At 60.1% G+C, this 112978-nt stretch carries 111 protein-coding genes, 1 tRNA gene and 4 pseudogenes (2 of these 116 only partly in view); 63 read left to right on the top strand and 53 right to left on the bottom strand.

The features are described from left to right. A protein-coding gene (arfB, locus tag OEG84_RS15560; protein ID WP_267654596.1) for an alternative ribosome rescue aminoacyl-tRNA hydrolase ArfB crosses the window boundary here: on the top strand, positions 1-32 show its 3' portion. The gene continues 403 nt to the left of window position 1, outside the view; only the last 32 of its 435 coding nucleotides appear in the window; its start codon lies off the left edge, out of view; its stop codon occupies positions 30-32. 101 nt (positions 33-133) lie between these two features. Here the strand turns inward: arfB and OEG84_RS15555 are convergent, their stop codons facing one another. Then, entirely contained in the window at positions 134-646 is a 513-nt protein-coding gene (locus OEG84_RS15555; RefSeq protein WP_267654595.1) for a TetR/AcrR family transcriptional regulator, read from the bottom strand. Positions 647-787: 141 nt separating this feature from the next. Between OEG84_RS15555 and OEG84_RS15545 the strand changes: the two genes are divergently transcribed. From OEG84_RS15545 to OEG84_RS15535, 3 genes are all read left to right on the top strand, one after another. Beyond that, positions 788-1798 carry a zinc-binding dehydrogenase gene (locus OEG84_RS15545; protein WP_425602857.1) on the top strand — a complete coding sequence of 337 codons (1011 nt, stop codon included), beginning with the start codon at positions 788-790 and terminating at the stop codon, positions 1796-1798. 249 nt (positions 1799-2047) lie between these two features. Next, positions 2048-2563 carry a peptidoglycan-binding protein LysM gene (lysM, locus tag OEG84_RS15540; protein ID WP_267654592.1) on the top strand — a complete coding sequence of 172 codons (516 nt, stop codon included), beginning with the start codon at positions 2048-2050 and terminating at the stop codon, positions 2561-2563. 28 nt (positions 2564-2591) lie between these two features. Further along, complete coding sequence (locus OEG84_RS15535) at positions 2592-3200, top strand: alpha-ketoglutarate-dependent dioxygenase AlkB family protein (RefSeq protein ID WP_267654591.1); 609 nt, start codon at positions 2592-2594, stop codon at positions 3198-3200. A 45-nt stretch (positions 3201-3245) separates the two neighbouring features. On the opposite strand, the gene OEG84_RS15530 is transcribed toward OEG84_RS15535, so the two are convergent. The 8 genes from OEG84_RS15530 to hisB form a co-directional block, all read right to left on the bottom strand. Beyond that, the gene (locus tag OEG84_RS15530) at positions 3246-4235 is read right to left on the bottom strand and encodes a phosphatase PAP2 family protein (RefSeq protein WP_267654590.1); all 990 of its coding nucleotides are present in this window, start codon (positions 4233-4235) and stop codon (positions 3246-3248) included. 72 nt (positions 4236-4307) lie between these two features. Next, positions 4308-5294 (bottom strand): type I pantothenate kinase, encoded by a 987-nt coding sequence (coaA, locus tag OEG84_RS15525; protein ID WP_425602856.1) that lies wholly within the window; start codon positions 5292-5294, stop codon positions 4308-4310. Between the two features lie 2 nt (positions 5295-5296). Then, positions 5297-5620, bottom strand: coding sequence for a phosphoribosyl-ATP diphosphatase (locus OEG84_RS15520; protein ID WP_267654588.1), 324 nt, complete (start codon positions 5618-5620; stop codon positions 5297-5299). A 27-nt stretch (positions 5621-5647) separates the two neighbouring features. Further along, positions 5648-6424: an imidazole glycerol phosphate synthase subunit HisF gene (hisF, locus tag OEG84_RS15515; RefSeq protein ID WP_267654587.1), complete on the bottom strand. Its 777-nt coding sequence runs from the start codon at positions 6422-6424 to the stop codon at positions 5648-5650. Beyond that, positions 6421-7191, bottom strand: coding sequence for a 1-(5-phosphoribosyl)-5-[(5-phosphoribosylamino)methylideneamino]imidazole-4-carboxamide isomerase (gene hisA / locus OEG84_RS15510; RefSeq protein WP_267654586.1), 771 nt, complete (start codon positions 7189-7191; stop codon positions 6421-6423). Before hisA ends, hisF begins: the two co-directional genes overlap by 4 nt. Position 7192: 1 nt before the next feature. Beyond that, the gene (gene hisH, locus OEG84_RS15505; RefSeq protein WP_267654585.1) at positions 7193-7843 is read right to left on the bottom strand and encodes an imidazole glycerol phosphate synthase subunit HisH; all 651 of its coding nucleotides are present in this window, start codon (positions 7841-7843) and stop codon (positions 7193-7195) included. A gap of 5 nt (positions 7844-7848) precedes the next feature. Beyond that, positions 7849-8316 carry a DUF2628 domain-containing protein gene (locus tag OEG84_RS15500; RefSeq protein ID WP_267654584.1) on the bottom strand — a complete coding sequence of 156 codons (468 nt, stop codon included), beginning with the start codon at positions 8314-8316 and terminating at the stop codon, positions 7849-7851. 33 nt (positions 8317-8349) lie between these two features. Then, a complete protein-coding gene (gene hisB / locus OEG84_RS15495; RefSeq protein WP_267654583.1) occupies positions 8350-8958 on the bottom strand; it encodes an imidazoleglycerol-phosphate dehydratase HisB in 609 nt (202 codons plus the stop codon). Positions 8959-9146: 188 nt separating this feature from the next. Between hisB and hslV the strand changes: the two genes are divergently transcribed. The 4 genes from hslV (at position 9147) to OEG84_RS15475 (ending at position 13389) form a co-directional block, all read left to right on the top strand. Next, positions 9147-9707, top strand: coding sequence for an ATP-dependent protease subunit HslV (hslV, locus tag OEG84_RS15490; RefSeq protein WP_267654582.1), 561 nt, complete (start codon positions 9147-9149; stop codon positions 9705-9707). A gap of 120 nt (positions 9708-9827) precedes the next feature. Then, on the top strand, positions 9828-10988 hold the full coding sequence (locus OEG84_RS15485) for a hypothetical protein (RefSeq protein WP_267654581.1): 1161 nt from the start codon (positions 9828-9830) through the stop codon (positions 10986-10988). Positions 10989-10995: 7 nt separating this feature from the next. After that, the gene (gene hslU, locus OEG84_RS15480; RefSeq protein WP_267654580.1) at positions 10996-12303 is read left to right on the top strand and encodes an ATP-dependent protease ATPase subunit HslU; all 1308 of its coding nucleotides are present in this window, start codon (positions 10996-10998) and stop codon (positions 12301-12303) included. A 126-nt stretch (positions 12304-12429) separates the two neighbouring features. Continuing rightward, complete coding sequence (locus OEG84_RS15475) at positions 12430-13389, top strand: DUF1402 family protein (RefSeq protein WP_425602921.1); 960 nt, start codon at positions 12430-12432, stop codon at positions 13387-13389. A gap of 45 nt (positions 13390-13434) precedes the next feature. Here the strand turns inward: OEG84_RS15475 and OEG84_RS15470 are convergent, their stop codons facing one another. The 4 genes from OEG84_RS15470 to OEG84_RS15455 are packed head-to-tail and all read right to left on the bottom strand — an operon-like array spanning position 13435 to position 16235. Then, complete coding sequence (locus OEG84_RS15470; protein ID WP_267654579.1) at positions 13435-13857, bottom strand: helix-turn-helix domain-containing protein; 423 nt, start codon at positions 13855-13857, stop codon at positions 13435-13437. Then, complete coding sequence (locus tag OEG84_RS15465; protein WP_267654578.1) at positions 13857-14408, bottom strand: Smr/MutS family protein; 552 nt, start codon at positions 14406-14408, stop codon at positions 13857-13859. The genes OEG84_RS15470 and OEG84_RS15465 overlap by 1 nt, the downstream gene beginning before the upstream one ends. Continuing rightward, positions 14398-15531, bottom strand: coding sequence for a murein transglycosylase A (gene mltA, locus OEG84_RS15460; protein ID WP_267654577.1), 1134 nt, complete (start codon positions 15529-15531; stop codon positions 14398-14400). Before mltA ends, OEG84_RS15465 begins: the two co-directional genes overlap by 11 nt. Continuing rightward, complete coding sequence (locus OEG84_RS15455) at positions 15531-16235, bottom strand: Tim44/TimA family putative adaptor protein (RefSeq protein WP_267654576.1); 705 nt, start codon at positions 16233-16235, stop codon at positions 15531-15533. Before OEG84_RS15455 ends, mltA begins: the two co-directional genes overlap by 1 nt. Before the next feature lie 132 nt (positions 16236-16367). On the opposite strand from OEG84_RS15455, the gene OEG84_RS15450 reads away from it, so the two are divergent. Beyond that, on the top strand, positions 16368-16904 hold the full coding sequence (locus OEG84_RS15450; RefSeq protein ID WP_267654575.1) for an FxsA family protein: 537 nt from the start codon (positions 16368-16370) through the stop codon (positions 16902-16904). Positions 16905-16986: 82 nt separating this feature from the next. Beyond that, positions 16987-17502: a protein-export chaperone SecB gene (gene secB, locus OEG84_RS15445; protein WP_267654574.1), complete on the top strand. Its 516-nt coding sequence runs from the start codon at positions 16987-16989 to the stop codon at positions 17500-17502. Between the two features lie 73 nt (positions 17503-17575). On the opposite strand, the gene dnaQ is transcribed toward secB, so the two are convergent. Genes dnaQ through OEG84_RS15420 form a run of 5 tightly spaced genes read right to left on the bottom strand, consistent with a single transcriptional unit; the run spans position 17576 to position 21183 of the window. Next, on the bottom strand, positions 17576-18280 hold the full coding sequence (gene dnaQ / locus OEG84_RS15440; protein ID WP_267654573.1) for a DNA polymerase III subunit epsilon: 705 nt from the start codon (positions 18278-18280) through the stop codon (positions 17576-17578). A 10-nt stretch (positions 18281-18290) separates the two neighbouring features. Further along, the gene (gene coaE, locus OEG84_RS15435) at positions 18291-18884 is read right to left on the bottom strand and encodes a dephospho-CoA kinase (RefSeq protein ID WP_267654572.1); all 594 of its coding nucleotides are present in this window, start codon (positions 18882-18884) and stop codon (positions 18291-18293) included. After that, on the bottom strand, positions 18881-19738 hold the full coding sequence (locus tag OEG84_RS15430; protein ID WP_267654571.1) for a shikimate dehydrogenase: 858 nt from the start codon (positions 19736-19738) through the stop codon (positions 18881-18883). Before OEG84_RS15430 ends, coaE begins: the two co-directional genes overlap by 4 nt. Next, positions 19731-20324 (bottom strand): Maf-like protein, encoded by a 594-nt coding sequence (locus OEG84_RS15425; RefSeq protein WP_267654570.1) that lies wholly within the window; start codon positions 20322-20324, stop codon positions 19731-19733. Before OEG84_RS15425 ends, OEG84_RS15430 begins: the two co-directional genes overlap by 8 nt. A gap of 37 nt (positions 20325-20361) precedes the next feature. Then, positions 20362-21183, bottom strand: a complete 822-nt coding sequence (locus OEG84_RS15420) for a pyruvate, water dikinase regulatory protein (protein WP_267654569.1) — start codon at positions 21181-21183, stop codon at positions 20362-20364. Between the two features lie 375 nt (positions 21184-21558). Between OEG84_RS15420 and hemE the strand changes: the two genes are divergently transcribed. The 8 genes and pseudogenes from hemE to OEG84_RS15380 all read left to right on the top strand — a co-directional run bounded on the left by hemE (position 21559) and on the right by OEG84_RS15380 (position 30395). Then, a complete protein-coding gene (hemE, locus tag OEG84_RS15415) occupies positions 21559-22599 on the top strand; it encodes a uroporphyrinogen decarboxylase (protein ID WP_267654568.1) in 1041 nt (346 codons plus the stop codon). Next, on the top strand, positions 22596-23141 hold the full coding sequence (gene hemJ, locus OEG84_RS15410; protein ID WP_425602920.1) for a protoporphyrinogen oxidase HemJ: 546 nt from the start codon (positions 22596-22598) through the stop codon (positions 23139-23141). Before hemE ends, hemJ begins: the two co-directional genes overlap by 4 nt. Positions 23142-23338: 197 nt before the next feature. After that, on the top strand, positions 23339-24604 hold the full coding sequence (gene rho / locus OEG84_RS15405) for a transcription termination factor Rho (RefSeq protein WP_267654566.1): 1266 nt from the start codon (positions 23339-23341) through the stop codon (positions 24602-24604). A 43-nt stretch (positions 24605-24647) separates the two neighbouring features. Next, positions 24648-25968 (top strand): annotated as a pseudogene (gene mnmE, locus OEG84_RS15400) (tRNA uridine-5-carboxymethylaminomethyl(34) synthesis GTPase MnmE). Between the two features lie 174 nt (positions 25969-26142). Further along, positions 26143-28017 (top strand): tRNA uridine-5-carboxymethylaminomethyl(34) synthesis enzyme MnmG, encoded by a 1875-nt coding sequence (mnmG, locus tag OEG84_RS15395; RefSeq protein ID WP_267654565.1) that lies wholly within the window; start codon positions 26143-26145, stop codon positions 28015-28017. Continuing rightward, positions 28014-28658 (top strand): 16S rRNA (guanine(527)-N(7))-methyltransferase RsmG, encoded by a 645-nt coding sequence (rsmG, locus tag OEG84_RS15390; protein ID WP_267654564.1) that lies wholly within the window; start codon positions 28014-28016, stop codon positions 28656-28658. Before mnmG ends, rsmG begins: the two co-directional genes overlap by 4 nt. A gap of 16 nt (positions 28659-28674) precedes the next feature. Continuing rightward, a complete protein-coding gene (locus OEG84_RS15385) occupies positions 28675-29469 on the top strand; it encodes a ParA family protein (RefSeq protein ID WP_267654563.1) in 795 nt (264 codons plus the stop codon). Positions 29470-29504: 35 nt separating this feature from the next. Then, positions 29505-30395 (top strand): ParB/RepB/Spo0J family partition protein, encoded by an 891-nt coding sequence (locus OEG84_RS15380; RefSeq protein ID WP_267654562.1) that lies wholly within the window; start codon positions 29505-29507, stop codon positions 30393-30395. 16 nt (positions 30396-30411) lie between these two features. On the opposite strand, the gene holA is transcribed toward OEG84_RS15380, so the two are convergent. The 3 genes from holA to leuS all read right to left on the bottom strand — a co-directional run bounded on the left by holA (position 30412) and on the right by leuS (position 34686). Next, positions 30412-31440 (bottom strand): DNA polymerase III subunit delta, encoded by a 1029-nt coding sequence (gene holA, locus OEG84_RS15375; RefSeq protein ID WP_267654561.1) that lies wholly within the window; start codon positions 31438-31440, stop codon positions 30412-30414. A gap of 125 nt (positions 31441-31565) precedes the next feature. Further along, on the bottom strand, positions 31566-32069 hold the full coding sequence (gene lptE, locus OEG84_RS15370; protein WP_267654560.1) for an LPS assembly lipoprotein LptE: 504 nt from the start codon (positions 32067-32069) through the stop codon (positions 31566-31568). Beyond that, entirely contained in the window at positions 32056-34686 is a 2631-nt protein-coding gene (leuS, locus tag OEG84_RS15365) for a leucine--tRNA ligase (protein ID WP_267654559.1), read from the bottom strand. Before leuS ends, lptE begins: the two co-directional genes overlap by 14 nt. Positions 34687-34937: 251 nt before the next feature. On the opposite strand from leuS, the gene OEG84_RS15360 reads away from it, so the two are divergent. The 4 genes and pseudogenes from OEG84_RS15360 (at position 34938) to OEG84_RS15345 (ending at position 38655) form a co-directional block, all read left to right on the top strand. Next, a complete protein-coding gene (locus OEG84_RS15360) occupies positions 34938-35597 on the top strand; it encodes a YggS family pyridoxal phosphate-dependent enzyme (RefSeq protein ID WP_267654558.1) in 660 nt (219 codons plus the stop codon). A gap of 204 nt (positions 35598-35801) precedes the next feature. After that, positions 35802-37086, top strand: a pseudogene (locus OEG84_RS15355) (AMP-binding protein); the annotation flags it as partial. Beyond that, positions 37066-37713 (top strand): AMP-binding enzyme, encoded by a 648-nt coding sequence (locus OEG84_RS25380; protein WP_324288261.1) that lies wholly within the window; start codon positions 37066-37068, stop codon positions 37711-37713. The pseudogene OEG84_RS15355 and the gene OEG84_RS25380, both read left to right, overlap by 21 nt. A 156-nt stretch (positions 37714-37869) precedes the next feature. Beyond that, positions 37870-38655, top strand: a complete 786-nt coding sequence (locus tag OEG84_RS15345; protein ID WP_267654557.1) for an SDR family NAD(P)-dependent oxidoreductase — start codon at positions 37870-37872, stop codon at positions 38653-38655. An 86-nt stretch (positions 38656-38741) separates the two neighbouring features. On the opposite strand, the gene OEG84_RS15340 is transcribed toward OEG84_RS15345, so the two are convergent. Beyond that, the gene (locus tag OEG84_RS15340) at positions 38742-39437 is read right to left on the bottom strand and encodes a DUF1013 domain-containing protein (protein ID WP_267654556.1); all 696 of its coding nucleotides are present in this window, start codon (positions 39435-39437) and stop codon (positions 38742-38744) included. A 242-nt stretch (positions 39438-39679) separates the two neighbouring features. Between OEG84_RS15340 and acs the strand changes: the two genes are divergently transcribed. Further along, positions 39680-41632 (top strand): acetate--CoA ligase, encoded by a 1953-nt coding sequence (gene acs, locus OEG84_RS15335; protein ID WP_267654555.1) that lies wholly within the window; start codon positions 39680-39682, stop codon positions 41630-41632. Between the two features lie 287 nt (positions 41633-41919). Here the strand turns inward: acs and OEG84_RS15330 are convergent, their stop codons facing one another. Next, positions 41920-42354, bottom strand: coding sequence for a thermonuclease family protein (locus tag OEG84_RS15330; RefSeq protein ID WP_267654554.1), 435 nt, complete (start codon positions 42352-42354; stop codon positions 41920-41922). Between the two features lie 131 nt (positions 42355-42485). Between OEG84_RS15330 and OEG84_RS25540 the strand changes: the two genes are divergently transcribed. The 3 genes from OEG84_RS25540 to OEG84_RS15320 all read left to right on the top strand — a co-directional run bounded on the left by OEG84_RS25540 (position 42486) and on the right by OEG84_RS15320 (position 44412). Beyond that, on the top strand, positions 42486-42686 hold the full coding sequence (locus tag OEG84_RS25540) for a KTSC domain-containing protein (protein ID WP_425602855.1): 201 nt from the start codon (positions 42486-42488) through the stop codon (positions 42684-42686). A gap of 633 nt (positions 42687-43319) precedes the next feature. Next, a complete protein-coding gene (locus OEG84_RS15325) occupies positions 43320-43526 on the top strand; it encodes a hypothetical protein (RefSeq protein ID WP_267654553.1) in 207 nt (68 codons plus the stop codon). Between the two features lie 142 nt (positions 43527-43668). Next, positions 43669-44412, top strand: coding sequence for a DUF3800 domain-containing protein (locus tag OEG84_RS15320; protein ID WP_324288260.1), 744 nt, complete (start codon positions 43669-43671; stop codon positions 44410-44412). A gap of 163 nt (positions 44413-44575) precedes the next feature. Here OEG84_RS15320 and OEG84_RS15315 read toward each other — a convergent pair whose 3' ends face one another. Together OEG84_RS15315 and OEG84_RS15310 are read right to left on the bottom strand one after the other, a co-directional pair. After that, positions 44576-45526, bottom strand: coding sequence for an IS1595 family transposase (locus OEG84_RS15315; RefSeq protein WP_267654552.1), 951 nt, complete (start codon positions 45524-45526; stop codon positions 44576-44578). 112 nt (positions 45527-45638) lie between these two features. Continuing rightward, positions 45639-45866: a DUF1674 domain-containing protein gene (locus OEG84_RS15310; protein WP_267654551.1), complete on the bottom strand. Its 228-nt coding sequence runs from the start codon at positions 45864-45866 to the stop codon at positions 45639-45641. A 121-nt stretch (positions 45867-45987) separates the two neighbouring features. Between OEG84_RS15310 and htpX the strand changes: the two genes are divergently transcribed. The 4 genes from htpX to purH all read left to right on the top strand — a co-directional run bounded on the left by htpX (position 45988) and on the right by purH (position 51969). Continuing rightward, complete coding sequence (gene htpX / locus OEG84_RS15305; RefSeq protein ID WP_267654550.1) at positions 45988-46929, top strand: zinc metalloprotease HtpX; 942 nt, start codon at positions 45988-45990, stop codon at positions 46927-46929. An 89-nt stretch (positions 46930-47018) separates the two neighbouring features. Then, complete coding sequence (locus OEG84_RS15300) at positions 47019-48308, top strand: RsmB/NOP family class I SAM-dependent RNA methyltransferase (RefSeq protein ID WP_267656202.1); 1290 nt, start codon at positions 47019-47021, stop codon at positions 48306-48308. Positions 48309-48509: 201 nt separating this feature from the next. After that, complete coding sequence (locus OEG84_RS15295) at positions 48510-50219, top strand: heparinase II/III family protein (RefSeq protein WP_267654549.1); 1710 nt, start codon at positions 48510-48512, stop codon at positions 50217-50219. A gap of 133 nt (positions 50220-50352) precedes the next feature. Beyond that, entirely contained in the window at positions 50353-51969 is a 1617-nt protein-coding gene (gene purH / locus OEG84_RS15290) for a bifunctional phosphoribosylaminoimidazolecarboxamide formyltransferase/IMP cyclohydrolase (protein WP_267654548.1), read from the top strand. Between the two features lie 38 nt (positions 51970-52007). On the opposite strand, the gene OEG84_RS15285 is transcribed toward purH, so the two are convergent. Continuing rightward, on the bottom strand, positions 52008-53420 hold the full coding sequence (locus OEG84_RS15285; protein WP_267654547.1) for an MFS transporter: 1413 nt from the start codon (positions 53418-53420) through the stop codon (positions 52008-52010). A gap of 27 nt (positions 53421-53447) precedes the next feature. After that, complete coding sequence (locus OEG84_RS15280; protein WP_267654546.1) at positions 53448-58238, bottom strand: NAD-glutamate dehydrogenase; 4791 nt, start codon at positions 58236-58238, stop codon at positions 53448-53450. Between the two features lie 99 nt (positions 58239-58337). Here OEG84_RS15280 and OEG84_RS15275 point away from each other — a divergent pair, with 99 nt between their 5' ends. From OEG84_RS15275 to OEG84_RS15255, 5 genes are all read left to right on the top strand, one after another. Continuing rightward, on the top strand, positions 58338-58913 hold the full coding sequence (locus OEG84_RS15275) for a peroxidase-related enzyme (RefSeq protein ID WP_267654545.1): 576 nt from the start codon (positions 58338-58340) through the stop codon (positions 58911-58913). 98 nt (positions 58914-59011) lie between these two features. Then, the gene (locus OEG84_RS15270) at positions 59012-59257 is read left to right on the top strand and encodes a hypothetical protein (RefSeq protein ID WP_267654544.1); all 246 of its coding nucleotides are present in this window, start codon (positions 59012-59014) and stop codon (positions 59255-59257) included. Beyond that, positions 59254-60147: a pyridoxal kinase PdxY gene (pdxY, locus tag OEG84_RS15265; protein WP_267654543.1), complete on the top strand. Its 894-nt coding sequence runs from the start codon at positions 59254-59256 to the stop codon at positions 60145-60147. Before OEG84_RS15270 ends, pdxY begins: the two co-directional genes overlap by 4 nt. A 115-nt stretch (positions 60148-60262) precedes the next feature. Further along, on the top strand, positions 60263-60913 hold the full coding sequence (locus OEG84_RS15260; protein ID WP_267654542.1) for a carbonic anhydrase: 651 nt from the start codon (positions 60263-60265) through the stop codon (positions 60911-60913). Positions 60914-60989: 76 nt separating this feature from the next. Next, entirely contained in the window at positions 60990-61415 is a 426-nt protein-coding gene (locus OEG84_RS15255; protein WP_267654541.1) for a nuclear transport factor 2 family protein, read from the top strand. Positions 61416-61634: 219 nt separating this feature from the next. On the opposite strand, the gene OEG84_RS15250 is transcribed toward OEG84_RS15255, so the two are convergent. Both OEG84_RS15250 and OEG84_RS15245 read right to left on the bottom strand, forming a co-directional pair. Further along, entirely contained in the window at positions 61635-62453 is an 819-nt protein-coding gene (locus OEG84_RS15250) for a lytic murein transglycosylase (protein WP_267654540.1), read from the bottom strand. 146 nt (positions 62454-62599) lie between these two features. Next, positions 62600-63631 (bottom strand): aspartate-semialdehyde dehydrogenase, encoded by a 1032-nt coding sequence (locus OEG84_RS15245; protein WP_267654539.1) that lies wholly within the window; start codon positions 63629-63631, stop codon positions 62600-62602. Between the two features lie 318 nt (positions 63632-63949). Here OEG84_RS15245 and OEG84_RS15240 point away from each other — a divergent pair, with 318 nt between their 5' ends. Next, on the top strand, positions 63950-65827 hold the full coding sequence (locus OEG84_RS15240) for a cation:proton antiporter domain-containing protein (RefSeq protein ID WP_267654538.1): 1878 nt from the start codon (positions 63950-63952) through the stop codon (positions 65825-65827). Positions 65828-65906: 79 nt separating this feature from the next. On the opposite strand, the gene leuB is transcribed toward OEG84_RS15240, so the two are convergent. The 5 genes from leuB to OEG84_RS15215 form a co-directional block, all read right to left on the bottom strand. After that, entirely contained in the window at positions 65907-67010 is a 1104-nt protein-coding gene (leuB, locus tag OEG84_RS15235) for a 3-isopropylmalate dehydrogenase (RefSeq protein ID WP_267654537.1), read from the bottom strand. A gap of 91 nt (positions 67011-67101) precedes the next feature. Next, entirely contained in the window at positions 67102-68313 is a 1212-nt protein-coding gene (locus tag OEG84_RS15230; protein WP_267654536.1) for a beta-ketoacyl-[acyl-carrier-protein] synthase family protein, read from the bottom strand. Position 68314: 1 nt separating this feature from the next. Beyond that, positions 68315-68569: an acyl carrier protein gene (locus tag OEG84_RS15225; protein WP_267654535.1), complete on the bottom strand. Its 255-nt coding sequence runs from the start codon at positions 68567-68569 to the stop codon at positions 68315-68317. 74 nt (positions 68570-68643) lie between these two features. Further along, entirely contained in the window at positions 68644-69249 is a 606-nt protein-coding gene (gene leuD, locus OEG84_RS15220; RefSeq protein WP_267654534.1) for a 3-isopropylmalate dehydratase small subunit, read from the bottom strand. 107 nt (positions 69250-69356) lie between these two features. Beyond that, positions 69357-69593 carry a hypothetical protein gene (locus tag OEG84_RS15215; protein WP_267654533.1) on the bottom strand — a complete coding sequence of 79 codons (237 nt, stop codon included), beginning with the start codon at positions 69591-69593 and terminating at the stop codon, positions 69357-69359. A 127-nt stretch (positions 69594-69720) separates the two neighbouring features. On the opposite strand from OEG84_RS15215, the gene OEG84_RS15210 reads away from it, so the two are divergent. The 3 genes from OEG84_RS15210 to OEG84_RS15200 are packed head-to-tail and all read left to right on the top strand — an operon-like array spanning position 69721 to position 72013. Further along, the gene (locus tag OEG84_RS15210; protein ID WP_267654532.1) at positions 69721-70650 is read left to right on the top strand and encodes an HpcH/HpaI aldolase/citrate lyase family protein; all 930 of its coding nucleotides are present in this window, start codon (positions 69721-69723) and stop codon (positions 70648-70650) included. Continuing rightward, a complete protein-coding gene (locus tag OEG84_RS15205; protein WP_267654531.1) occupies positions 70647-70853 on the top strand; it encodes a DUF1737 domain-containing protein in 207 nt (68 codons plus the stop codon). Before OEG84_RS15210 ends, OEG84_RS15205 begins: the two co-directional genes overlap by 4 nt. Next, positions 70850-72013: an amidohydrolase gene (locus OEG84_RS15200; RefSeq protein WP_267654530.1), complete on the top strand. Its 1164-nt coding sequence runs from the start codon at positions 70850-70852 to the stop codon at positions 72011-72013. The genes OEG84_RS15205 and OEG84_RS15200 overlap by 4 nt, the downstream gene beginning before the upstream one ends. 18 nt (positions 72014-72031) lie before the next feature. Here the strand turns inward: OEG84_RS15200 and OEG84_RS15195 are convergent, their stop codons facing one another. Together OEG84_RS15195 and OEG84_RS15190 are read right to left on the bottom strand one after the other, a co-directional pair. Further along, entirely contained in the window at positions 72032-72454 is a 423-nt protein-coding gene (locus OEG84_RS15195; RefSeq protein WP_267654529.1) for a metallopeptidase family protein, read from the bottom strand. Positions 72455-72651: 197 nt separating this feature from the next. Beyond that, positions 72652-72726 (bottom strand) — tRNA-Gly (locus OEG84_RS15190). Between the two features lie 347 nt (positions 72727-73073). Here OEG84_RS15190 and OEG84_RS15185 point away from each other — a divergent pair. The 5 genes from OEG84_RS15185 (at position 73074) to OEG84_RS15165 (ending at position 76309) form a co-directional block, all read left to right on the top strand. Further along, positions 73074-73571, top strand: coding sequence for a prolyl-tRNA synthetase associated domain-containing protein (locus tag OEG84_RS15185; RefSeq protein WP_267654528.1), 498 nt, complete (start codon positions 73074-73076; stop codon positions 73569-73571). 51 nt (positions 73572-73622) lie between these two features. Then, complete coding sequence (trxA, locus tag OEG84_RS15180) at positions 73623-74627, top strand: thioredoxin (RefSeq protein ID WP_267654527.1); 1005 nt, start codon at positions 73623-73625, stop codon at positions 74625-74627. Positions 74628-74709: 82 nt separating this feature from the next. Continuing rightward, positions 74710-75387, top strand: a complete 678-nt coding sequence (locus OEG84_RS15175; RefSeq protein ID WP_267654526.1) for an LON peptidase substrate-binding domain-containing protein — start codon at positions 74710-74712, stop codon at positions 75385-75387. Positions 75388-75402: 15 nt separating this feature from the next. Beyond that, complete coding sequence (locus tag OEG84_RS15170) at positions 75403-75624, top strand: Trm112 family protein (protein ID WP_267654525.1); 222 nt, start codon at positions 75403-75405, stop codon at positions 75622-75624. A gap of 112 nt (positions 75625-75736) precedes the next feature. Next, entirely contained in the window at positions 75737-76309 is a 573-nt protein-coding gene (locus OEG84_RS15165) for a TetR/AcrR family transcriptional regulator (RefSeq protein WP_267654524.1), read from the top strand. A 53-nt stretch (positions 76310-76362) separates the two neighbouring features. Here the strand turns inward: OEG84_RS15165 and OEG84_RS15160 are convergent, their stop codons facing one another. After that, entirely contained in the window at positions 76363-77589 is a 1227-nt protein-coding gene (locus tag OEG84_RS15160) for a ubiquinone biosynthesis hydroxylase (RefSeq protein WP_267654523.1), read from the bottom strand. Between the two features lie 125 nt (positions 77590-77714). Between OEG84_RS15160 and tesB the strand changes: the two genes are divergently transcribed. From tesB to OEG84_RS15120, 8 genes are all read left to right on the top strand, one after another. Further along, positions 77715-78587, top strand: coding sequence for an acyl-CoA thioesterase II (gene tesB, locus OEG84_RS15155; protein ID WP_267654522.1), 873 nt, complete (start codon positions 77715-77717; stop codon positions 78585-78587). A 223-nt stretch (positions 78588-78810) separates the two neighbouring features. Then, entirely contained in the window at positions 78811-79161 is a 351-nt protein-coding gene (locus tag OEG84_RS15150) for a P-II family nitrogen regulator (RefSeq protein ID WP_324288259.1), read from the top strand. A 17-nt stretch (positions 79162-79178) separates the two neighbouring features. Next, positions 79179-80537 carry an ammonium transporter gene (locus OEG84_RS15145; RefSeq protein WP_267654520.1) on the top strand — a complete coding sequence of 453 codons (1359 nt, stop codon included), beginning with the start codon at positions 79179-79181 and terminating at the stop codon, positions 80535-80537. A gap of 409 nt (positions 80538-80946) precedes the next feature. Continuing rightward, positions 80947-81285 (top strand): P-II family nitrogen regulator, encoded by a 339-nt coding sequence (locus OEG84_RS15140; protein ID WP_267654519.1) that lies wholly within the window; start codon positions 80947-80949, stop codon positions 81283-81285. Positions 81286-81304: 19 nt separating this feature from the next. Then, the gene (locus tag OEG84_RS15135; RefSeq protein WP_267654518.1) at positions 81305-82678 is read left to right on the top strand and encodes an ammonium transporter; all 1374 of its coding nucleotides are present in this window, start codon (positions 81305-81307) and stop codon (positions 82676-82678) included. A gap of 190 nt (positions 82679-82868) precedes the next feature. Beyond that, positions 82869-85493 (top strand): FtsK/SpoIIIE family DNA translocase, encoded by a 2625-nt coding sequence (locus OEG84_RS15130; RefSeq protein WP_425602919.1) that lies wholly within the window; start codon positions 82869-82871, stop codon positions 85491-85493. A gap of 85 nt (positions 85494-85578) precedes the next feature. After that, complete coding sequence (locus OEG84_RS15125) at positions 85579-86256, top strand: outer membrane lipoprotein carrier protein LolA (RefSeq protein ID WP_267654517.1); 678 nt, start codon at positions 85579-85581, stop codon at positions 86254-86256. Positions 86257-86388: 132 nt separating this feature from the next. Then, a complete protein-coding gene (locus OEG84_RS15120; RefSeq protein WP_267654516.1) occupies positions 86389-87201 on the top strand; it encodes an exodeoxyribonuclease III in 813 nt (270 codons plus the stop codon). 40 nt (positions 87202-87241) lie between these two features. On the opposite strand, the gene OEG84_RS15115 is transcribed toward OEG84_RS15120, so the two are convergent. After that, entirely contained in the window at positions 87242-87700 is a 459-nt protein-coding gene (locus OEG84_RS15115) for a cyclic nucleotide-binding domain-containing protein (RefSeq protein WP_267654515.1), read from the bottom strand. Positions 87701-87721: 21 nt separating this feature from the next. Beyond that, positions 87722-88405: a response regulator transcription factor gene (locus OEG84_RS15110; RefSeq protein ID WP_267654514.1), complete on the bottom strand. Its 684-nt coding sequence runs from the start codon at positions 88403-88405 to the stop codon at positions 87722-87724. A gap of 201 nt (positions 88406-88606) precedes the next feature. Between OEG84_RS15110 and OEG84_RS15105 the strand changes: the two genes are divergently transcribed. Beyond that, on the top strand, positions 88607-89110 hold the full coding sequence (locus tag OEG84_RS15105; protein ID WP_267656200.1) for a L,D-transpeptidase family protein: 504 nt from the start codon (positions 88607-88609) through the stop codon (positions 89108-89110). Positions 89111-89131: 21 nt separating this feature from the next. Here OEG84_RS15105 and OEG84_RS15100 read toward each other — a convergent pair. The 4 genes and pseudogenes from OEG84_RS15100 to tsaD form a co-directional block, all read right to left on the bottom strand. Next, positions 89132-89814, bottom strand: a pseudogene (locus OEG84_RS15100) (class I SAM-dependent methyltransferase). Next, positions 89811-90248, bottom strand: coding sequence for an EVE domain-containing protein (locus OEG84_RS15095; RefSeq protein WP_267654513.1), 438 nt, complete (start codon positions 90246-90248; stop codon positions 89811-89813). The pseudogene OEG84_RS15100 and the gene OEG84_RS15095 overlap by 4 nt, the downstream one beginning before the upstream one ends. Before the next feature lies 1 nt (position 90249). Next, complete coding sequence (locus OEG84_RS15090) at positions 90250-90543, bottom strand: YciI-like protein (protein ID WP_267654512.1); 294 nt, start codon at positions 90541-90543, stop codon at positions 90250-90252. A gap of 94 nt (positions 90544-90637) precedes the next feature. Then, positions 90638-91735, bottom strand: a complete 1098-nt coding sequence (tsaD, locus tag OEG84_RS15085; RefSeq protein WP_267654511.1) for a tRNA (adenosine(37)-N6)-threonylcarbamoyltransferase complex transferase subunit TsaD — start codon at positions 91733-91735, stop codon at positions 90638-90640. A 70-nt stretch (positions 91736-91805) separates the two neighbouring features. Here tsaD and hemC point away from each other — a divergent pair, with 70 nt between their 5' ends. The 6 genes from hemC to OEG84_RS15055 all read left to right on the top strand — a co-directional run bounded on the left by hemC (position 91806) and on the right by OEG84_RS15055 (position 98266). After that, positions 91806-92735, top strand: a complete 930-nt coding sequence (gene hemC, locus OEG84_RS15080; RefSeq protein WP_267654510.1) for a hydroxymethylbilane synthase — start codon at positions 91806-91808, stop codon at positions 92733-92735. 10 nt (positions 92736-92745) lie between these two features. Continuing rightward, complete coding sequence (locus OEG84_RS15075) at positions 92746-93501, top strand: uroporphyrinogen-III synthase (protein ID WP_267654509.1); 756 nt, start codon at positions 92746-92748, stop codon at positions 93499-93501. A gap of 89 nt (positions 93502-93590) precedes the next feature. Further along, a complete protein-coding gene (locus OEG84_RS15070; protein ID WP_267654508.1) occupies positions 93591-95186 on the top strand; it encodes a COG4223 family protein in 1596 nt (531 codons plus the stop codon). Positions 95187-95196: 10 nt separating this feature from the next. After that, entirely contained in the window at positions 95197-97038 is a 1842-nt protein-coding gene (locus OEG84_RS15065) for a heme biosynthesis protein HemY (protein ID WP_267654507.1), read from the top strand. Positions 97039-97059: 21 nt separating this feature from the next. After that, positions 97060-97548 (top strand): tellurite resistance TerB family protein, encoded by a 489-nt coding sequence (locus OEG84_RS15060; protein ID WP_267654506.1) that lies wholly within the window; start codon positions 97060-97062, stop codon positions 97546-97548. Further along, on the top strand, positions 97529-98266 hold the full coding sequence (locus OEG84_RS15055) for a glutamine amidotransferase (RefSeq protein WP_267656199.1): 738 nt from the start codon (positions 97529-97531) through the stop codon (positions 98264-98266). The genes OEG84_RS15060 and OEG84_RS15055 overlap by 20 nt, the downstream gene beginning before the upstream one ends. Here OEG84_RS15055 and OEG84_RS15050 read toward each other — a convergent pair. Continuing rightward, positions 98217-99517, bottom strand: a pseudogene (locus tag OEG84_RS15050) (MFS transporter). The gene OEG84_RS15055 and the pseudogene OEG84_RS15050 overlap by 50 nt on opposite strands. 189 nt (positions 99518-99706) lie before the next feature. Between OEG84_RS15050 and OEG84_RS15045 the strand changes: the two are divergent. Next, positions 99707-99997, top strand: coding sequence for a YggT family protein (locus OEG84_RS15045; RefSeq protein WP_267654505.1), 291 nt, complete (start codon positions 99707-99709; stop codon positions 99995-99997). Continuing rightward, entirely contained in the window at positions 99994-100311 is a 318-nt protein-coding gene (locus OEG84_RS15040) for a DUF167 family protein (protein WP_267656198.1), read from the top strand. Before OEG84_RS15045 ends, OEG84_RS15040 begins: the two co-directional genes overlap by 4 nt. Positions 100312-100424: 113 nt before the next feature. Here the strand turns inward: OEG84_RS15040 and ppa are convergent, their stop codons facing one another. The 6 genes from ppa to OEG84_RS15010 form a co-directional block, all read right to left on the bottom strand. Further along, positions 100425-100958 carry an inorganic diphosphatase gene (gene ppa / locus OEG84_RS15035; protein ID WP_267654504.1) on the bottom strand — a complete coding sequence of 178 codons (534 nt, stop codon included), beginning with the start codon at positions 100956-100958 and terminating at the stop codon, positions 100425-100427. A 198-nt stretch (positions 100959-101156) separates the two neighbouring features. Further along, positions 101157-101663 carry a GNAT family N-acetyltransferase gene (locus OEG84_RS15030; protein ID WP_267654503.1) on the bottom strand — a complete coding sequence of 169 codons (507 nt, stop codon included), beginning with the start codon at positions 101661-101663 and terminating at the stop codon, positions 101157-101159. Positions 101664-101813: 150 nt separating this feature from the next. Next, positions 101814-102461: a chloramphenicol acetyltransferase gene (locus OEG84_RS15025; protein WP_267654502.1), complete on the bottom strand. Its 648-nt coding sequence runs from the start codon at positions 102459-102461 to the stop codon at positions 101814-101816. A gap of 1 nt (position 102462) precedes the next feature. Beyond that, a complete protein-coding gene (gene typA, locus OEG84_RS15020) occupies positions 102463-104289 on the bottom strand; it encodes a translational GTPase TypA (RefSeq protein ID WP_267654501.1) in 1827 nt (608 codons plus the stop codon). A 278-nt stretch (positions 104290-104567) separates the two neighbouring features. After that, positions 104568-106619, bottom strand: coding sequence for a M3 family metallopeptidase (locus OEG84_RS15015; RefSeq protein ID WP_267654500.1), 2052 nt, complete (start codon positions 106617-106619; stop codon positions 104568-104570). A gap of 246 nt (positions 106620-106865) precedes the next feature. After that, complete coding sequence (locus OEG84_RS15010; protein ID WP_267654499.1) at positions 106866-108095, bottom strand: argininosuccinate synthase; 1230 nt, start codon at positions 108093-108095, stop codon at positions 106866-106868. 230 nt (positions 108096-108325) lie between these two features. On the opposite strand from OEG84_RS15010, the gene OEG84_RS15005 reads away from it, so the two are divergent. After that, positions 108326-109180, top strand: coding sequence for an SDR family NAD(P)-dependent oxidoreductase (locus OEG84_RS15005; protein WP_267654498.1), 855 nt, complete (start codon positions 108326-108328; stop codon positions 109178-109180). 256 nt (positions 109181-109436) lie between these two features. On the opposite strand, the gene OEG84_RS15000 is transcribed toward OEG84_RS15005, so the two are convergent. Next, positions 109437-110591: an alpha-hydroxy acid oxidase gene (locus OEG84_RS15000; RefSeq protein WP_267656197.1), complete on the bottom strand. Its 1155-nt coding sequence runs from the start codon at positions 110589-110591 to the stop codon at positions 109437-109439. Between the two features lie 517 nt (positions 110592-111108). Here OEG84_RS15000 and OEG84_RS14995 point away from each other — a divergent pair. Continuing rightward, positions 111109-111750, top strand: a complete 642-nt coding sequence (locus OEG84_RS14995) for a LysE family translocator (RefSeq protein ID WP_267656196.1) — start codon at positions 111109-111111, stop codon at positions 111748-111750. Here OEG84_RS14995 and OEG84_RS14990 read toward each other — a convergent pair whose 3' ends face one another. Both OEG84_RS14990 and rlmN read right to left on the bottom strand, forming a co-directional pair. Next, positions 111751-112239: a hypothetical protein gene (locus OEG84_RS14990; protein ID WP_267654497.1), complete on the bottom strand. Its 489-nt coding sequence runs from the start codon at positions 112237-112239 to the stop codon at positions 111751-111753. It lies immediately after the preceding gene. 7 nt (positions 112240-112246) lie between these two features. Then, on the bottom strand, positions 112247-112978 hold the 3' portion of the coding sequence (rlmN, locus tag OEG84_RS14985; RefSeq protein WP_267656195.1) for a dual-specificity RNA methyltransferase RlmN. It continues 504 nt past the right edge of the window; 732 of the gene's 1236 nt are visible here — the last part of the coding sequence; its start codon lies beyond the right edge, outside the window; the stop codon is at positions 112247-112249.

The following is a 112978-nucleotide window of genomic DNA, read 5'->3' as shown; positions in this document are numbered from 1 at the left end:
AGAAAGCCCGCGGCAAGGTCGAAGATGATTGATCTGCGGGCTGCGAGATCACGTGAGGATCATAGCCCGCTCAGTGTTTACCGCAGGTCCGGAGCATTTTTGGAAAGAGTGCCTGCCAAATGGTGGTGGCTGATCAGGCGGGTTGCCGCAAGCCGTGGCTCAGCCGCCGGGCACTTTCAACGGCGGCGTCGCCATAGAGCGACCAGCTTTGGGTCAATCCCTCGATGATCAACGTCAGATCCACTTCGCGGCCGGGCAAGGCAGTGGCTGCGGCGGCACGTCCAGCCACCTCCGTCTTGTGGCGCTGCAAGAGCGTGCGCAACGCCTGGTCATGCGGGGCAGCAGCAACGGCTGCGTGAAACAGGCAACCATGGGATGCCTCGCGCCGCATCCACTCGGCGACCCGATCAAAAATTGAGGACAGCGCCAGCTCTGCATCGGCGGGCAGTTCGGTAAACACCTGTGCGATGTAACGCTGGTGCCGATACTCAAGTGCCATGCGCACCATCTGCTCGCGAGACGGGGTGTATTTATAGAGCGTGCGCAGGCTGACACCGGCGGCATCCCTGAGATCCTCGACACTGGGTTCGGCAAAGCCGTGTTCGGCAAATGCCCGCTCCAGGCCGGCGGCTATTTTCTGCTGCATATCATTCATGCTTGACGATGTAGAATTATCCCTCTACCTACGCAAGTAGAATGAACGTTCTACATAGGAGACCGGTATGACACTTCCCGAAACAATGCGCGGCATGATTCTCACCGGCCATGGTGGCCTGGAAAAACTGGAATGGCGCGAGGACCTGGCGGTGCCCGTGCCTGGTGCCGGCGAAGTGTTGATCCGGGTTGGTGCCTCGGCGGTCAACAACACCGATATCAACACCCGCATCGGTTGGTATTCCAAGAGCGTGCGCGGCGACACCGCCTCGGGCGCAGCCAAGGGATATGCGACCGAAACCGGCGAAGACGGCAGTTGGTCAGGCACACCGCTGACGTTTCCGCGGATCCAGGGGCTGATTGCTGCGGACGGATCGTCGCCGTTGGAAGCGGCGTTGACGTGGGCCGGGTGGGAGAACGGGTTCTGGTGCGACCGATGCAACCGCGCTCAAGCGCCGGCGAGGAACCAGCGACAGTAACCTTCGGGTCCGAATGTAATGGCGGCTTTGCCGACTATGCGGTGACCGGTTCGAGCGACGCGATTCGGGTGGAATCCGGGCTCAGCGATGTCGAGCTGGCGAGTTTTCCCTGCGCCTTCTCGACCGCCGAAGGCATGATCCAGCGCTGCCGGCTGGGGACAGAAAGTGTGCTGATCACCGGCGCGTCCGGCGGGGTCGGCTCGGCGGCGATCCAACTCGCCAAACGGCGCGGCGCCCATGTCACGGCACTGACCACGGCCGCCAAGGCGGAAGAATTGCGGGCGCTGGGCGCCGATCAAACGTTGGACCGCGATGCGCCGCTGCCTGGCCATGGTTTTGACGTGGTGCTTGATCTGGTCGGTGGGCCGCGCTGGCCGGACCTGATCGACAGCCTGCGCAATGGCGGACGCTACGTGACTTCCGGCGCAATCGCCGGGCCGATTGTCGAACTGGACCTGCGAACGCTGTATCTTCGCGACCTGACATTGCTTGGCAGCACCCATCAACCGGCCAACGTGTTTACCGATCTGGTCAGCTATATCGAGGCTGGCGACATCCACCCGGTGCTGGCGGCCACCTATCCGCTTGCCGAATTGCGCGCCGCGCAGTCAGCATTTGCCGGCAAGACCCATGTTGGCAAGATCGGAATCACGGTGGCTGATTGAACCCGGCCGGAACGCCAACAAATGGGTCGATACAGGTTTCGGGGCGGCCGGCCATCGGGCACAAGTTTTCCCTGATGGTCCAAGCCAAGTCTCTCTGCCGGAGGTGCTTGCAGCGGGCATGGAATAGCTGTCACAGACCTTACCCCACCGGGCGCAATACCGGCGGATTCAGTTTTTGTGTAGCTTTCAGTTGGTAGTTTGCACGCAAATGCCTATGTTCTGAACAACCAATCAGGGAGATGAGTACTTATGGGCATTTTTGATTTCATCAAATCGGCAGGCAAGAAGATCGGGATCGGCGGCGATGACGACGCCCCGGACGCAGATGCGGTCAAGAAGGAACTGGATTCACACAAGCTCGGCACCGACAAGGTCGAAGTCCGGGTTGATGGCGACAAGGTAGTGCTTTCGGGCGTCGTCGAAGACCAGTCGATCTTTGAAAAAGCCATCGTTGCCGTTGGCAATACGCTCGGCATTTCCAAGGTCGAGGCGGCAGAACTCTCGGTCGTCGTTCCGGATTCGGGCCTTTCACTGGCTTCAGCCGACATGACTGACCTGGTCAAGGCCTCGATACCAGCCAAACAGCCGCGTTTTCACACCGTGGAAAAGGGCGATAATCTCTGGAAAGTCGCCGAAGCAGCCTACGGCAAGGGCAAGGGCTCCAAATACACGGTGATCTTCGAAGCCAACACGCCGATGCTTTCGCATCCCGACAAGATCTATCCGGGCCAGGTGCTGCGCATCCCCGATATCGAAACCGCCTAACACGCCAGACCGAACGACAAGGCCGGACATGCTGGTTCTACCCAAGGGATTGCGCCATATTCCCGGCCATATCGATCGCGCCGGGCAACAGGCCTTGCTCGAGGAAATCCGGGCGGTGGTGCGGCAAGCGCCACTCTACCGCCCGGAAATGCCACGCAGCGGCAAGCCGTTCAGCGTGCGCATGTCCAATTGCGGCGAGCTCGGCTGGGTCGCCGACCGCAATGGCTACCGTTATCAGGCCCGTCATCCCGTTACGGATGCGCCCTGGCCGCCGATTCCGCAGGTATTGCTCGACATGTGGAGGGAACTGACCGGCGATCCGCGCCCACCGCAAGCCTGCCTGATCAATTACTACGACACCTCGGCCCGCATGGGGCTGCACCAGGACCGCGACGAAAATGATCTGTCGGCGCCGGTGCTGTCTGTATCGCTGGGTGATTCCTGCCTGTTCCGGTTCGGCGGCACCGAACGGACGCAGCCGACCAAATCATTCCGGCTGGAAAGCGGCGACATCGTCGTACTGGGCGGCGAAAGCCGGCTGATCTTTCACGGTGTCGACCGGATCTACCCGACGACATCCACACTTCTCGCCGATGGTGGCCGGATCAATCTGACATTGCGGCGGGTCGGCGCCTGACCTGCTTCTGTTCGTTCAATTGAATTCAACTGAACGCGCCATACATCACCGCCCTGACCCCGCCATCCGCGAACCCTGCTGATCGAAATGTACCGGCTGCATGCCCGGCTGCGACGAAACAGCAGGGTCAGCGGCATTCCGGTGCATTCCGAAAACCAGGCGAACTATGCCAATGCACAGGGCCGCAAGCGGTATGCTGGCGAGAATATCGACAAGATAATGGTTGGCATTCACCACAGCGGCCAGCGCCATCATGATGTTGAGCAGCAAGAACGGATACCGCAACCAGATGTTGGTCCAGGTTGCCCAGATCAGCAGATAGGCGACCCCGGCATGGACCGAGGGGAAGGTGAGAATGCCGGATATCCCCTGTGACGAGATATGGAATTCGACATTGTTGCGCACCGCTTCAAAGTGCTCGATAAACTCGAACCCGAAATAGGAGTTGATGTTGGCAAGCTGGCCATCGGTGTAGCCATAATGGGTATAGGTGCCGTAGGCGGGGAACCAGATCGCAACGACCGCGGCAACCAACGTCAGCAAGCCGAAGGCGATCATGAAAGCATGGGCACGGCGGGAATAACCGAGCCAGAGCAAGAGCGCTGGTACCAGCACCACCTGGATCAGAAATGACTGATAGGCTTCTCCAAAAGCCGCCGCCAGCAGGGGCCGGGCATCAACAAATGCGATAAAAGAGTGCCAGTCGAACCCGATCGCCGCGTCCATATTGGCCAGCAGTTCGTCCGCCAGCGGCATATCAAGCGACATCGCCATGTAATTGGCGGTGACCATCGGCAACATGATCAACAGCAGCCCGGCAATCAGACTGGCCAGACCGCGAAGCAGATTGAGACCAAACCGCCCTGCAAGCAGGCTGAAACAGGCACAAATCAAACTTAGATAAAGATTAGCGGAGAAATCCGCGTAATTGATCGTTACCTTGGTAAAAGGCCGGGCAACCAGAACAACACCCCAGATAAGGCCGAGGGAAACGAAAAACCGCTTCTGTATGTCATCCATATCCAGATCGTTCATGTGCCAATCCCGCGAGCAGATTTACTCCTCCGACTAGCAGATCGACCATAAGGTTCGGTTAATCGGTGCTACCTATAGCTTTCTCAGCGCCACCTGTTCGATCAGGTGGTTGGGGCCCTTGCGCAGAATCAGGTCGGCGCGTGGGCGGGTCGGCAGGATGTTCTGCCGCAAATTCTTCAGGTTGATGTTTTCCCAAAGGCTTTCGGCAATGGCGCGGGCAGCGTCCTCGCCGATGGCCGAATAGCGATGGAAGAAGGAATCCGGGTCCTTGAACGCGGTTTGCCGCAGATTCATGAAGCGATCGACATACCATTTGTGGATGTCGGGCTCTTCGGCGTCGATATAGATCGAGAAATCGAAGAAATCGGAGACGAAGGGGATGATCTTGCCATCCTCGGGCAGGTCGCGCACCTGCAGCACATTGATGCCCTCGAAAATCAGGATGTCTGGCCGGTCAATGACCTTGTATTCGCCGGGCAACACATCATAGGTCAGGTGTGAATAGCACCGCGCCCGGACATTATGCTGACCAGCCTTGATTTCGGACAGGAAACGCAGCACCGCGGCAACATCGTAGCTTTCGGGAAACCCCTTGCGGTCCATCAGATTGTCGCGACGGAGAATTTCGTTGGGGTAGAGAAACCCGTCGGTGGTGACCAGATCGACCTTCGGGCTCGAGGGCCAGCGGGCCAGCAATTCGGCCAGGACACGGGCGGTAGTGGACTTGCCCACCGCCACCGATCCGGCGATGCCGATGATGAACGGGGTCTTGGCGACGCCGGAGAGATTGAGAAAATGCTTGCGTTGCTCGAACAGCAATTGCGAGGATTCGACATGGGCTGACAGCAATCGCGACAGCGACAGATAGATCCGCCGCACTTCATCGAGATCCACCGGGTCATTGAGCGAACGCAGCCGGCGAACCTCATCCTCGCTCAGCGTCAGTGGCGTGTCAGCGCGGAACTCCGCCCATTTGTCAGCGGTGAAGAACCGGTAGGGTGAAAAATCATCTCCGGAAAAATGATCCAGGGGGCGTGGCTGAATGTCGGTCTGATCCATGCTCACTCCGCCCTGCGTCCGGCCTTCTCAGCCAGACCGGATTGCGATGTTCGCCGCTCCAGCTCGGCCATGATGTCACCCAGCGGAACATCGGCAATCCGCAGCACGACCATCAGATGGTAGAGTAGATCGGCAGATTCAGCGACCAGTTCGTTGCGCCCCTGTGCAGTGGCGGCGATGACAGTTTCCACCGCTTCCTCGCCCAGCTTCTTGGCGGCCCTGGGCATGCCGGCAGCCACCAGCTTCGCGGTCCAGGACTGGTCCGGATCGGCAGCGGCGCGGGCGGCAACAATCCGCTCAAGATCGGTGAGATTGAAATTGGTCATGGCAGATGGTTCCCTTCTCAGGCCTGTTCAGACCATGCGCATATCAAGTCCGGCATCAGCCATGTACTGCTTGGCCTCGCCGATCGTATAGGTTCCGAAATGGAAAATCGAGGCGGCAAGCACGGCCGTGGCGTGACCGTCGCGGATGCCCTCGACCAGATGTTCGAGTGTACCGACACCGCCGGAGGCGATTACCGGCACCCGAACCGCATCGGCAATGGTGCGGGTCAACGCGAGATCATAGCCGCCCTTGGTGCCATCACGATCCATCGAGGTCAGCAGCAATTCGCCAGCGCCGCGCTCCACCATCTGCTCGGCAAACACAACGGCGTCGATGCCGGTTGGTTCCCGGCCACCATGGGTGAAGATCTCCCAACGGTCGGCCTCGCCCGGTGCAGATACCTTTTTCGAATCGATCGAAACGACGATGCACTGGTTGCCGAACTTGTCGGCCGCTTCGGCGACAAAATCCGGGTTTTTGACCGCGGCGGAGTTGATCGAGACCTTGTCGGCGCCCGAGAGCAGCAGCTTGCGAATATCGGCTACCGTGCGGACGCCACCGCCAACGGTCAGCGGCATGAAGCAGTGCTCGGCGGTTTGCGCGACGACATCGAAAATGGTTTCGCGGTTGTCGGACGAAGCAGTGATATCAAGAAAGCAGAGCTCGTCGGCGCCGGCCGCATCATAGGCCTTGGCGGCCTCGACCGGATCACCGGCATCGATCAGGTCAACAAAATTGACACCCTTGACGACGCGGCCATCTTTCACATCCAAACAGGGGATGACACGGGATTTCAGGGTCATGAGCGGTTCCCTTGCTCGAATTGCGCGGGCTCCACGGTGAGCGATCCGTTGAGCACCGCCAGCGCCTCGGCCGGGTCGATGCGACCATCATAGAGCGCGCGGCCGGAGATCGCACCCTCAAGCCGGGCGGCATCGGGCATTTTCATGCGGACAATGTCGGCAAGCGAGGCAAGACCGCCCGAGGCAATGACCGGGATCGACACCGCATCGGCGAGTTCGATGGTCGATTGCCAGTTGATGCCGGCGAGGATGCCATCGCGATCAATGTCGGTGTAGATGATCGCCGCCACGCCGGCGCCCTCGAAACGCCGGGCCAATTCGATGACGCCGAGTTCGGAAGCCTCGGCCCAGCCTTCGACCGCCACCTTGCCGCCCTTGGCGTCGATGCCAACAGCGACACGGCCGGGAAACAGCTTGCAGGCTTCGCGCACCAGATCGGGATTGCGGACCGCAACGGTGCCGAGAATGACCCGGGCGAGACCCTTTTCCAGCCAGGCTTCAATATGCGCCAGCGTACGGATACCGCCGCCGAGCTGCACCGGGTTTTCGGTCGCCTTGAGAATTGCCTCGACTGCGGCGCCATTGACCGACTGACCTTCGAAGGCGCCGTTGAGATCGACCACATGCAGCCACTCAAAACCCTGGTTCTCGAAGGCCAGGGCCTGAGCCGCGGGGTTCTCGTTGTAGATCGTGGCTGAGTCCATTTCGCCCAGCTTGAGCCGAACACACTGGCCGTCTTTGAGATCGATGGCGGGAAACAGGATCATGTCAGGGCTTCCATTTGAGGAAATTGGCGATCAGCGCCAGACCCAGCGTCTGGCTCTTTTCCGGGTGAAACTGGGTGCCGGCCTTGTTGCCATGAACGACAGCGGCGGTCACCGTGCCGCCATAGTCGGTTGTCGCCAGCACATCACCGGGATTGTTTGCCGCCAAATGATAGGAGTGCACGAAATAGGCGTGCAGTCCGGCAGGTCCGGTCGGGATACCGTTAAACAACGGGTGCTCAGCCTTGAGATCGAGTGTGTTCCAACCGATCTGCGGAATCTTCAAAGCCGGATTCGATGGCTTGATCTCGACCACGTCGCCGGCAATCCAGCCAAATCCCTCGGTCACCGTCTTTTCCAGCCCGCGGCTCGACATCAACTGCATGCCGACGCAGATGCCGAGAAACGGTCGCGCCTTGTCCTCCACTGCATGGCGCAGGGCGGCGTTCATGCCGTCGATGACATCAAGCCCGGCGCGGCAATCGGCATAGGCGCCAACGCCCGGCAGCACGACCCGGTCGGCGCCGGCGACAACGTCAGCCTCGGCGCTGAGAATTATGTGTGCCGTGACGCCGGCTTCGCGCGCCGCGCGCTCGAACGCCTTGACCGCGGAGCGCAGATTGCCCGATCCGTAATCTACAATGACAACCCGCATCGCACTCATGTCCTTTCAACCGGCACAAGGCCAATGGCGCCATTGGCGCCTGCTTCCATACGCCCCGCCTGCAGCGCTGGCCGCAGGCGGCGAGATTGCTCCGGCGCAGCCCCGGCCCGGGCGGTATGGATATCAAATGCGGTTTCAGCGTCGCCAGCCTCGACCAGATCGGCAAAACGCCAGCCCCGCCGCAGCAAGGCCGAGGCGCGCCAGTTGCGGCCCTCGAGACCGGTGATCAGCGAAACCGCCAGACCAAGAACCACACCCGGCCAATAAAAGCTGGCGCTGGCGACCATCAGCAAAGCCACGCCCAGAATCAGTATGGCCGACAGCGCCTCCAGCCAGAGCCGGTTGAACAACAACCAAAACACCGGAAACGCGAAGGCCAGTGGTGCGAAACTATCGTTGAGAACCACCGAACCCTCATCGGGAACCGCTGTGCCCGGCCTTGCAAAAACAAGATAGCTGCTCATCAATTTTCCCCGTTCAGCCGCAAGCCCGAAGGCTCAGGCCAAAGACCCCTTGGTCGACGGAATCCGGTCTTTCTGCCGTGGATCGATCTCGCAGGCAGTGCGCAACACGCGGGCCACCGCCTTGAAGCAGGTCTCAGCGATATGGTGGTTGTTGGCGCCATAAAGATTGGTCACATGCAGAGTGATGCCGCCATGCTGGGCCAATGCCTGGAAGAACTCGCGCACCAACTCGGTATCGAATGTTCCGATCTTGGGCGCAGAAAAGTCGACATCCCAGACCAAAAACGGGCGACCGGAAATATCAATGGCGGCGCGGGTCAGGGTTTCGTCCATCGCCAGGTCCAGCGACGCATAGCGACAAATGCCCTTGCGGTCGCCCAGCGCCTTGGCCAGAGCCTGGCCGATGGCAATGCCGACGTCTTCGACTGTGTGATGATCGTCGATGTGCAAATCACCCTTGGCGCTGACATCGAGATCGATCAGCGAATGGCGCGAGAGTTGCTCAAGCATGTGATCGAAAAAGCCGACCCCGGTCGCAATCGACCCGGCGCCGGTTCCATCCACACGAACAGATACCGAAATGTCGGTTTCATTGGTCTTGCGGGCAACGGAAGCGGTGCGCGCGGTCTCGGTACTGGCCATCTGGCGTCTCCGGGCAATAGGATCGGCGCTCAATACCAGCCCGCGCAGCAAATATCCAGAACGGCTTTCGAAGGGGTGCTGCCCGGCCGCGCGCATATTTGCAATCGCCTCGCGGGCGCTTACATACAGCCGTACAGCAAAGCTTAGGAATTTACGGCCAAGACGCCGTTTGAAGGAAAGGACGCCCGATGAGCGAGCACAATCCATTTGGCCAGATGCATGCGACCACAATCATCACCGTGCGCAAGGGGCAGCAGGTGGTGATGGCTGGCGACGGCCAGGTCAGCCTCGGCCAGACCGTGATGAAGGGCAACGCCCGAAAGGTCCGCCGCATCGGCAAGGACAACAATGTGATTGCCGGTTTTGCCGGCGCCACCGCCGACGCGTTCACGCTGCTGGAACGGCTTGAAGCCAAGCTGGAGCAATATCCCGACCAGCTGACTCGCGCCGCGGTCGAACTAGCCAAGGACTGGCGCACCGACCGTTATCTGCGGCGGCTTGAGGCAATGATGCTGGTGGCCGACAAGACGGTGACGCTGGCGATTACCGGCAATGGCGATGTGCTGGAACCCGAACACGGCACCATGGCGATCGGCTCCGGCGGCAATTATGCCTATGCCGCGGCGCGCGCGCTGATGGACAGCGACCGGACCGCCGCCGAGATTGCCCGACGGGCGATGGAAATTGCCGGTGATATCTGCGTCTACACCAACGGCAATATCGTGATCGAGACCCTTGAACTTGAATAGGCCGGTGTGCATCGGTCTGTCGCGGTCGAGTGTTTCACGTGAATCGTTCGGCGACGGCCAATGCAAGACCGTTCATGACTTCAACGCCCGTGGGCGCAAATCCGGTAGCGAGACCACCGCATGATTGATGACGAAACGCTTGATCGCGCGGTCAAGGCCGGCATTCTCAATGCTGCACAACGTGAAGCCCTTCTGACACTGGCCACCGATACCCTCGACGAACAGACAGCTGAGCAGGCCACTGCCCCCTCGGTCGATGACCAGATGCGGCTGGTTGGTGGCGGCAATGATATTTTTGTCACCGTCGGCGTGACGCTGTTGTTTGCCGGTGCGCTGTTTGCGCTCCGGTCGGTATTTGTCGAAGGCAACACGGCCATCGCCGTGGCCATCGCGCTCGGCAGCTGGGTGGTTGCTGAAATCGTTACCCGGCAAAAACGGATGCGGCTTTCAAGCACGCTGCTGGCGCTGATCTTCATGGCAGCGGCGCTGTCGCTGCTGATTGAAGCGGTGATGAACCGGGTCAACCTGCCCAGTGATCTCAATGCCTTTGCACTGCTGGCGCTCAGATCCGAAGCCGGACCGGTGGGGCTTATCCTCGGTGGCGGCCTGATTGCTGTTGCCGGGCTTTATTTCTTCCGCTTCAAGGTGCCTATCCTGGCCGGTGTTGCGGCCATCGCCGCCACCGGGCTGGCGTTTCTGGGTGCCGTGGTTTTCTACCATGACCAGATGGTCAGCGGCGCAGTCGCTGCACCTTTGCCAGAACAGTTGGCCGACATCCTCGCCAATGCGCTGGCGGTGCCGCTGGTCTGTGGACTAGCGATATTCCTAGTCGCGGTCTGGCTTGATTTGCGCGACCGTGAACGCCAGACGGTCTGGTCGGACTGCGCCTTCTGGCTACATGTGGTGTCGGCGCCGCTGCTGGTGCATCCGCTGTTCATTCTCGCCACCGGCCAGGAAGTGCTGTCGGGCCAGATCGAACCGGGCCTCAGCGCCAGCATTTTGCTGGGGTTGATGATGGCCGTGTTCGTGCTGGTGGCGCTGGCAATCGACCGGCGCTCGCTGCTGGCGCCAACGCTGGCCTATTTCGGCTCGGTCGGGATTTATTACCTCGTCAACGGTGCCGCCAACACCACCGGGATTCCGCCATTTGCGCTGATCCTGATCGCCATCGGCGCAATGGTGATCCTGTTCGGGGCCGGCTGGCAGCGTATCCGCGGCTTGATAATCCGGCCGATTCTTCCCACATCGGTCCTCGACAGGCTTCCACCCATAAAGGCATGATCTTCACATGAGCAATTTTTCCCCCCGCGAAACCGTGACCGAGCTTGACCGATTCATCATCGGCCAGAACGACGCCAAGCGCGCCGTGGCGATTGCGCTGAGAAACCGCTGGCGCCGGCAGCAACTGGATGGTCCGCTGCGCGAAGAAGTGATGCCCAAGAACATCCTGATGATCGGGCCGACCGGCGTCGGCAAGACCGAAATCTCACGACGGCTGGCGCGTTTGGCCGGTGCCCCGTTCATCAAGGTCGAGGCGACCAAGTTCACCGAGGTCGGCTATGTCGGCCGCGATGTCGAACAGATCATCCGTGATCTTGTTGAAGTCGGCATCACCCTGGTGCGCGAGCGCAAGCGCGGCGAAGTCGAGGCAAAGGCACGGCTGAATGCCGAGGAACGCGTGCTCGACGCGCTGGTTGGCTCCACCGCATCGCCAGCAACCCGGGATTCTTTCCGCAAGAAACTGCGCGATGGTCTGCTCGACGACAAGGAAATCGAAATCGAGGTGGCCGACACCGGAAACGGCATGCCGCAATTCGAATTGCCGGGCATGCAGGGCGGCAATATCGGCGTGCTCAATATCGGCGATCTGCTGGGCAAGGCGATGGGCGGGCGTACCCGCAAGATCAAGACGACGGTGCGCGAATCCTACGCCACCCTGATCAATGATGAATCCGACAAGCTTCTGGACATGGAGCAGGTTCACCAGGAGGCAGTGAAATCGGCAGAGGACGACGGTATCGTCTTCCTAGACGAGATCGACAAGATTGCGACCCGCGATGGCGGCGTCGGCGCCGGCGTTTCGCGCGAAGGCGTGCAGCGAGACCTGTTGCCGCTGGTCGAAGGCACCACGGTGGCAACCAAATACGGACCGGTGAAGACCGATCACATTTTGTTTATCGCGTCCGGCGCCTTCCATGTCTCCAAACCTTCCGACCTGCTGCCCGAACTGCAGGGCCGCCTGCCGATCCGGGTGGAACTCAGAGCGCTGGACAAGGACGACTTCCGCCGCATCCTGACCGAAACCGAGGCCAGCCTGATCAAGCAATATGTGGCCTTGATGGCCACCGAGGACATGACGCTGGTCTTTACCGAGGACGCCATCGACGCGCTGGCGGAGGTTGCCGTGCACCTCAACAGCAGCATTGAGAATATCGGCGCGCGGCGTTTGCAGACGGTGATGGAGCGGGTTCTCGACGAGATTTCTTTCACCGCCCCGGATCAGCCGGGCTCGACAATCACGATTGATTCAGACTATGTCCGGGAGCATGTTGGCGACCTTGCCCAGAATACCGATCTGTCGCGATTTATTCTGTAACCAGCGATAAAATTCGGTTCCTCGCGGCCATGAACGTCGGCCAGTCAAGCCGCAGCGATGCGGCGTAACCTGAAGATGACGACGCCCGAGAGGATCATGATGGTGCACAGTTGCAAGCTCAAGACCATGGTTGCGATGTCGATCGCGCTTGTCATGAGCTTGACGCCGGCGGTGCAGGCAGTTGCTGACGAACTGGTGCCGCCAGGTAACCGCAGCGTCGAGCAGCCCACAATCCCCGGAGCATCGAAACGCCGCACCAAGGCAACCAAATCCAGCTTTGACGCAAAATATGAGAAGATCCGCGATCTGATCGCCGGCGACAGCAAGCTCAAGTCGAAAATCCGCAAGGTGTCGGCGCTCTACAAGATCGATCCGATCCATATTGTCGGCGCGCTTGTGGGCGAGCACACCTACAATGTCGACGCCTATGACCGGCTGCAGACCTATTACATCAAGGCGATCTCCTATGCCGGTGAGCGGTTCCGCTTCGAGCATGATGGCGAGAGCGTCCTCAATTTCGTCAAGCGGCCGGAATTCGATGACTGCAAGGAAGCCTCGGGCTCAGCTGAAGTCTGGACCTGCCGCGAGGAAGTCTGGGAGACCAGTTTCCGGGGCAAGACCGTCGGCGGCAAATCGTTTCCCAACGATCGTTTCGGGGCGGTGTTCTTTCAGCCATTCTACGCCGGCCAGACTTTTGGCCTGGGCCAGCTCAACCCACTGACGGCATTGGTCCACAGCGACCGCGTCAACAAGGTGTCGCGACTGAGAAAGCTCAGCGCCGGCAATGCAGCTCAGGTCTATGAGGCAATCATGGAGCCGGATTCAACGCTTGCCTATATGGCTGCATCGATTGCCGAATCGATCGACAATTACCGCGACATCGCCGGTTTCGACATTTCCAAAAATCCCGGCGTGACGGCGACGCTCTACAATGTCGGCAATGCTGCCCGCCGCGCCGCGGAACTCGCAGAAGAAAACGAGAAACGCAAGAGCCGGGGCCAAAAACCGCTGCTTCCGCGCGAAAACTATTATGGCTGGCTGGTCAACGACCACGAACAGGAGCTGCGCGAGATCATCGCCAAATAGCGGCAGCGCTATTTTCCGACGCTTGCCAATAATTGGATTTTTCAATCAGCGCGGCAGCTTGTCGCCCTGACCGGGCGGAATCGACTGCACCGGACGCGGGTTGTCCCCGTCGGTCTCTCCGGTCTCGATCAATTTGCCGATCCGGTCCAAAGTGTCCGCGTCGAGCCGGGAAATGGCGGCAGCCAGACGATTGGCAACTTCGGTGGCTTTTGGCGTCAGCCCGGCGGTGTTGATGGTTACTTTCGGCCGCGACAGGCCGCTGAGCGCCTGCAGTTCCTCGGCCTCGTCCCAGATGATGTTGAAATAGCCGATTACCCGCTGGACGAATTGCCAGCTGGGTTCGGAGCGCTGGCCATGCTCGAGCGCCGACAGATAGGCCGGAGACACGCCAATGGCCTTGGCCATCTCGCGCTGGGTCACGCCGCGCTCGGCGCGCAGCCGGCGAAGGGCTTCACCAAACGGGGTCATTACGGCTTCTCCCGGATACGGCGCAGCCGGATATAGAGCGCGCCTTCGCCACCATGGCCGCGCGCCGCATCCTCATATCCGGAAATCAGAAACCGGAATTCCGGCTTGGTCAGCCATTCGGGCACGTGCCGCTTGAGCACACCGGCGCCGCCGCGGGACGTGCCCTTGCCGGTGATCACCAGCACATGGCGGAGGCCACGCTCATGGGCGCGGGCCAGAAACCCCCAGAGAAGATTGTGGGCCTCACTCTGGGTCAGGCCATGAAGATCGATGCGACCATCGATCGGCAAGCGGCCGCGGGCCAGCTTGCGAACCACCGGCTGCTCGATCGGCTGAACCTTTGGCCGGGGCGCGGGTTGAAGCTTGCGCGGCATCTCAGGGCGTGCGGGTGGTGCGGGTTTATCCGGGCGCATGGCCTTGGGCTGCGGTGTTTCGACGGCAAACCAGTCGTCTCCCTCAACGCTCTTGCCGGGGAAGGCCTCAACGGTCCGGGCCACCTGCGCCCAGATTATCCGGTCTTCGTGACTGAGCTTGCGCTTGTCATCTTTCATGACCGGCCCGCCGCGCACATTGAGATCCGACTGGCGCCAGCAGGGTGAAAGCCGCCTTGTTCCTGATGGCGCCCGCCTTGTCGCCAGCCATCGGCCCCGATCCGGCAAAAAGATCGCCGCGCGTCGCACCAACGATTGCGGTGCCGGTGTCCTGGGCGATCATCAGCCGCGCAAACGGCCGGTCGGCGTCAAAATCAGCCAGATCCGGCGCATTGATGAAAAAAGGTGTTCCGAAGGTATGGATATGCCGGTCAACGGCCAGCGACCGTCCCGGCTCAAGCGGCACCTTGGCGGCAGCCACCGGGCCAAGCCGCGGGTCATCGACATCAGCCTCGCGAAAGAAAATGAAAGAACGGTTTTGCCACATCAGTTGATCGGCGTGCTGCGGATTGGCAGCAAGCCACTGCCGGATCGTAGCCATTGAAATGTCGTTCGCGGCAATCTCGCCGCGCTCGACCAACAATCCGCCGATACCGGTGAAGGGGTGACCGCTCTTGGCGGCATAGGTGATTCGACGGTTGCGGCCATCGGGAAAGGCAAGACGGGCGCAGCCCTGAACATGGGCAAAGAAAACGTCCGCGCGCGAGCCAGCCCAGGCGATCTCGAGCCCCAGGCCGCGGAAAGCTCCAGTCTCGATGGCCTGCCGGTCCGGGCAGACACCGACCTCGCCGTTCTGCTCAAGCATGAACGCATAGCCGTCGGGGATCCCCACCGGCGGATCGTCAGGATCCGGCACCTTCACCAGGTTGTCGGGTTTGCGCAAAAACGGGAAAGCATGGTCGGAATCGGCTGTCGCTGTGACTTCCAGTTCCGGCTCATAATAGCCGGTTACGAACCCAGCACCGTCATCAATATCAATTTTTACCGGGCGGAACCATTTTTCAAAGAAGGCCCGAGCCTCGCTGGCGGGTGCTAAGCCGGATTCAGCCGCCTGCAAGCCGAGTGCAGCATCATAAGCCGGCTTGAATTCTTCGTGGGAAATGCCCAGCGAGCCGGTCTTGTAGGGACCGTTTTCGGCAACATGTCGGGCGGAACGGCAAAAGGCGGCAAGGGCTGCGGCGGGCGCATCGTCTGCCCAACCGGGCAGCGATGCGAATTCTTCCCGCCGAAGCGACACATTCATTACTGATCAGCTTCCGTCGCGATCAGACGCCAGTTCGGATCCTTCGACCGTGTGTCGCGGGAGAAGGTCCAGACATCATTGACATCGGTAACGTCAACCAGATCGCCTTCGATCACCTTGTCGTCCTTGTCGAGCGTCGCCGAAATCAGCTGGCTGATGATGCGCAGGGTGATATTGGCTTCCGTCCCCTTCATCTCGGCCTGGATGATGTTGGCCTTCTCGATGCCCACGAAATTCGACCGCACCGTCTCGCCACGAGCTTCGCGTTCATCGATGGCGGCAACAAAGCCGTCGAAGACCTCGCGCGACAACAAGCCCTTCAGCGCCTTGCGATCACCGTCGGCATAGGCCGAGACGATCATCTCGTAAGCCATGGTAGCGCCACCGACGAACTCCTGAGGCGTAAACGACGGATCGGCGGTGACCACCTCGCGCAGTCCCTCGTTGAGCTCAGTACCCGGTTCAGCATAAGCATCAACTGCGGCAAACATGTCCGGTTCGACATTTTCCCGGCCGCGGCGGGGAAGCGTAACCACTTTCGGATCGTCCATTCCGCCTTCAGTGCCTGCCTGTTCACGGCGGGCCGTCTGCTCGCGCGGCGGGCGTTCGCTGCCAGTGCGCTTGCCAAGCACCGAACGCAGCTGGATGAAAATTATCACCGCCGCCACAAAAAAGAAGAACGTCACAAAATCAAAGGAACCCATTCCCGCCTTCTTTCGGTTTCATCATCGGTAAGGATGCATATAATGCCCCCGGGCCAATCAATCAAAGGGTTGTGGCATTCTATTTCATGCGGGCGGCAATCCTGACCCGGCATCAAGCTCGGAAACCTCTCTATGCGCTTCTCCCTGATCCCGTTTTTGCTTCTCGCCATACCGCTGGCCGAGATCGCCGCCTTTGTCGTCATTGGCGGCCAGATAGGGGTTTGGGCCACACTTGGCATGGTGCTGCTGACGGCCGTGGTCGGCAGCTTTCTGCTTCGCTGGCAGGGGATCGGGCTATTCAATCGCATCAACTCGGAAATGCGTGCCAACCGGGTTCCCGGACGCGAACTGGTGCATGGCGTGATGCTGCTGGTGGCAGGCGTGCTGCTGCTGACGCCTGGTTTCGTCACTGATTCGCTGGGCTTTCTGCTGTTTGTCCCGGCTATCCGCGACGGGGTGTGGCGACTGGTCAAGAACCGGGTCGTGGTTCAGACCATGAGCAGCGGCTTCAGTTCCGGGCCGCATGGTGGGCCGCGAACACCAGACGGCGTGGTCGATCTCGACGCCGACGAATATGAGCGTCAGCCGGGCAATTCACCCGGCAATGGCGACACCGACAGGCTGTCGGACCATCGCAGGAACGGCAAGGGCGGCGCAAACGGGTTGTAAGCTTTGTGACGAAATGCTAGCCCAAGCGCGAACAATTTACCGGAAAACCGCCTTGGCGGACGAAAGAATGGGAAAAGGCCACATGGCAAAGGACACTACCGGCACAAGCGGCGCCGCCGCAGGCGAGGCAAAGGCCAACGGCGAAGCGCCGACGCTTAATGTTCTGGCACAGTATGTGAAGGACTTGTCGTTTGAAAATCCGGGCGCGCCGAAATCGCTTGGACCGCGCGAGAAGGCACCGATTATCAACATCAACGTCAACGTCAACGCCAATCCGCTGGGCGAGACCGAATTCGATGTGCTGTTGACCATGAACGCCGAAGCAAAGAGCGGCGATACGGTCGTGTTCGCTGTCGAGCTGGTTTACGGCGGCGTATTCCGGGTCGTGGGTTTCCCGCAGGAGCACATGCTGCCGCTGCTGTTCATCGAATGCCCGCGCATCCTGTTCCCGTTTGCCCGGCAGATCGTTGCCGACGCTACGCGCAATGGCGGTTTCCCGCCGCTGCTGGTCGATCCGATCGATTTTGCGCAGATGTTTCAACAGCGCATGGCCGAAGAGCAGACCAAGGCGAAGGTCGCGACTCCTCAGGTCAACTGAGCCACAGATTTTCAAATATGGAAAAGCCGCCTCCGGGCGGCTTTTTTTATGTCAAACCTGCCTGTTTCAACAATCACCCATCGCCGGGCGTTTTCAGCCAAAGTGCATTTTCGCCGATACGGGCAACCAGTCTGGAATGAGCCTCGAGGTCGACCACGGTCAGGCGCTCGGGCAGCGGGCTCGGGCGGTGGCCGATCTCGATCACCATATGCTCGGTGGTCTCGACAACATTGGCATCTTCGACATCCGACAACCCAAGGGCCGCCTGGCGACCGCCCAGCATCTCGATATAGACATCCGTCAGCAGTTCGGCGTCGAGCAGCGCGCCGTGCTTGGTCCGATGCGAATTGTCGATTCCATAACGGCGACAGAGCGCATCGAGGCTGTTGGGGCCCATCGGATGGCGTCGGCGCGCCAGCGCCAGCGTATCAACGACCCGGTCGGGATCCACTGCGGGCAGGTCGATCCGCTGAAACTCCGAATTAAGAAATCCCATGTCGAAATTGGCGTTGTGAGCGACATAACGGGCGCCATCGAAAAACGCGATGATTTTTTCTGCAACCTCGGAGAACGCCGGCTTGTCGGCCAAAAAGGCATCGGTGATGCCGTGAACGGCAAGCGCATCGGGGTGCACCTTGCGGCCGGCGGGATTGATGAAGAGATGCAGCGACCGTCCAGTCGGAAACTGGTTGTCGAGCTCGATGCAGCCGATTTCAATGATCCGGTCAGCCTTGTTGTCGAGGCCGGTGGTTTCAGTATCGAAGACGATTTCACGCATGCCGCTTGCCCTACCCCTGTTTGCTGGCGCCGAGCGCCGCAATAATGTCGGCGACCTGGCGCCGGGCCGGTTCCAGCCCCTGGCCGGTATCGATAATATGATCGGCGCGCGCGCGTTTTTCCGCATCCGGCACCTGTCGCGCCAGGACAGCCTCGAATTTTTCGACCGTCATCCCTGGCCGCGCCATGACGCGCTGGCGCTGGATATCGGCATCGCAGGTGACGACAACAACCACATCGACCCGGTTTTCGGCCCCGGTTTCGTAAAGCAGCGGAATGTCGACCAGCACCATGGCATGGCCGTCCGCCCGGGCCTGATCGACAAAGGCCTGCTCGCGGGCGCGCACCAGCGGGTGAATAATGGCTTCAAGCCTTTTAAAACCGGCCGGATCGGCAAGAAGCGTGCGCGACAACGCCTCGCGATCAACCGCACCATCAACCGTTGCTCCCGGGAAAGCGGCTTCAATAGGCTGCACTGCTTCGCCGCGGTAAAGCTCATGAACGATCTCGTCGGCGCTGATTACCGGAATACCGGCATCGCTGAACATTTCGGCGGTGGTTGATTTTCCCATGCCGATCGAACCGGTCAGGCCAATGACGATCATGCGTGCTGCTCCATGTCGGCAATTACCAATTGCCGAAGTTCGGTGGTGACTTCGGGCCTGATTCCAAACCATTTCTCAAAACCGGGCACGGCCTGATGCAACAGCATGCCGAGCCCATCGACAGTGGCAAGACCCTGAGCCGTCGCCATTTTCAGAATCGGCGTTTGCAGCGGCACATAGACGATATCGGTTACCAGCGCGCCCGATGCCATGGCTGTGAAATCGAGTTCGGGAACCGTGGTTCCGCCCATGCCCAATGAAGTGGTGTTGACGAACAGGCCGGTTCCGATGAGGAGATCCGGAAGATCCTCCATGGCATGCGCGGAAACGCGCGGGCCGAACCGTTCGGCCAATTCACGGGCACGGGATTGGGTTCGGTTGACGATCCGCACCGAACCGAAGCCGCGCGCCAGAAGCGCATGAATGATGGCCCGGCTGGCCCCGCCGGCGCCCAGAACCAGCGCCGATTGGGCCTTGTCCCAGCCGAGTGCGCTGGCATCGAGATTGGCGGCAAAACCGTGCGAATCGGTGTTGGTGGCCTTTAATTTTCCATCTTCGAGCCAGACCGTATTGACGGCACCGATCTGTCGCGCGGTTTCGTCAGTTGTATCGACCAGTTCGGCGATGGCCTGCTTATGAGGAAGGGTGACATTACCGCCGGCAATACCCGCAGCACCATCCTTCAGACGGGCCACGAACTCCGGAAGATCTTTCGGTTTAACTTCTACCGGATCATAACTACCAGCAATTCCAGCATTTGCCAGCCAGTAGCGGTGGATCAGTGGCGAACGCGAATGGCTGATGGGATCGCCGATAACAAAGGCGCGCGGTGCATTCATTGCGACATCAACCATCGATGATTGCCAATTCACGCAATTGGGCTAGTAGCGGCAGCAGCGGCAGACCGATGATGGCGAAATAATCACCTTCGATGCGCTCGAACAACTGGATACCCTCGCCTTCAAACTGGTAGGCGCCGACCGACGACAGGGCGCGGTCTCCGACATTGGCGAGATGACGACCAACAAAGCCCGGGTCGAGCTGGCGCATCGTCATTCGCGCAACGGAAACATGACGCCAGAGAGTTTCACCATCCCTTGCCAACGCCACCGCGCTGTTGAGCAAATGGGTGCGACCAGAAAGCTTGAGCAGCCGGCGCCGGGCCTGATCCATGTTTTCAGGCTTGTGGAAGATTTCACCGTCAAGCGACAGCGTCTGATCGGAACCAATGACGATGGCGCCGGGATGACGACTGGACACATCCTGCGCCTTGGCTTCAGCCAGAATTGTCGCCAGATCTTCAGCGTCCAGACCTTGCACCGTCTCTTCAACGGCGCGTTCATCAATTTGCGCCGATTCCGAAACGAAAGTCAGGCCGGCGTTCTGCAACAGTGTTTTCCTGAAAGGGCTTGCCGATGCTAGGATGAGATCGGGTGTCATGGGCACTCCTTCAATATGTCTTGCCGGGTCACCGGAACTAGTGCCACTTAGGCCGCAAGGCAAGGATTGCCGCGGCGGTTTCCTCGATCGAGCGGCGGCTGACGTCAATCACCGGCCAGTTGTGCCGTTCGCACAGCATGCGGGCATATTTGAGTTCCTCGCTGATCAGCGCGCGGTCAGTGTAGTGCTCACCATGATAGTCCGCGGTCGTGCCCAGCACCCGATTCTGACGAACATGGGCAATGCGATCGACCGAGGCGACGAGCCCGACGACAAGCGGCTTCTTGGCGGTGATCAGGCCTTCGGGAAGCGGCACACCATGAACAATCGGGATGTTGGCGGTCTTGACGCCACGGTTGGCGAGATAGATCGAGGTTGGCGTTTTCGAGGTGCGGCTGATGCCGAGAATGACAAGATCAGCCTCCTCGAAATCTGGCGGCAACTGACCGTCATCATGATCAAGCGTGAAGTTGAGCGCGTCGATCCGCTTGAAATATTCCTCGCCCATGGCGTGCTGGGCTCCAACCCGGCGCCGGGACGGGGCACCTAGATAGGACTGGAACACATTGATCACCGGTTCCAGCACAGACACACTGGGCAGGCCCATGTCGCGGCATTTGAGTTCGATGATCGAGGAAAGCTCGGCGTCGACGATGGTATAAAGCACGATGCCGGGGGCGCCATCGATGGCATCCAGCACCGCAAACAGCTGTTTGCGGGTTCTGATCAGCGGGTACACATGCTCGAGCGCCTGCGCGCCCTGGAACTGGGCGGCGGCAGCGCGGCCGGCGGCCATCAGCGTTTCGCCGGTCGAATCGGAGATGAGATGCAGATGGAAATAGTTTTTGGCCTGCTCCACAGGATTCTCCGATGGCTGTTGATAACCGGGGACAGGCTTGAGCTAAGTGAGCGGGCCCCTCGATGGCAAGGGACAAAGTGGGGTTTTATCCACAAAGGCGATTTCCGGGACAGACCCGGACGTTGTTTAGCCGGATTCGGGGACAAGCAATTAGCCATGGACATGGCGAAAATGGGCTGATCGGGTGATATCCCTGAATCTGCAGCTTTATTCACGACGGGCCCTGCCCCATATCCAACCGCGAGACATGTTCATATAAGACGGGGTTGGCTGAACAAGCTGTGGACAAGTTGTGGATAAAAGCCAATCCCCGTAAAACACAGAGTCATAGAATCAGAATCCTTTTCAGTAAGGATTCTCTTTAAGGGATAGACCATGGAAAACCCCGGTGATCGCAAGGTAATGAAGGTGCTGAGCGGAGAATCCGTGTTCCCGCCACCGATCTGGCTGATGCGCCAGGCTGGTCGCTATCTGCCCGAATACCGAAAGACGCGGGCAACAGCGAAAGGGTTTCTCGATCTCTGCTACACGCCAGATCTGGCTGTGGAAGTGACGCTACAGCCAATCCGCAGGTTTGGCTTTGATGCAGCGATCCTTTTCTCCGATATCCTGGTGATCCCCGATGCGCTTGACCGCAATGTCCGCTTTGTCGAAGGAACGGGCCCATTGATGGATCCGATCTCTGCTGAAGAGATTGGTCGCTTGGATGGCGGTGGCATGCACGCACACCTGGCGCCGGTCTACGAGACGGTGCGACGGTTGCGGGCGGAACTCCCCTCGGAGACCACGCTGCTCGGCTTCAGCGGGGCCCCCTGGACTGTAGCGACCTACATGATTGCCGGGCACGGAACCCCCGACCAGGCCCCGGCCCGGCTGTTTGCCATGCAGCATCCGGAAAGTTTCATGACGCTGCTCAATCTGCTGGCGGAGATGTCGGCAGACTACCTGATTGCACAGATCGATGCCGGCGCAGACGCGGTGCAGATCTTTGATTCCTGGGCGGGTGTGCTGTCAGAGGCAGATTTTGCCCGGTTCGCAATCGGGCCGATGAAGCGGATCGTTGATCGGATCAAGGCCGAACGGCCGGGCGTGCCGGTGATCGGTTTTGCCAAGGGTGCCGGAGCGATGCTGGAAAATTACCGCGCTGCAACGGGCATCGATTGCGTTGGGCTCGACTGGACTGTGCCGGCAAAGCTCGGGCAGAAAATCCAGGAGGGCGGCGCGGTTCAGGGCAATCTCGACCCGCTCTTGATGGTGGCTGGTGGAGCGGCGCTCGATCGGGGCGTCGATACGGTGCTGGAAACACTTGGCGGCGGGCCGCTGATCTTCAATCTCGGGCATGGCATCACCCCGCAGGCCGATCCTGAAAACGTCACACGGTTGATCAAGCGGGTGCGCAGCGCAGGCAACAGCTGATGGGTCTCAAGGCGACAAGCGCCAGCGAGGGTCGCAAGGCACGCATCAAGGCTTCGATGTCTATTGCGGTTGTGGTCGCGCTGGCTTTGCTTGGCTGGTGGTTTGAACCTGACTGGCTCTATGGCTGGCTCAAGGTGCTGCATGTCGTAGCGGTGATATCGTGGATGGTGGGGCTGTTTTACCTGCCGCGGCTGTTTGTCTATCACGCCGACGCTGTAGCGGGAGGTGAGGTGGCCACCACCTTCGTGGTGATGGAGCAACGGCTGGTCAAAGTGATCATGAACCCGGCGATGATGGTTTCCTGGGGGGTGGGTTTCTGGCTTGCCTGGAGCGGATTTTCGTTTGTCGGGCTTTGGTTGTGGCTCAAGATCGCTGCGGTAATCGGGCTGACGGTGTTTCACATGTATCTCAGCCGCTCGGCGAAGCGTTTTGCGCGGGGTGAAAATACCCTGACAGCACGGCAATGGCGGATGGCAAACGAGATTCCCACGGTGTTGATGATCGTTGTGGTGATCATGGTGATCATCAAGCCCTTCAGCTGAGGCTCGTGTTTTCTTCACTCGATTGGGCCTGCAGGCGCAAATGTCGCTGTTTCGGGGCTTGCAGCGTTTCACGTGAATCGCTATCTAACAGTCAATGCCTTCCCTAGGCGGGCGCCAGTCACAATCTGGTTGGCTTTCATGGCCGCGTCTAAATGCCCGTTTTCCCCACGAATTTACATTCTAGACTTGGATTTCCCATGCAGGAAATGAAGCTTCAAGAGCTCAAAAACAAGAGTGCAACCGATTTGCTGGCATTCGCCGAATCGGTTGAAGTAGAAAATGCTGGTGTACTTCGCAAACAGGAACTTATGTTTGCTATCCTCAAGCAACTCGCAGCCCAGGAAGTCGAGATAATCGGCGAAGGTGTTGTTGAAGTCTTGCAGGACGGCTTTGGCTTCATGCGTTCTGCCAATGCAAACTACCTGCCTGGCCCGGATGATATCTATATCTCCCCTTCGCAGATCCGTCGTTTCTCGCTGAAAACCGGTGACACGGTGGAAGGCCCGATTCGCGGTCCCAAGGAAGGCGAGCGTTATTTTGCGCTGCTGAAGGTCAACACCATCAATTTTGAGGATCCCGAAAAGATCCGCCACAAGGTGCATTTTGACAATCTGACGCCGCTTTATCCCGATGAACGGTTCAAGATGGAGGTCGACAATCCGACCACCAAGGACATCTCGGCACGGGTAATCGATCTGGTAGCGCCGATCGGCAAGGGGCAACGCGGGTTGATCGTGGCACCGCCGCGCACCGGTAAAACGGTCCTGTTGCAGAACATCGCCCATTCAATCACCGCCAATCATCCTGATTGCTACCTGATCGTGCTGCTGATTGACGAACGGCCGGAAGAAGTGACCGACATGCAACGCTCTGTGAAGGGCGAAGTGGTGGCTTCGACCTTCGATGAGCCGGCAGTTCGCCACGTCCAGGTCGCCGAAATGGTGATCGAAAAGGCCAAGCGCCTGGTCGAACATGGCCGGGATGTGGTCATTCTGCTTGATTCGATCACGCGGTTGGGTCGCGCCTATAACACCGTTGTTCCGTCATCAGGCAAGGTTCTGACCGGTGGTGTTGACGCCAATGCCTTGCAACGGCCGAAGCGCTTCTTTGGTGCTGCACGCAATATCGAGGAAGGCGGCTCGCTGACGATCATTGCCACGGCGCTGATCGATACCGGTTCGCGGATGGATGAAGTGATCTTTGAAGAGTTCAAGGGCACAGGCAACTCCGAAATCGTGCTTGATCGCAAGGTTGCTGACAAGCGTATTTTCCCGTCGATGGATATTCTCAAATCCGGCACCCGCAAGGAAGACTTGCTGGTTCCACGTCAGGATTTGCAGAAGATCTTCGTTCTGCGGCGTATTCTGGCTCCAATGGGAACCACAGATGCGATCGAGTTCCTCATCGACAAGCTCAAGCAGACGAAGACCAACAGCGATTTCTTCGATTCAATGAATACCTGATAGGCCGCAGAATCGGTCTATTCGATTCGGATCCGGTACTGTTATGCGAGAAACCATTTTTGCGTTATCGACCGGGGCGCCGCCAGCCGGCGTCGCGGTCATCCGCATCTCGGGTCCAGGGGTACAAAACGCGCTTTTGTCATTGACGGGCAACGTGCCACCGGCACGTATGGCCCGTCTCTGCAAAATCATGGGTACCGATGGTGCGGTGCTTGACCAGGGTCTCTGCCTCTTTTTCCTGGACCTCACTCCTTTACTGGTGAAGACGTCGCAGAATTGCAAATTCACGGCAGCCGAGCGTCGATCAATGCCGTGCTATTAGCCCTTTCAGCACTTGAGGGCTTGCGAGAAGCCGAGCCCGGTGAATTTACCAGGCGTGCGTTTGAAAACGGCCGAATGGATCTGACAGCGGTTGAGGGATTGGCAGACCTGATCCGGGCCGAAACCGAAGCCCAACGCAAGCAGGCGCTTGGGCAGTCCGACGGAAACCTCAAGTCGCTTTATGGGAACTGGGCAAAGCGACTTACCCATGCACGGGCGATGATCGAGGCGGAACTGGATTTTTCGGATGAGGAAGATGTTCCGGGATCGGTAACGGATCGGATCTGGCCGGACCTCGTATTACTGATAATGGAAATCGAGGAGCACCTGTCCAAGGCAAAGGCCGCAGAAATCGTCCGGGAGGGATTTCGGATAGCTCTGATTGGCCCACCGAACGCCGGTAAATCGTCGCTGTTAAACTGCCTGGCGCAGCGGGATGTGGCGATTGTGTCGGAGACACCAGGAACCACCCGGGATGTGGTCGAGGTCCGGCTGGATATCGGGGGTTACCTGGTTTTGCTGCAGGACACGGCCGGTCTTCGGGAGACTGAAGACGCGGTGGAGCAGGAAGGTATCCGCCGCAGCATGGCAAGTGCTGAACAGGCGGACCTGGTGCTCGAACTGGTTGAACCCGGCGCTTTTCCCTCTTCCGATATACTATTTCGGAACCGCGAAGCTTTGCTTACGGTCAGGACTAAAATTGATCTTGCGGGTGATGATACTCCTGACGCCACATCGTCAGACTTGGCGGTTTCGAGCAAGACCGGATTCGGGATTGATGCCTTGCTTGGAGAGATCGCCAACCGGTTATCCAAATTGGATTCAGGGGTGGTTCTGGGCTGCCAACTCGGTCCCGGCATGTTTTGTTGCTGGATCGGTGCCTATCTGATTTGAGCGAGTCGCTGATCGGAGATGAATTGCCGATTGAAGTGCGTTCTGAACTGTTGCGAAGTGCGGCGACCCATATTGGCAGAATAACTGGTGCAGTGGACGTCGAAGACCTTCTAGATGTTATCTTTTCCGAATTCTGCGTCGGGAAATGATTCACGTGAAACACCTGTTGGATTGGTTAATATTGCAGGGCGTGACTCACGTGAAACACTCCTACAGAATGAACTTCTTGTTCCATCTACCGGCCCGGATTTGTTTCACGTGAAACGTTTCTGACTTGACTTGAGGCTCCGCATCACCAAGAACCCTTCCATCCGGAGAATACCATGCGTTATGATGTGATCGTGATTGGCGGCGGCCATGCGGGCAGCGAAGCGGCAGCAGCGTCTGCACGTCTCGGAGCCAAGACGGCGCTGATTACGCATCGTCGCGACACTATCGGTACGATGTCGTGCAATCCGGCTATTGGCGGTCTTGGCAAAGGTCATCTTGTCCGCGAGATCGATGCGATGGATGGGTTGATGGGCCTCGCCGCCGACAGCGCAGGAATCCAATTCCGGATGTTGAACCGGCGCAAGGGCCCCGCTGTCTGGGGCCCGCGTACGCAGGCGGACCGCAAACTCTATCGTAAAGCTATCCTGTCGTTGCTGGAAGCGACTGAGAACCTGGATATCATCGAGGGTGAAGTTGACGACCTGATAAACCCTCACGGGCAGGTTCAGGGCGTTTGCCTGAAGAGCGGACGTCAAATTGAATGCGGTGCCGTGGTACTAACGACCGGCACATTCCTGCGTGGACTGATCCATATTGGCAATCGCAAAATTCCGGCTGGCCGAATGGGTGAAGACCCTGCGCTGGGTCTTTCGGCAACACTGGAAAAGGCGGGGTTCGCGCTGGGGCGACTAAAGACCGGCACGCCGGCGCGGCTTGATGGCAAGACTATCGATTGGGAAAAGGCCAGTTGGCAGGAAGCGGATGCCGAGCCTGTGCCCTTCTCCTTCTTGACGGAGTCCATCACGGTCCCTCAGATTCGTTGCGGTATTACACGAACAAATGCGGCTACCCACAAAATCATTCAGGATAATATTCATCGGTCTGCGATGTATTCAGGCCAGATCGGTGGGGTTGGTCCGCGTTATTGCCCGTCGATAGAAGACAAGATCGTGCGCTTCGGCGAGCGCGATGGACACCAGGTGTTTCTGGAGCCTGAAGGTCTCGACGACAACACGGTCTATCCCAACGGCATATCTACATCGTTGCCGGAAGATGTTCAGGACGCTTTTCTCAGGACGATGGCAGGGCTGGAGAATGTACGCATCATTCAACCCGGCTACGCGATTGAGTATGACCATGTCGATCCGCGTGAGCTGGGACAAACGCTTGAAACCCGCCGCATCGGTGGATTGTTCCTTGCGGGACAAATCAATGGCACAACTGGGTATGAGGAAGCCGGCGCCCAGGGGCTGGTGGCCGGCTTGAATGCAGCGCTGCTGGTTCAGGGTCGGGAACCTTGTGTGTTCAGCCGCACAAATTCCTATATTGGCGTGATGATCGACGATCTGACCTCGCGAGGGGTTACCGAGCCCTATCGGATGTTTACGTCCCGTGCTGAATACCGTCTGTCGCTGCGTGCCGATAATGCGGAACAGCGGTTGACGCCCCTGGCCATCGAGCTTGGGTGTGCGTCAACGATTCGCCAGAAAAAGTTCGTGACTTATTTCGATTCGTTGTCGAAATGTTTGTTCGATTTGGAGGCCCGAACGTTGACGCCGAACGAAGCGGCGAAGCATGGTCTGGTTCTGAACAAGGATGGTATGCGTCGGTCGGCGTTTCAGTTATTGGCCTTTCCGGAAGTATCACTTGAACAGATCCTGCGTGTCTGGCCGGAACTGTCCGCGTATGATCCCGGTATTTTGCGCGCTGCCTCGGTGGATGCCGCTTATGCGGTTTATCTTGTCAGACAGCAGCAGGATATTGACGAGCGACGCAAGGAAGAGGGCAGATTGATTCCGGCGAACTTTGATTTCGAGGATCTTCCGGGCTTGACGACGGAATTGAAGCAGAAGCTTTCGCGGATCAGGCCGCTATCAATTGGGCATGCCGAGCGGATAGAGGGAATGACTCCTGCGGCGATCGCTTTGATTCTTGCGTATCTAAAGCGCGGAGCGAACTGCGGTTCGGAAAAGGTTGCATCGTCATGACAACGGATTTTAAGCAGATATCGAGGGAAACCGAATCCGGCTTTGTTTCACGTGAAACAATGGATCGGCTGGAACTTTATGCTGCCCTGATCAAAAAATGGCAGCCGGCCATAAATCTGATCTCCCCGAAGACACTGCCGCAGCTTTGGGATAGGCACATTCAGGACAGTTTACAGTTGTTTCGCTTGCAGCCGACACCTCTAACCTGGATGGACATGGGTAGCGGTGCCGGTTTTCCGGGCGTTGTCATGGCGATTTGCCTCGCGGAAAAGGGTGCAGGTTGGGTGCATCTGGTGGAGAGCAACAACAAGAAGGCGGCTTTTCTGCGCCAGGCGGTGGCTCAAACCGGGGCAAGGGCCACGGTGCATCCGATGCGAATCGACACGGCACGAGAAAAAACCGGAAAAATTGATGCGATCTCCGCTCGCGCACTCGCGCCGTTGATCGATTTGCTTGGCCATAGCACCGCTTTTGCCGAAGATAATGTGGATCTTCAGTTATGGCTCCACAAAGGCTTGGATTACCCCGATGAAGTGCGTTCAGCGCGTGACCATTGGACCTTCGATCTGATAGAACATCATAGTCTGCTTCAGGATGGATCAGCCATTCTCCAGATTAGCAATTTTTCCAAGCGCAACTAGCCGCGGATAATAGTCGATGCACCTTTCGAAAAACCGGATCATTACCATCGCCAACCAGAAGGGCGGCGTCGGCAAGACCACCACTGCCATCAACCTTGCCACCGCGCTGGCCGCCATCGGCGAAGAAGTGCTGATTGTCGATATTGATCCGCAAGGCAACGCCAGCACTGGGCTCGGGATTGACCGCAAGGATCGGGAATTTTCGGCCTATGATCTGTTGACCCAAAACGCCAGTGTCAGCGATACGGTGATGCAGACAGCCGTGCCGCATCTGAGCATCATCCCCTCGACCATGGATCTGCTTGGTGTCGAGATGGAAATCGCCGGTATGCAGGACCGGGTTTATCGTCTGCGCAACGCACTTCAGGCTGAGGACGCCAAGGCTTACAGCTATGTGCTGATCGACTGCCCGCCGTCGCTCAACCTTCTGACCATGAACGCCATGGCTGCCGCACATTCGATCCTGGTGCCGCTACAATGCGAATTCTTTGCGCTTGAAGGGCTTAGCCAGTTGCTGGAAACTGTGGGGCAGGTCCGGACGTCGCTTAATCCGACGCTGGATATCCAGGGCATTGTGATGACGATGTATGATTCGCGAAATAATCTTGCGTTGCAGGTCGTGGACGATGTCCGCGCGCATCTGGGCGACAAGGTTTACCGGACGCTGATACCACGCAACGTGCGGGTTTCCGAAGCACCGTCCTATGGCAAACCTGCGATCCTGTATGATCTCAAATGCGCCGGTAGCCAAGCCTACCTGCAACTGGCGTCGGAAGTAATTCAGCGCGAACGCAATCGTAAAGCTGCCTGATTCGGTTACCGGAACAGCGAGGGAATGGATTGAGTATGTCAGAAGATGTATCCAGAAAGCGGCTCGGAAGAGGTCTCGCAGCATTGATCGGGGAAATAGACCAGCCGGCGACACCACAATCCAGGCCCTCGGTTTCGGCTGATCGACTGGTTCCGATTGAACATGTGATCCGCAATCCGCGCAATCCGCGCCGTAGTTTCGATGCGTCCGATCTCGAAGATCTGTCGCGTTCAATCCGCCAACACGGCGTGGTTCAGCCGGTGGTGGTGCGCACTTCTGATGGCGACCGCTACGAAATCATCGCTGGTGAGCGCCGCTGGCGGGCCTCGCAGATGGCGGGTTTGGTGGAAATCCCTGTCATTGTCCGCGATGTCGATGATCGCACCGCGCTGGAAATCGCCATTGTCGAGAACGTGCAGAGGGCCGATCTTAATGCTCTGGAGGAAGCCCAGGGTTATGAGCAGCTGATTGCCCAATACGACTATACCCAGAATGATCTCGGTGAGGTGATCGGCAAAAGCCGCAGCCATGTTGCCAACTCGCTCAGGCTGTTGAAATTGCCCGAACCGGTGCGCACCATGCTTGCTGAGGGCGCATTGTCGGCTGGCCATGCGCGAGCCATTGTTTCCACCTCTGACCCGGTGGCGCTGGCCAAGCGCATCATTGATGGCGGCTTGTCCGTTCGCGATGCGGAACGGTTGGCGCAGAAGGATGCCGAACAGGCAAACCGGCCTGAGGGGACGGTAGCCAAGCCGGTGGATGCGAAAGACCCTGACACATTGGCTCTGGAAAGAAGCCTGTCGGATGTGCTTGGCCTCAAGGTGCAGCTTGCCCACAAGGGACAGGGCGGACAGCTTCGCATCGATTACAAATCGCTTGAACAGCTTGATGAGTTGTGTCGGCTACTTGGTGAAACAAACCATTAGAATCAACAGCTTATAGCTACCGGCTGAGCAGGCAGGTTCGCAATAGCGCCTGCCGTGCGATCGATGCTTCCAGTTGTGGGCGTTGCCGGGTGGCAAGCACCGCCTCGGACAGGCGTCGCATTTCGGCATTGATGGCGCCCAGGCGCCAATGCCTCAGTGCGCGCTCGACCACCGGTTTGCGCTTGAAATGGATACCGCGCCCACGTTCGGCCAGTACCTGGGCGGGTTGGCGCGACTGGTTTTCCACCATCGAACGCATGGCATCGAGTTGTTCGAACTGGGCAATGCAGCCTCGCAGAACCAGAAAAATGGATGTCTTGGACGCAAGAATGCGCAACAGTGCGGCCTCCAACCGGACAGGATCGCCAGCGAATACGGCATCAATGGCGTCATCGACTGATAAGGCGGCGACATCGCCGATGGCCTCGATGATGTCATCGTCGGTCACCGTGGCCGCGCCATGACAGTAGAGCGCCAGTTTACGCAGTTCGGCGCGGCTCGCCAGCCGGTCCCCGCCCAGAAGTTGGGTCAAGCGTTGCCGTGCATCGCCCTGGATAGTCAGGCCGGCGGTGCCTAGCTCTTCGTCGATCAACGCCTGAATGCCACGGGCATCATCGGCATAGCAGGGGATGGCCAGAGCGGTCTTGGCGTTCTCGACTGCCTTTCGCAGTCCGCCGCCCTTCTTGAGGTCGCCGGCCTCAATCAGCAGATGCGATGAGCCGGGTTCGGTATCGGCCACAGCGGAGAGTGCCTCGATCAGACCGCGGTCGTTGCCGGCGTTCTTGATCCATACCAACCGATCGCCTCCAAACAGGCTGATGGCACCAAACTCATCCGCCAGACGACCTGGATCACCGGACAGATCAGAGGCTTCGAGCCTGAGAACCGCGAAATCATCCTTGAGATCCACGCCGGTCTTGGCGGCGACCTCGGCGGCACGCTCGGAAACCATGCCGCGGTCCGGGCCATAGACCAGCACAATCCGGTAGGGGGTGCCCTGACGTCGGATGAAGCCTGCAAATTCGTGGGATTTGATCTGGGCCATGCGTCGCCTGGGGATCCGGTTTAGGACTACAGCGCCAGACGCTCATTCAAATTCGCGAAAATCGCTGTATCACGTTGAAATATCGTACGGTTTCGCTCCGACGAACCAGTCGAAAACGCTACAATCTACTGTGCGAGCGCTGCCGCGACATCGGCGCGAACAAGAGCTGCAACCGAGTGTGCGGCGCGATCTTCAGCTTCTTGCCTGGCACGTGTTTGTGCAAAGCTCTGAGACGGCAGATCGAGCTGGGCGTCGGCAAACCGTGAGCCGGATTTGATGGTTTCGCTGGTGCTTGCGTCCTTGAGTACGTAGTTGGCCGTCACCGTTGTCCGCGCGGCGGAAAACTCGTTGTCGACACCACCCGGCAGAAGGCCGCTTGTGTACGCCGTAACCTTGAGATCGAGTTGATATTTGGCTGCCGTCTGTTCGCCACCAAACCCGAGCACGAGTTCGTTGCGGACTATGCGCTGAACCCGGCTTGTGGCCGGAGATACCGCCACGGACTGTTCTTGTGCGCCCGTCGTGCCATAGAGCGGACGCGCCTGGCAACCAGCCAGAAGCGCAAGTCCCAAACCCAGTACGACGAGCCCGGAGGTACGGCCCGGTCCGAAACGTTCAGATGACAACATTGACGATCCTCTGGGGTACGATGATGAGTTTGCGCGGCGGATTGCCGCCAGTTGCGGCACGGACGAAATCGAGCGCCAGAACCGCCTGCTCGACCGCAGCTTGATCGGCATCGCGGTCAATTGTCAAATCCCCACGCTTCTTGCCATTGATCTGCACCGGCAGCGTGATCTGATCGTCAGTCACCAGCGATGGATCATAGACCGGCCAGAGCGTGGTGGCTACCATGCCGTCATTGCCGATCAGGGTCCAGCATTCTTCCGCTAGATGCGGCATCATCGGCGCGATCAGTAGTATCAGATGGTCCACAGCCTGCTTGCAGGCAGATTTGAGGGCCGGGTCGGCCTTTGCGGCGGCAACGTCGGAAAGCGGCGCGGCCAGGCTATTGACGAGTTCGTATAGCCGGGCCACTGCCTTGTTGAAAGCCAGCTTTTCAAGGTCTTCGCCAACCGCCTTGACGGTCCTGTGAGCAGCGCGTGAGACGTCCAGCGCCCGGCCCGCGGTTCCCGTAGCGGCTTCGACACCCTTAAGTTCCGGCGCAGCCTCGCCAATCAGGCGCCAGATGCGCTGAACAAAGCGGTGGGCGCCCTCGACTCCGGATTCGGTCCAGATCACGTCGCGGTCGGGCGGCGAATCGGAGAGCATGAAGAACCGCGCGGTATCAGCGCCAAATCCGTCGATGATATCGTCGGGATCGACGACATTCTTTTTCGACTTGGACATCTTCTCGATCGAGCCGATCGCAAGCGACGCTCCGGTTTGGGCATGACGGGCGCTGCGTTTGCCGTCCTGTTCTTCGATCAACACATCGGCCGGCGCCACCCATTCGCCCTTGCCGCCATTTTCGGCCCGGTAGGTCTCGTGAACCACCATTCCTTGCGTGAACAGGCCGCGGAACGGTTCCTTGAGATCGACATGGCCGGTCTTGCGCATGGCGCGGGTAAAGAAGCGGGAATACAGCAGGTGCAGGATCGCGTGCTCGATGCCGCCAATATACTGGTCGACCGGCAACCAGGCGCTGGCCACAGCCGGATCAGTCGGGGTTTGGTGCCGTGGGGCGGTAAACCGGGCAAAATACCAGGATGAATCGACAAATGTGTCCATCGTGTCGGTTTCCCGCCGCGCATCCTTGCCGCATTTCGGGCAGGCGACATGACGCCAGGTCGGGTGATGGTCGAGCGGGTTGCCCGGCGCGTCGAGGGTCACATCCTCCGGCAATTCAACCGGCAGATCCGCGACAGGTACCGGAACCACGCCGCAATCATCGCAATGGATTACCGGGATAGGCGCGCCCCAGTAACGTTGACGGGAAAGTCCCCAGTCGCGCAACCTGTAGTTGGTTTTGCGCGCAGCCTGAGGTTTGCCACCGAGTTGCCGGTTTTCGAGCAGTTCCGTGACCTTCTCGAAGGCTGCTGCCGGGGTAAGCCCATTGAGATCGCGTGAATTGATCATTACGCCGTCGCCGACATAGGCTTCATCGGTAATGACGAAATTGGCGGCATCTTCGCCTGCAGGCATTACCACCGGGGTGACCGGCAAATTGTATTTACGCGCAAAATCGAGGTCTCGCTGGTCGCCTGACGGGCAGCCGAAAATGGCGCCGGTACCATAATCCATCAGCACGAAATTGGCGATGTAGACCGGTACCGTCCACTCCGGATCGAGCGGATGGATTACCCGCAAAGGCGTCTGCATTCCAACTTTTTCGGCGGTTTCAAGGGCTGCCAGCGAGGTACCGGCGTGGCGGCACTGGTCACAGAATGCTGCAATCCCGGGGTCCTTGGCTGCCAGTTCCCGTGCGAGCGGATGATCGGCGGCGATTGCCAGGAACGAGGCGCCGTAAACGGTGTCAGGACGCGTGGTGTAGACCTCGATATCGGTAGCACCACCGGCCGTTGCCGGATCTGTAATCTCCCAGCGCAGTGACAAGCCTTCGGATTTGCCGATCCAGTTTTTCTGCATCAGCCGGACCTTTTCAGGCCATTGATCGAGTTCATCGAGCGATTGCAGCAGGTCCTCGGCAAAATCGGTGATGCGGAAAAACCATTGCGTCAGTTCGCGCTGTTCAACCAGCGCGCCGGAGCGCCAGCCACGGCCGTCGATCACCTGTTCATTGGCGAGCACGGTCATGTCGACCGGGTCCCAGTTGACCTTGGAATTGCGGCGGTAGATCAACCCGGCTGCGAGGAAATCGAGAAACAGCGCCTGCTGCTGTTTGTAGTATTCAACGTCGCAGGTGGCGAATTCCCGGCTCCAGTCGAGCGACAGGCCCATCGATTTGAGCTGGCGGCGCATGGCGTCGATATTGGCATAGGTCCATTCACGCGGATGTACCTTGTTCTGAATGGCGGCGTTCTCGGCCGGCATGCCGAAGGCGTCCCAGCCCATCGGGTGAAGCACGTTGAAGCCGCGGGCGCGCTTGTAGCGGGCTACCACGTCGCCCATGGCGTAATTGCGGACATGACCCATGTGGATCCGCCCGGAGGGATAGGGAAACATCTCAAGCACATAGTATTTCGGGTCCGGACTGTCGTTGTCCGTCTCGTAAATCCGCGCCTCTTCCCAGGCCCGCTGCCAGCGGGTTTCCGCCTGTTTGGGATTGTACCGTTCAATTGCCATGTTGGATCACCAAAACCCTGTCCATTTTGGTCGCGACCTTCACCATGAAACCCGGCAAGCGTCAACCGTTGAGGGGGGTATTGATGCCCATTGAACCGGCATTGACCGCGGTCGGGTGCAAAGTTGAAGGGTAAGGATCGATTGAGCTGGCTCGGTAAGGGCGCGAAACCGGATTTTCGATCACCACATTGGCAAGTGCGGCGGGCTGGGCTAACACCTGAGAAGGACATGACCGACATGAGGAGCACAGTTTGAACGCGCAGGAAAACCTTCAACGAGTGCGGGCAGCAATCGCCGCTGCGGAAGCCGAAGCAGGCCGGGCCAGCGGTTCGGTGCGGCTGGTGGCGGTCTCCAAGACCAAATCTGCCGCCGAGATCATGCCGGTGATCGAGGCGGGTCAGCGGGTATTTGGCGAGAACCGGGTCCAGGAAGCGCAGTCGAAATGGCCGCAACTCAGGCAAGATATGACCGATCTTGAACTGCACCTGATCGGTCCGCTGCAATCCAACAAGACTGCCGAGGCGGTGGCGCTGTTTGATGTGATCCAGACTGTCGACCGGGAGAAGATTGCCCGCGAAATTGCCCGCGAAATCAACAAGCAGGGCCGAAGCCCGGAGCTTTATGTCCAGGTCAATACCGGGTCAGAGCCGCAAAAGGCAGGTATTGAGCCGGATTCAGCCGTGACCTTCATCGATCTCTGTCGGAACGAGTTGGGCCTGCAGATCAGCGGCTTGATGTGCATTCCGCCGGTCGATGAAAACCCGGGGCCGCATTTTGCACTGCTTGGCAAGATTGCCGACCAAGCCGGAATCGCGCGGCTATCAATGGGCATGTCGGATGATTTTGAGACCGCGATTGCCTTTGGGGCGACAGAAGTACGGGTGGGATCGGCGATCTTTGGCTCGCGGTAATGCGCGCAGCGTTCAACTGACCGCGCACCGATCATCCTAACGCCTTGATTTCGAATATGTGCGTCATATCGGATCAGGCTGTGAAAAAGTGAACACACAAATCGATTTGATGTAATTTCCTAGTCCAATGTCTAGTTTCCGGCTCAGCTTGGCCCGCATAGGGTGCGGCAATTGAGACAGACCGGTCTGTGGGAGGATGGTGTGATGACAAGCAGTTATCGTGAGGTTTATGCAAGCTGGCGCAAGGATCCGCAGGCGTTCTGGATGGATCAGGCCGCGGCGATCGACTGGTTTACCCGCCCGGAGACCGCGTTTGATCCGGACATGGGGCCCTATGGCGGCTGGTATCCCGATGGGGTGACCAACACCTGCTACAATTGCCTGGATCGCCACGTGGCGGCGGGGCGCGGCGAGCAGGCGGCGATCATCTATGACAGCGCGATCACCGGCGCCAAGCGAAGCATAAGCTATTCGGCGATGCTTGCCGATGTCGAGGCGTTTTCGGGCGCGCTGTCCGACAAGGGCGTTGGCAAGGGTGACCGGGTGATCATCTACATGCCGATGATTCCTGAAGCGCTGGTGGCGATGTTGGCCTGCGCGCGGCTCGGGGCCATTCACTCGGTGGTGTTTGGCGGCTTTGCCGCCTCGGAACTTGCCACCCGCGTCGAAGACTGCCAGGCAAAACTGGTGATCTCGGCCTCTTGCGGTCTCGAACCGGGGCGGATTGTCGCCTACAAGCCGTTGCTCGACGCGGCGATCGAGCAATCGGCCCACAAGCCCGAGGCAACCATCATTTTCCAGCGCGACGAACACCGTTGCGAGCTCACCGAAGGCCGGGATTTTGATTACGTGGCGTTGATGCAGGCCAATGCCGGCCGCAAGGTCACCTGCACCCCGGTTGCAGCAACCGATCCGCTGTATATTCTCTATACATCGGGCACTACCGGCCAGCCCAAGGGCGTGGTGCGCGACAATGGCGGCCATATGGCGGCGCTGTATTGGTCGATGCATGCCATGTATGGCATGAAACCGGGCGAAGTGTTCTGGGCGGCCTCCGATATCGGCTGGGTGGTCGGTCATTCCTACATCGTCTACGGGCCGCTGTTGCACGGCAACACCACGATCCTGTTCGAGGGCAAGCCGGTGGGAACGCCCGATGCCGGAACCTTCTGGCGGGTGATCGCCGAGTATGATGTCGCGGTGCTGTTTACCGCGCCGACGGCGTTCCGGGCGATCTCGCAAGGAAGATCCGCAGGGCAGCCTGATCGGCAATTACGACCTGTCGGGCTTCCGGGCGCTGTTTCTGGCTGGCGAACGCGCCGATCCCGACACGATTCAATGGGCCGAACGGGTGCTCAAGGTGCCGGTGATCGATCATTGGTGGCAAACCGAAACCGGCTGGACCATCGCCGGCAATCCGATGGGGCTGGGGCTGTTGCCGGTCAAGCACGGATCGCCGGCCGTGGCGATGCCTGGCTATGATGTCCGGGTGATCGACGATGAGGGGTACCCGGTGGCATCGGGTACGCTCGGCAACATCGTCGTCAAGCTGCCCTTGCCGCCAGGCTGCCTGCCAACGCTGTGGCGGGCCGACGAGCGGTTCAACGATGCGTATCTCGCCGAATTTCCTGGATATTACAAAACCGCTGATGCCGGGTTTGTTGATGATGACGGCTATCTGTTCATCATGGCGCGAACTGATGACATCATCAATGTGGCCGGCCACCGGTTGTCGACCGGCGGCATGGAGGAGGCGGTTTCCGGCCATCCCGATGTTGCCGAATGCGCCGTCATCGGCATTGCCGATGCCATGAAGGGGCAGATTCCGGCGGGCTTCATTGTCATCAACTCCGATGTCGAGCGCAGCGATGAAGAGATCGAGCGTGAAGTGGTCAAGCTGGTACGCGACAAGATCGGCCCGGTGGCGGCCTTCAAGATGGTGATGGTGGTCAAGCGGCTGCCCAAGACCCGATCCGGCAAGATCCTCAGGGCAACCATGCAGAAAATTGCCGATGGCGAGAGCTGGAAGATGCCGGCAACGATCGATGATGCGGGTGTTCTCGAGGAAATTACCGAGGTGCTGACAAAGCGCGGGATCGCCAAGATCGGCGATTGACCTTGCCTGCCAGCCGGGCCACTGTCGCGCCGCCCGCTACAGCGGCGTCGCGACACCGTGTTTGGTTAGCGGGCGCGCATATGCGTGGATTCAACAGAGTATGGCGATGTTGGCGTCTCGCTGAGGAGGCGTGACGGTCCATGGAAGGAACCGGCGATGAGACTGGACGGACGAACCGCGATTGTAACCGGCGGCGCCAAGGGTATCGGGCTGGCGATTGTGCAGCGGCTTGCGGCGGATGGCGCGCGGGTGATGATTGCCGATATTGACGAGGCCGCCGGTGCGACGGCCGTTAAAGAGTCCGCCAATATCGGTGAGGTACGGTTTACCTCCGCCGATGTGTCGGAGCGACTCGATGTTCATAATCTTCTGGCAAAGACCATTGACGCCTTCGGATCGGTCAATGCGCTGGTCAACAATGCCGGCATCGTGCACGTGGCGGATTTTCTGGATCTGGAAGAAGCGGATTTCGACCGCGTTCTCAGTGTCAATCTGAAAAGCGCTTTCCTGTGCGGCCAGGCGGTGGCGCGGCACATGGTTGATCAGATCAGCCAGGGCGAGGAGCCCGGCTCGATCGTCAACATGTCGTCGATCAACGATACATTCGCGATTGCCAACCAGGTTCCCTATTCGGTGTCCAAGGGTGGTCTGAGCCAGCTGACCAAGGTAATGGCGTTATCGCTGGCGACCCATGGAATCCGGGTCAACGCCGTCGGTCCCGGCTCGATCATGACCGATCTTCTGGCTTCCGTTGCCGACAAACCCGAAGTTCGCACCCAAATCCTGTCGCGGACGCCGCTGGGCCGAATTGGTGAGCCTGCCGAGATCGCCGCAGTGACGGCGTTCCTGCTTTCAGGCGATGCGAGCTACATTACCGGCCAGACGATCTATGCCGATGGTGGTCGCATGCCGCTCAATTACACGGTGCCGGTCAAGGAATAGGACTTGCCCCGCAAAATATTTGGCTGAAAAGAAAAATCCCGGGCACTGCCCGGGATTTTTGAATGAATCAGGTGGCCGATCAGATCCTAATTCTGATCTTCGTCTTCTTCCGGCTCGGTCCGTTTCATCGACGAGAGCTTGGCGAAAACCGCATCCGCATCGATTTCCTTTTCGCCATTTTCGTCCAGCGGCTGTGCAACCTCGGTTTCGCGGGCGGAAACCAGAACGCTGCCCTGCTGATCTTCGGGGGTGGCGCCACGGTTCTTGGCAGCGCGCTCAACCTCGAGGTCAAGATCGATCTGGGTGCACAGGCCCAGCGTCACCGGATCCATCGGCGCCAGGTTGGCGGCGTTCCAATGGGTGCGGCCGCGGATCTGTTCGATGGTCGACTTGGTGGTGCCGACCAGACGCGAGATCTGGGCATCCTTGAGTTCAGGGTGGTTGCGCACCAGCCAGAGGATCGCGTTGGGTCGATCCTGGCGCTTGGATACGGGCGTATAGCGCGGACCCTTGCGTTTGGTCTCGGGCACCCGAACCTTGGGTTCGGAGAGTTTAAGCTTCAGCTCTGGGTTGGCCTCGGCCGCCGAAATCTCTTCGCGTGAAAGCTGTCCGGTTGCAATCGGGTCGAGCCCCTTGATGCCCTGCGAGGCTTCGCCGTCGGCGATCGCCTTGACCTCCAGCGGGTGGAGTTTGCAGAACTGGGCGATCTGATCGAAGCTCAACGCCGTGTTGTCGACAAGCCAGACGGCGGTCGCCTTTGGCATAAGAAGCTGCTGTGCCATGAATACAATCCTCCTGTCCGTCCGCGCCGGGGCCGCGGGCCGTGGGTGAAACCACAATTTCCGGGAAATCGGCGTCCTTATAACCGCAAGGCCTCTCAATTGCAATTCTCGCCATTCGCTTTCGCAAAACCGACCCAATGTCTAATTGCAGCATTGGTTTAGGCTGTTATTAATGGTCGCCAGAAGCAGCGCCATGCGCTTAGTATGGCGTTTTACGTGCGTTCGCCTGTGAGGAGGTCCAGATGTCCCAGAAAACCTACAAAGTCCTGAAAGACGCCGAATCAAGGGCGTTGATCGACAATGAAACCTATGAAAAATGGTACGAGCAGAGCATCAAGGATCCGGAGACTTTCTGGGACAAGCACGGCAAGCGAATCGACTGGTTCAAGCCCTATACAAAGGTCAAGAACACCAGTTTTGAAGGCAATGTCGACATAAAATGGTTCGAGGATGGCCTCACCAATGTGTCCTATAATTGCATTGATCGCCACCTCGAGAAGCGTGGCGACCAGGTGGCGATCATCTGGGAAGGCGACAATCCCTATGATGACAAGAAAATCACCTATCGCGAGCTTTACGATCATGTCTGCCGTCTCGCCAATGTGATGAAGTCGAACGGCGTGAAGAAGGGTGACCGGGTCACCATCTACATGCCGATGATTCCCGAAGCTGCCTATGCGATGCTGGCCTGCACCCGTATCGGTGCCGTTCACTCGATCGTGTTTGGTGGATTTTCGCCGGATGCGCTGGCCGGCCGGATCAGCGACTGCGAATCAACCTTCGTGATTACCGCCGACGAAGGTCTGCGCGGCGGCAAGAAGGTACCGCTCAAGCACAATACCGATCTTGCCATCAAGATCGCTGAACGCGACGACGTGGTGGTCAAGAAGGTGTTGGTGGTGCAGCGCACGGCCGGCAAGATCGAATGGTTTGACGAGCGCGACATCTGGTATCACGAAGCCATGGCAACGGCGGAGCCTGATTGCCCGCCGGCCGAGATGAACGCCGAGGATCCGCTGTTCATTCTCTACACGTCGGGATCGACCGGCAAGCCCAAGGGGGTGTTGCACACCACTGCAGGCTATCTGGTGTTCACGTCGATGACCCATGAATATGTGTTCGATTATCATGACGGCGACATCTACTGGTGCACCGCCGATGTCGGCTGGGTCACCGGCCATTCCTATATCGTCTATGGGCCGCTGGCCAATGGCGCGACAACGCTGATGTTTGAAGGCGTGCCGAACTATCCGACACCGAGCCGGTTCTGGGATGTGATCGACAAGCACCAGGTCAACATCTTCTACACCGCGCCGACGGCGATCCGCGCGCTGATGGGGGCGGGAGACGACCATGTGAAGAAGACCGCGCGGACGTCGCTGCGCACGCTCGGATCGGTGGGTGAGCCGATCAACCCGGAAGCCTGGGAATGGTATTACAACGTGGTTGGCGACAACCGCTGTCCGGTTGTCGATACCTGGTGGCAGACCGAGACCGGCGGCATCATGATTTCACCGCTGCCGGGCGTCACCACACTGAAGCCGGGCTCGGCAACACGGCCGTTCTTCGGCGTCTCGCCGCAGCTGGTCGACAACGACGGCGATGTGCTTGAGGGCACGGCTTCGGGCAATCTGTGCATGATTGATTCCTGGCCGGGGCAGATGCGCACCGTCTACGGCGACCATGAGCGCTTCATCCAGACTTACTTTTCCACCTACAAGGGCAAGTATTTTACCGGCGATGGCTGCCGCCGCGACGAGGACGGCTACTACTGGATCACCGGCCGGGTCGATGACGTTATCAACGTCTCGGGTCACCGGATGGGCACGGCGGAAGTCGAAAGCGCTCTGGTGTCACATGATTCGGTCTCGGAGGCCGCGGTTGTCGGCTACCCGCATGATCTCAAGGGGCAGGGCATTTACTGCTATATCACGCTGATGCAGGGCCAGGAGGGTGACGACGCCTTGCGCAAGGCGCTGGTCAACCATGTTCGCCACGAAATCGGACCGATTGCCTCGCCCGACAAGATCCAATTCTCGCCGGGGCTGCCAAAAACCCGGTCCGGCAAGATCATGCGGCGAATCCTGCGCAAGATCGCCGAGGATGATTTCGGCGCGCTGGGCGATACCTCGACGCTGGCTGATCCCGGCGTGGTCGATGACCTGATCGAAAACCGGCAGAACAAGAAAAGCTGAGGTTCGTCGGCTTTTCGATCATCAGTCTTGCTTTCGGCACAGACCCGATACACATTGGGGTGTGTTTAACGAACGAGAGGAGGTGATCTGATGTCGAGTGATTCCCTAAAGCCGGTTCGGTCGATCCGGATCACCGGTCTTCGGAGCAGCCTCTGAAACCCCGGTGATGTCGACAAGTCCCGGCCTGTTGACAGGTCCGGGCAGGCGTCCAACCGGCGCTGGAATTCACGAAGGCCACCCGCAAGGGTGGCCTTTTTGCATTGTCGGAAAGTTCGGATTTCAAGGCTTCATGTTTGGGGATCGGTGCATTTGGCGCGCTGGCGCTTGCCGCCCTGGTAGGGTCTGGCCAATCCGCTGTCGAGCATCGCGCTGGCGATATCGCGGGCGCCGGCCCTGATGTCGGCCAGCACCCGGCCATAATATTTTCCGCCCGAGACATTGATCAATTCGAGGGTTTCAATCCCCTCGACAAGCCGTTCAAGTTCGACACGGGCCCTGTCTGCAGCCAGGCGTTCGGATTTGCAGCGGGAACGCCGCTCGGGCGTGTCGATGCCGCGCAGCCGCACCGACACGCGCACCGCTTGGCCCGGCCAGGGATGAGCGTCGACCACCAGCGTGTCGCCATCGATGATCCTGACAATGCGCGCGGGTACGGGTCCGGGAACGGATCGCCACTGCGATTCAGCCGAAACAGCGCGGGCTGAAACGCAGGCCGCCAGCATAGGCAAGATGAAAACGACAGGCCGCCATGAGATTCTGAAAAAACATACAAAGGAATATATTGGCGATATTATATCTGACAAACCCACGCGACTCAGTTATGGTTCTGCAACCTCACTAGGAGTGCGCCGGTATGCCAAGGTTCAATTCCACCGCTATAGCAGCAGCAGAATACAATGCGTCTACAAGAATTCTGCAAATCTGGTTTGTAGAAAGCGGCGGGCCTTATAGCTATTACGGGGTTCCAGCCGCAATTTTCGAAGGCCTCTGTAACTCCCGGTCAAAGGGCGGGTATTTCAACGACCATATCAGAGATCGGTATTCAGTCGGCTAAACGTGGTTCACCGTAATGACGCACGGCCCTTGTGCCGTCACAGTCTTGCACTCGTCGTGCCGAACAGGGTGGTAGGCCACTCCCTCTCGGATTGAGAGTTCCATCTGAAGGCACGAGGTAGGCAGCAAATTTGCAGCCAGCCTGAAAATAGGCGCGGTCAAGATCCTGTACATAATGGACACTCCACATAAAGACTTCTACATATCTAAATTATGTAATGATGGCAGAAACTTAAGTATTGTGCGGCGCACTCGCGAATCACTCGCATTGCAATATTTGCCGAAGCCAAGAGAATCAGGTTATCTTGCTTGCGGGGTTCGCGTGTTGTTCACGGTTATCCCCACAGGGAGGAGGCTGTTAAGCCCCTGTAAATATTATGATTATTTAAATCTTAGCGTCATCGTTCACGCTGATCGTTTTGGTGCGCTTGACTCTGGATGACAGTATTCGCCATATCGGTGTCAGCTTCGAAAGAAAAACCGCCGCTAAGCCTGGCAGCCGCGACGGTCTATATTTTCGGATCCTGCAAAGATTGGAGTCGGACGCAGGACATAACGAAAATGCACATGGCTTTAATGAGTCATTTTTCGTCTATGGTCAATACCGGCTCCTTCATTTTGAAGGACTACCTTAATGACAACGAAAACGAATGAACCCTCGTATCAGCTTACATTCAATGATGCTGTTGAGATCCACATGATGCTCTGGGACGGGTGGATTCAGAGTAGGATTGCGGCCAAATATGACGTGAACGGTGGTCGCATATCAGAGGTTAAAAATGGAACTCTCCACCCCGGCAGTAAGGCCTTGGCTAAAGAACTCTATTCCGAACTCGTCTGATCTTTAGACGGCCTCTCGACGGGCGCTTTGACAATCTTGTTGAGGCGCTCGTCAAATCGGCGCTCGTCGTCGTCTGTTTCCAGTTCGCGAGCAGCTTCTTTGAACTTGTTTAATTGGAGTTTTTCATTTGTCTTCGGCATCGGTGGTATCGCCTCCAGATCCTAATCTTATCAGAAATGTGTATGTAGATGAAAGCAGCCAAACGAAACACGATTTTCTAGTGTTGGGTGGGGTCATTTGTCGCAACACCGACAGTGCCGCCATCTGTGAGTCAGTCATGAAGTCCAGGTTGCCAGAATTGCCATTCTCCGAATTGAAATGGACCAAGGTCTCCAATTCCAAATTGCCAGCTTACAAGCGAGTGGCAGATTTCTTTTTTGACTCTCCGATGAACGCGCTCGAATTCCATTCGTTGGTTGTCCCCATGCGAGGCCGGAGCGATCGGCATTTCAACGGGGGAAGTTCAGAAATTGGGTTCAACAAGGAGATCTACCAGCTTCTCATGAAGTGCGGGAAGCTTCACTCTCAATCCCTTTTCCACATCTATCCAGATTATCGAAAGACGAATTCATCAACCGAAGAGTTACGCCTTATCTTGAACAGAGGGGCGAGGAAGCGTGGTGACAGGCGAGATTGGCCATATAGGCGCGTCCATTTTCGCCAAAGCCACGACGAACCACTTATTCAATTAGCCGACATTTTTTCCGGCGCAATCGCCTTCATAAATAACAAGCACCACTTGGCGGAAAATGCGTCCGCATCAAAAGTGGAACTTGCAGCACATATTTTTGCAAGGGCCAAGGTTTCAGATCCCACTAGAGACACGTTTAGGGCGGGCAAATTCACCATTTGGCACAGGCAATTGAAAAGCGTCCCGCGACCCTAGGTCAGACCACCGCCTATTGGCGGGTCCTCTGCCTTGGGCAGAGGGTTCGGGTCACGGGAGAACCTAAACATAGATCAATTTTCACAAGAATCAATCATCATTCCGTTTCCGTAATGATGATTGGTGCAGTTCGAGTTTTAATTGTTCTGGCCTGTAGAAATCATTAGACGAAATCAGGCCCTTCATAAGTCAGCCGCTTGCCGCTGACACCGATCAAAGCGTTCATTGCCCGTTCGCTATCGTTCACGCCGCGAGCAACACGGTTGTTGTAGCGGAAATCAAATTCAGCAGCGTAGCGGTGCAGGTGCTTTTCGGCGCAATGCTGATAAACGCCCTTCATGCCGCGTTTGAAGATGCTGTAGAAGCCTTCCAGAGTGTTTGTGTAAACATCATCACGGACGTATTCGCCCTTGTGGTGATTGACCATTTCGTGGCTGGCAACAGCAAAACCACGGCGCTTGTAGTGCGAAGCGGTATCGGTCATTAGACGGCTTTCGTGATGCACATTGTCCGCGATCACCTTGCCAATGCCCTTCTTGCTGATCCGGTCCAGAACCACCGAACGAACGTCACCGCCGCGCTCGAAAAGGCTCATAACCGTCATCTTGTGACCAGCGCCGCCGCCCTTCTTTTCAAAGCCCTTCTTGTGACCGATGAATGTTTCGTCGGCTTCCACAATCTTGCCTTCGCCGCCAAGCGGGGTTTCAAACACGCCAGTCCGCATTGCTTCGCGGATGCGATGGGAAAGGAACCATGCGCTCTTGAGGGTGATTTCAAGGACGCGGTGAAGCTGGTTAGAGCTGATGCCCTTTTTGCTGGAGCACATCAAATGGATTGCCTGCAACCACTTGCTCATGGGTATGTGGCTTTCCTCAAAGATCGTGCCCATGCGAACGGTGAACTGCTTGCGGCAAGCTGCGCACTTTTTCAGGCCGTGGCGTTCAACGCCTTCCGGGTTCTTCTTGGATGGCTTTGTGTAGACGCCTTCCAGTTTGTAGATGCGGTCATCATTTCCACAATGCGGGCAAACTGGGCCATTAGGCCACAGAATGCTCTCAACATGATCGAAGGCAGCAGCCTCGTTGTGAAAATATTCCTTGCTCAAAACCGACATAACGTCATCCAATCAACTAACTTGTTGATTCGTTATCGCATATCGGTTTGGGTTTGTCAAAGATAATATCGCGAATATATTCCTTTGTTGACGACAAGGCAATCACTGATGATTAGAAGTCGATCGCCCGGCCCTTGATTTCCCAATCACCATAGCGCGCTGGGTCGACGCCGCCGCGGCCACCGATTTCTCGCTCGGGCTTGCCGGGCGCGCTGCCCTCGGCCTGGCGTCGCGCATCGGCTTCGGCGAGGGCGCGCTGGGCTGCAGGGCTGAGTGCGCGCTTTGCAGGCGGTGTGGCCTGCTGCGGGCTAGCTGGGGTCTGGTCTTCTGAAATCGACATCGGTCACCTGGGGGGCATTGGCATTGAACAATAGCTTGATACTCGCCATCTTTAACGCCACAAGCGACAAAATCCAAATATGGATTTCCCATTGGAATCCTGTCGTCATGAGGAGATGCGCATGAACCTTGTTCGCACAGCCATGCTTCTGGCGCTGATGACGGCGCTGTTCATGGGGGTCGGTTATCTGATCGGTGGCACTGGCGGGATGATGATCGCCTTTGTCGTTGCGGCCGGCATGAATCTGTTTTCCTACTGGAATTCCGACAAGATGGTGCTGAAAATGTACAATGCTGTGGAGGTCGATGCCCGCAGCGCACCGAAATACTATCAAATGGTAGCTGACCTGGCCGCAAACGCCAATCTGCCGATGCCGCGGGTCTATGTGATCCGCAACGCCCAGCCCAATGCCTTTGCCACCGGGCGCAATCCGCAAAATGCGGCAGTTGCCGCCTCCACCGGGCTGCTCGAGAGTTTGGGCGAAGAGGAAATCGCCGCGGTGATGGCGCATGAACTGGCGCATATCGAGCATCGCGATACGCTGACCATGACGATTACCGCGACGCTTGCCGGGGCAATCTCGATGCTTGGCAATTTCGCGTTCTTCTTTGGCGGCAACCGCAACAACAATCCGCTCGGCTTCATTGGCGTGCTGGTGGCGATGCTGGTCGCGCCACTGGCGGCGATGGTGGTACAGATGACCATCAGCCGCACCCGCGAATATGCCGCCGACCGGCGCGGCGCTGAAATCTGCGGCCACCCATTGTGGCTGGCCTCGGCGCTCAAGAAAATTGCCGCGGGAGCGGGCCACATTGTCAACGAGGAGGCCGAGCGAAACCCGGCCACGGCACATATGTTTATTATCAATCCACTGAATGGCAGGCGCATGGACAGTCTGTTTTCGACCCACCCGGCCACGGAAAACCGGATTGCGGCGTTGCACGCTATGGTGTCTGAATTTACCACTGCTAGCGACCCGCGCCCCGAACCTCGCCGGGAAAAGCCTGCGCAACCGGGGCCCTGGGGCCGCGATGGCGCCGGCCGCAAGGGGCCCTGGTCTTGACCGGGGCAGAGAGCGGGCGGTCACGCGTGCGAGGCGGCAGGAATTCCGGTTCGTCCACCGACCCGCTCAAGCCCGGTCTCGCGGCACGGATGGCGGCGACACGGCTGCTGGCAGCCGTTACCGAAAGCCAGGCCTCGCTTGACGGGTTGCTCGATCCGGCGGGCGGCAATCCGGCCTTTACCGGGCTTGGTGACCAGGACCGGTTGCTGGTCAGGGCAATCTTGCTCTCGGCGCTGCGGCACCTGCAATTGATTGACGCCTATATCGACCAGATGGTCGACAATCCGCTGCCGGATGGCGCCAAGGCACTGCGCCAGGTGCTGCGTGTCGGCGCGGCACAGATCCTGTTTCTTGACGTGCCGGACCGCGCCGCCGTCGATCTGGCGGTCACCCAGGCTACGGCCGATCCGCGCAACCGGCGCTTTGCCGGTCTGGTCAATGCCCTGTTGCGGCGAATGGGGCGTGAAAAAGAAAGCCGGCTACCTGTTCTGATGGCAGAAGTAGCGGCGTTCCCGGCCTGGTTCGAAAGCCGGATTCACGGGGCCTACCCGACCGATGCGGCAGCGATCTTGTCGATCCTGTCGGAACCGCCGGCTATCGACCTTACCGTCAAGAGTGATGCGGCAGGCTGGGCCGAGCAACTCGGCGGCGTGGTGCTGTCGACCGGGTCGGTGCGGATTGCTCGGCCGGAAGGACCCGTTTCGGGGCTGGCCGGCTATGATGAAGGGGCCTGGTGGGTCCAGGACGCGGCGGCAAGCCTGCCGGCGCAGATGTTTTCGCGGCTCGAAGGGCTGGATATTGCCGATTTGTGTGCGGCGCCGGGCGGCAAGACCGCGCAACTGGCGCTCGCCGGCGCCCGGGTGACAGCCTGCGACCAGTCAGCCAACAGGCTTGAGCGATTGCGGGGCAACTTGACGCGACTGGGGCTGGATGTCGCCACGCAATTAAGCCGGGCGCAGGACCTGGTGGCGCCGGAAGGCTTTGACGGCGTGCTGCTGGATGCGCCGTGTTCGTCGACAGGAACGGTGCGCCGCCACCCCGATATTCCCTATACCAAGAGCCAGGATGACATTGTCAGGCTGGCGCGGGTGCAGCGTGACCTGCTCGATCATGCAGCGGGTCTGGTTCGGCCCGGGGGTGAGCTGGTGTTTTCCAACTGCTCGCTTGATCCGATGGAGGGGGAAGAAATGGTGGCAGGGTTCCTCGCAGATCATCCGGCATGGCGGATCAGGCCGGTGGACGCTTCGCGCTGGCCTGGCCTGGAATCCGCCATCACCGCGGCCGGCGAAATCAGAACCCACCCGGCCATGCTTGCCCATAATGATTTGCGGCTGGCGGGGCTCGACGGATTCTATGCCGTGGTTCTGACACGGCCCTGAAATGGCATTCAGGGTGAAGACAGTGATGATGCTAAAATCTGCTCCGTTACACCTGCAGTATCGCCCTGGCATAAGTAACTCGCGGTTTTGTTGCGGATGCCTGAACGTTTCGCGCAGGATTATGGGCATTTGAACAATTGATTCACTATGATAAGATTCTTGTCCGGTGGAGGATCAGAACCGGTTTCAGGAAATTTTTGCTTGGCATATTCACTTATCGATTCGCAGCGCCCGGCATATCTGTACGGTGCGGAGATCTGGCGCCGCTTCGTGCGCCGGACCGCGTTGGGGCGAATCAACGCCATGCGGTTTGCCGGGGGAACCCCGGACAGGCTGGTGGTGGCGCCGATTGATCTGCGGATTGCTGATTCGCATCTTGCAGCGGAGATCTATTCGGGGCGGTTCGCGCTTGGTGGCAGGATGGTCGACACCGAGGGCGCGAGCCCGTTCCAGATGGAAGCGCCCAGTGACGCTTTCGCGCGCGGCCTGCATGGATTTGGCTGGCTGAGGCATATGCGGGCAGCCGATCACGATCTGGCATTTGCCAATGCACGGGCGCTGGTTGATGACTGGATCATGGTCGAAGGCCGCGAGTTAGGCGGGGTGTCTTACGAGCCCGATGTTCTTGCCACACGGCTGATTTCCTGGTTTTCGCATTCGCCGATTGTGCTCAGGGGCGCCGATCACGGCTTCTATCGGCGGTTTCTCAAAAGCATCGCGCTGCAAAGCCGGTATCTGCGTCATATCAGTAGGGCCATGCCATGCAGCGCCACAAGGTTCAAGGCGCGCATCGCCCTGGCAATGGCGAGCCTCTGCCTGCCGGCCAGCGCCGGCGCGGTCCGTGCTGCCGCTCGCAACCTTGATGAGGAATTCAGCCAGCAGATCCTGCCCGATGGTGGCCATGCCTCGCGCAACCCGATGGTGTTGATCAATCTGCTGACTGATCTGCTGCCGCTGAGGCAGACCTATGTCAATCTCGGTCAAAAACCACCGCGCAACATGATTGCGGGTATGGACCGGATGTTTTCGGGCTTGCGGTTTTTCAGACATAGCAATGGCGAACTGGCCTTGTTCAATGGAGCGTCGGCAGTCTCGGCTGACCGGTTGCTGGGCGTTTTGCGCTATGACGAGACCTCGGGAACGGCGTTCCGGGAAATGCCGCATTCGCATTACCAAAGATTGGCAATCGGGGATGTGGCGCTGATCGCCGACACCGGGCCGCCGCCCAAGGGGATCATGTCAGCGGCTGCGCATGCGGGGTGCCTGTCGTTCGAATTGTCGTCGGGTGCAAACCGTTTCATCGTCAATGCCGGTGCGCCGGTTTTTGCGCATCAGGTGCATGGTGAATTCGCGCGACTGACCGCGGCCCACAGCACGGTGACATTGAACGATTCCTCGTCGCTGCGGATTTCGCAATCACCGTTTCTCGGCCCGATTGTCACCGGCGGGGTACGCCATGTTGAGTTGGAATCGCTTGATGAGGATGGCCAGCATCTTGGCTTCAGTGCCACCCATGACGGCTATCAAAGTACTCTCAAACTATTGCATCGGCGCACGCTGCGGCTGTTGTCCTCAGGCCATGAAGTGGAGGGGCGCGACCAGTTCCTCAGGTCCGGCGGTAATCCACCACGGACGGAAGATCGCACGACGGCGGTCGCCCGGTTCCACATTCACCCCTCGATCACCGCCACCCAGGATGAACAGGGCGTGATCCACCTGACTGCCGGGGATGGTGAAAGCTGGGCATTCGTTTCCCATGATCAGGCGGCGCAGATCGAGGAAGACGTGTATTTTGCCGACCTTGCCGGTGCTCGCACAAGCAAGCAGATCAGTGTGAGCTTCGTTGTCGGTCAAACGCCGTATATCGACTGGAAGCTGGTACGGACGGCCCTGCCGCGCACCGGTGTCTGAACCGGCCCCAAACCACGTGAAATGCGCTCAAACTGTCCGGTGAATCGCCGATTGCATGTTTTGTCCCATCGCCTCCTGTGCTAACGCAGGCCGCGCCGGTGGGCTCGCCGGCAGTCTTTCGTGAGGATTTCCAATGACCGTCGTCTCCAAAAACCACCCCGCTCCGGAACTGGTGCGGATCCGCAGGGCTTTGCTGTCGGTCTCCGACAAGCGTGGCCTGGTCGACTTTGCCCGTGGACTGGCCGACGCCGGGGTAGAGCTGGTCTCGACTGGCGGAACCCGCAGCGCGCTGGAAAAGGCCGGGCTGACGGTGCGCGACGTTTCCGAGCTGACCGGTTTTCCGGAGATCATGGACGGTCGCGTCAAAACCCTGCATCCGGGTGTGCATGGAGGCCTGCTTGCCATTCGCGACGATGCCGAGCACCAGGCAGCGATGCAAGAGCACGGGATCGTCGACATCGACCTGGTGGCGATCAATCTCTATCCGTTCGAGCAGACCGTGGCGGGTGGCGCCGACAAGGCGACGATTGTTGAAAACATCGACATTGGCGGCCCGGCGATGATCCGGGCGGCTGCCAAAAACCATGCTTATGTAGCAACCCTCACTGATCCCGATGATTACGAGCGGGTGCTAGCGGCGCTTGCCGAACAGAACGGCAGCCTGCCGCTGGCGCTGCGCCAGGAATTGGCAGCGCTGGCCTATGCCCGCACGGCCGCCTATGACGCGGCAGTGTCGGGCTGGTTTGCGCAGGATCTTGCTCTTGAGGCACCGCGCCACCGGGCGTTTGGCGGACACTTGCATGATGTCATGCGCTACGGCGAAAACCCGCACCAGCAGGCGGCGTTCTATACCACCGGCGATCCGCGACCCGGTGTTGCCAGTGCCACGCTGCTGCAGGGCAAGCAGCTTTCCTACAACAACATCAACGACACCGATGCGGCATTTGAGCTGGTCAGCGAATTCGATGCGGCCACTTCGGCTGCCTGCGCCATCATCAAGCATGCCAATCCCTGCGGCGTGGCGGTTGGGGACAATCTTGGCGACGCCTACCGGCGGGCGCTGGAATGCGACCAGACGTCGGCCTTTGGCGGCATCGTCGCCTTCAACCGGCAACTTGACGCACAGACCGCTTCCGAGATCGTCAAGCTGTTTACCGAGGTCATCATCGCGCCCGATGCCAGCGAGGAAGCCCGGCAGATCCTGTCAGCCAAGAAGAATTTGCGGCTGATGATCACCGGCGCCATGGCTGACCCGCGGCAGGCGGCGATGACGGTGAAATCGGTTTCCGGCGGATTGTTGGTGCAGGGCCGCGACAATGGCCATGTCGCGCCCGAGGATTTCAAGGTGGTGACACAGCGTGCGCCGGATGCGCGCGAGCTCGCCGACATGGCATTTGCCTTCCAGGTCGCCAAGCACGTCAAGTCCAACGCCATCGTCTACGCGCTCAATGGCGCCACAGTGGGCATCGGCGCCGGGCAGATGAGCCGGGTGGATTCTGCCCGGATTGCCGCACGCAAGGCGGTGGACGCAGCCGAGGTGCTGGGGCTTGAGACACCACGGACAAAGGGCAGCGTGGTCGCATCCGACGCGTTCTTCCCGTTTGCCGACGGGCTGCTTTCAGCGATCGAGGCTGGCGCGACTGCGGTGATCCAGCCGGGCGGGTCAATGCGCGACCAGGACGTCATCGACGCCGCTGACGAAGCCGGTGTGGCAATGGTGTTTACCGGTATGCGTCATTTCCGGCACTAAGCCGCAAGCTTGCGGTCGGACCGGAGTGTCCGGCTTGTTTACGCCACACTGGCGGGTTTGCCGCCGGGTTGATCCGCCGGATAGGGAGTGGACCACAACACCGCGAAGCCAACGGCAAAGAAGATGATGATGGTGGCCATGCCAAGCCGCGGCGATCCCGAAAGGGCGGTGACGGTGGCCACCGTGAAGGGCGCGAGAAAACTGGTGGCGCGCCCGGCCAGGGCATAGATGCCGAAATAGCGCCCGGCCTCCTCCTCCGTGACGCTGCGCGCCATATAGGCCCGCGACGAGGCCTGCACCGGTCCAAAGGCGATGCCGATCAGAAGGCCGAAGGCGATGTAGGCTTTTTCCGCGGCGGTGCCGAACAGGCCGCCGGAATCGGCGGCACCGAAATTCAGGGCGCCGAAAAAGGTGAATCCAGGCCCGGTGGAGACGATGCCGGCGGTGGCGATCAGCAACAGGAAGATGGAAATCAGCACGACTGCTTTTGACCCAAGCCGGGTGTCGAGCCGGCTGGCATAGAGGCACGAAAAGATCGCCACCACATTGAGCATGATGCCGTAAACGCCGATTTCGGTAATCGACCAGCCAAACATCGCCGCGGCGAAGCCGCCACCCAGCGCCAACAATGCATTGACGCCGTCCTGGTAGATCATGCGGGCGATCAGAAACCGGAAAATGCCGGCGCGCTGGCGAACTTCGCCGATGGTGGAGCGCAATTCCCTGATGCCGTCGTGCACTGCATCGCCCAGCGCCCGTCGTCCGCCCGAATCCGGGGTGAACAGGAACATCGGCAGAATGAAGATAGCGTACCATAGCGCCGATATCGGTGCGGATGCCCGTGCATCTTCCCCCTGAAGAGGATCGAGCCCGAATAGCGGGCTGATGCCGATCAGGGTCTTTCCCGTTTCCGGGGAGGCGGCGAGAAATGCGATGATGAAGACCAGCACGATCATGCCGCCGAGATAGCCCAGCCCCCAGGCGAGATTGGAGATCCGGCCGATCTCGGCCTTGGGAACCAGCCGGAGCAGCATCGAATCATTGAACACGATGGAGAATTCGGCGGCCACCGAGGCCAGCGTGAACAGCGCCACCACGGCAACGAGATTGGAGCCGGGGGCGGCAAACCAGAGGCCGCAGAGAGCGGCAATCTTGATGACGGCGAAAAACCCGATCCAGGGTTTGCGCGGTCCGGTCTGATCGGCAATCGAACCGAGGATTGGTGACAGGACGGCGATCAGCACCCCGCCGGCAGCAATGCCGTAGCCCCAGGCGGCCTGGCCAGTGGCCGGATCGCTGGCCATGCGGCTGATGAAATAGGGCCCGAAGATGAAGGTGGTGACGACCGTGAAGAACGGCTGCGCCGCCCAGTCAAACATCATCCAGCCATACACGCCCCGGCGCGGTACACCTCCACCTGCAGAGGCACCCACCGCATGTTCATGTGCCATGGAAGCCCCCTGTTGGCAGAAATCTCGTCACGCGCGAAGCGAGCGGGCAAGATCGCTCATCATGCCAGCGGCCACGGTAAGCTTGGCGACCGATAATTCGCCGCTGTCGGTCAGGGAAAGGATCTGGCCCCGGACATGGGCGATGCGGCCACTGTTGGCCTCGAGCCACTCGGCGGCCGGGTCGGTGGCTTTGGGATTGGCGTCGAGCGCGATGCCTGAAATGATCCGCCGGGCCTCGGATATTTCATCCAGGCTGCGGGCCAATGCCAGGCCTTCGAAATGATCGGATACCGGAATGCGGTCGACCGCAGCAACGATCCGGCCGAGTCGGAACGCTTCCGTAACGGCAAAGAAAGCCCCTGTTGCCCGGCCTAGATCGGTTTTGGAGAGAGCCGCGACATTGCAGATATCTGGCGCCAGCGTCATGCCGCCAAGGGCAGCTATTTCGCCGGCCAGCGCCTCGGGTACTGCCTGTGCGATCAGCTCGGCCTTGATCGTCGCGGCCTCCTCGCTCATCGACCCGGGCATCTCCGCAGCGAGCTTGCCGCCAAGGCTGGCCACGCCGTCGCGCATCGATTTGATGGCGGTGGCGAGATCGCCCTGGGCCGCGCCGGTCTTCAGTGCCCAGCTGGTAACGGTCCGCAGCGCGTCGCCGACATGGGCGTAGAGCCGGTTCTGCACGGCACCCGGAACCTTGGTATCGAGCGCGTCGATCTTGGCATAGAGCTGGTTGAGCGACAGCCCATCGCGGGCCAGCACAAAGGCCTTGACGATATCGGCCGCAGTGGCGCCGGATTTGTCGCCCAGGCTGATGACGAAAGACGGTCCGCCGCGGTTGATCGCATCATTGCCGAGCAGGGTCGAAATGATTTCCCGGCGCAGACGGTGGCTGGCGATGTCGCCGGCGTGATCTTTGAGCATACGCTTGGGGAAATAGGATTCCAGCGTGTCGCTGAAATAGGGCTCATCAGGCAACGAACTGGCGACGATTTCGTCAAACAGCACCAGCTTGGCATAGGACAGCAATACGCCGATTTCGGGCCGGGTCAGCGCCAGCCCGGCGGCCAGCCGCTCGGTGACGAGGGCGTCGTCGGGAAGATCCTCGACCTTGCGGTTGAGCAGGCCCCGGGCTTCAAGGCTGGTCATCACGCGGTTGAGTTCGCCGACGCCGGAGGCCCCCTGGGCCTCGGCCAGTGAGATGGCGAGCGATTGCAGGTAATTGTTGCGCAATACCAGTCCGGCGACTTCGTCGGTCATGGCCGACAGCAGGGTGTTGCGCTTGGGCCGGGTCAGGCGCTCTTCGCGCATGGCATTGGCCAGTGCGATCTTGATGTTGACCTCGACGTCCGAGGAGTTGACGCCGGCGGAGTTGTCGATGGCATCGGAATTGCAGCGGCCGCCATTGAGCGCAAAGGCAATGCGACCCTTCTGGGTGACGCCGAGATTGGCGCCTTCGCCGATTACCTTGGCACGCACCTGCCGCGCCGTCACCCGGATCGGGTCGTTGGCGCGGTCGCCGACATCGGCGTCATTCTCGCGTGCGTCCTTGATATAGGTGCCAATGCCGCCGAACCAGAGCAGGTCGGTTTCCATCGACAGGATCGCCGTCATGATTTCCTGCGGCGTTGCCTTGAGTGTGGGCAGGCCGATCGCGGCAGCGGCTTCGGAGGTCAGGTCCACCGATTTGAGCGTGCGCGGAATGATCATGCCGCCCTTGGACAATTTCGATTTGTCGTAATCCTGCCAGCTTGAGCGGCCGAGATCGAACAACCTACTACGTTCGGCAAAACCGGCGGCGCAATCGGGGTCAGGATCAATGAAGATGTCGCGGTGGTCGAAGGCGGCGACCAGACGGATTTTCTCGGACAACAGCATGCCGTTGCCGAACACGTCGCCGGACATGTCGCCGACACCTGCCGCGGTGAATGGCGTGGTCTGAATGTCGATATTCATTTCGCGGAAATGCCGCTTGACCGCTTCCCAGGCGCCACGTGCGGTGATGCCCATTTTCTTGTGGTCGTAGCCGGCCGAGCCGCCCGAGGCGAAAGCATCATCAAGCCAGAAATCCTGTTCCTGGCTGAGCGCGTTGGCGGTATCGGAGAACGTAGCTGTGCCCTTGTCAGCGGCAACCACGAAATAGGGGTCGTTGTCATCGTGACGAACCGTGTCCTGGGGCGGGACGATGGCGTCGCCGACAATGTTGTCGGTAACCGAAAGCAGGGTGCGGATGAACAGCTTGTAGGCTTCGCGTCCGGCTTCGAATATGGCGTCGCGGCCGCCCTCGGCGGGCAGGCGCTTGGGATAGAAGCCGCCTTTGGCGCCAACCGGCACGATCACTGCGTTCTTGACCTGCTGCGCCTTGACCAGACCCAGCACCTCGGTGCGGTAATCCTGTGCCCGATCAGACCAGCGCAGGCCGCCGCGGGCCACCGGGCCGAAGCGCAGATGCACGCCCTCGACTTCGGCGCCATAGACGAATATTTCGCGGAACGGGCGTGGCTCGGGCAACCCCTCGAGTGCTTTCGGATCGAGCTTGAAGGCCAGTGCAGGACGATGCGCGCCATCGGGCCCGGTCTGAAAATAATTGGTTCTCAGCGAGGCTCGGATGGCGTTGACGTAGCGCCTGAGGATGCGGTCGTCGTCAAGGCTGGGGACTTCGGTGAGCGCGGTTTCGATCGCTCCGACCAGCGCCGTTTCCTGTTTTTCACGGGTTTCCGGTTTGATGCCGATTTCAAATCGAGCCCGGAACAATTCGTGCAGTTTGGCAGCTATCGCGGAATGACGGTGGAGACACTGGGCCATGTATTCCTGCGAATAGGGGATTCCCGCCTGGCGCAGATAGCGGGCATAGGCGCGCAGTACCATGGCTTCGCGGATCGTCAGGCCGGCGTTGGCAACCAGTCGGTTGAAACTGTCATTGTCGGTTTCGCCGCGCCAGACTGACAGGAATGCCTGCTCGAGCCGTTCGCCGTCGGCCCCGAGGTCAATGGTCCGGTTGTCCTCGTGGGCGATTTCCATGTCATGGACAACAACGGTGCTGGCCGAACCGACCTGCTCGTCGAGAAAGATGTCGTGGGTCTGTTCGCTGATGACCTTGAAGCCGAGATTCTCAAGCAGCGGAACCCGGCGCGACAACGCCACCGGTTCGCCGGCGTGGAAGATCTTGAGGGCGAGACGGTCATCCGGGGTGTCTTCGTTGCGGTAGAACGCAATCCGGATGGTGCCCGGCTCGGCGCAGGCGAGAATGTCGTCGAGATCGGCCAGCGCTTCTTCTGGGCGGAACCGCTCCTTGTAGGACTGGCTCACGCTGATGCGCGCCGCACCGTCGCCACCGAGCGCGCCGAACTGGTCTTCCCAGCGGGTGACAATCGAGCGGACGTCGCGTTCGAGTTGTTCCTGCGGAATTTGTGGCGTCTTGCCTTCTGAGCGACCGATGATGAAATGTACACGGGCCACGCCGCCTTCGGGGAAAGCGGGATAGTAAGCCGACACACGACCATTATAGACCGTCTTGAAATAATCGCCGATGCGTTCGCGGGCGATCGAATCATACTGGTCGCGCGGCACATAGACGATCAGCGAGACGAATCGGTCGAAACGGTCGATCCGCGGCAGAATCCGGACCCGTGGCCGGTCGGCAAGCTCGTTGATCTGCATGCAGAACCGGGCCAGCAACGGGGCGTCGATCTGAAACAGGTCGTCGCGGGGGTAGGATTCCAGCGTGTTGAGCAGCAATTTGCCGGAGTGGCTTTCGGGATCGTAGCCGAATTCGGAAATGACAGCGTTGACCTTGGAGCGCAGCAACGGAATCTTGGTCACCGAGCGGGTGTAGGCGGTCGATGTGAACAGCCCGACGACGCGCAATTCGCCGATCACCTTGCCCTTGTGGTCGAAGCGCTTGATGCCGATGTAATCCATATAGGCGCGGCGGTGAATCACCGAGCGGACATTGGCCTTGGTGACGATCAGGAAATCCGGTCCCTGCAGGAAGTCGAGGATTTCCGGGGTGGTGGTGACCTGGTCCTTGCCGAACCGCAAGACCCGCAGGTCGGGGTCGGCGAGAATGCCCAAGCCCTCGGTCGACGCCCGGCTCAGCGCTGCCTTGTCGCCCTCGCCGGTGTAGACATATTCGCGCATTCCCAGAAAGGTGAAATTGTTGTCGCGCAGCCAGGTGAGGAAAGCCTGAGCCTCCTGTCTGGCCGGTTCGGTCTTCTTGTCGACATCCAGGGCCACCAGGTCGGCGGCGCTGTGATCGAGCATCGCCAGCATTGCCTTCCAGTCTGTGACTGCCGCCTGGACCTGCGAAAGCACATGGCGGACGCCGTCGGTCAGGTTCTTGGCAGCGGTCTCGCCAAGACGTGGCATGTGGATCTGGATGTGACTGACCCGATCTGCCGGATCGCTGCCGTCGTCATGGGAAAACAGCCGGGTTGGCGCCTTGTCGGCGACCACCAGGATCGGGTGTAGCGCCATGTAGATGTCGCGCACGTGCGAGGTCACCTCGCCCATGACCGAATCATAGAGGAAGGGTTTGTTCCGGGTGGTGATCAACAACACCGAGACGGCCTGGCCATCCTTGGTGGTATGATCGCCCTCGACCAAACTCATCCGCGATGTCTTTCCGTCCCAGGCGCGAATTTCAGCTTCTGCGAGCATGGCCGAATGCGCCAGGCTTTGCGGCGGAAAATGCGCGAGATCGTCCATGCTGACCCGGGAGAAAAGAATCTCCGGCTTGACGTGCGGCTTGCTGCTCTTGGCTGCGATTGTTGCGGCTTCTGCGAGCAGCGGCTCTGCCTTGCGGCTATTCTTGACACCCATTCCAGGCCTCCAGGACTTGATCTTTGGTCGAAACCTAGCAGAAGTGGCATGCAAAGCGACCAGATTTCGTACCGGATAACAATAATTGGAGAATTTGTGATGACATCTGCACCAGAAGCCGTGATCGCGCTGAATCTCAAGCAGGAAACGCCGCTTAGCGATGCCATGACCGCCTACTTCGCCAAATGCGAGGAAAAGCTCGGGATGGTCCCCAATGTGCTCAGGGCCTACGCCTTCAACAATAACAAGCTGGAAGCCTTTGCGGCCTTCTACAATGACCTGATGCTGGCGGATTCCGGCCTGAGCAAACTCGACCGGGAGTTGATTGCGGTGGCGGTCTCGGCGGTCAACCGGTGCTATTATTGCCTGACTGCCCATGGAGCTGCGGTGCGGGTGTTGTCGGGAAAGCCGGAACTGGGCGAGCAAATGGTGATGAACTATCTGGTGGCCGACCTGAAGCCGAAACAACGGGCGATGCTCGATTTCGCAGTGCTGATGACCGAAGACCCGGCACGGATCGAAGAGGCGGACCGGCAGGCGCTGCGCGATGTGGGATACAGCGATCGGGATATATGGGATATCGCCGCGGTTGCCTCTTTTTACAACATGAGCAACCGGATGGCGTCGGCCACCGACATGCGCCCCAACGCCGAATATCATGGCATGGCCCGCTGACGCTCGGTGGCGGTGTCGAATGATATGGGGTGTTTGCGCCGCAGCGGCGACGGGCGCTAGGATGAACCGGAGCGCTATTCTTGCAGAAAGCAGGTGTCATGAAAGACGATGAGAAGACCGTTCGCGACGCCAAACGCGCGCTCGACCGACTCGGCGAGGAGGGCGGGCTGTCGGCGACGCCGGTGATGAAATCTGCCGCCAACAGTGTGCGCGATCATTTTGCCGCCAAGGACGCCGACAAGACCGATGCAGCAGAACTGTGGGGCACGCGGATTGCTCGCGGCCTGGCTGTGCTGGCGCTGCTGGGCCTGGTGTGGTGGTTGTTCGGGCAGATTTCGACATGAGCCAGGGCAACCAGAACAATCCGGGGATCCACCCGGCGGTGATCGTCATTTCCAGCCATGTGGTGCGCGGATCGGTGGGCAACCGCGCCGCCGTGTTCGCACTGGAAACCCTCGGGTTTCCTGTGTGGGCGGTTCCAACCGTGATCCTTCCCTGGCATCCGGGGCATTCGCGAGCCACCCGGATTGTTCCTTCAAGAGAGGATTTCTCGGCGCTGATTGATGATTTGTGCCGGGCGCCCTGGCTTGGCGAAGTCGGCGCGGTGCTCAGCGGCTATCTCGGCGAGGCTGGCCAGGCGGAAGACATCGCCCGGCTGGTGGGCGCAGTGCGGGCGGCCAATCCGGGTGCGCTGTACATGTGCGACCCCGTGATCGGCGATACCGGCGGGCTCTATGTTCCGGAAATTACCGCCAATGCCATTGCGAACAAGCTGATTCCGATCGCCAGCATCGCCACCCCGAATGTGCATGAGCTTGGCTGGTTGTCGGGCGCCGAGGTCAAAGATACGGCATCGATGTTGTCGGCGGCGGAGACGCTGGGGCCGGCCAGGGTGCTGGTCACCTCGGCGATCGCGATGATGGCGGGCAGCACCGGCAACCTGCTGGTCAGCGGCGGTGAGGCCCATATGGCCGAACACCGCAGCATCGCCAATGCGCCAAACGGCCTCGGCGACCTGATGTCGGCGACCTTCCTGGCGCGGCTGCTGGAAGGAATGGCTGAGGAGAAGGCGCTGCAAATGGCTACTGGCGCCGTGTTCGAGATCCTGGCACGAACCGCACGGCGCGGCGCTGACGAGTTGACGCTTGAGACCGATGCGCAGAGTCTGCGCACGCCGATGGCGATGGTCAATATGCGGCGGGTTCATTCCGGGACAAGACGAAAACACCCATAATGATGGCGGCGATGGGGGGCGTGCGGAGCGGTGTATCCAGTATTTTTATCCGTGGATTTGCATATCGCCTAAAGGATGATTGATCTTCGTGCCGCGCGCGTTTATGTGCGTTGCCATGTCGACATTTCCATCCAGGCTTCTTGAAGGCTACAAAACATTCATGAGCGGCCGCTACACGGCCGAAAGAGATCGTTACAGACAATTGGCCGAAACCGGCCAGGAACCACACACGCTGGTCATTGCCTGCTGCGATTCACGCACCGCACCCGAGACCGTTTTCGATTGTGGTCCGGGCGAAATGTTCGTAATCCGCAATGTCTCCAATCTGGTGCCGCCCTACGAGCCGGATGATAATCTTCACGCTACCTCGGCAGCGCTCGAATTTGCAGTGCAGGCACTCAAGATTCGGCAGATCGTCGTGCTCGGCCATGGCCGCTGCGGCGGCATCAAGGCAGCGCTCGATCCCAATGCGGCGCCGCTCTCGCCGGGCGATTTCATCGGCCACTGGGTGAAACTACTGAAGCCAGCGGCGCAACAGATCCAGGACAGCCAGCTGATGACCAGCGGCGAGCGGCAGATCGCGCTGGAGCGTATCTCGATCCGCAACTCGATCTCCAATCTGCGGAGTTTTCCGTGCGTCAAGATCCTTGAAGATCGCGGCAAGATGAAGCTGCACGGCGCCTGGTTCGATATTTCGACCGGTGAACTGTGGGTCATGGACCCCCAAACCGGCGATTTCTACCGGCCCGACCTGCCTCTGGCTTGACAGCAGCCCCCGCACTCCGGTTCCATGGCGGTGGCGCACTTGCCAGCCTGGAAGCGGCGCCTGCGGGAGCCTTCACATGCGTCTGATCCGAACTGTACTTATTGCCGCCACCGTGCTTGTCGCCATCCCGGCGGTTGCCGCGGCGCAAACGACAAGTTCGCTGCTGGAGCGATGGTATACGGCACTGTTCGACGTCAACCGGGTCGCACTCACCGATTTGCTGGCCGATGATGCGAAAATCGAACTTGGGGATCTCGAGGTAACCCAGACCAAAGCGGAATTCGTCGAGGCGCTGGATGAATGGGAAGAGATTGCCGCCACGGCCAATTTTGCCTGGCAACTCGACCCCGAGGCGAGGATCGACGACACCACTGCCACGGCGCTGGTGTGTTACCAGTTCACCGACAATGAATTGCTGATCCGCGAGGCGTTCACCTTCAAGGGCGGCAAGATCATCCACAGCGTACAAACCACGGTGGACGAAAGCTGCGACGAATTCTGACGCTGTTTTTGTGATCAGTCCGGATAACGGATCGGTGATCGCGGCCGGAAAATGGGCTTTTCAGCTCGGCGGAACCAATTGAATGCATGGATCTGCAACAGATTGAATCGACGCATGTGCGGTGTCGTTCAGGCAGATCGGCCTGAACGCGCCATGGACCGGGTCGATCCGGCCCGCGGCAGTTGGCGCGGGCCGTCAGCATCAGACTTTAGCTGAGCTTCAACCGTCGATGTCCGCACCGATCTTGGCAATTGCCTTTTGGTAGACGCTGGCTGCGTTCCAGCCCTCGATCGCCCGGTGGTTGCCCTCTCCCGGCTGATAGCCGCCGCCGCGGCTCCAGCCATGGGCGCGGAGGAAATTCGCGGTCGAGGCCAGTGCGTCGGCAGAGGACGCCAGATCGACGCTGCCGTTGCGGTCGCCATCGACGCCGAAACGGACGACATTTGCGGGCAGGAACTGGGTCTGGCCGATTTCGCCATGGGCGGCGCCCTTGAAGTCGGGGCTCAGCCAGCCCTTCTGTATGAGCTGCAACTGGGCATAGAGCTGTTCGGTGAAAAACGCCGAGCGACGGCAATCATAGGCCAGCGTCGCCACAGCCGACATGGTGTGCTGGTTGCCGGAAAACCGGCCGAAACCTGATTCCATGCCCCAGATCGCGAGCAGCGGACCGGCAGGTACGCCGTATTTCTTCTCGATCGCATCGAACATTCCGGCATTGCGCTTCTTCAGCTTCTTGCCCTGGGAAATGATGGTGTTGGCGCCGCGCTTCTGCATGAACTGGTCGAAAGACAATTTGAAGCTGCGCTGATTGCGGTCCAGCGAAATCGTCTTGGTGGCATAACGGACGTTGGCGAAAGCCCTGTCGAGCGTGCGCTCGGAGATGCCTGCCCGGGCCGCTTCCTTCTTGAACTGGGTGATCCAAGCGGGAAAGCCCTTGGAGTTGTTGCCGCATTGTGCGGCAATCGCCGGTGTGGCGAAGCCTATCATAACCAGCGCGGCAATGCCCGCTGCGGTCAGTTTTCCACCCGTGTCGTTCATGCATCATCACCCTTGTGTCGTGAAACTTGGCCGGGGCGAAGCTTGCCAGCGTTTCGCTGAAAAGTCACGACCCGCCAATTCCGTGGCTCAATAAAAAGGCCCGCCGATGGGGTGCACCGGCGGGCCATCAAATGGCTCGATTGCATTCAGGCAGCCAGCCGCGGCTTGATCAGCCGCCGGTTGACCAGCAGTTCGGCGATCTGAATGGTGTTGAGAGCGGCACCCTTGCGCAGATTGTCAGAGACGACCCAGATGTTGAGGCCGTTTTCGACAGTTGCGTCCTCGCGGATGCGCGAGATGAAGGTGGCGTCTTCGCCAGCACATTCATAGGGCGTGATGTAGCCACCGTCCTCGTGCTTGTCGATGACCTGGCAGCCGGGTGCGTCGCGCAGGATGTCACGGGCTTCCTCGGCAGAAATCTCGTTTTCAAACTCGATATTGACCGATTCCGAATGGCCGATGAACACCGGCACGCGCACGGCGGTGCAGGTGACCTTGATCTTCGGATCCAGCATCTTCTTGGTTTCGGCCAGCACCTTCCATTCTTCCTTGGTGTAGCCGTCTTCCATGAAGTCATCGATATGCGGAATGACGTTGAAGGCGATGCGCTTGGTGAATTTGTGGGTCGAGATCGAATCTGCGACAAACACGGCGCGGGTCTGGTTGAACAGCTCGTCCATGCCGTCCTTGCCGGCGCCGGAAACCGACTGGTAGGTCGAGATCACCAGGCGTTTGATCTTGGCGTGATCATGCAGCGGCTTGAGCGCGACGACCAGCTGTGCCGTCGAGCAATTCGGGTTGGCGATGATGTTGCGCTTGGTATAGCCGGTGATCGCATCCGGATTGACTTCAGGCACGATCAACGGCACGTCGGCGTCGTAGCGCCAGGCCGAGGAATTATCGATGACGATGCAGCCTTGGGCGGCGATCTTGGGCGACCATTTCTTGCTGATCGTGCCACCGGCAGACATCAGGCAGAGATCGGTGCCGGTAAAATCATAATTTTCGAGATTCTTGACCTTCAGGGTCTTGTCGCCGAAGGAAACTTCGGTGCCCACCGAGCGGCTCGAGGCAAGGGCTACGACTTCGCTGACAGGGAAGGCGCGCTCTGACAAAATGTTGAGCATTTCGCGGCCGACATTGCCCGTCGCACCGACAATTGCGATTTTGAAACCCATGGTTTCCGTGCTCCTCTCTCCCCTTGTTAGCGGTCAAGCGCCACTCTTCCCGCCCCGGGGAGAGTGAGGGGGGCGGAACGGGTCAGATCGCGGTCTTGGTTTTGATCGTGGTGCGCATGGTGGGCGTGTTTTGATGGAAGTGCGCTGAAATGTCAATTCGTTCCGTGCGGTCGCCGGCTAACAACGTTTTGGCCCGGTTCGCACCGGTTGCCGCGCTTCTGCTGTGCAGCAAGACAGGCGATATCCCGGGCTTCCTTTTTCAGACAGAATGCGAATATTGCTGCAAGGCCTCACAACATTGGGCCAAGGGGATGTTTCATGACCGATTTTCTGTTGCTTGCATTTGTGTTTCTTGTCGCGGGCGTTTTCGCTGTGCCGATTGCCACGCGGCTGGGACTTGGCTCGGTGCTTGGCTACCTGATCGCCGGTATTGCAATTTCGCCGGTGCTGGCGCTGCTCGATGTCGACGTGCTGTCGATTCAGCATTTTGCCGAGTTCGGCGTGGTGATGATGCTGTTTCTGGTCGGCCTCGAACTGGAGCCGAAAATGCTCTGGCAGATGCGGACGCGGTTGATCGGGCTTGGCGGCGCGCAGGTAGCGGGCAGCACGCTTCTGGTGATGATGGTGGCGATGGCGCTGGGCCAATCCTGGACGGTGAGCCTGGCGATCGGGCTGGTGCTGTCGCTCTCGTCGACGGCGATCGTGCTGCAGTCGCTCAATGAAAAGGGACTGTTGAAAAGCGATGGCGGGCAATCGAGTTTCTCGGTGCTGTTGTTCCAGGACATTGCCGTGATTCCAATGCTGGCGCTGATCCCGTTGTTGGCGCTGCCGGAATTGCTCGAAGCCCATCACGCTGCCAGTGCCGCGCAGGGATCCGGCGGCGGCGATCATGGCGCGACGATGAGCCTGGTGGCCGGGCTCAATGGCTGGCAAACCACGCTGGTCACCCTGGCCGCGGTGGCCGCTGTGGTGTTGATCGGCAGTCGGCTGACGCGGCCCCTGTTTCGCTTCATCGCAACCTCGCAATTGCGCGAGCTTTTCACCGCCACGGCCTTGCTGATGGTAATCGGCATCGCCTTGCTGATGTCGCTGGTCGGTCTGTCGCCGGCGCTCGGCACCTTTCTTGCCGGTGTGGTGCTGGCCAACAGCGAATACCGCCACGAACTGGAATCCGATATCGGCCCGTTCAAGGGGCTATTGCTCGGTCTGTTTTTCATGAGTGTCGGCGCCGGCATCAATTTCGCGCTGTTGGCCGACAATCCGGGGCTGATCGTCGCCCTGACCCTGGCGCTGATCGCCATAAAGGCCGGCGTGCTCTATGTGCTGGCGCTGGTCTTCAAGCTGCGTGGCGGCGATCGCTGGCTGTTTGCATTGGGATTGGCGCAGGCCGGTGAGTTCGGCTTCGTGTTGTTGTCGTTTACGGTGGCAAATTCGGTGATCCCGGCTGAGATCGCCGATCAGCTGCTGTTGGTGGTGGCGCTGTCGATGGTACTGACGCCGGGGCTTTTCATACTCTATGACCGGGTTATCGCGCCACGGTTTGTCGAGGCAGACGGGCGGCAAACCGACCAGATCGACGAGCAAAACCACATCATCATAGCTGGCCATGGCCGCATGGGCGGGCTGATCCAGCGGATGCTGTCGGCAGCCGGTTACGGCTCGACGGTGATTGATTTCAATTCCAAACGCATCGACATGATGGGCCGTTTCGGGTTGAAATCCTATTATGGCGACGCCACCCGACCCGAACTTCTGCATGCGGCCGGCATCTCTGAGGCCAAGCTGATCGTTATCGCCATCGATGATCGTGAGCAGATTACCGAATTGACCAGATATCTGCAGCATACCCATCCGGGCGTGCATGTGCTGGCGCGCGCGGTTGACCGTGACCATGTCTATGATCTCTGGGCCGCCGGCTGCCGCGATATCGTCCGCGAGACCTATGACAGCTCGATCCGGATGGGCCGATCCGCGTTTGAGGCGTTGGGGATTTCCACGCCCCATGCTCACGCCATGGCCGACGCCTTCGACCGCATGGACCGGAAATCGATGCTTGAGGTGGCGAGCGTCTACGATCCGAAACTGACGCTGGCTGAGAACGAGCCCTATATCCAGAAGGTGCGCGAGATGATGGGGCCCTGGCGCGCCGAACTGGCCCGGCAGATGGAAGAAATCCGCCGTTCAGACACAACCTGACCAGCCAGCGGGGTTCAACAAAAACCCGGCCGAGCGTGGAGCCGGGCCGGGTTGGATTTGCCGTTATAAATGGTGATGCTTATCCTGCGTAAGCGGCGACGATGGCGTCGCCCATTTCGGCAGTGGTCACCTTGGTGCAGCCATCCGACATGATATCGCCGGTGCGCAGGCCGTTTCCAAGCACGGTGGCAATGGCTGCATCCAGCCGCTCGGCTTCAGCTACCATGTCGAAGGAATAGCGCAGGCACATGGCAAAGGAGGCGATCATGGCGATCGGGTTGGCGATGCCCTGGCCGGCGATATCGGGTGCCGAGCCGTGCACCGGCTCGTAGAGCGCCTTGCGCTTGCCGGTCTTGGGATCGGGTGCGCCGAGCGAGGCGGAGGGCAGCATGCCGAGTGAGCCGGTCAGCATGGCGGCGACGTCTGAGAGCATATCGCCAAACAGATTGTCGGTGACGATGACGTCGAACTGCTTGGGCCAGCGCACCAGCTGCATGCCGCCGGCATCGGCCAGCATGTGGCTCAGCTTGACGTCGGAGAAACGTGCCTTGTGGGTGGCGGTCACCACCTCGTTCCAGAGCACGCCGGATTTCATGACGTTGCGCTTTTCCATCGAACAGACTTCGTTCCTGCGGGTGCGCGCCAGCTCGAAGGCGACGGCTGAAATGCGTTCGATTTCGTAGGTGTCATAGACCTGGGTGTCTATGCCGCGCTTCTGACCGTTGCCGAGATCGATGATTTCCTTGGGTTCGCCGAAATAGACGCCGCCGGTGAGTTCGCGGACGATCAGGATATCGAGGCCTTCGACAACTTCGGGCTTGAGCGAAGACGAGGCGGCAAGCGCCGGGTAGCAGATTGCCGGACGCAGGTTGGCGAACAGCTCCATGTCCTTGCGCAGCCGCAAAAGACCTGCCTCGGGACGCACTTCATACGGCACAGGATCCCATTTCGGACCGCCAACCGCGCCGAACAATACGGCGTCGGCGGCCATCGCCTTTTCCATGTCCGCGTCGGAAATTGCCTGGCCGCAGGCGTCATAGGCGCATCCGCCGACCAGTCCCTCGTCGGTGACGAAATCCGTTCCGTGCTTGTCATTGAGATGGGCGATGACTTTCCGGACTTCGGCCATGGCTTCCGGGCCGATGCCGTCGCCAGGAAGCAGAAAGAGAGAACGAGACGTCATGGATCATGCCTTTCAAAAGTAAAAATCGCAGCTTTCGGGTGAGCATTAACGCCGGCCCGGCGATTTTTCAACCAACCGGTGGGTGACGGTATCAAACCCGCTTCAGTGCCACGACAGCATTGGTGCCGCCGAAGGCGAAGGCATTGGATATGGTGATATCGACAGTTTTTTCCCGGGCTTCGTTCGGAGTGACATCGAGGTCGCACAGCGGATCGGGACTTGTGAAATTGATGGTCGGTGGAATGACGCCTTCGCGGATGGCGTTGACGCAGGCGATCATCTCGATGGCGCTCGAAGCGCCCAGGCAATGGCCGTGCATGGATTTGGTCGAGGACACAGACACATTATCGGCGGCGGACCCGAAAACCTGGCGGATGGCGCGGGTCTCGGTCTGGTCATTGGCCTGCGTGGCGGTGCCATGGGCGTTGATGTAGTCGACCTGGTCGGCTGAAATTCCGGCGTCGGCAAGGCAATTACGCATTGCCGCAGCCGGGCCTTCGACGGTGGGGTTGACGATATCGGAGGCGTCACCGGAGAGACCGACGCCGATAATCTCGGCCAGAATATTGGCGCCGCGAGCAATTGCGTGCTCATAGGACTCAAGCACCGCAATGGCGGCGCCGTCGCCCAGCACCAGTCCGTCGCGGTCGGCGGAAAACGGCCGGCAGGCCTGGCGGGCGAGCACGCGCAGCGATTCCCAGGCTTTGAGCGGACCGTAGACCAGCGACAATTCGGCGCCACCGGCAAGCATCACGTCGGCGCGGCCAAGGCGGATCTGGTCGACGGCTGAAATGAAGGCGTGGTTGCCCGACGCACAGGCCGAGGTGACACCGAAGACCGGGCCTTTAAGCCCCAGATCGATGGACACATGACCAGCGGGCGCCCCGGGCATGACCCGCGGCACGGTGAAAAGATGCGGGCGTTTCTTGCCCTCGACAAACACATCGACATAGCTCTGGTCGACAGCATCGGTGCCGAAAATGCCGACGCCGACAACCGCGCCGGCCCGCAACTGGTCGAAATCGCCCGAGGTCAGGCCCGATTGCGCCATCGCCTCACGGGCGGCGATCACCGCGATTCGGCTGATGGCGCTCATGGTCACGCGCTGGCGCTTGTCGATGCCGTCGTCTTCGGGATAACCGGTGAGACCGCAGCCAATGCCGATCTTGAGGTCGCGGGTGACGATCGAAAGTGGGCTGCAGCCGTCGCGGCCTTCCTTCATGCCGGCCCAGATGTCACTCGCATTGCCACCCAGTGCACAGATTCCGCCGAGGCCGGTTACAACGACACGCTGCCGGGCCATCCTAAGTCCGCGCCGCGACGAGTTTTTCCACCACGGCGATGATATCGCCGACTGTCTTGAGAGATTGCCAGGCCTCGGCCGTGTTGAGATCTATCTCGATATTGTTCTCGTCCTCGATATCCATGACGATCTCGGTCAGAGCCAGCGAATCGACCTCAAGATCGGCCAATTCGGTCTCGCGCGTGATCTCGCTTGCCTCCATCTCGCTGGCAGCTGCAATCAGGGCAATGGTCGAGGTTTCAATATCGGTCGACATGGAGGCTTCCTTCAACTCTCGTCTAAGCGCAAAATCGCCTGTTTGGTCCGGTCGGAAATTTGCATAAGACCCGACTAGAGCCAGGGGCGGGTCTCTGCCGCCTGGGTTTCATAGCTATCGATTGCGCTGGCCTTCTCGAGAGTCAATGCAATATCGTCGAGACCGTTGAGCAGGCAGTGCTTCCTGAAGGGGTCAACGTCGAAGGAAATAACTCCGCCGTCGGGACCGCTGATTTTCTGGGTTTCCAGGTCAATCGACACGGTAGCGTTGGCGCCGCGGCGGGCGTCATCCATCAGCTTGTCGAGATTTTCCTGGCTGACGACGATCGGCAGGATGCCGTTCTTGAAGCAATTATTGTAGAAAATATCGGCGAAGCTGGTCGAAATCACGCAGCGAATACCGAAATCGAGAAGCGCCCAGGGGGCATGTTCGCGCGAGGAACCGCAGCCGAAATTGTCGCCCGCGATCAGGATCGAGGCATTGCGCCAGGCCGGCTGGTTGAGCACGAATTCAGGGATTTCCGAACCATCTTCATTGTAGCGGGCTTCGGCGAAAAGACCCTTGCCCAGACCGGTGCGCTTGATGGTCTTGAGATAATCCTTGGGGATGATCATGTCGGTGTCGACATTGACAACCGGAAGGGGTGCTGCAACGCCGGTGAGACGGTCGAATTTTTCCATGACGTGAATATCCTGTCTGTGTATGCCGGAGCATTTAACAAACATGGAACGGAAAAAGAAGAGCCAGCCGGTTAGTTCGCCCGATTTAGGCCTGCAAACCGCATTTCTTACATGTCTATGATGGTGCCGCGACCGTCATCCCAGACACGGAACTGGTTCTGTGAGGCCCGATGATCGGGCTTTGCTGTGGCGGATCTTGCCATGGCTGGTTGCAGGCGGCCCGTCAGCCGACCGGCAAATACGGCGCCGGCGGCGACAACACCGAGAACCAGCGCCAGGGCGATGCCGGCGATGGCCGCGACCATCAAACCCAAACCTGCGACTATTGCGATGAGTGTTCTCATGACTTCGTTTCCTTGATTACCTCTGTCAATCTGGGGATTGGCAGCGGCTTGTTCAATGGCTGGTGGCTGATGTGGCCAGCGGCAAAGTCACTTGCAAGCCGGTGCCGGCGGAGGCAATAGATGGACGATGAGCCAGATATCCCATTCCCGCCCGGTCCGGCCGCGGCGCTCCGTTCTCTACCTGCCTGCGGGCAATGCTCGTGCGCAGGACAAGCTCGCCGGACTTGATTGCGACAGCGTGATCTTTGACCTCGAAGATTCAGTGGCGCCCGGTGCCAAGCGGGAAGCGCGCGAGGCGTTGCGGAGCTTTTTTGGTGATGGCCGCGCCGCAGCACTGCCAGCCGGCATGGAAACCGTGATCCGGATCAATGCGCTATCCTCGCCCTGGGGCACGGAGGATCTGCTTGCGGCGCGCGGCTGCAAGCCCGATGCAATCCTGATTCCCAAGGTCGATGCGCCCGAAGACATCATTGCCGTCGAGGACGCGCTCGATCAGACCGATGCGCCGGCGAATCTGAGGATCTGGGCGATGATCGAGACGCCACGCGGGGTAATGAATGCCGGACAGATCGCCCGGCTCGCGCGCACCGATGGTGCCCGGCTCGATTGTTTCATTACCGGCACCAATGATCTGATCAAGGAAACCGGCATCAGCGCCCTGCCGGGCCGGCCGTGGCTGGCGACCTGGCTGATGCAGATCGTGCTCGCGGGGCGGGCATACGGGCTTGATGTGCTGGATGGCGTTTACAATGATTTCAAGAATCAGGCCGGGCTGGCAACCGAATGTGGCGAGGGCCGGGCGATGGGATTTGACGGCAAGACGCTGATTCATCCCGCGCAAATCGGCCCCGCCAACGAGATTTTCGGAATCGAACCGGCGGAACTTGCCAATGCCGAGGCCATCGTTGCCGCCTTCGCCGAGGCGGACAACCGCGACCGTGGAGTGATCAGTCTTGACGGTCGCATGGTCGAACGGCTGCATTTGCACATGGCCGAACGGCTGATCGAAAAAGCCAGGCGCATTGATGCGCGGAATTCAGGAGACAAGACGACATGAAGCTTTACCGATTTCTGACTGGACCCGATGACAACGCGTTCTGCCACAAGGTCAGCCTGGCACTGTCCAAGGGCTGGGAGCTGCATGGCTCCCCGAGCCTGGCCTTCAATGCCGAGACCGGGCTGATGCAGTGCGGGCAGGCGGTGACCAAGCTGGTCGAGGGTGTGGACTATGATCCCGAGATGAAGCTCGGCCAGCAATGAGCCCAACCGCACTTGCCTTCGATGAAGCGATAACGCCGGAGCTGGTGTCGTTGCGCCGGCAGTTGCACCAGGCGCCGGAGGTTTCGGGCGAAGAAGCGGAGACCGCCGCGCGAATCAGTGCCTATGTCGGGTCGTTGAAGCCTGACACTCTGCTCACCGCGCTTGGCGGCCATGGCGTGGCGGCCGTGTTTGACAGTGGTGCGCCCGGCCCTTCGGTGCTGTTTCGCTGCGAACTCGACGGTCTACCGATTCACGATATCGGCGATGTCGACTGGCGGTCGTGTACCGCAGGCAAGGGCCATCTTTGCGGCCATGACGGGCATATGGCGATCATTGCCGGGCTTGCCGGGGCGATGGCAGCACGGCGGCCGGTGCGGGGCCGGGTGATCGTGCTGTTCCAGCCGGCCGAGGAAACCGGTGCCGGCGCGGCTGCGGTGATCGCCGATCCGGCCTTCAAGACGATAGAGCCCGATTATGCCTTTGCGCTGCATAACCTGCCCGGTGTGCCGCTTGGGGCCGTGGGGATTCGCGCAGGCGCTTTCAATTTTGCCTCGGAAGGATTGTCGATCCGGCTTGAAGGCAAGACAGCGCATGCCTCGCAGCCCGAGGCGGGATTAAGCCCGGCTGCGGCAATGTGCGAGTTGATCGCCGGGTTACCTGCCTTGCCGGCGCGGATCGGCATGGCGCCGGAGGATGCGCTGGTTACGCTGGTGCATGCGCGACTGGGAGAGGCTGCCTTTGGCATTGCGCCGGGTGAGGCTGATGTCTGGGCGACGCTGCGGAGTGTCAACAATGATTTGCAGGAGCGGCTGATGGCATCGGCTCGCGCGTTGGCGGCGGAAGTGGCGGCCAGGCACGGGCTGGAACTGGCACTTGCAACCCGGGACGGCTTTCATGCCTGCCATAATGACGCAGAGGCGACGGCGCTGGTCGAGCGCGCCTTCACTGCCGAAAGAGTAGCTGTGCATCGGGTGGATGCGCCGTTCCGCTGGTCCGAGGATTTTGGTCTGTTCGGGTCGGTCACCAAATCGGCGCTGTTTGTGCTTGGCGCGGGCGTTGATCATCCGCGGTTGCACAATCCCGACTATGATTTTCCCGATGTGCTGATCGGGCAAGGGGTGCGGCTGTTTGAGCGGGTGGCGCGCGATCTCTGCGGCTGAGCTATGCCAGCGCCGGTTCTAGCTGACGCCGGCCTCGATACGTTCCATGTCATCGTCAGACAGACCGAAATGATGGCCTATCTCGTGAATCAGCACATGGCTGATGATGTCACCCAGAGTTTCCTCGTTTTCGGCCCAATAGTCTAAAATCGGCCGGCGGTAGAGCATGATACGGTTGTTGAGATCGCCGGTTTCGATTGAGAAGCGTTCCGACAGGCCACGGCCCTCGAACAGTCCGAGCAGGTCGAATGGAGTTTCCAGGCCCATGTCCTCGAAAATCTCGTCGTCGGGAAAATCGGCCACCACAATCGCCAGATCTCCGGAGAGATCGCGGAAAGGGCCGGGCAGCCGGGCATAGGCGTCGAGCGCAAGTGATTCGAAAATCGCCAGACTCGGCGCATGCCGGTCCTGCCAATCACCTGTTTGATCTATCCGCGCCATGGTTCATCCGCCATTCGTGCATGGCCGATATCGACCGCATCCCGCCTCATATAAGAAAAATTGCGCTGCTTTCGAGGGGGCATTTTGCGGGAGCGGACAAGCATAGCGCCCGACCTTGCATAAAAGCCCCGGTACAAAGGCTTTTTGCGCTACTCCCTTGAGGAGAAGGCCTTCACATTGATCATCTGAAGGGAAACTGGAGCGGGTGAGGCGATTCGAACGCCCGACCCCAACCTTGGCAAGGTTGTGCTCTACCCCTGAGCTACACCCGCTTGACCGTATTGTCCGTGGGTAACCGGACCGGCTGTCCAGGCTGTTTCGGCCGGACCGGCGCTATATGGCGCAACCTGCTTTCAATTGCAACAGGGAAATTTCACTGTCGGCCAGCGAATTTTGATTATGTCTCACCGACACGGCTCGCTGGTGCGGATTGCGACCGGTTTACAGCCCGTTCAGCCCAGCCTGTAGATTGCCCGTCGTCTCGGGAACGGCGGCGGCGGGCATTGCACACCCTGGTTTGGTTGCCTATCAAGAAGGCAGTAAGGCTCGCGGGGTGAGCTGCGTTCGTAACGCACGCCCGGTCCAGTGTGCCTCGTCAGTTTGCAATGATGGTGATGTGATGCCGAAGACCCCGAAAGACCTGTTTGACTGTCTCGATGCGCTTGGCATTGCCCATAGCACTGTCGAGCACCCTCCGGTTTTTACCGTTGCCGAATCACAGGGCCTGCGCGACCAGATCGCTGGCGGGCATACCAAGAACCTGTTTCTGAAGGACAAGAAAGGCACCTATTTTCTGGTGACGATGGAAGAGAACGCCGTGGTTAATCTCAAGTCCATCCACACGCTGATCGGCGCCAGTGGACGGGTTTCGTTCGGAAAACCCGAAGCGCTGATGGAAAAACTCGGTGTCGCACCGGGATCGGTCAGCATTTTCTGCGCGCTCAATGATGACGCCCACGATGTGACAATCGTTATTGACGCGCCGCTTCTGGAGCATGACATTATCAACGCGCACCCGCTGAGCAACGACGCGACCACCTCGATTAACCGCGAAGAACTGATGCGCTTTCTCGCCCACACCGGGCATGAACCAATGATCTTGAAAGTCTCGACCTAAAACACGACCTCTTGACCACGACATCCTTTTTGCAGCCACGGAACCAGACCCATGAGCGACTTTGACAATCCTTACGCCCCGGCCTCCGGCGGCCAGATGAGCGGCACGGTGACGTTTGGCGACAACGCCGCATCGGCTGCGACCCCAAATACGGCCCTTGGCGGTGCGGCATCCGGTGAGCTGATCAAGGAAACCACCACCGCCGAATTTACCGCCGACGTGATCAATGCCTCGCAGGAAGTGACCGTGCTGGTCGATTTCTGGGCGCCTTGGTGCGGCCCGTGCAAGCAGCTAACCCCGATCATCGAAAAGGCTGTGCGCGAAGCAAATGGCCGGGTGCGTCTGGTCAAGCTGAATATCGATGATCACCCGGCGATTCCGGGGCAGATGGGGATTCAGTCGATTCCTGCCGTTGTGGCGTTTTCAGGCGGCAAGCCGGTGGATGGTTTCATGGGTGCAATTCCTGAAAGCCAGATCCACGAATTTATCGACAAGGTGGCGGGCCCATCGGCTGAGGCGGCCGCAAAGGAACAACTCGAGCATGTGCTGACGCAGTCGCGTGAGGTGCTGGCCGCGGGCGATCTGAAGGGCGCCGCGCAAGGCTTTGCGGCGATCATGCAGACCGATCAGACCCATGCCGGCGCAGCAGCAGGGATGGCGGCCTGCATGCTGGAAATGGGCGATCTGGATCGAGCCGCGCAGATGCTGGAGATCGTTGACGAGGAAGGCCGCAAGGATCTTGAGGTGGCAGCCGTCATCAAACGGTTGGAAATGGCCCGCGAAGTGGCGGAACTCGGCGATCCGGCGGAGTTCGAGGCGCGGCTGGCCAGCAATCCCGACGATCACGACACACGCATCCAGATGGCCAAGATCCTCAACGCCAAGGGCGACCGCGACGCTGCGGCAAATGAATTGTTCACGATCATGCGCAGGGACCGCGCCTGGCAGGACGAGGCGGCGCGGAAGGCCTTGCTGGAGTTTTTCGAAGCCTGGGGGCCGAGCGACGCGGCGACACTGTCAGCGCGGCGGCAGCTGTCATCGCTGCTGTTCTCGTAACGGGCGCATTTTCGAATCAACCCTTGAGATTCGGCCGCCTCGCTCCACATTGGGAGTAGTATAGACAGTAAGGCGAACAGGCATGCAGGTTGGCAATAAATCCTATCGGACGGCTGCGGACGTTCCCAGGCAAGTGCCGGTTTTTCCGCTGTCGGGCGCCTTGTTGTTGCCCGGCGCGCAATTGCCGCTGAACATATTCGAACCGCGTTATCTGTCGATGTTTGACGATGCGCTGAACGGCGACCGGGTGATTGGCCTCATTCAGCCGGCGTTGGAAGGCAATACGACTGCTGAACTGCCGGTCGCGGATCTGTGCCGGATAGGTTGCCTGGGCCGGATTACCTCGTTTGGCGAGACCGGCGACGGTCGTTATGTGATTTCTCTCGGCGGCATATGCCGTTTCCGGGTGCTTAAAGAATTAGATGCGGGCCGCAAACCCTATCGGAGCTGCGAGATATCGCCGTTCATGGGCGATCTCGATCCAAGCGACGATGCCACATCTGTGGACCGCAAGGCCCTGCTCGACAGTTTCAGGGCCTATCTCGACGCCAATAATCTCGAGGCTGACTGGAACTCGGTGGAGCGGGCCAGCACCGCGTCGCTGGTCAATTCGTTGTCGATGATGTCGCCCTATGGCCCGGCTGAAAAGCAGGCGCTGTTGGAGGCGGACGATCTCAAGACCCGGGCGGAGACACTGGTCGCCATCACCGAGATTGCGCTGGCGCGCGATTCCGATGATTATGAACGTGTGCTGCAATAGCCGATTGAGATCAGTATGGCAGAAAACAACCAAACAGCCAGAAACGTCCGGACAGCTGGGGCGGTTGACGTGAAGATGCTGGAACTGCTGGTTTGCCCACTGACCTATGGCTCGCTGAGCTATGACTCTGACACCAGTGAGTTGATTTCAAAACGCGCCAATCTGGCCTATCCGGTGCGCGACGGCATCCCGATCATGCTGGTTTCCGAGGCACGGCAACTTCCCGAAAACAATTGAAATAGCGCGGTCGTTGCGCGGATCTGGTGCCAGGTGATGGCCTGAGCCGGGATTGGCAGGTTTGATCGCGTGCTTTATAAGTTATCTGACCAAATAATTCAGGTGACACAGAATGGCCAGGAAAGGCGATCGAAAACGGGAAGCCATTGTCGCTGCGGCGGCGCGGCTATTCTGGGTGCACGGCTTTTCCGCCACCAGCATTGCCGACATCGCCCGCCAGGCGGAAGTGCCGCAAGGCAACATGTTCTACTATTTCCGCAGCAAGGCCGATCTGGCGCTGGCGGTGGCGGATGTGTTTGTCGAGGAAACCCAGTCGCTGATTTTCGAAGCTGAAGCGGCGGCACCCGATCCGCGCCAGAGAATCCTGTTTCTGTTGCAGCGGCTTGGGCAATCCAACCGCAGTCGGGTCGAGAATGGATGCCCGATCAGTTCGGCGGTTCGGGATTTCCGGCTTGCCGCTCCCGAGGCATCGGCACGGGCCGCCCAGAGTTTTGAACTGCTGGTCAGCTTCATCGCCCGCGAACTTCAAAAAACCGGGCCACGCCCGTCCATCGCCATGGCCCGCGCCCGCTCGGTGGTGGTGGAGTGGCAGGGCGGAATCGCGCTTGCCCACGCTTTCAACGACATGACGGTGCTGGCCGAAAGCCTGCGCCGGGCCGAGCAGAACCTGCGGATTACATCGTAGGCTAATGGGTCGGAACGTTTCGGTACCGCTTTGTTAAGGCCTCAGGCGTCTGGTTAGATGGTTTCGCCGCGCAGCAACTTTGGGCCCGAGGCATCGGGAATGCCGGCGGCCTGATCGATGAAATAGCGTTTCATGGCCGGCATCCGGTCGACCAGGCTGAGCCCGAAATCACGGACTAGCCGCAATGGCGTGATGTCGTTGGAAAACATCCGGGTGAGCAGATCGCTGGTAACGCCCATCCGCACCGTGTCGAATCGGCGCCAGCTCTGGTATCGCTCCAGCACCGCCAGCGAGCCGATATCGAGACCGAGGCGGTTGGCCTCGACAACGGTTTCGGCCAGAGCGGCGACATCGCGGAAGCCGAGATTGAGCCCCTGTCCGGCAATCGGGTGAATGCCGTGGGCAGCGTCACCGGCCAGCGCAAAGCGGGGCTTGATGAAATCCCGTGCCAGCGTCAGGCCGAGCGGGAAGGCGCGACGGCCGCCCTCGATGCCGAGTGCGCCGAGATGATGGCCAAAACGGCGCTCGAGCTCGGCCTCGAAGACGAAATCGTCTTCCTTGACCAGCCGTTCGGCGTCGGCGGTGCGCTCGGTCCAGACTAGCGATGATCGGTTGCCGGTGAGCGGCAGGATCGCAAATGGCCCCGATGGCAGAAAATGCTCTTCGGCGCGGCCATTGTGCGGGCGTTCATGGGTGACGGTGGCGACGATGCCGGACTGGCCGTAATCCCAGCGTTGGGTCTTGATGCCGGCCATGTCGCGCAATCCGGAGTTGACGCCGTCGGCGGCAACCACCAGCCTGGCCGTGAACCGGCGTCCGTCGGCAGTCTCGACTTCGGCTTCGTGTTCGCGCAGGTCAAGATCGGTGGCGGCTGCGGCCTGATGGATCGCCACGCCGATCTCGGCGGCCTTTTCGCGCAGGGCTGCGACCATGGTGACATTGGGAACCATGTGGGCAAAGGGTTCGCCATCCTCGATGGTGCCACCGAAGGTCAGGAATACCGGGCGCACGGGATCGGAGGTACGCGAATCGGTCACCACCATGTCGTTGATGGCCTGGGCCTGGGGTTCGATCGCCTGCCAGACGCCAAGCGTGGACAGCAATTTGCGCGCACCGGCAGCGACGGCCGAGGCGCGCTGGTCCTTGCGCCAGACTTCCGGCGGGGCGGCGTCGATCACTGCAATTTGCAAGGAGGGTGCTGCAGTTTTCAGCGCCACGGCCGCCGACAGGCCGACATAGCCGCCACCACACACCAGGATATCCAGGGTCTTTGTCGTCATCGCATCATTCCTTCAAGCCGGGCCACGATCCAGGCGGCGGGGCGTCACGCCGGACTTTGCAGCGGCCTTCTGACACCGTATACCCCATTGCAGTCGTTCAGCCCACTCTTCGCGAAAGTATCAAAATGTCGCGCACCACGCCCACAGCCATGACCCAACTGGTGGCCAGTCTCGATCTCGAACCACTTGAGCAGGACCTGTTTCGCGGCACAAGCCCGCAGGTGGGCTGGCAGCGGGTGTTTGGCGGCCAGGTGATCGGCCAGGCGCTGGTAGCGGCGCAACGCACGGTACCGCAAGATCGGCCGGTGCATTCGCTGCACGGCTATTTCATGCGACCGGGCGATCCGGCTGCGCCGATCATCTACACGGTCGACCGGATGCGTGACGGGCTGAGCTTTGCCACACGGCAGGTGATGGCTATCCAGCATGGCAAGGCGATCTTTTCGCTCTCCGCTTCGTTTCAGAAGGAAGAGGAAGGCCTTGAGTACCAGGCGCCAATCCCCAAGGTGACGCCGCCCGAGGAACTGCCGGGCAAGGAAGAGATGAGCGCGGCTTTCCTGGCCGGCGCGCCGGATCATATCCGCAGCTATTGGGAGCGCGAGCGGCCGATCGAAGTCAGGCCGCTGTCGATTGAACATTACATCTCCGACCACAAGCTGGAGGCCGAACAGAAGGTCTGGGTACGGGTCACGGGCCCGGTTCCCGACGATCACATCATCCAGGCGGCGATCCTGGCTTACCTGTCCGACATGACGCTGCTCGATACGGCCCTGTTCGCCCATGGCCGGTCGGTGTTTGATCGCAATCTGCAGGTGGCGAGCCTTGACCATGCGATGTGGTTTCACCGCCCTTCCAAGCTCGACGACTGGCTGCTCTACAGCATGGATTCGCCCAATACCAATGGTGGACGCGGCTTTACCCGCGGCAGTCTGTATCAGCGTGATGGGAAGTTGATTGCTTCGGTGGCGCAAGAGGGTCTGATCCGCGATCGATCGTAGCCTAATATTTAGGCGATGATGAAATATTCATCATAATCTAGTATACTGCAATGCAGCAAAATCTGTGACAGAATTTTTGCATTCTCTTATTGTGTGCAATTTCAATAATTTAGACAAATAATTTCGAACTGGCACGGCGCTTGATTGTCTTCTCTCGAGCGGGGTGCGCTGGCGTTTGTCGACGACCCTATTCTCCGATGCGGTGCAAGCCGTGACAACAAGGATGGGAAACCAGATGAAAATTGTGATGGCCATCATCAAGCCGTTCAAGCTGGACGAGGTGCGCGAGGCGCTGACCTCGCTCGGCATTCAGGGCCTGACTGTGAGCGAAGTGAAAGGCTACGGCAGGCAAAAGGGGCACACCGAAATCTATCGCGGCACCGAATACGCCGTGAGCTTTCTGCCCAAATTGAAGATCGAGATCGCGGTGGCCACCGACCTGGTGGATCCGGCTGTCGAGGCGATCGCCGCGGCGGCCAAGACCGGCCAGATCGGCGACGGCAAGATCTTCGTCTTTTCAATCGATCAGGCGCTGCGCATCCGCACCGGCGAAACCGACGCGGAAGCGTTGTAAGGTTCAAGGAGACACCCATGACAGTTCAGATGTCACTCAAGTCCGGCATGATCGCCGGCCTGACCGCAGCCGGCGCGCTGGCAGCCTTCACCTTCCCGGCGCTCGCGCAGGAAGCAACCGAAACCGCGGCCGCTGCCGTTGCTGCACCCGAGTTCGCAACGGCCAAGGAAACCGCCTTCATCTTCAATACGCTGCTGTTCCTGATCGGCGGGTTCCTCGTGATGTGGATGGCGGCGGGTTTTGCCATGCTCGAGGCCGGCCTGGTGCGTTCCAAGAACGTCTCCATGCAGTGCCTGAAAAACATCGCGCTCTATTCGATTGCAGGCCTGATGTTCTGGGTCATCGGCTATTCACTGATGTACACCAACGTCAATGGTGGCTATTTCGGCACGCCGCTGCCCTATAGCTGGCCCGATGCCGGCACCGCCAACGAAGGCGATTATTCGGTAGCTTCCGACTGGTTCTTCCAGATGGTGTTCTGCGCCACCACGGCGTCGATCGTTTCGGGCACGCTGGCCGAGCGGATCAAGCTGTGGCCGTTCCTGATCTTCACAGCCATCCTGACGGGCGTGCTTTATCCGATCACCGGTTCCTGGCAGTGGGGTGCCGGCTGGCTCAAGGTCGCAGGCTTCTCCGATTTTGCCGGCTCGACACTGGTTCACTCGGTCGGTGGCTGGGCCGCACTCGCGGGCGCCCTGATCCTCGGCGCACGCAAGGGAAAGTATGGTGCTGATGGCAAGGTCACCCCGATTCCGGGTTCGTCGATGGCGCTTGCCACGCTCGGCACGTTCATCCTGTGGCTCGGCTGGTTCGGCTTCAACGGCGCATCGCAGCTGGCACTTGGCAGCAATGGTGATGCATCCGACATCAGCCGGATCTTCGCCAACACCAATCTTGCTGCCTGTGGCGGCGTGGTTGCGGCGATGATCCTCACCCAGGTTCTCTACAAGAAGGTCGACGTCACCATGGTGCTGAACGGTGCACTGGCCGGCCTCGTGTCGATTACAGCCGAACCGCTGATGCCTTCGCCGCTGACGGCGATCCTTATTGGCGCCATCGGTGGTGTGATCGTGGTGTTTGCCGTGCCGATGCTCGACAAGTTCAAGATCGACGATGTGGTCGGCGCCATTCCGGTTCACCTTCTGGCCGGTATCTGGGGCACCCTTATCGTGCCGTTTTCCAATCCCGATACTTCCTACGGTACCCAGATTCTCGGCATTGTCGCGATCGGCGTCTTCACCTTCGTGCTCTCGGGCGTGATCTGGTTCATCCTAAAATCGACCGTCGGCATCCGCGCTTCGGAAGAGCAGGAAATGATGGGCATGGACATGGCCGAAGTTGGTGTCGAAGCCTATCCGGAATTCACCAAGGTGTAAGCGCCCTGGTGCCGACCGCTTACGGTCGGCATGGACGTGGCGGCGCTGTCAGATGGCGCCGCTCCACTCAGATCCGTCGGGGTGAAATTTCATCCCAAACTTGGGGCCCGGTAATCCGGGCCCTCTTTTGCGTCTGGCGCTGCCTTTTCCGGCAAGAGCAGCCTTGCGACAGCGCTGGCGCGAAAAACGGCAGTGATGAAATCCGCGCCAGTAATGATCGGTTTTCTGCCCAAGGAATCGCCATTTTGCTGTCGAGAGCAGCTATCTGCATGCTCAATCGGCTGATTTTGCGCGGAATTGCCGCTTGGCACGGCATTTGTATCTGTTGGGTCAAGCGGGGTGGGTTGGCGTGTGCCAATGGCCCTTTCTTTGAAGCGGCGGATGCCGTGGCAACAAGGATGGAAACCAGATGAAAATTGTGATGGCGATTATCAAGCCGTTCAAGCTCGACGAGGTGCGCGAGGCGCTGACCGCGATCGGCATTCAGGGCCTGACCGTGAGCGAAGTCAAAGGCTATGGCCGGCAGAAGGGCCACACCGAGATCTATCGCGGCACCGAATATGCGGTGAGCTTTCTGCCCAAGTTGAAGATCGAGGTCGGGGTGGCGTCCGATCTGGTTGAAGCGACCGTCGAGGCGATCGCGGGGGCTGCCAAGACCGGCCAGATCGGCGACGGCAAGATCTTTGTTTATTCGATTGACCAGGCGCTCAGGATTCGCACCGGCGAAACCGACACCCAAGCCTTGTAAGGTTTAAGGAGACACTCCCATGACATCCTCGATGACAAATCAGACGCTGCGCCGACCCGGCATGCTGGCCGGCCTCAGCCAGACCGGTGTGCTTTCTGGCGCATTGACCGTCTCCAGCTTTCCAGCCTTTGCCCAGGAGGCGACCGAGGTCGCAGCCGCCAGCATCGACAAGGGCGACACCACCTTCATGGTGATGTCGACCATTCTGGTGCTGCTGATGATCCTGCCCGGACTGGCGCTGTTCTACGGTGGCCTGGTGCGCACCAAGAACATGCTGTCGGTGCTGCTGCAATGCACGGTGATCACCGCGCTGGTGATGGTGATCTGGGTGTTCTACGGCTATTCATTTGCCTTTGGCGGCTCGGAAAGTGCGTTTTGGGGCGGAACCGCCAAACTGTTCCTGAGTGGTGTGACGCCTGACAGCGCTGCGGCTACCTTCACCGACGGGGTGATGATCCCGGAATACATATTCATCGCCTTCCAGATGACATTTGCCTGCATCACCCCGGCGCTGATAGTCGGCGCCTTTGCCGAGCGGATCCGGTTTTCCGCGGTGATGCTGTTCGTGGCGCTGTGGGTAACCTTCGTCTACTTCCCGATCGCCCATATGGTCTGGGACGCTAACGGCCTGCTGTTCAAGATGGGCGCGCTGGATTTTGCTGGCGGCACCGTGGTGCACATCAATGCCGGTATTGCCGGTCTGGTCGGCTGCATACTGGTTGGCAAGCGCATTGGTTTCGGTCGCGACATGATGGCCCCGCATTCGATGACGCTGGCCATGGTCGGCGCCGCGCTGTTGTGGTTCGGCTGGTTCGGCTTCAATGCCGGCTCCAATCTCGAGGCCAATGGCGGCGCTGCACTGGCGATGATCAACACCTTTACCGCCACCGCAGGCGCGATCCTTGCGTGGACGCTGATCGAAACACTGCATCGTGGCAAGGCGTCGTTGCTGGGCGCGGTGTCGGGCATGATCACCGGCCTGGTGGCTGTTACCCCGGCTGCCGGTTTTGCCGGCCCGGTGGGATCGATCCTGCTGGGCGCAGTGGCTGCGGCCGTCTGTTACTATTTCGTCGCGGTGGTCAAGAACAAGTTCGGCTATGACGACACCGCCGACGTGTTCGGCATTCACGGCATTGGCGGCATCATCGGCGCGCTTGGTACCGCGGTGGTCAATCTGCCGAGCCTCGGCGGCGCCGGTGGCGCTGACTATGCGGTCATGCCGCAATTGATGATCCAGGCGACGGCTGTGGGCATCACCATCTTGTGGTGTGGCGTGGCCTCGCTGATCCTGTTCAAGATCGTCGACATGTCGATTGGCCTCCGAGTCAGTGTCGAGGACGAACGCCAGGGCCTGGATCTCTCCTCGCATGGCGAAGCTGCCTACCACAACTGATCGGAAGATCTGTCGAGATGACCGACGCGGCCCCGACAACGGGCCGCGTCTTGCCGTTTTAATGCTTCATTTCCCGCGCCTGCCGGCAGGCTTCTCTGCATGGTTAATGCGGCATTAACCCCGCGTCGGTTAGGTTTCGCTGGAGATGGGTCCGGTTGGGCCCAAAACCCGATTCGGACATGTTGTGACCATGCAGACAGGCTCATCTACCCTTTCGTCAGGCGTTTCACCCCGCGGCTCGTTTCTGGGCGGGCTGTTCCGCCGGCAGATCCGCTTCGCGGCTGGCATGGCGATCCTGGCCGGCTTGGCGCTGGCGGTGGCAGCACTTGCCACCTGGACCGTGTCTGATCCGAGTTTTTCCAATGCCAACGGGGCAGTTCCGCACAATGCGCTGGGTTTCAGCGGTGCGGCGTTTGCCGATCTGGTGATGCAGTTTTTTGGCCTCGCCGGTGTGATCGGCCTGTTGCCGGCGTTGTTCTGGGCAATCGCGCTGATGCGCAACCGGCCAGCCGACCGGCTGCCGCGGCGTGCAGCCGCCTGGTTTGGCGGCGCATGGCTGACAGCGGCTCTGTTCGGCCTGATGCCGAGTTCCAATGACTGGCCGCTGCCAAATGGGCTTGGCGGCGTGCTTGGTGACATGGCACTGAAAATTCCGTCGGTGTTCATTGGCGGTTTTCCGTCGGGAATCATCGCCGTTATCCTTGGTCTGCTGCTGGTGGGGCCGGCCCTGTGGCTGATGCTTTTCGGCGCCGGGCTGATTCGGCGCGCCACGATTGCTGAAGATGATCAGGCGGCTGCCGATGAAGCCGAGAACGATGACGATGACCTGTCAGAGGGCTCGCTGATACTTGGCGCGCTCACCCATGCCTGGTTTACCCTGCGTGGCCGGGTGCGGCGATTGATCGGTCACGGCCAACTGCAGCGGTCCCATGCGATGCCGGATGAACCGCTCGACCTGAATGGCGAGTTCGACGAGCCAGACGTTCGCGCCGTGCCGCCGACGCAGATGGAGCGGGTTGAACCCGGTTTCGAGCGTGCGCCGCAGGCACGGCGACCGGCCGTGATCGATGATGCGCCGCCGTTCGATATTGATGATGAACCCTTGCCCGATGGCGTGCTGTCGGATGATATGGACGATGGTGATGATCCCGCCGCCGACTGGCGCCCGCAGGCGGCACCCGCCGCCGCGCCGCGCCGCACCACCGTTTCACCGCGCATTTCTGCTCCTGCCGACAGGCCCAAGCCGGGCGCCCGGGTTCAGCGCGACGCGCAGGGCTCGATGCTTGAGGACAACGGCTTTTCGCTGCCCTCGGTGCACCTGCTCAATGAAGCGCGCAACGTGGTCAAGGACGCAACGCTGTCGCCGGAGGCGCTGGAACAGAACGCCCGCATGCTGGAAGGCGTGCTGGAGGATTTTGGTGTCAAGGGCGAGATCATCCATGTCCGGCCCGGTCCGGTGGTCACGCTCTATGAGCTGGAACCCGCACCCGGCATCAAATCCTCGCGGGTGATTGGCCTCGCCGATGACATCGCCCGCTCAATGAGCGCCATCGCCGCCCGTGTTGCGGTGGTTCCGGGGCGCAACGCCATCGGCATCGAACTGCCCAACCAGAAACGCGAGACCGTCTATCTGCGTGAACTCATCGCCAGCCGTGATTTCGACAATTCGAAAGCCAAGCTGGGGCTGGCGCTGGGCAAGACCATTGGCGGCGAACCGGTGATCGCCGATCTCGCCAAGATGCCACATCTGCTGGTCGCCGGTACCACCGGGTCGGGCAAGTCGGTGGCGATAAACACCATGATCCTGTCGATCTTGTACAAGATGGACCCGTCAAAATGCCGGTTGATCATGATCGACCCGAAAATGCTCGAATTGTCGGTCTATGACGGCATTCCGCATCTGCTGACGCCGGTGGTGACCGACCCGAAGAAAGCGGTCGTGGCGCTGAAATGGACCGTGCGCGAGATGGAAGAGCGCTACAAGAAAATGTCCAAGATCGGTGTTCGCAACATCGACGGCTTCAACGCAAGGGTGGAACAGGCTGCGAGTACCGGCGAACCGCTGACCCGCACGGTGCAGACCGGGTTTGACCGGCACACCGGCGAAGCGGTTTACGAGACCGAGGAATTCGATCTCACACCGCTGCCCTACATCATCGTGCTGATCGACGAGATGGCCGACCTGATGATGGTCGCCGGCAAGGATATCGAAGGCGCGGTGCAGCGGCTGGCGCAGATGGCGCGCGCTGCCGGTATCCACGTCATCATGGCGACGCAGCGGCCGTCGGTTGATGTCATCACCGGCACCATCAAGGCCAACTTCCCGACCCGGATCTCGTTCCAGGTGACGTCGAAGATCGATTCGCGCACGATTTTGGGCGAGCAGGGCGGCGAGCAGCTTCTGGGCATGGGCGACATGCTGTTCATGGCCGGCGGTGGCCGTATCCAGCGCGTTCACGGACCGTTTGTGTCGGACAAGGAAGTCGAGGACATCGTTTCCTTCCTCAAGACCCAGGGCGTGCCCGAATATCTCGATGCCATCACCGAGGATGATGACGAGGGCGAGAGCGGCGGCGGGCCGGCTGGCACCTCCAATCTGGCGGGGTCGGATGATCCTTATGATCAGGCGGTGGCGATCGTGCTGCGCGACGGCAAGGCCTCGACCTCCTACATCCAACGCAGGCTGGGGATTGGCTACAACCGCGCCGCTTCGCTGATCGAGCGGATGGAAAATGAAGGCGTGATCAGCGCCGCCAACCATGCCGGCAAGCGGGAAATCCTGGTGCCGACCGAAGACGATATCGACCCGCGCTGACGTGAGCACGGCGGCGTCCGGGCCGGACGTCACACTGGCGCCGCAGTCTTGGGCCAGACGAAGGCTGAATGATACGGAGATGAAAATGCCGAAACAAGCCGCTTCCAAACTGCTCGATCCACAGACCCCGACCCGCCGCATGGTGCTGGGTGGTGGGCTGGGACTGGGCCTGACGCTGATGGCGGCGGCCACCGGGCTGCTGGCATTTCCCGGCGGCGCCTTCGGCCAGGAAGCGGCGCAGCGGCTGGCCGACCATTTCTCGTCGGTGAAAACCATGACCGGCGAATTCATCCAGTTCGGCCCCAATGGCGAACAGACCGGCGGCAAGTTCTTCATCGATCGTCCAGGCAAGCTGCGGTTCAATTACGAGGCGCCCTCGGCGGTGCGGGTGATTTCAGACGGCAAGGCCGTGGTGATCGGCAACCGCAAGCTTCGCACCTGGGACCTCTACCCGCTCGACAAGACGCCGCTGAAACTTCTGTTGTCGGAGCGGATCGACCTGTCATCGCAGGTGGTGCGCTCGGTTAAGGAAGACCCTGACCTGACCACCATCGTGCTCGGCAACAAATCGGTGTTCGGCGATTCGACCATCAGCCTGATGTTTGACCCGAAAAGCTTCGAACTCAAGCAGTGGACCATCCGCGACGCCCAGGGCAAGGACACGTCGGTGATGATCTTCAATGTCCAGACCGGGGTCAAATTCGCCAAGAACGTGTTCAAGGTTCCCTATGAAGAGGTTCACAAGAAACAGCGCGGCGGTTGATTGAAAGCCGCATTTCAGGCTGATGATTGTGGATGAAGCCGCAAGCTGATCTGTCGCAGGGAGGATCGGGTTGCCCCTTTCCGGCTTATCGGCCAGAAAAGGGGTTGTTCCCTCCGACAAGGCGATTTGATTTTGGCATTTTCCGTTTCCACCTGGAATATCAATTCGGTCCGGCTGCGGCTGCCGCTGGTGCAGCATTTTCTCGAAACCGCTGCGCCGGATGTTCTGTGCCTGCAGGAAACCAAATGTCCCAATGATGCGTTTCCGAGCGCTGCGTTCCGCAAACTGGGTTACGAGCATATCGCGATCCACGGCCAGAAGGGCTATCACGGGGTCGCCATCGTCTCGCGGCTGCCGCTGTCGGATGATCGCCGGCAAACCTATTGCGACATTGATCACACCCGCAACATTTCGGCCATTGTAGAAGCGCCGGGCTCCCGGCGGATCCGGATTCACAATTTCTATGTGCCGGCGGGCGGCGATGAGCCGGACCGTGAAATCAATGAGAAATTTGCGCACAAGCTGGATTTTGTCGAGGAAATGAAACTGCTTCACGCCGACGCCGAACAGGCCGATGGCGTATCGTCAATTCTCGTCGGTGATCTCAACATCGCGCCGCTGGAAACCGACGTCTGGTCGCACAAGCAATTGCTCAAAGTGGTGAGCCACACACCGGTCGAGACCGAGAGCTTTCTGGCGATGCAGAATGCCGGTGCCTGGGTCGATCTGATCCGGACCCATATTCCGCCGGAGGAGAAGATCTTCACCTGGTGGAGTTACCGGGCCAAGGACTGGGAGGCGGCTGATCGTGGCCGGCGGCTCGATCATGTCTGGTCTTCGGCCGATCTGGCGCCATCGCTGTCGCGCATCGACGTGCTGCGTGAGGCGCGCGGCTGGGAACGGCCGTCCGACCACGTACCGGTGACCGCGCATTTCGATTTTTAAAGGGGTCGGTGCAGCTTCTGGCTGAGGCTATCTGTACCCGTTAATCGGCGAAACGGCCGGCGATCTTGCCCAGCCCGGCATTGATTTCAGCCAGATTGGCGGCAATGCGTTCGCGGACGATGCCGGCGATTTCCGGGTATTCCTCCAGCATTCGTCGAAACAGGGGCCGGTTGATGCGAATCACCTCGGCATTGTCGAGAGCGATCGCGGTCATCGAGCGCGAGACGGCTGTGACCATTGCCAGTTCGCCGAGCAGCGTTCCACGTCCGGCGGCGCCGATGGTTTGCGGAGGGCCATTGCGGTCGGCGCGAGTCAGTTCGAACTTTCCGCTGGCAACCACGAAGGCGCAATCGGCCGGAGTTTTTTCGCGAAACAGCATCTGCCCGGGCTGAAGCTTGCGCCGCTCCGCGCCGAAAGCGATCAGCCGCAACTTGTCCTCACCGATCTCGTGAAACAGCGGTACCGTCGAAAGCAGGGCGATGTCGTCATTCAGCGACACGGGTTCGCTCCTGTGGACGGGTCAAGGGATGATCTTGTAGCCACCGCTATCGGTGACCAGAATTTCGGCATTGGACGGATCCGCTTCGATCTTCTGACGCAGGCGGTAGACATGGGTTTCGAGAGTGTGGGTGGTGACGCCCGAATTGTAGCCCCAGACCTCTTCCAGCAACACGTCGCGGGTGACCACTTTCTGGTCTGCGCGGTAGAGATAGCGGATGATTGCCGCTTCCTTCTCGGTCAGGCGGATCTTGCCGCCCTTCTCGTCGAGCAGCACCTTCTGGCTGGGTTTGAAGGTGTAGGGCCCGACGGTAAAGGTGGCGTCTTCGCTCTGTTCATGCTGGCGCAATTGCGCACGAATGCGGGCCAGCAGCACGGCAAAGCGGAACGGCTTGGTGACGTAATCGTTGGCGCCGGCCTCAAGCCCGAGAATGGTGTCGGAATCGGTGTCATGGCCGGTCAGCATGATGATCGGCGCCTTGAAGCCACCCTTGCGCAGAAGCTTGACCGCTTCGCGCCCGTCCATGTCCGGCAGGCCTACATCCATAATCAACAGGTCGATATGGTTGTTCCTGGCCGCCTGCACGCCCTTGGTGGCGGAGGCTTCCTGGAGGATCGCGAATTCTTCATAGAGCGACAGTTGCTCAACGAGGGTTTCCCTGAGATCGTTGTCGTCATCTACCAGCAGGATCGAGCGAGCTGTCATTGCGGTTTTCCCTCTTCATGTGTGCGTCTGCGGCGCGCGCCGCGGCATGTGATGGTGTCAAATGACATTGCGTCCCTGTTTAGGCACTTTCGCGGCAACGGCAAAGTGCTAAATACCACTGAGAAGACACGGATGGAGCACTTGATCGTGAGATTTGCGTTACGCAAGCCCCCTTCGAGGCCGGTTTTGCCGCGAATAGTGATGGTGCGCCGGTCGCCGCTGAACCCGTTGCGGGCCGTGGTGCGATTCGGGCCACTGAGCTTTTCGGCAGCTCTTGGCCGCGGCGGGGTACGCACGTTCAAGCGCGAGGGGGACGGGGCCACCCCGCGTGGCCTGATGTCGGTGGTTTCCGGGTTTCGTAGCGGCAGTAAACGTTTCGCGGTGCCGTCGCCGGTTGCGCTGCGGCGCGTGGGGCGCCGTGACGGTTGGTGCGATGCACCGGCGCATGGGGCCTACAACCGTGCTGTCAGGCTGCCGTTTGCGGCGAGCCACGAGACGCTGATCCGCTCTGATGCGCTCTATGATGCGGTGCTGGTGTTGAACTGGAATTATCAAAGCCGTGCACGCGGACGCGGCAGCGCAATATTCATGCATGTGGCCCGACCCGGCTATGCGCCGACCGAAGGCTGCGTGGCGCTGAAATGGCGCGATCTGGTGCGGCTGCTCAAGGTGATTCGCCGCGGCGATGTGGTGCGGGTGGTGTGAGCGCTCATCGGGCGAGGCGGCTCATGCCGATTCTGGCTGCACTTGCCAGACCGATGTGCGCTTGATTTCGCTGTCCTCCAGTGCTCGGCTGACCGGTACCTCGTAGGTGGCGAGCAGCATGAGCCCTTGGCGCGGGCAATAGGCCCGACCGGGGTCGCCTATGAGCACCAGCGTGCCGCGCGCGGCCAATTGCTGAAACCACGGCCAGACCAGCGCGGCGAAGGCGCGGTCGTAAAACACGTCACCGGCAAGAACCACCTCCCAGCCCTCGTCGCTGCCGATCAGGTCGGTTTGGTGAACATCGAAGGTCACCTGGTTTTCATGGGCGTTAAGCTGTGCGGCGACCGCTGCCCAGGGGTCGATATCGACGGCCATGACCTCGGCCGCGCCGGCCTTGATGGCGGCAATTGCCACCAGACCGGAACCGGTGGCAAAATCGAGGATCTTGCGGCCCTCCACCAGACCGGGATTGTCGAGGATGTGGCGGGCAAGGCCCTGGCCGCCGGCCCAGGCAAAGGCCCAGAAAGGTGGCGGCAGGCCCAGCGCGTCGAGTTCCTCCTCGGTCTTGAGCCACAGATCATGCGCCTCGTCGGCCAGATGCAGACGGATTTCGGGCACATGCGGTGGCGCCGACAGCGCGGTGTTGGCGCGGATGAAGCTCTCCGGGTCGGTTTTCATGGGCCGAAAGCGCGCCCGCCCGTCACGCGGGAGAGCGCGGCGGGTTGTCGAGCCCGCCCATGCGGCAGACTTCGAGGTATTCCGCTTCGCTGACCGGCTGCACGGACAATCGCATCGAGGTGACCAGGCTCATCTGGCTGAGCGCAGGGTTGGCCTTGACGTCCTTGAGGGTAACCGGCCTGGGCATGTCGCAGACAGCGCGGATATCAACACATTCCCAACGCGGATCGTCGATGGTGGTGTCGGGATGAATGAGCTTGCAGATCTCGGCGATGCCGACCACTTCAAGCCCCTCATTGGAGTGATAGAAGAACGCTTTTTCGCCAAGTTTCATCTCCCGCATGTTGTTGCGGGCCTGATAGTTGCGAATGCCGTCCCATTGCTCGCCGGCGTCGCCGCGGGCCTTCTGCATTTCCCAGGACCATTTGAAGGGTTCGGATTTGAACAGCCAGTAGGCCATCTTATGCCTCCGGGTTCTTGAACACCCAATTGAAGGCGCGGATTTCCACATCAGTGAACAGGCCGGCCTTGGCGTAGGGGTCGCGAGCGGCGATGGATTCGGCTTCTGTCTTGTCGGCGGCCGAGATCAGTACCAGGCTGCCGATCGGCTTTTCATCGTCGCCAAGCAATGGGCCGGCCATCTTCAGCACGCCCTGGGCGTCAAGGTCCTTGAGAAACTCGACATGGGCGGGGCGAACCTCCATGCGGGTGGCGAGAGCGCCGGGCTTGTCCTTGCACATGAGAGCGTAAAGCATGAAATCTCCATCGGGTAAGAGCGGGTTGAAAGGATTGGTCAATGCTATGCCCCGGTACGGCTTCCGATTCAATCCTTGGACAGTTGAAGGGGGCTCAGGCCTTGGCGCCGCGCTTGCCGTGACCGATCACCGCCGTTGCGTTCTGATCGAGCGGCCAGCGCGAGCGCGGCGCGAGATCGAGCTGATCGGCGGGCAGGCCTGCCGCCAGCCGCTCGGCACCGGCCCAGGCGATCATGGCGGCATTGTCGGTGCACAGATTGAGCGGTGGGGCGATGAACCGGAAACCCGATTGATCGGTGCGAATCTGCAGCGTGGCGCGAATCGCCTTGTTGGCGGCGACACCGCCGGCCACCACCAGCGCCGGCGCTTTGACATCGGGGAAGCGCTCGGAAAACCGGGTCAGCGCCATCGTCAGCCTGTCGTCAAGGCTGAGGGTTACCGAGGTCTGGAACGCCAGACACAGATCGGCGATGGTCTGGCGCGACAGCGGTGCCTGCTCCTGGGCCATCTGCCGCACCGCTGTCTTCAGGCCGGAGAAGGAAAAATCCATTCGCGGGTCGCGGCGCATCGGCACCGGCAGTCGGAACTTTTTGGCTTCGCCTTCAAGGGCAGCCTGTTCGACGGCAGGGCCGCCGGGGTAGGTCAGCCCCAGCAATTTGGCGGTCTTGTCGAAGGCTTCGCCAAGCGCGTCGTCGATCGTGCTGCCCCAGCGTTCATACTCATTGACGCCCTTGATGAGAACAATCTGGGTGTGGCCGCCCGATACAAGCAACAGCAGATAGGGAAAGGTGACGCCGTCGGTCAGCCGTGCAGTCAGGGCGTGGCCTTCCAGATGGTTGATTCCGAAAAACGGCTTGCCGGTGGCCATGGCGATTGCCTTGCCGGTCATCAGGCCAACCATCAGCCCGCCGATCAGGCCGGGTCCGGAGGTGACCGCGATCGCATCGATATCATCGAGCGCCACGCCGCTGTCATCCAGTGCCTGGGCGATGAGGTGATCAAGCGCTGAAACATGCGAACGGGCGGCGAGTTCGGGCACCACCCCGCCAAAGGCTGCATGTAGGTCAAGCTGGCTCAAGACGACATCGGAGAGGATCTGGCCGGAGCCGTCGGGCAGCCGGCGCACCACGGCGGCGGCGGTTTCGTCGCAGCTTGTTTCTATTCCCAAAATGTCGAGGGTGGTCTTGCTCATGTCCGGCTCTGATGTTGCGCTCGGGAAATGATCCCGGTACCTGTGCGTCGGTAACAACGGATCGGATGTCTTGCAAATGAAACCTTACCGCATCGGCACCCGCGGCAGTCCGCTCGCGCTGGCACAGGCTTCGGAAACCCGGGCCCGGCTGATGGCGGCGCATGACTTGCCGGAGGAAGCTTTCGAAATCGTGGTGCTGTCGACCAAGGGCGACCGGGTCACCGACCGGCCGCTGTCCGAGATCGGCGGCAAGGGGCTGTTCACCGAGGAAATCGAGGAACAGCTGAGCGACGGCCGGCTTGATCTGGCGGTGCATTCGACCAAGGACATGCCGACATCGTTGCCCGACGGGCTCGATCTGATTGCCTATCTCGAGCGCGAGGATGTCCGCGATGCCTTTATCGGCCGCACCGCACCGCGGCTCGAGGATCTGCCGCCCAACGCGGTAGTCGGATCCGCCTCGTTGCGGCGGCAGGCGCTGATCAGGCGGCTCAGGCCGGATCTGTCGGTGATCACATTCCGCGGCCAGGTGGAAACACGGTTGCGCAAGCTTGATGAGGGACAAGCCGACGCCACCCTGCTGGCCCATGCAGGGCTGAAACGGCTTGGCAATACCGAGGTGATTACCGAACTTCTCGATCCGGAAAAATTCCCGCCGGCACCGGGTCAGGGCGCAATCTGCATCGAGGCACGAAGCAATGACGAGCGGATCGCGCAATTGCTTGCGCCGATCAACCATGTCGATACCCATGTGGCGCTGATGTGCGAACGGGCCTTTCTGGCCGCGCTCGACGGCTCCTGCCGGACACCGATTGCCGGCCATGCGACGATAGAGGATGGGCATTTGTCGTTTTACGGCATGGTGCTGACGCCCGACGGCTCGGTCTGGCACGATATTCGGACGACCGGACCGGCCGGCGACGCAGCTGAGCTTGGCGCTGACGCCGGCGCCGAGATTCGCGGCCGCGCCGGACCGGCATTTTTCGAGACCTGGGCTTAAGGCGCCGGCGATGCGCGTGCTGCTGACACGGCCTGAACCGGGTGCGGCGCAAACCGCGTCGCGGCTTGAAGCGCTGGGTCACGAGGTAGTGCGGATGCCGCTGTATGAGTCTGCGGTTACCGCGTGCGTCGAGGATCTGCCACGGGCTGCCGCGATCCGTGGACTGATTGCCACCAGCGCCCGAGCTTTCACTCTGTTTGCTGACGCTGGCGCATTGCCAGAAGGCTATGCGCGGTTGCCGGTCCATGTGGTCGGTCCGGCCACTGCCGCCGCCGCACGGGCTGCGGGATTTTACGAAATATTTGAGGGGGCGGGCACCGCCGCCGATTTGACCGAAACGCTGGCATGCGCGGTACTGGCCCGGCCCGAAACTCCGGCTCGGGCTGGTTTGGCAAAGCCATGGCTCTATCTGGCGGGCGCGCCGCGTACCACGGTTATCGAGGACGCGATGGCGGTTCCCAAGGCGCCGGTCAGGGTCATTCAAGCTTATCAAATGGCCGAAATAAGTTATCCGACTGACATTGATATTCTAGCCCTTTTGTCGCCCTCTCCCGATGCCGTCGTGCTTTATTCACCCAATGCGGCGCGGCGGTTTTCGAGCCTGATTACAAGCAAAGACCTCGGTAAATTCGTCGAATCGACCCGTTTTGTGTGCCTCTCACTGGCAATCTCGATGACGTTGCCGCAGGCTTGGCAGGCGCGGGCACTCGCGGCTGAACATCCCGACGAAGACAGTCTGCTTGCATCGCTCGCCCGGTTAGGCTGATTTGCCGGAACCAAGGCGCTGTATGAAGCATTGCGATCACGATACGCGGCTAGAATAGCTTCGCCCCAACCCAATACGCAGGAGACGTCATGAGCAAGGGCCCTACCCCGCGCCACTCCAAAGCACCTGAACCGGTCACGATCGACCTCGACGCCACCGATGTGACGCCAAAGGACGAACCTGGGACCGCCAAGAAGCCAACGGTGGACCAAGCTGCAGCGAAAGCCGTGGAGACAGCCAGTGGCGTAAAGGCGGAGACTGCAAAGGCGGACTCCAAGGCATCTTCGACACCCTCAATCAAGCAATCGGCGCAAAGCCCAGGTTCGGGCCCAGGTTCTGCCGGTGGCGATAAGCCCAAGGCCGCGACAACCGGGAGCGGTAAGCCCGACACTGGTAAGCCCGAAACTGGCACGCCCGATAACGGCAAACCGAAGACGGCTGCAAGTTCCTCTACGGCCGCCTCCAGCGCGTCAGCGCAGTCATCGTCGACACGGCCCGGTTCAAGCGCGCCAGGGTCTGCAAAGCCAGCAGCCACCGACCGAAACCGGGGCGGTGGTATCGGTATGGTCGCTGCGGGGGTGATCGGCGCGGTGGTCGCACTTGGCGGATATTACGGACTGCATGCGGGCGGGGTGTTGCCGGTTCCAGGCGGCAATGACAATCAGGCTCTGGTCACGCGGGTCGAGGGCCTTGCCGGCAATGTCGAGGTGCTGTCGGAAAGGCTTGCTTCGCAAACGGCCGATGGCCCGGCTGCACAATTGCTGGCGCGGGTCGGAAGCCTCGAATCAGCCCTTAGCAAGACAGACGCGGTAGCTGGCGGCGGCAATGCCGAGCAGCTCGAAGCGCTCACCACCCGGCTAGGCGAGATCGAAAGCAGGATTGACGCGCTCAGCGCATCATCGGGCGGTGACGCCGCCGATCCGGCGCTGACGGCTACCGTCGAGGGGTTGAGCGCCAGCCAGTCAGATGTCGCAGCTTCGCTGAGCGAGTTGCAAACCCGGGCCACGGCGTTATCCGAAAAAATCGCGGCGCTGGAACAGGGCCAGGCGACGCTGTCCAAGCAATTGGATGATCGGCTGGCGACGCTGGAATCACGGCTTGACGAACCGGCGCAGCAGGTTGACCTGGCCCGCGCCATCGCTGCAGCCGGGTTGAAATCGGCGATCGACCGTGGCGGCTCTTTCATGTCCGAACTCGAAGCCTTCGCCTCGGTCGCGCCGGATGATCCGGCTGTGCCTGAACTCAGGGATCTGGCAGCAAGTGGTGTGCCGAGCCGGTCGGATCTGATCGAAAGGTTTGGCGATGCGGCCAATCAGGCAATTGCAGCGGCCGAACCGGTGGATCCGAATGCAGGGCTGGTTGATCGGTTGATGTCGAGTGCGCTGTCAGTGGTCAAGGTGCGCAAGGTCGGTGAAGTCGAGGGCGACAGCGCCGAGGCGATTGCAGCGCGCGCCGAAGCGCGGCTGACAAACGGTGATCTCGGGGGTGCGCTGGCCGAATGGAACGCGCTGCCTGAAGCCTCGCGGCTGGCTGCCGCCGATTACGGCGAGGCGCTGGCGGCGCGGGTTAGCGCGGAAAAGCTGATCGCCGCCGCGCTCTCCCCCGCCAAGGCGACACCGACGCCGCAAACCTCACCCGACGCCTCAACCGAATCAGACACGCCGTCTGATGCCCCGGCGAATTAGGAGATCGATGATGATCCGCTTGTTATTCTTCGTCGCGCTGGTTCTCGCCCTCGGCTTCGGTTTTGCCTGGCTTGCAGACCGTCCCGGCGATCTGTCGATCGTCTGGCAGGACCGCCGCATCGAGATGTCCTTGATGACCGCGGTCACGGTGGTGGCCTCGCTGGTGGCGGCGATCATGATCAGCTGGTGGTTGATCCGGACGATCTGGCTGTCGCCACGGCTGGTGTCGCGCTATTTCCGCGCCAACAAGCGCGACCGCGGCTATCAGGCGCTGTCAACCGGGTTGCTTGCCGCCGGCGCCGGCGATGCGGCGATGGCGCGGAAGATGAACAAGCGCACCAAGGGTTTGCTGAGCGCCGATCAGGAGCCATTGATCCATCTGCTTGATGTTCAGGCTGCGCTGATCGAGGGCCGCAACGACGAAGCCCGTAAATTGTTCGAGGCAATGGTCGAAGACCCGGAAACCAAGCTGCTGGGTCTGCGTGGTCTCTATCTCGAAGCCCAGCGCCAGGGCGCAGGCGAAGCGGCGCGGCATTATGCCGAATCTGCCGCCGAACAGGCCCCGCATCTGCCATGGGCCGGGGCTGCGGCGCTGTCCTATCGCACCCAGGAAGGCAAGTGGGACGAGGCGCTGCATCTGCTTGATCGCCAGCGTCATTCAGGCACCATTGAAGCGGCGGTGGCAGACCGCAAGAAGGCGGTGCTGTTGACCGCGCGCGGCCGGGATCGGCTTGACGCCGATCCGTCGTCTGCCCGTGATGACGCGCTGGCGGCACTGAAACTGGCGCCAGCCTTCCCGCCGGCGGCGATTGTCGCCACCAAGGCGCTTTTGCGGCAGGACAATCTGCGCAAGGCGGCAAAAATCTTGGAAGCCGCATGGAAGGCCAATCCGCATCCCGAGATTGCCGAGGCCTATGTCCGGGCGCGGGTCGGCGACACGGCCATCGACCGGCTCAGACGCGCCGAGCGGCTGGAAAAGCTCAGGCCTATGCACCCGCAATCCTTCGATGCGGTGGCGCGTGCGGCGCTGGATGCACGGAGATTCGACCTGGCCCGCGAAAAGGCCGAAGCTGCGGCACGGCTGAGGCCTTGCGAAGGCATCTATCTGCTGCTCGCCGATATCGAGGAAGCCGAAACCGGCGATCAGGGCCGCGTCCGGCATTGGCTGTCGCAGGCTGTGCGCGCGTCGCGCGATCCGGCATGGACCGCCGATGGCTACGTCTCGGAGAACTGGGAACCAGTGTCGCCGGTGACCGGCAAGCTCGACGCTTTCGAGTGGAAGGTGCCGGTGGAACAACTCGCGGGTCCGGCGCTCGACAACGAAACCCCGGCGGGCGCCTTTGACCGGGCGATGGCAAGTCTGCCGCCGGTGCGCGAACGTGACGTGCCGGCTGCAGCCCCCACGGTTGTCGCAGCAGCGGCACCCGTTGCCGACCCGATTGTGGATGCGCTGGCGCCGGTGAACAGCACCGAGGAAGATCCGCTGCCTGTCACGGCCCCTGTTGTTGAGGCCGAGCCGGAGCACGCGGCGCTGGCAGCAGCGGCGGAATCTGATGATAAACCCGAAGCGCCGGGTTACAGTGACAAGTCCGCGGCCACGGCGCCAGTTGCCAAAAAGGTTGAATCAATGGATGTGGCCCCCAAGTCGGTCAAAGCCGAGCCACAATTGGGATCCAGACCGAAACCTGACAATCAGGATGCCGCCACGATGGTTGTGGCAAAGCCTTCTGGGCAGGACGCTGAAGACGAAGCCCGCGCCAAGGAAGCGGCATTTCTCAACCACAGGCCGGATGATCCTGGCGTGCGGTCTGGCGCTGCGCCTGAGAAACCCGGCCGATTCCGGTTGTTCTGACAGGATCGGAAAGGATCAACAATGCTTGAACAAATACGCGCCTTCCTCAGCGGATTGCGCGGCGATGACAAAACCTCCGGGCCCGATACAAGTGACTCCGATGTGGCCGCCGCGGCGTTGTTCTTTCACGTGATCGGCGCGGATGGCGTGGTCGATCCAGCTGAAGCCCGCGCACTCAAGGACATGATTTCCGAGGAATATGCCGATAGCGAAGCGTCAAAGAAGGCGTTGATCGAGGCTGGCGCCCAGGCCGAACGCGAATCAGTTGATCTCTACGCCTTCACCAGCGTACTCAACCGCAGCCTCGAGCCGGATGCCAAGGTTCATTTCATCGAGCTTTTGTGGCGGCTCGCCTATGCCGACGGCTATCGGCATGAGCTGGAAGACCATGTGGTCTGGCGTATCGCCGACCTGATGGGCGTCTCCAGCCGCGAGCGCGTATTGGCACGGCAACGGGCACTCAAGGACGCAGGCATCAGCGAAGAGGGGGATACGGGTGACGAGTCTTGAACTTGCGCCTGGGTCACGTAGCGGTCGTATTCTCATCATCCTGCACCAAGAAAACTCCAGTTGTGGAAGGGTCGGTCAGCTTCTTTCGCTAATGGGTTTTGAGGCGGATATCCGCCGCCCTGTGCTTGGCGATCCATTGCCCGAAATGCTTGATGATCATGCCGGCGTCGTGGTGTTTGGCGGGCCGATGTCCGCCAATGACGACATCGAGGCGATCCGGCGCGAAACCCGGTTCATGGATACCGTGCTTGCATCCGGAAAACCGTATCTCGGGATTTGTCTGGGTGCGCAGATCCTGGTCCGTCACCTGGGCGGACGGGTGGCCAGCCGCGACGATGGAATTGTGGAAATCGGCTGGTATCCGCTGCAGCCGACGCCCGCCGGTGCGGCGATGATGGACTGGCCGTCAATGGTCTACCAGTTTCATCGCGAGGGGTTCGATCTGCCCGCCGGCGCGGAGTTGCTGGCCACTGCCGAGACCTATCCCAACCAGGCCTTCCGTTATGGCGAGAATGCCTGGGCGGTCCAGTTTCATGCTGAACTGACGCTGGCGATGATGCACCGTTGGGCGGTTCGCGGGGCGAATCGTTTCGTTCTCCCCGGCGCCCAGCAAGGGGCGCAGCATCTTGGCGGGCGGTTGGTCCATGACGCCGCGCTGCTGGATTGGCTCAAGCGTTTCCTGGACCGGATATTTCCGGTTTCTCACGCTGCTGCTTGAGCTTCGCGCGGCTTTCCTCGGCGTCCTTGTCGAGCGATTCGATCTGCCGCAAGGCGGGAAAACCGAAACTCCAGGCGATTGCCACGGCCAGGGTGCCGGCGCCGCCAAGTACCACCGCGAATACCGGGCCAAAAAATGCCGCCATGGTGCCGGCTCGGAATTCGCCGAGTTCGTTTGAGGCCCCGACGAACACCATGTTGACGGCGCTGACCCGGCCACGCAGTTCGTCGGGGGTCCATAGCTGGATAAGGCTTTGGCGGACATAGACCGAAATCATGTCGGACGCGCCCATGAGCACCAGCATGGAAATTGACAACAGCGGCGATGTCGACAGGCCGAAGACGATGGTGGCGGTCCCGAACAGGCCGACTGCGATGAACATGGCGATGCCGGCGTGCTGCCTGACCGGCCGCGAGGCGAGGTAGATCGCCATGGCGATGGCGCCGATGCCGGGCGCCGCGCGCAGCCAGCCGAGACCGGCGGGACCAAGCTCCAACACATCCCGGGCAAACACCGGCATCAGCGCCACGGCACCGCCGAGCAGCACGGCGAACATGTCGAGCGAAATGGCGCCGAGCACGACCTTCTGGTTACGTACGTAGCTGAAACCCGCAAGCAGCGTTTGCCAGCTCTGCGCCTGACCGCGGGAACGCTGCAGCGGCGGCGGCACCAGCGAGATGGAAATGGTTGCCAGAATGAACAGGCAAAATGCCGTGAGATAGGGCGCCAGCGCGCCCAGACCGTAGAGCAGACCGCCGGCCACCGGGCCGACGATGGTCGAGGTCTGCCAGGAGGTCGAGTTCCAGGCAATGGCATTGGGCAGATCGCGGGCCGGCACCAGGTTGGGCGCGAGTGATTGCGAGGCTGGCGAAAAAATGCACGCGCGATGCCGAGCACCAGCAATACCGCGAAGATCGGCAGCGGTGAGGTGAGCCCGCGCCAGGCGAAATAGACCAGTGCTGCGGCAGAAGCGGCAATCACCATCTCCGAGACCATCATGATGGTACGGCGGCCATAGCGGTCGGCGGCGGCGCCGGTGAACAGAATCAGCACCAGCGCTGGCAGGAACTGGATCAGGCCAACCAGGCCCAGGTCGAATGGGTCGCGGGTGAGGTCGTAGATCTGCCAACCCACCGCGACGCTGATGATCTGCAGGCCGAAAGTCGAGAAAAATCGTGCGACAAAATAGAAGGTGAAGGCGCGGTGCCGAAACGCCGCGAAGCGGTCTTCGGCCTGGGTAAGCGTCTGCATGGGGCTGTCCGGGTTGATGCCGTTTGAGCGGTACACGTCTAGCTATACACGAGCGGGCGTTTGACGCCACTTTCTTGATCGACCAGTCCGTCAGCGGTAACCCTGTGGCGTGGTTGCTGTGCAGCCGCCCTTGCCGCCCGGGGCGCGAGTGTCTACATGTCGGTCACGCTATAACTGCCGGAGAACCATATGTTTGCAGTCTTTCAAACCATCGACCTGGCGCTGGGTATCTATACCTGGATCATCATTGGCAGCGCCATTTTCTCCTGGCTCTATGCCTTCAACGTGGTCAATCCGAGCAATCGCTTCGTCGGCATGGTGGGTGAATTTCTCTACAAGGCGACCGAACCGGCGCTCAGGCAAATTCGCCGGTTTCTGCCGGATCTCGGCGGACTCGACATTTCGCCGATTGTGCTGCTGATCGCGATCTTTTTCGTGCGCACCTTCATCGCCACGTCAATCGCGCCGATGTTCTTCTGAGCAAGTGGTTCAAAACGGTTGACGGTGGGCTCGACGTGGCCGTCCGTCTAACGCCTTCTGCCGCCTCCGATGCGATTGACGGTCTGGTGGAGGACGCCGCGGGAATCGTACGGCTGAAAGCGCGGGTGCGCGCGGTGCCTGAAAAGAGCAAGGCCAACCGGGCACTGGAGGTGTTGATCGCCAAGCGCCTGAGGCTGCCCAAATCGACCATCCGGGTAATCTCCGGTGAAACCAGCCGTAACAAAATTGTCCGCATTGGCGGCGACCCCAAGGATCTTGCCGCCGCGGCTGCTGCGCTTGTCGAAATACCCTGATGGGCTGTAACGCCGCGAATCCAATTGCATCGGCGGCGTTGTCGTGGCCTGAATGAATGCATGGCGCGCCCAAATAAACCCATTTCGACGCGCCGTGCATAAGCCGGGGGCGCTCAGCCCTTGGTTTTGGCGCGCTCAATGGCTTCGATGATCAATCCGCGGGCGGTCTCGGCATCGCGCCAGCCGCCGATCTTGACCCATTTGCCGGGTTCGAGATCCTTGTAGTGCTCGAAAAAATGCTCGATCTGCTGCAGCGTAATCTCGGGCATGTCGGTGTAGTCATTGACCTTGGCGTAGCGCTGGGTCAGATGCGGCGACGGCACCGCGATGATTTTCTCATCCTGGCCGGCATTGTCTTCCATGATCAGAACGCCGATCGGGCGCACATTGATGACGCAGCCGGGAATCAGCGGCCGGGTGTTGCACACCAGCACGTCGATCGGGTCGCCATCATCGGACAGGGTGTGCGGCACGAAGCCGTAATTGCCGGGATAGGTCATCGGCGTGTAGAGAAAGCGGTCGACCACCAGGGTTCCGGCGTCCTTGTCCATCTCGTATTTGATCGGATGACCGCCGACCGGCACCTCGATGATCACATTGACGTCGTGTGGCGGGTTTTCACCGATGCTGATGGCATCTATGCGCATGATCGCTCCATTCGGGATAATTGTGGCGCCGCACCGGATCCGGCGCGCGCAGGGGCGTGAAAAAAATGATCTGTGTGCCGGGCGTGTTTGCCGACCGGCCGGTGTTGTGACCTATGCTGTAGGCGGCACGGGGGATTTAGAGCCAAAGCCGCCGCTACGCAACCGGACTTTCGGTGCGCATCGCGCAAACCCTGGACATTATTCCCAGACGAAGGCAACTTTCTTGAGGGTCTTGCCGTCGAAAGTCTCATGCCCTTCGGCCACGTCGCGTCCACCCTGGAAACGATAGAAGTCCACCGATGGGTGGTTTTCCTCGAGACACCAGACGGCGACGCCGTCGCAGCCGAGCGATGCCAGCAATTGCCGGGCCTCTATAAACAGCCGCTTGCCAAGCCCCACGCCCTGATATTCGGGACGCAGATAAAGCTCGTAGATTTCGCCTTCCTGAGGCAGTGACCGCGCCCGGTTGAGGCCCAGCGTCGCATAGCCGGCAATGGTGCCGCCGACATCGAGCACCAGAATCGATGTGGCGCCGCGAACCGCCCGTCGCCACCAGGCGACATTGCGGCGCTCGAGCATCTGTCGCAGCGATTTGTGCGGCAGGATGCCGGTATAGGCATAGCTCCAGGCCGCCCGGTGCGTCTCGGCTATCGCCTCGGCGTCCTGCGGCTCTGCGTGCCGTATGTCGATCGTCAACGTGCTCATGCGGCCATACTATCGGTCCCGAGTCATCCGCAGAAGGCGCGAACAGCCCGGCTTCGGGGTCTGCCCACAGTTAAGTTCTGTGGACGGCGTCCGGAGAGTTAACCGTCTGTTAACGAATTATGCAAGGCCTGAGGGGTTCTGCGTCGCCTGTCAGGCGATGTCGCCGAAGCGGTCAAGGCTGGCCTGGGCGGCCTCGAAGAACTGGCCTACCTGCAGACCGTCGACGAGGGCGTGATGCACCTGCACCGCCACGGCACAGCTCCAGCGGCCTTCGGCGTTCTTGATGAACTTGCCCCAGGAAAACCGCGGAATGCAGTCATCGGGGCCCGGAAGGGCGTTGTCGAGCGCGGTAAAATCGAGCCAGGGCAGGCAGGACAGATAGGCGACATCGGAACGCTGGCCGGTATTGGCGCCGAGATCGGTGCCCTTGGCAGTTTCGTCGATGATCGTCTTGCAGCTCGTATCGAACTGCGCCCAGTCTTCGAAATAGGGAATATAGGCGTAGCCGAAAGTGTCGCCGGGCCGGGGGACGGTGGCCGACAGCGAAATTGCGTCGTATTCGAGAACACGGTCGCCCTCAAACCGCATTTTCAGCACCGGCACGGCATGGATGCCGGCGCCGATGGCATAAATGAAAGCCCGGTAGGGCGAGACGCCCGCGGGCTTGCCGCGGGTCATCAGGGCGGTGACATCGACGCGCGCGGTGGCGGCGAAATGCGGCCGATCATAGGTGCGGAACAGGTTGAACTGTCCCGCCCGTGACCATGTCGCAAGCTCTATTTCGCGCGCGCCTGTCATGTCAGGCCGCGTTGGCGCCGGATTTTCCCTGGCGCTTGCGGTCGGTTGCGTCGAGGAAACGCTTGCGCAGACGGATTGACTTCGGTGTCACTTCCATCAGCTCATCGTCCTGAATCCACGACAGCGAGCGGTCCAGCGTCATGCGGATCGGCGTCGTCAGCTTGATCGCTTCATCCTTGCCGGCGGCGCGAATGTTGTTGAGCTGCTTGGCCTTGAGCACGTTGACTTCGAGGTCGTTGTCACGGGTATGAATGCCGATGATCATGCCCATGTAGACCTTGTCGCCCGGCTCGATGATCATCGGTCCGCGGCTTTCGAGGTTGAACATGGCATAGGCCACGGCTTCGCCCGACATGTTGGACAGCAACACGCCATTGGTACGGCCGGCGATATCGCCCTTGTAAGGCTGATATTCATGGAACAGACGGTTCATCACGGCAGTGCCGCGCGTATCGGTCAGAAGTTCCGACTGATAACCGATCAGGCCGCGCGTCGGCGCGTGGAACACCAGTCGCTGACGGTTGCCGCCCGATGGGCGCAGTTCGGTCATTTCGGCTTTGCGCTCGGCCATTTTCTGCACGACGATGCCGGAATGCTCTTCATCGACGTCGATGACGACTTCCTCGATCGGCTCCAGCAGCTTTCCGTTCTCATCCTTGTGCATGACCACGCGCGGACGCGATACGGCCAGCTCGAAGCCTTCGCGACGCATGGTTTCGATCAGCACGGCCAGCTGCAATTCGCCGCGGCCCGAAACATAGAACGAATCCTTAGCGCTCGATTCCTCGATCTTCAGTGCAACGTTGCCTTCAGCTTCCTTGAGCAACCGGTCACGGATGACGCGGCTGGTGACCTTGTCACCTTCGGTGCCTGCCAGCGGCGAATCATTGACCATGAAGCTCATGGTCACGGTCGGCGGATCAATCGGCTGGGCGGTCAGCGCCTCGGTGACCGAGGGGTCGCAGAAAGTATCGGCGACGGTGCCCTTGGAGAGACCGGCAATGGCGACGATGTCGCCTGCATGGGCTTCGTCGAGCGCAACGCGCTCAAGACCGCGGAACGAGAGAATCTTGGAAATACGTCCGGTTTCCACCAGGCTTCCGTCGCCATGCAGAACCTTGACCTGCTGGTTGGCCTTGACGGTACCGGAATAGATGCGTCCGGTGATGATGCGGCCGAGGAACGGGTTGGCTTCGAGAATCGTGCCGATCATCCGGAACGGGCCTTCTTCGACCGTAGGTTCCGGTACATGCTCGAGAACCAGATCGAACAACGGAGCAAGCGTTCCGCCATCTTCCGGGCGGTCGGGTCCGGTCGACATCCAGCCGTTGCGGCCTGAGCCGTAGAGGATCGGGAAGTCGAGCTGTTCATCGGTAGCGTCGAGTGCTGCGAACAGGTCGAAGACTTCGTTGATGACTTCGTCGACGCGGGCGTCAGGACGGTCGATCTTGTTGATGGCAACGATCGGACGAAGCCCGACCTTCAGCGCCTTGCCGACCACGAACTTGGTCTGCGGCATCGGGCCTTCTGCGGCGTCAACCAGAACGATGGCACTATCGACCATCGACAGGATGCGTTCCACCTCGCCGCCGAAATCGGCGTGGCCGGGCGTGTCGACGATGTTGATGCGGTTGCCCTTCCAATCCACCGAAGTGGCCTTGGCGAGAATGGTGATGCCCCGCTCCTTTTCGATGTCGCCCGAATCCATGGCGCGTTCCTGGACGCGCTCGTTTTCGCGGTAGACACCGGATTGCTTGAGCATTTCGTCAACTAGCGTGGTCTTGCCATGGTCAACGTGGGCGATAATCGCAATATTGCGGAGGGACATAGAGCTGGTCTCGTTTTGGAGAATACAAAAGCGCCGGAACGGGATCCCGGCGCAGGCCGGCATGCGCCGGAATTTGCCGGGCTTATACAGGGTTTTTTGCGAGTGCGAAAGAGGGGCTGGAAAGGTCTCGGTGCTGATTGCTCGATTCGGCTCGAATCACAGCTCTTCAAACGTTGGTTCCGGTAGCGAAACATTCCAGACGAAACCGTCGACCGAATTTTTGCGGTTTCAGGGTGTCGAGCCGGCGGCGAAAATTGGCGCCACCGGCAATGTTTTGGTCAAGCCAGGCCGCGCTTTTCAAGCATCGCCGTGGCATCGGGCATGCGGCCGCGAAAGGCCTGGTAAAGCTCCGCCGGATCGCGCGATCCGCCGGCCGAATAGATGTGGGTGCGCAGCTTTTCCGCGATTACAGGGTCAAACGGGCCATCGGCCTCTTCGAAGGCGGCGAAGGCGTCGGCATCAAGCACTTCAGACCACATGTAGGAGTAATAGCCGGCCGAATAGCCTTCGCCGGAGAACACATGCAGGAAATGCGGGCTGGCATGGCGCATGACGATGGCTTCGGGCATGCCCAGTTTCTTCAGGGTCTCGGCTTCGAAGGTGGCGGGTTCGCCCTTTTCGCCGCCGGCATGCCAGGCCATGTCGACCAGCGCGGAAGCGGTGAATTCGACGGCGGCAAAACCGGCATTGAAGGTCCGGGCGGCCAGCACCTTGTCGAGCAGCGCCCGCGGGATCGGCTCATTGGTGCGGTAATGGCGAGCGTGTTTTTCGAGGATTTCCGGCACGGTCAGCCAATGTTCGTAGAGCTGCGATGGCAATTCGACGAAATCGCGGCTGACCGAGGTGCCCGACAGCGACGGGTAGGTCACATCCGAGAGCATGCCGTGCAGCGCATGGCCGAACTCGTGAAACAGCGTCTGGGCATCGGTGAGCGACAGCAGGGCGGCCTGGCCCGGGGCGGGCTTGGCAAAGTTCATCACGTTGGTGATGATCGGGATCTCACCCTTGGTGCCGTCCGGCATGGTGAGTTTGTGCTGGCTGCGCATGCCGCTCATCCAGGCGCCGGAGCGTTTCGAGGGCCGGGCGAAATAGTCGGCAATGAAGGTGGCGATCTGCTTGCCGTCAGCGCCGGTCACCTCGAACACCCGGGCATCGGCATGGGGACCGCGAATGTCGGGGCGCTCGGTCATGGTGATGCCGAACAGGCGATGGGCGACGTCGAAACAGGCCTCGATCATCTTTTCCAGCGACAGATAGGGCTTGAGCTCGGCCTCGGAGAAATCAAACCGCTTGGCCTTGAGCTTTTCGGCGTAATAACGCCAGTCCCAGGCGGCGATGTCATGATTGCCGCCGGTTTCGGCAGCCAAGGCTGCGAGATCGGCACGGTCGGCCTCGGCGCGTTCGATGGCGCGAGCCCAGACATCGCCGAGCAGTGCTTCGACTGCTTCGGGCGTCTTGGCCATGGTGTCGTCAAGCTTGTAGGCGGCGTAGCTTTCATAGCCCAGCAGTCTGGCTTTTTCGGTGCGCAGGTCGATGATTTCGGCGATCAGCGCGGCGTTGTCGGTAGCGCCGCCCTTGGCGCCGCGGGCAATCCAGGCTTTGAACGCGGTTTCGCGCAAATCACGGCGGGCGCTGGAGCTCAGGAACGGCTCGATGATCGAGCGCGACAGCGTCACGGCGAATTTGCCGGGCTGGCCACGGTCTTCGGCCACGGCTGCCATGGCGGCGCGCAAATCCTCGGGCAGGCCCTCAAGATCGGCGCCGTCATCGAGCAGCATGATCCATTCTTTTTCATCAGCCAGGACGTTCTGGCCAAAGCGGGCGCCGAGCCCGGCGAGGATTTCGCCGATTTCGGCAAAGCGCTTCTGACCATCGGCATCAAGCCCGGCGCCGGACTTGATGAAGGATTTCCAGACCCGCTCGAGCAGACGGTCCTGTTCAGCAGTCAGGCCGAGTTCGGTGCGTTTCCGGTAAAGATTGTCGACGCGGTCAAACAGCGCCTTGTTCATGGCGATGGTGGAATAATGCCGGGACATGCGTGGGGCGATGTCGCGTTCGAGCGCCTGGATCACCTCATTGGTGTCGGTGCCGGCGCGGTTCCAGAACAGTGACGAGACCTTGGAGAGCTTGTCACCAGCCAGTTCCAGCGCTTCGAGCGTGTTGGCAAAGGTCGGTTCGACGTCATTGTCGGCAATCGTCAGGATTTCCCAATCATGCTCGGAAAACGCTTCCTCGAAGGCCGGCGCGAAATCCGCATCGTCTATACGGGCGAAATCGGGCAGGCCGAGCGGCGCGGTCCAGGCGAAGATTGGCGATTCAGTGGCTGTCATGAGAGGCTCCTTTGGGTGGCCCCCATGTAGGTTTGATGGCGCGGGCGAACAAGGCGCACCGGCGCCGCTGGCGGTCAAATGCGCGACGTTGTGCTGATCGGCACACCGGATCGGATCTGTGACCATATAGATTTTAGGGGGTGCGGTCGCGGGTAGCCAGCACACGGCGCCCGGCGTTGAAGCGGGAACGCGCCGCCGTAACAGCGCGTTCCCGAAATCGGATCAAGTGAACCGGCGTCTTATCGGTCAGCTGTTGCGGTTACGTGCCGCCAGCGTGCGCAGTCTCAGCGCGTTAAGCCGGATGAAGCCCTCGGCATCCTTCTGGTCGTAGGCGCCGCGGTCATCCTCGAAGGTCACCAGCGCATCGTCATAGAGTGATTTCGGCGAAGCCCGGCCGGTGAGGATGACGTTGCCCTTGTAGAGTTTGAGCTTCACCGTGCCCTCAACCTCGCGCTGGCTGTGGTCGATGGCCGCCTGCAGCATTTCGCGTTCGGGCGAGAACCAGAAGCCGTTGTAGATCAGCTCGGCGTAGCGCGGCATCAGCTCATCCTTAAGGTGAGCGGCGCCACGGTCCAGCGTGATCGATTCCATGCCGCGGTGGGCGGTAAGCAGGATGGTGCCGCCGGGGGTCTCATAGACGCCGCGCGACTTCATACCGACAAAGCGGTTTTCGACCAGGTCGAGCCGGCCGATGCCATTGTCGCGGCCAAGATCGTTGAGGCGGGCCAGCAGGGTGGCTGGTGACAGCGGTTCGCCGTTGATCGACACAGCATCGCCAGACTTGAAGCCGATTTCGATCTCGGTGGCCTTGTCGGGCGCCTGCTCGGGCGACACCGAGCGCTGGTAGACATAGTCCGGTGCTTCGTCGTTGGGGTCTTCGAGAACCTTGCCCTCGGAAGAGGAGTGCAGCAGGTTGGCGTCGACCGAGAACGGGGCCTCGCCGCGCTTGTCCTTGGGGATCGGGATCTGGTGGGCTTCGGCAAAATTGATCAGGTCGGTGCGCGACTTGAAGCTCCAGTCACGCCAGGGTGCGATCACCTTGATGTCGGGATTGAGCGCATAGGCGGAGAGTTCGAATCGAACCTGGTCATTGCCCTTGCCGGTGGCGCCATGGGCGATGGCGTCGGCGCCGGTTTCTTCGGCGATTTCGACCAGACGCTTGGAGATCAGCGGCCGGGCAATCGAAGTGCCAAGCAGGTAGACGCCCTCATAGACCGCATTGGCGCGGAACATCGGGAAGACGAAATCGCGGACGAATTCCTCGCGCACATCCTCGATATAGATGTTCTTTTCGGGGATCCCCATCAGTTCGGCTTTTTTGCGTGCCGGCCCGAGTTCGTCGCCCTGGCCGAGATCGGCCGTGAAGGTGACGACTTCGGCACCAAGTTCGGTCTGCAGCCATTTGAGAATGATGGAAGTATCGAGCCCGCCGGAATAGGCGAGTACGACCTTCTTGACGTCCTTGTGCGATGTCATGATTGAACGGTCCATGTGTGCGTGGCAGGTTTGGGAACCAAACCCTCAGGTTTGCCGCTCTTTTAGCCGGTTTGCAGCGCCATGCAAGTATTTGAGCGCTTGATGGCTGGATTGAACCATTCTGCCGCCAGACTTTCCTCCGCGGGGCTGTGTGGAAAGCAGCGCGATTGACGCGCGGCCGGCTTGCACCCTATGGCTCAAGCGACAGATCACAGCAAAGGAAGCGCACAATGGCTCATCTCCAATCGGTAATTGCCAAGGGCAAAGTCGCGGTGGTGACCGGCGCCGCATCCGGTATCGGCCTTGCCGCGGTCCGGACTTTCGCGGCAGCCGGCATGCGCGTGGTGCTGGTAGACGTCAATCGGGAAGCGCTGGCGGAAGCTGTGAAAACGGTGGGTGCGCTGGCCAACAATCCAGCCAGCGACATTGTGGCGATTGAAACCGATGTCAGTGATATCGAAGCCATCGGCGCGCTTGAGCGTGCCGTTGCCGACCGATTCGGGGCGGTGCACCTCATGATGAACAATGCCGGCGTTCAGCCCGGCAGCAGCCTTTTCGGCCCGCAGGCCAACTGGGACGTGGTGCTCAATGTCAATCTGATGGGGATCATCCACGGAACCCGCGCCTTCGGACCTGGAATGATGGCGCATGGCGAGCCGGCGATGATCATCAATACCGGCTCGAAGCAGGGCATCACCACGCCGCCGGGCGATCCGGCCTATAATGTCGCAAAGGCCGGCGTGAAGGCCTTTACCGAAGCCTTGCAACACGAATTGCGCAATACGCCGGAGTGCCAGGTCAGCGCTCATTTGCTGATTCCGGGCTATGTCCATACGGCGCTCACAGCCAGGGGGCGGACCGAAAAGCCGGCAGCAGCCTGGACCCCGGAACAGACCGTCGAGTTCATGATGGAGAGCCTCGAACGGGGCGATTTCTACATCCTGTGCCCCGACAATGACGTCGACCGCGCCACCGATGAGAAGCGTATCGCCTGGGCGGCGGGCGACATCATCGAAAACCGCCCGCCGCTGTCGCGCTGGCATCCGGATTACAAGGCAAAATTCGAAGATTCCCTGAATAAATAGTGCCGGGAACTATTTATCAAAGAAGAACGGAGGACTGTTCGGCGGGTAAACCAGCGGTGCCGGGTATCGAAAATCGTGCTGGCACGACATGATGGTTGTTGCCGTTATGCTCCCCATTTGGAGTGGTTGAATTGGACGTAAGCGAGTGTATCGTCCTATCAATCGATCGATGGTCCAATGTATGCCGCGTTGATATTGGTCCAGCGGTCGAACCCCGAGCAAAGAATAAGGACAGCTTGAGCCAGATAAGGCTTTGTCAGTTGATGCCCCGGAACGCCAGGTTTGAGCGTGAAAGTTCATTAACTGAACGGCAGCCCATTAAACGCATATCTCTTTCGATCTCAGCTTTCATGAGACCAAGAGCGCGCTCAACGCCAGGCTGACCTGCGGCAGCCAGCGGGTAGAGATAGAAACGCCCGCCACCAACAGCTTTGGCACCGAGCGAAAGTGCTTTGAGGATGTGGGTGCCGCGCTGGATGCCGCTGTCCATAATGACATCAATCTTGTGTCCCACCGCATCGACAATTTCAGCAAGTGCATCAAACGGAGCACGAGAGCCGTCAAGTTGCCGCCCACCGTGGTTGGAGAGCACGATGCCCGTGCAGCCAATATCGACTGCCTTTTTGGCATCCTCAACACTCATGATGCCTTTGAGACAGAACTGACCGTCCCATTCCTTGACCATCTGAGCCACATCATCCCAGTTCATCGAGGGATCAAGCATTTCTGTAAAATAGCGTCCAATGGACAGGGCGCCATCGCTCATGTCCACGTGGTCATCCAGCTGAGGAAGCGCGAATTTTGGATGGGTGACGTAATTGATGCCCCACAGTGGCTTGATGGCAAATTGAGCCATGCCAGCAAGAGACAGCTTGAACGGGATCGAAAAACCGGTGCGCAGGTCGCGCTCTCTGTTGCCTCCGGTGATGCTGTCGACAGTCAGCATCATGACTTCAACACCAGCTTCCTTGGCGCTTTCCATCATTGCCCGGTTCAGGCCGCGGTCCTTGTGAAAATAGAACTGATAGACTTGCGGGTTTTTGTATTTCTCGCGAATTTCCTTGAGGCTGACTGTGCCGAGAGACGAAACGCCGAACATGGTGCCGAATTTTTCTGCTGCTGCTGCGACCGCATTTTCACCATCGTGATGGAAAAGCCGTTGCAGCGCCGTTGGCGAACAATAAATCGGCATGTCGAGTTTTTGCCCCATGACTGTCACGGACATGTCGACGGTCTCTACCCCTCGCAGGACATTCGGGATCAGATCGCAAGTATCGAAGCTCGCCGTATTGCGGTTATAGGTGACCTCGTCGTCAGCTGCGCCGTCAATATAGTTGAAAATTGGACTGGGCAGCCTGCGTTTGGCGAGAGTGCGGAAATCCTGAAAGTTGTGGCAATGCTTAAGCCGCATATTTTTCACGCCCAATTTGCAATAATCAATCACTTCAGTTCGTCGAACTGAACAAACCAGGCGGGTTGAGGCACTGCTGATTTGGACCAATGACCGGAGCATAAACCATCAGATCTTGCGCTGGTAGTGCCATCCGAATTGTGGACGACAGAATCCCCGAAGTTCCCAAAAGCGCCGCGCATCCAAGTGGATGCGCAAAGGACGCTGGATCTCTTTGAATCAATGCAAATACAGTTCATTCTTGTCTGCTTGAAGGTGTTCTCATTATGGTGGATCGTGTCCGTTATCAGTTAGCGGACCGAAAATACCCAGGGTCCGCTCCCGGCCAGTTTTGACGGTTGGTTGATCATCGGCCAATTCAATTCGCGGGACCCTGGTTTTGCTGCCTACGGGTTTAATGGGACATCTGACGGTCTCCGCTGGCCCATAAATCCTGGCCTGGATAATGACCCGATTGGCGGTGCGCTGAAACTGGCATAAGACAGTGTTTCCGCTGATCAGGATCACCGACATGTTTATGGACTACATACCCGGCCTGCCCATCCTTGCTGCGTTTGCTCTTGCAACGCTTTTGCTGGCGATCACACCCGGCCCGGACATGACCTTGTGGATGAGCCGGACCATACGCGACGGTCGGGCCATCGGCATGATGACCCTGCTCGGCACCAATCTGGGCATTGGCATACACACGCTGCTTGTGGCCTTCGGCGTGTCGGCGCTGGTGGTTGCCTCCCCGGTGGCCTTTCTGGTTCTGAAAACCGGAGGCGCGGGCTATCTGCTCTGGCTCGCCATTCAGGCTTTGCGGAACCGGTCGGTTCTCTCGGTCAAAACCACAGGCAAAACCAATGCGTCGATGGGCAAGGCATTTCTCAATGGCCTGTGGGTCAATCTGCTCAATCCGAAGGTAATCATCTTCTTCATGACCTTCCTGCCGCAATTCGTCAGTGTCAGCGACCCGCATGTGACCGGAAAGCTGATCTTTCTGGGATTGCTGTCGATTCTGATTGCGCTGCCGATTGCTATTGTCGTTGTGCTCGGCGCCAACGGGCTGGCGGATTGGCTGAAGCGCAAACCGCAGGTGATGCGGATCGTTGATTATGTCTTTGCGGCGGTGTTTTCGGTGTTTGCGGTCAAGATCCTGCTGACCCAAAGCCGCTGATCAGGTGTCGCTCTCCACTGGTCCAGCGCGTTCGCTGGGCAGCCAGCGGCCAGCATTGCGGCCCGTCAGCAGCCAGTAGACGCTGGCGCCGATAATGGCGCAGGCGGTGCGAATGGCGATCAGCATTGCCGGTTCGAGCGTATCGGTGCCGCCAGCCGAGTATCCGGAGACGTAAGGCAGGCCGGCAATAGCGAGCGCCAGCATGGCGCCGGCGAGCGCATGACTGAGCCAGTCGCGCAGCCGCAGGAATTCGAACACGGCGATGATCGCCAGCGCCGGCAGCAGCACGGCACGGGCAAAGATGCTGGCGACGCCGAGCACGCCGACGGCGAGCGTGACCGTAAGTTCAAGTTCGTCAATCCGGCCAAAATCTGCAGGCACGATCAGCCGCGCCAAGAACACATAAGCCAAGGCCGCCGCCACGCAGCCGAGGAAAAAGCCGAAGGCAATCGAGAACATTCGGCCGAGTAGGCGCATCATATCGCTCATGGCGGCGTCAGTCGGCGCCGTGGCCGGCGATCATTATCGCTTCCAGCGCCAGCCGCTCGGTCTTGCGCATGCGCTCGGACTCGCTCTTGAGCTGGCCGCAGGCGGCGAGGATATCGCGGCCGCGCGGCCGACGGATCGGCGAGGCATAGCCGTTGGCATTGACGAAATCGGCGAAGGTCTCGATCGTGTCCCAGTCCGAACATTCGTAATTGGAGCCGGGCCAGGGATTGAACGGGATGAGATTGATCTTGGCGGGAATGCCCTTGAGCAGCCGCACCAGTTCCTTGGCGTCGGCAAGGCTGTCATTGACGCCCTTGAGCATCACATACTCAAAAGTGATGCGACGCGCATTGGAGACGCCGGGATAGGTGCGGCAGGCGTCGAGAAGTTCTTTTAACGGGTACTTCTTGTTGATCGGCACCAGTTCGTCGCGCAATTCGTCGCGCACGGCGTGCAGCGAGATTGCCAGCATGACGCCGATTTCCTCGCCGGTGCGGACGATTCCGGGCACCACGCCGGAGGTCGATAGCGTGATTCGGCGACGCGACAGGGCCAGCCCGTCGCCATCGGCGGCAATCAGCAGCGCCTGTTTGACATGGTCGAAATTATAGAGCGGTTCGCCCATGCCCATCATGACGATGTTGGTGACCTTGCGGCCTTCGGTCGGCACAATGGCGCCCTGCGGCGTGTCCCGGTGTGGGAAATCACCGAGCCGGTCGCGGGCGACAAGCAATTGCGC

It is taken from the genome of Hoeflea algicola (assembly GCF_026619415.1).
In the GTDB taxonomy this organism is placed as follows: Bacteria; Pseudomonadota; Alphaproteobacteria; order Rhizobiales; family Rhizobiaceae; genus Hoeflea; species Hoeflea algicola.
This window is presented reverse-complemented; position numbering and strand designations above follow the sequence as displayed.

Bases quoted from the DNA above. Each gene is read 5' to 3' on its own strand.
- hemE (WP_267654568.1), top strand. From the start codon at position 21,559: ATGGAAAACCCCGGTGATCGCAAGGTAATGAAGGTGCTGAGCGGAGAA.
- OEG84_RS15130 (WP_425602919.1), top strand. From the start codon at position 82,869: ATGCAGACAGGCTCATCTACCCTTTCGTCAGGCGTTTCACCCCGCGGC.
- tesB (WP_267654522.1), top strand. From the start codon at position 77,715: ATGTCGCGCACCACGCCCACAGCCATGACCCAACTGGTGGCCAGTCTC.
- OEG84_RS15250 (WP_267654540.1), bottom strand. From the start codon at position 62,453: ATGAACGACACGGGTGGAAAACTGACCGCAGCGGGCATTGCCGCGCTG.
- OEG84_RS15195 (WP_267654529.1), bottom strand. From the start codon at position 72,454: ATGGCGCGGATAGATCAAACAGGTGATTGGCAGGACCGGCATGCGCCG.
- OEG84_RS15330 (WP_267654554.1), bottom strand. From the start codon at position 42,354: ATGCTGGCGGCCTGCGTTTCAGCCCGCGCTGTTTCGGCTGAATCGCAG.
- OEG84_RS15000 (WP_267656197.1), bottom strand. From the start codon at position 110,591: ATGCGGCTTAAGCATTGCCACAACTTTCAGGATTTCCGCACTCTCGCC.
- tsaD (WP_267654511.1), bottom strand. From the start codon at position 91,735: ATGAGCAAGACCACCCTCGACATTTTGGGAATAGAAACAAGCTGCGAC.
- rsmG (WP_267654564.1), top strand. From the start codon at position 28,014: ATGACAACGGATTTTAAGCAGATATCGAGGGAAACCGAATCCGGCTTT.
- htpX (WP_267654550.1), top strand. From the start codon at position 45,988: ATGAACCTTGTTCGCACAGCCATGCTTCTGGCGCTGATGACGGCGCTG.
- dnaQ (WP_267654573.1), bottom strand. From the start codon at position 18,280: ATGCGTGAAATCGTCTTCGATACTGAAACCACCGGCCTCGACAACAAG.
- hisF (WP_267654587.1), bottom strand. From the start codon at position 6,424: ATGACCCTGAAATCCCGTGTCATCCCCTGTTTGGATGTGAAAGATGGC.
- OEG84_RS15530 (WP_267654590.1), bottom strand. From the start codon at position 4,235: ATGAACGATCTGGATATGGATGACATACAGAAGCGGTTTTTCGTTTCC.
- OEG84_RS15475 (WP_425602921.1), top strand. From the start codon at position 12,430: ATGGTTGCGATGTCGATCGCGCTTGTCATGAGCTTGACGCCGGCGGTG.
- leuB (WP_267654537.1), bottom strand. From the start codon at position 67,010: ATGACGTCTCGTTCTCTCTTTCTGCTTCCTGGCGACGGCATCGGCCCG.
- OEG84_RS15160 (WP_267654523.1), bottom strand. From the start codon at position 77,589: ATGACGACAAAGACCCTGGATATCCTGGTGTGTGGTGGCGGCTATGTC.
- OEG84_RS15225 (WP_267654535.1), bottom strand. From the start codon at position 68,569: ATGTCGACCGATATTGAAACCTCGACCATTGCCCTGATTGCAGCTGCC.
- OEG84_RS15500 (WP_267654584.1), bottom strand. From the start codon at position 8,316: ATGAGCAGCTATCTTGTTTTTGCAAGGCCGGGCACAGCGGTTCCCGAT.
- OEG84_RS15465 (WP_267654578.1), bottom strand. From the start codon at position 14,408: ATGAAAGATGACAAGCGCAAGCTCAGTCACGAAGACCGGATAATCTGG.
- OEG84_RS15545 (WP_425602857.1), top strand. From the start codon at position 788: ATGGCGCGAGGACCTGGCGGTGCCCGTGCCTGGTGCCGGCGAAGTGTT.
- lptE (WP_267654560.1), bottom strand. From the start codon at position 32,069: ATGTTGTCATCTGAACGTTTCGGACCGGGCCGTACCTCCGGGCTCGTC.
- OEG84_RS15485 (WP_267654581.1), top strand. From the start codon at position 9,828: ATGATTGATGACGAAACGCTTGATCGCGCGGTCAAGGCCGGCATTCTC.
- OEG84_RS15075 (WP_267654509.1), top strand. From the start codon at position 92,746: ATGCGCGTGCTGCTGACACGGCCTGAACCGGGTGCGGCGCAAACCGCG.
- OEG84_RS15025 (WP_267654502.1), bottom strand. From the start codon at position 102,461: ATGACAGGCGCGCGCGAAATAGAGCTTGCGACATGGTCACGGGCGGGA.
- OEG84_RS15315 (WP_267654552.1), bottom strand. From the start codon at position 45,526: ATGTCGGTTTTGAGCAAGGAATATTTTCACAACGAGGCTGCTGCCTTC.
- hisH (WP_267654585.1), bottom strand. From the start codon at position 7,843: ATGCGGGTTGTCATTGTAGATTACGGATCGGGCAATCTGCGCTCCGCG.
- typA (WP_267654501.1), bottom strand. From the start codon at position 104,289: ATGTCCCTCCGCAATATTGCGATTATCGCCCACGTTGACCATGGCAAG.
- OEG84_RS15280 (WP_267654546.1), bottom strand. From the start codon at position 58,238: ATGGGTGTCAAGAATAGCCGCAAGGCAGAGCCGCTGCTCGCAGAAGCC.
- hisB (WP_267654583.1), bottom strand. From the start codon at position 8,958: ATGGCCAGTACCGAGACCGCGCGCACCGCTTCCGTTGCCCGCAAGACC.
- hslU (WP_267654580.1), top strand. From the start codon at position 10,996: ATGAGCAATTTTTCCCCCCGCGAAACCGTGACCGAGCTTGACCGATTC.
- OEG84_RS15240 (WP_267654538.1), top strand. From the start codon at position 63,950: ATGACCGATTTTCTGTTGCTTGCATTTGTGTTTCTTGTCGCGGGCGTT.
- OEG84_RS15125 (WP_267654517.1), top strand. From the start codon at position 85,579: ATGCCGAAACAAGCCGCTTCCAAACTGCTCGATCCACAGACCCCGACC.
- ppa (WP_267654504.1), bottom strand. From the start codon at position 100,958: ATGCGCATAGATGCCATCAGCATCGGTGAAAACCCGCCACACGACGTC.
- OEG84_RS15145 (WP_267654520.1), top strand. From the start codon at position 79,179: ATGACAGTTCAGATGTCACTCAAGTCCGGCATGATCGCCGGCCTGACC.
- rho (WP_267654566.1), top strand. From the start codon at position 23,339: ATGCAGGAAATGAAGCTTCAAGAGCTCAAAAACAAGAGTGCAACCGAT.
- OEG84_RS15095 (WP_267654513.1), bottom strand. From the start codon at position 90,248: ATGGCCTACTGGCTGTTCAAATCCGAACCCTTCAAATGGTCCTGGGAA.
- OEG84_RS25380 (WP_324288261.1), top strand. From the start codon at position 37,066: ATGCCTGGCTATGATGTCCGGGTGATCGACGATGAGGGGTACCCGGTG.
- OEG84_RS15045 (WP_267654505.1), top strand. From the start codon at position 99,707: ATGTTTGCAGTCTTTCAAACCATCGACCTGGCGCTGGGTATCTATACC.
- OEG84_RS14990 (WP_267654497.1), bottom strand. From the start codon at position 112,239: ATGAGCGATATGATGCGCCTACTCGGCCGAATGTTCTCGATTGCCTTC.
- OEG84_RS15135 (WP_267654518.1), top strand. From the start codon at position 81,305: ATGACATCCTCGATGACAAATCAGACGCTGCGCCGACCCGGCATGCTG.
- OEG84_RS15520 (WP_267654588.1), bottom strand. From the start codon at position 5,620: ATGACCAATTTCAATCTCACCGATCTTGAGCGGATTGTTGCCGCCCGC.
- OEG84_RS15010 (WP_267654499.1), bottom strand. From the start codon at position 108,095: ATGACATCGCACAAGGACGTCAAGAAGGTCGTACTCGCCTATTCCGGC.
- OEG84_RS15245 (WP_267654539.1), bottom strand. From the start codon at position 63,631: ATGGGTTTCAAAATCGCAATTGTCGGTGCGACGGGCAATGTCGGCCGC.
- OEG84_RS15185 (WP_267654528.1), top strand. From the start codon at position 73,074: ATGCCGAAGACCCCGAAAGACCTGTTTGACTGTCTCGATGCGCTTGGC.
- mnmG (WP_267654565.1), top strand. From the start codon at position 26,143: ATGCGTTATGATGTGATCGTGATTGGCGGCGGCCATGCGGGCAGCGAA.
- OEG84_RS15165 (WP_267654524.1), top strand. From the start codon at position 75,737: ATGGCCAGGAAAGGCGATCGAAAACGGGAAGCCATTGTCGCTGCGGCG.
- coaE (WP_267654572.1), bottom strand. From the start codon at position 18,884: ATGATCGTCATTGGCCTGACCGGTTCGATCGGCATGGGAAAATCAACC.
- OEG84_RS15260 (WP_267654542.1), top strand. From the start codon at position 60,263: ATGTCGACATTTCCATCCAGGCTTCTTGAAGGCTACAAAACATTCATG.
- pdxY (WP_267654543.1), top strand. From the start codon at position 59,254: ATGAGCCAGGGCAACCAGAACAATCCGGGGATCCACCCGGCGGTGATC.
- OEG84_RS14995 (WP_267656196.1), top strand. From the start codon at position 111,109: ATGGACTACATACCCGGCCTGCCCATCCTTGCTGCGTTTGCTCTTGCA.
- OEG84_RS15105 (WP_267656200.1), top strand. From the start codon at position 88,607: ATGGTGCGCCGGTCGCCGCTGAACCCGTTGCGGGCCGTGGTGCGATTC.
- hisA (WP_267654586.1), bottom strand. From the start codon at position 7,191: ATGATCCTGTTTCCCGCCATCGATCTCAAAGACGGCCAGTGTGTTCGG.
- OEG84_RS15030 (WP_267654503.1), bottom strand. From the start codon at position 101,663: ATGAGCACGTTGACGATCGACATACGGCACGCAGAGCCGCAGGACGCC.
- OEG84_RS15455 (WP_267654576.1), bottom strand. From the start codon at position 16,235: ATGGGTTCCTTTGATTTTGTGACGTTCTTCTTTTTTGTGGCGGCGGTG.
- mltA (WP_267654577.1), bottom strand. From the start codon at position 15,531: ATGAATGTGTCGCTTCGGCGGGAAGAATTCGCATCGCTGCCCGGTTGG.
- holA (WP_267654561.1), bottom strand. From the start codon at position 31,440: ATGGCCCAGATCAAATCCCACGAATTTGCAGGCTTCATCCGACGTCAG.
- OEG84_RS15380 (WP_267654562.1), top strand. From the start codon at position 29,505: ATGTCAGAAGATGTATCCAGAAAGCGGCTCGGAAGAGGTCTCGCAGCA.
- lysM (WP_267654592.1), top strand. From the start codon at position 2,048: ATGGGCATTTTTGATTTCATCAAATCGGCAGGCAAGAAGATCGGGATC.
- hslV (WP_267654582.1), top strand. From the start codon at position 9,147: ATGAGCGAGCACAATCCATTTGGCCAGATGCATGCGACCACAATCATC.
- OEG84_RS15090 (WP_267654512.1), bottom strand. From the start codon at position 90,543: ATGCTTTACGCTCTCATGTGCAAGGACAAGCCCGGCGCTCTCGCCACC.
- OEG84_RS15555 (WP_267654595.1), bottom strand. From the start codon at position 646: ATGCAGCAGAAAATAGCCGCCGGCCTGGAGCGGGCATTTGCCGAACAC.
- OEG84_RS15275 (WP_267654545.1), top strand. From the start codon at position 58,338: ATGACATCTGCACCAGAAGCCGTGATCGCGCTGAATCTCAAGCAGGAA.
- OEG84_RS15005 (WP_267654498.1), top strand. From the start codon at position 108,326: ATGGCTCATCTCCAATCGGTAATTGCCAAGGGCAAAGTCGCGGTGGTG.
- OEG84_RS15385 (WP_267654563.1), top strand. From the start codon at position 28,675: ATGCACCTTTCGAAAAACCGGATCATTACCATCGCCAACCAGAAGGGC.
- OEG84_RS15210 (WP_267654532.1), top strand. From the start codon at position 69,721: ATGAGCCAGATATCCCATTCCCGCCCGGTCCGGCCGCGGCGCTCCGTT.
- purH (WP_267654548.1), top strand. From the start codon at position 50,353: ATGACCGTCGTCTCCAAAAACCACCCCGCTCCGGAACTGGTGCGGATC.
- OEG84_RS15060 (WP_267654506.1), top strand. From the start codon at position 97,060: ATGCTTGAACAAATACGCGCCTTCCTCAGCGGATTGCGCGGCGATGAC.
- OEG84_RS15425 (WP_267654570.1), bottom strand. From the start codon at position 20,324: ATGACACCCGATCTCATCCTAGCATCGGCAAGCCCTTTCAGGAAAACA.
- OEG84_RS15230 (WP_267654536.1), bottom strand. From the start codon at position 68,313: ATGGCCCGGCAGCGTGTCGTTGTAACCGGCCTCGGCGGAATCTGTGCA.
- OEG84_RS15140 (WP_267654519.1), top strand. From the start codon at position 80,947: ATGAAAATTGTGATGGCGATTATCAAGCCGTTCAAGCTCGACGAGGTG.
- OEG84_RS15340 (WP_267654556.1), bottom strand. From the start codon at position 39,437: ATGGCACAGCAGCTTCTTATGCCAAAGGCGACCGCCGTCTGGCTTGTC.
- leuS (WP_267654559.1), bottom strand. From the start codon at position 34,686: ATGGCAATTGAACGGTACAATCCCAAACAGGCGGAAACCCGCTGGCAG.
- OEG84_RS15205 (WP_267654531.1), top strand. From the start codon at position 70,647: ATGAAGCTTTACCGATTTCTGACTGGACCCGATGACAACGCGTTCTGC.
- secB (WP_267654574.1), top strand. From the start codon at position 16,987: ATGGCAAAGGACACTACCGGCACAAGCGGCGCCGCCGCAGGCGAGGCA.
- OEG84_RS15070 (WP_267654508.1), top strand. From the start codon at position 93,591: ATGAGCAAGGGCCCTACCCCGCGCCACTCCAAAGCACCTGAACCGGTC.
- OEG84_RS15345 (WP_267654557.1), top strand. From the start codon at position 37,870: ATGAGACTGGACGGACGAACCGCGATTGTAACCGGCGGCGCCAAGGGT.
- OEG84_RS25540 (WP_425602855.1), top strand. From the start codon at position 42,486: ATGCCAAGGTTCAATTCCACCGCTATAGCAGCAGCAGAATACAATGCG.
- OEG84_RS15200 (WP_267654530.1), top strand. From the start codon at position 70,850: ATGAGCCCAACCGCACTTGCCTTCGATGAAGCGATAACGCCGGAGCTG.
- OEG84_RS15285 (WP_267654547.1), bottom strand. From the start codon at position 53,420: ATGGCACATGAACATGCGGTGGGTGCCTCTGCAGGTGGAGGTGTACCG.
- OEG84_RS15215 (WP_267654533.1), bottom strand. From the start codon at position 69,593: ATGAGAACACTCATCGCAATAGTCGCAGGTTTGGGTTTGATGGTCGCG.
- coaA (WP_425602856.1), bottom strand. From the start codon at position 5,294: ATGGATCAGACCGACATTCAGCCACGCCCCCTGGATCATTTTTCCGGA.
- OEG84_RS15255 (WP_267654541.1), top strand. From the start codon at position 60,990: ATGCGTCTGATCCGAACTGTACTTATTGCCGCCACCGTGCTTGTCGCC.
- OEG84_RS15150 (WP_324288259.1), top strand. From the start codon at position 78,811: ATGGGAAACCAGATGAAAATTGTGATGGCCATCATCAAGCCGTTCAAG.
- OEG84_RS15450 (WP_267654575.1), top strand. From the start codon at position 16,368: ATGCGCTTCTCCCTGATCCCGTTTTTGCTTCTCGCCATACCGCTGGCC.
- OEG84_RS15170 (WP_267654525.1), top strand. From the start codon at position 75,403: ATGGCAGAAAACAACCAAACAGCCAGAAACGTCCGGACAGCTGGGGCG.
- OEG84_RS15470 (WP_267654579.1), bottom strand. From the start codon at position 13,857: ATGACCCCGTTTGGTGAAGCCCTTCGCCGGCTGCGCGCCGAGCGCGGC.
- OEG84_RS15175 (WP_267654526.1), top strand. From the start codon at position 74,710: ATGCAGGTTGGCAATAAATCCTATCGGACGGCTGCGGACGTTCCCAGG.
- leuD (WP_267654534.1), bottom strand. From the start codon at position 69,249: ATGGAAAAATTCGACCGTCTCACCGGCGTTGCAGCACCCCTTCCGGTT.
- OEG84_RS15015 (WP_267654500.1), bottom strand. From the start codon at position 106,619: ATGACAGCCACTGAATCGCCAATCTTCGCCTGGACCGCGCCGCTCGGC.
- OEG84_RS15535 (WP_267654591.1), top strand. From the start codon at position 2,592: ATGCTGGTTCTACCCAAGGGATTGCGCCATATTCCCGGCCATATCGAT.
- trxA (WP_267654527.1), top strand. From the start codon at position 73,623: ATGAGCGACTTTGACAATCCTTACGCCCCGGCCTCCGGCGGCCAGATG.
- acs (WP_267654555.1), top strand. From the start codon at position 39,680: ATGTCCCAGAAAACCTACAAAGTCCTGAAAGACGCCGAATCAAGGGCG.
- OEG84_RS15065 (WP_267654507.1), top strand. From the start codon at position 95,197: ATGATCCGCTTGTTATTCTTCGTCGCGCTGGTTCTCGCCCTCGGCTTC.
- OEG84_RS15110 (WP_267654514.1), bottom strand. From the start codon at position 88,405: ATGACAGCTCGCTCGATCCTGCTGGTAGATGACGACAACGATCTCAGG.
- OEG84_RS15270 (WP_267654544.1), top strand. From the start codon at position 59,012: ATGAAAGACGATGAGAAGACCGTTCGCGACGCCAAACGCGCGCTCGAC.
- OEG84_RS15430 (WP_267654571.1), bottom strand. From the start codon at position 19,738: ATGGTTGATGTCGCAATGAATGCACCGCGCGCCTTTGTTATCGGCGAT.
- OEG84_RS15310 (WP_267654551.1), bottom strand. From the start codon at position 45,866: ATGTCGATTTCAGAAGACCAGACCCCAGCTAGCCCGCAGCAGGCCACA.
- OEG84_RS15300 (WP_267656202.1), top strand. From the start codon at position 47,019: ATGGCGGCGACACGGCTGCTGGCAGCCGTTACCGAAAGCCAGGCCTCG.
- OEG84_RS15325 (WP_267654553.1), top strand. From the start codon at position 43,320: ATGACAACGAAAACGAATGAACCCTCGTATCAGCTTACATTCAATGAT.